The sequence below is a fragment of the Vibrio sp. B1ASS3 genome (assembly GCF_905175355.1).
In the GTDB taxonomy this organism is placed as follows: domain Bacteria; phylum Pseudomonadota; class Gammaproteobacteria; order Enterobacterales; family Vibrionaceae; genus Vibrio; species Vibrio owensii.
Map to the genome: position 1 here is coordinate 115,343 of NZ_HG992742.1, position 115,343 is coordinate 230,685.

Genomic DNA, 115,343 nt, shown 5'->3' on the forward strand with positions numbered 1-115,343 from the left:
AACTCGTGACCACTTTTCTCGGCTTGGAAACGAGGAAGGTATTGCTCGAAGAAGTCCAGCATCTGTTGCTGGTTTTGCTCTTCACCAAGTTGTCCGAGCAATTGAGCTGCCACTTCAAAGGTACATAAGTTGCCTTCTTGTTGGTTTCGGCGCAGTTGATATTGGGAATCGGCCTGAGTGGTTAAGCCCATCATCGCGACACCTTCTAGCCATCGGCTTTTATTGATCATCTTGCGCGCCTCTTGCCAAGTCGCATCAAGAATGATGTACAACGGTTGTCTGTCTTGCTCGGTACTTTGTTGCTGTACTTGTTCAAGCGTTAGGCTCTCTTCACTTGGGAATAGCAGTACTGGCAGCGGGCTTGGATTCGTTAGCGTTTCTAACAACTCTGCTGGTGGCGTTTTTCGGTCCCAAACGACTTGAGTGACATTCAGTTGGCACTGGGCGAGCAGTTTGCCAGTGTTAGTATCGCGCGTCAGTTCATTAGGGTGCATTAACAGTATCAGTGTATGTTCACTGCTTAACTTCGGCAGCAGTGAACAGATGCAGTTGAACTGGAAGCCACAATGTGGACAAGGCTGCGCCATTACAAGCGCACTCCATCACGAACAGGGCTGATGCCATCTGAGAACAGACGCACGCCGCTGACTTGCTCTTTGCTCGCTTTTGGTGCCAAGCTTGGGTTGATTGGGTAACTTATGCCTGTGTATTGCATCACGTGTTGCCCAGGCGTTGCGCCGCCACCGCTGACATTGAAAATGAGATCACGCCAGCCGTGCGAGGTTTGTTGACCAAGCATAATTGGGCTTTGTACTAACGTCATACGGCTGTTGAAGCGCCACTCTTTTTCGTAGTTTTCGAAGACGAGTAGAGTGCAACCGCCAGAGCCACACCAATCAAGTTGCACCAGTAATTCTTCATCGCCATCGCCATTCAGATCGTAGGTCAGCCAACGGTATTGGTTATTGCTTGGGTTGGTTTGATTAATGAAAAAGTAGTTACGTACCGCCGCATCCACTTTTGAATTAAATTCGGCACTGGATGGGATGTCCGCAGCTGCAATTGGCGCACTACCGCGTTCAGGAGCCGCTTGTTCAATACCTGAGTTACGCACTGTTGCTGGGTATAGCACTAAACCGCCATCGGCAATGGGATAAACCAAATTGCCCACTTTCTCTTTGACTGCTTTCAGCTGGTTGCCTTCGCGAGTAAATAGGCGCTCGGTCATTAAGCGTTGTTGCTGGTGGTGAGTCATCAATACTTGTACTTGCGATGGGCTCAGTTGTTGCCAGTAGCCGCGTTCAATCAATGGCGGTTGCCCGTCTGAATAGCTGTATTTGGTGATGGCACTGTGGTCGCTGTTGAGTGTCATTTGCACTTCGAATCCTTGCGACTGGGTTGATGTTGCCACGTAAGTGTTCACCCACTCGAGTGTTGAGTCTACGTTGGCCGCCATACCGCAACCTTGGTAGGTTTTATCGTCATGCTCTAGTGTCGCTTTCCAGCCGTAGAGAGAGTTGCTCATGGTGTCTGAACACAAGTTCTCAGTCATGCGCAGTTCACCATCGTTAAGTTGATAGGTGCGTTGGCGAGGCTGTAGTTTGCTGCTGTCGATTTCGAGCGTTTGTGTCGACTTGCCCATTTGCTGGAACTTGAGTGTGTTGCCTTCAAAGCTGGCTGACCACGATGGCTCGTTACCAAAGACTCGTGTTGGTTTACTGGTTTGTTTGCAGCGTTGTGGGTTTTCTGTGGTGAGGAAGTTTACTTGTTCTACCACGAAGTTCGCGTCGAAATCTGCAGAGAAACCATCAACACCAGGAGGATTGAGGTGACCAATCACTTCTCCATACATGGTTTGATAAGGTTCATTGGTTAATGCGATGGCTCGTTGCACTTGTTGTGGTGACAGTTGCAGCCAGTATTGTTTGTCGCTACCACAAGGTGTGATGTACTGGCTTTCATGCCCAATCACGACTTCACCACGCAGCATAAAGGTTTGAGGTAAGATGGTTTCTGGCTTATCTAAGGATGCAGGCGGAGTTGTTGGTGTGTCTGCATCGGACTGCTGTGGTTGCATGCTACATGCTTGCAGCACCAGCAGTGTGGCTAATGCCACTGGGTTTTTCAAAGCCTTCATGTTATATCTTCCTCATTACTCAATCTGCATCGGATGGCATTATGGCATATTGGTTATTTAAAACAGAACCAGATACCTTTTCTATTGACACGCTTCGAACCCAAAAGGTTTCATGTTGGGAGGGAGTTCGTAATTATCAGGCGCGTAATATGATGCGTGACCAAGTCAAATTGGGCGACTTGGTGCTGATTTACCATTCCTCTTGCAAGAACGTGGGTGTGGCAGGTATTGCCAAAGTGACCCGTGAAGCGTATCCCGATCATTTCCAGTTTGACCTAGAGAGCGATTATTACGACCCGAAATCCGACCCAGAAAATCCGCGTTGGATAATGGTGGATATTGAGTTTGTGCGTAAGACTGAACGCTTGATTCCGTTGTCAGTCATTAAGGCGATGCCAGAGCTCGAAAATATGCCATTAGTGAAACGCGGCAATCGCTTATCGATCATGCCGGTGAGCGAAGAAGAGTGGCAAGCAATCCTCGGTAAAGAGAAGTTGCCGAGTCAACGATAAAAGAAAAGGGCTGCATAGTGCAGCCCTTTGTAATTTTGCCGATAACCTGCTGTTGGTCACCAATACAGGTTATAGCAGATGATCTTGCAGGTAGTGTGCAACCGCATCGTCGGCGTTGCTGCCGATCACTTCATTGTTTGGTAGTGCTTTCATCACTTTTTCGTGAGAGGTGCCCATCACCAAACCTTTACCCGCCATGGATAGCATTTCTACGTCGTTCATGCCGTCACCAAACGCAATGGTGTTTTCTAGCGTCAAACCAATTGATTCTGCCACTGCTTTTAGAGCATCACCTTTAGAAACACCCGCACTCATTACTTCCAGACACCAAGGTGTTGAGAATGCGATGTTTAGTCGATCGCCAAATTGTTCACGCAGCTTCGTTTCGAAAGTAACAAGGTGTTCATGGTCTTGCGCTGGGTGGGTGAAGAACACTTTTGCAATGCCGTCTGTTGGCGCATTGTCTTGGTCGTACAACTTGTAAGTGAACTCTTCGTGGAAATCACGCAGTTGTTCGTCGTCTTTGTTCAGCAACCAGTCGTCGTTTTGGTACATGTGGATAAGTATTTCAGGATCCGTTTTGATCGTGTCGATCACTGGCTGAACCAAATCTTCTGGTACGTTCTGGCTGTACATCTCTTGATCATTTTGGTCGTGCACACGTGCACCGTTTGAAGTGATCATGTAAGCCGGAATACCTACCGTGCGACGAATGCTTGCGACGTCTACGTGGTGGCGACCCGTTGCAAAGACAAATGTGTAGCCTTGTTCATGCAGCGCTTTGAGCGTCTCTTTCGAGTAAGCGCTTAGCTGGTGGTTTGGTGCGAGTAAAGTGCCATCCAGATCTGAGGCAACGATTTTAGTGATCTCTTTGCAAGGTAGCGATGTGCTCATGAAGCCCTCGTAAACGGTTCGGATAGAGTAGAACAGGTTGATTGCACACGGAGCGCAGTAGATTGACTAGGTCGTACTGCTCCGAGTGCGGGGAACATGATGAAGTTTACGCCAAAATAAGGAGGAAAAAGAGGGTAAATCGCAGACCTCGTATTTCCTCTTTAATTCATTTTATGCGCTTTGAGCACGCATAAAGGAAAAGACAGCGTCCAGAGCTTGGTTACGGTATTGGTCTTTTTCGAACAAAATTTCGTGCTCTGCACCAGCAATCGAAACTAGGCTGGCATTGGGGTTGGTCTTACTTAGCTTATCGATAAAGCGTTGCTGCGCGGCGTTACTCACTATGCGATCATTGCCTGACTGAACCAATAAAACCGGAACTTTAATTTGGCGAGTCAGCAAAATACATTGCTTGGCAGCCATTAAGCCTTGCCAAACCCAACGGGTGCTTGGCCCACCGACTTGCAGCTCGGGTTTGTCGTTGTATAAACCACGGAACCAATGATAACGATCGTAGCTTTGGCTAAGAGGGTTATCTTCAAACGGTTTTGTGTAATACGCTTTATGTCCCGGAGCATAGCTAGGTTTTGTCGAAACTGCCGCTAAGATTTGGCTGACCGGAATCGCGATAGGGCTGAGATACCACGGTAGGTTGATACCAAACATTGGGGAACTCAGAATCAAACCATCAAAGTTGTGTTCTGGATGCGTTTGTAGGTAGCGCGTGGCGATCGCACCGCCCATAGAGTGGGCAATGATAAAACGCTGTTGGTATCCGCTTAAATCAAGCTGCTGCAGCACCAATTCCATATCTTCAATGTAATCATTAAAGTCATAGACGTGACCCATGTCTGAGTCTGGAATTAGGCGATCTGATAAACCTTGTCCTCGGTGGTCAAACGAATACACGTCATAACCTTGTCGGTACAGGTCGTAGAACAGTTCTTGGTATTTCCAGGAAGCTTCAATGCGACCGTTGACGATCAGCACGGCTTTTGTGTGCTCAGGATTGGTGAGTTTGCACCAGTAGATTTTCTTTTTCTCTGTCCCTTTTACAAAGCCTTCTTGGCGTTCTTGCCAAAGTGCTGCGATCGGACCACCTATTGCTTGCTCAAATAAAGTCTCTTGAGTATAAGTCAAAGGTGAATGGTTAATAGCCATTAGTCGATTACCTGAAGATACGTTGTTTACGCGATGTATCATCGAAGAATTATTGAGGAAATGCAATGGATACCCACGTTTGGTTAGCCTATGTGGTAACAGCAATCGTTTTTAGTCTGGCTCCGGGATCTGGTACCGTCAACTCAATCAGCAATGGTTTGAGTTACGGCACGCGCAAGTCATTGGGTGCTATCGTTGGTTTACAAATCGGTTTGGCGATTCATATTGCTCTGGTTGGTGCTGGTATCGGTGCTTTAGTCGCGCAATCGGCAACGGCATTTACCGTGATTAAATGGGTGGGTGCGGCTTACCTTGTGTGGCTTGGCATTCAAAAGTGGCGTGATACGTCCGGCTTGGTTGCAACCGAAAGCCACAAAGCTATGTCAGGCACTTCTCTGTTGTACAAAGCTATTCTTATTAACCTGACAAACCCGAAATCGATCGTCTTCTTGGTGGCACTGTTTCCACAGTTTATTGACCCAGCAAAAGACCAGCTGACTCAGCTATTGGTATTGGGTGTGACCACAGTAACCATTGATGCGTTTGTGATGCTGGGTTACACCAGTTTGGCCGCTCAAATGGGACGCTTTATTCGCTCAGATAAGATCATGGGCAAAATTAATAAAGTATTCGGTTCAATGTTCATGGGATGTGGTGCATTATTAGCGGCAGCTAAGTAACAAATTATAAAAAGCACAATAATTTCGAATGAAAAATGCGTATGTCGCCCGCCAGCCTATCTTTAATCGAAAAAGACAGACGCTGGGATATGAGTTGTTGTTTCGTGATGGTGAAAGTAATGCCTATCCTGCACACATCGATTCAAACAGGGCGACATACCGATTGATAGTAGAGAACTTTCTCTCTGTCGGAACCAATCCTCTGATTGCATCTTCGCGATGCTTCATCAATTTTCCTCACCAAAGTTTGCTGCGTCGGCTGCCAAGAAGTTTGCCGAAAAACAAAATCGTGGTTGAGGTACTCGAAACCTGCCAACCAACCGATGAACTGCTTGAAGCCATTCGCGAACTGTACCGTGAAGGCTACTTGATCGCGCTCGATGATTTCACTTTGACTGACGAATGGCGTCGTTTTCTGCCTTATGCTCATATCGTGAAACTCGACATCATGGCGATGGGGCTGAAAAATGCGTGTGATTTAGTTAAGAAGCACACCAAAAAGCGCACCAAATACCACTTCTTAGCTGAGCGGGTCGAAACCGAAGCTGAGTTTGAAGCGACTAAAGAGGCGGGCTTTAAATTCTTCCAAGGCTACTTCTTCAGTAAGCCGGAAGTGATGCAGACTAAATACGTAAGCCCCGAGCAAGTACTGGCACTTAAGTTATTTAGAGAAGTGTGTGTTCCCGATCCTGACTTCGACCGGATTGAAAACATCATTACTCAAGATGTCACGCTGTCGTACAAGTTACTGCGTTTTGTGAACACGCAATCGACCACATTAGAAGTGACCATTACTTCATTCCGCCAAGCTTTGATTTACCTTGGGCAAGAAAAGCTAAAAATGTTTGTCTCGCTGGTGGTGGCCTCTTATATCTCTAGTAAGAAGCCGCGTGAGTTGTACAACTTATCTTTGCAACGCGCTCAATTCTGCGAAGCCATGTCGCGCTATCAACCTCTTTCGCATCTCAACGAGCAGGGTTTTATGGTTGGCTTGTTGTCGATTCTCGATGCCATGCTCGATTTGTCTGTGGAATCTTTAGTTGGGCAGTTGCCGTTAAGTCCTTCCGTGCAGCAAGCCTTGTTGCATCGCCAAGGTGAATACGGCGCGTTACTGGCAATTGAAGAGTGCTACGAGCGTGCAGACTGGGCAGGCGTGGAGCAATTCTCACAGCAACTCGGTCTTTCTGTTGATGATGTGAAGTCTGAACTTGGCGAAGCTGTGCGCTGGAGTCAGACCTTTTCTGGCGCCTAATCTGATCAAATATTAAACTTTTATTACAGTCGAGCACGATCGCTTGACGGCATCCTATTTTTAAATAACTATATACGCATATCCATATATAGGTATGTAATTATGCTTCCACATCAGTTCTTCAAACTTCTTTCCGACGAGACTCGTGTGCGTTGCTTAATGCTGGTGGTTCGTGAAGGGGAAACCTGTGTTGGTGATTTAGCCCATGCGCTACAAGAAAGCCAACCAAAGATTTCTCGCCATCTGGCTCAACTAAGATCAAATGGTATTTTAGTTGATAAACGCCAGGGGCAATGGGTGTACTACGAGCTGTCAGATCAATTACCGGGATGGATGCAAAAATTGATTGATGACTTGGTGGCCTCGAACTGCTTAAAGCAAGAGTACCAAGACGATATTTCACGTTTGCAAGACAAAGCTCGTGCAGCGTGCTGTTAACCAGCGAAAGCTTAAAGGTAGAAGATTATGACGATTAAAGTAGGTATTAACGGTTTCGGTCGAATTGGTCGTTTGGCATTACGCGCAGCGTTTGATTGGCCAGAGCTAGAGTTCGTGCACATCAACGATGTAGCGGGTGATGCAGCGACTCTTGGCCACTTACTTGAGTTCGATTCAGTTCAAGGTCGTTGGAACCATGCAGTGCAAGTTGAAGGCACAGACATGGTGATCAATGGTAAGCGCATCACGACTTCACAAGAGCGTGATATCGATGCTGTGAACTGGGGTCAATGTGATGTTGTGATTGAAGCAACGGGCGTTCATCGCAAAACCTCATTCCTAAACAAATACCTAGAACAAGGCGTAAAACGTGTTGTTGTTAGCGCACCAGTGAAAGAAGACGGCGTAGCTAACATCGTAGTGGGTGTGAACGACCACATCTTCGATCCTGCGCAGCACCGCATCGTAACCGCAGCGTCTTGTACAACGAACTGTATTGCACCAGTCGTGAAAGTGATTCACGAGAAACTGGGCATTGAACAATCGTCATTCACAACGATTCACGATTTAACTAACACACAAACGATTCTGGATGCGCCGCACAAAGACCTACGTCGTGCACGTGCATGTGGTATGAGCCTGATCCCAACTACAACGGGCAGTGCAAAAGCGATTGTTGAAATCTTCCCTGAGTTGAAAGATAAGATTAACGGTCACGCGGTTCGTGTTCCTCTAGCAAACGCCTCACTCACTGACATCATTTTTGATGTGAAACGTGACACCACGGCAGAAGAGGTTAACGCACTACTGAAAGAAGCTTCTGAAGGCGAGCTAAAAGGCATTCTTGGCTTTGAAGAGCGTCCATTGGTTTCTATCGATTACAAAGGCGACCAACGTTCAACGATCGTTGATGCGCAATCAACCATGGTAGTGGGTTCTCGTATGGTGAAGATTTACGCTTGGTACGATAACGAAATGGGTTACGCGACGCGTACTGCAGAATTGGTTCGTAACGTTGGTATGGCATAAGGAGTTTTAAGATGTCTCATCCTACATGGCAATTAGATTTAGAAACGGGCGCTTTGGTACTGACTCCATGTCCAGGTACCAAAGGTGTTGAACTGCAAGCTTCGTTAGAGCAACTAAAAGCGCAAGGCGTAGAAGCGATTGTGACTGCTCTGGATAATACTGAACTAGCAGCAAAAGACGTGTCTGCGTTGGGTGAATTGACTCAACAATTGGGCATGAAATGGTTCCAAATTGAGATTGAAGATGACTGTGCTCCGGGCGAAGAGTTCGCGGCAAAATGGTCACAAGCGAGTCCTGAACTGCACGCGATTCTTGCTCAAGATGGCAAGGTTGCCATGCACTGTATGGGTGGATCTGGTCGCACAGGTTTGTTCGCTGCGCACCTACTGCTAGAGAAAGATTGGACGCTAGAAGACATCGTACGTGAAGTGCAAGCGCTGCGTCCTGGTGCTTTCACAAAGCCAGTACAAGTTGAGTACATAGAGCGTGTGGCTCAAAACGCTTGATCAGCTTATAGAGCTTTTGGAGCATCATGTTCTAAAAGCTCTATTTATGCCGTAATGGCTTACCAATTTATGTGATTCTTTCTTACTGATATTATGTTTAACTCATTGTTTATTAATGGGTAATATTTAGAATTCTTATCAGTTCTTGTTTCACAATTTAGCGCCAGTATTGAGATGGCTTAATGCTGGTGTTCAGGTCATAGAGCATTTGGAACATCATGATCCAAATGCTCTAAACGCTGTACATCTGAGGTCGTTATGATTTCAAAACTAAGCAAAAGTATCCGTCAGTATATGCTGGTGACGTTCAACTACTGGAACTTCACTGTGACGGATGGTGCACTCCGTATGTTGGTGGTGCTTTACTTCCATGACTTAGGCTACTCAAGCTTAGCCATTGCTTCGCTGTTCCTTTTCTATGAATTTTTTGGCGTAGTGACCAACTTGGTTGGTGGCTGGCTAGGTGCTCGACTTGGTTTGAACAAAACCATGAACGTCGGCTTAGGGATGCAGATTTTTGCCTTGCTGATGTTGGCAGTGCCCAATGCTTGGTTGACCATTCCTTGGGTAATGGCGGCGCAGGCAATTTCAGGTATTGCCAAAGACTTAAATAAGATGAGTGCCAAGAGCGCGATCAAAACTTTGGTGCCAGACGAGCAGCAAGGTGCACTTTATAAGTGGGTTGCGATCTTAACGGGCTCGAAGAATGCGCTGAAAGGTGCGGGTTTCTTTGTTGGTGGTTTGTTGCTGTCGGCGTTTGGTTTCCAAACTTCGATGATCATCATGGCAAGTGTGCTGGCTGTTGTGTTTGTATGCAGCTTGATCTGGCTAGAAGCGGATATGGGTAAGGCGAAGAGCAAACCTAAGTTCCGTCAAATTTTCTCTAAGTCAGAATCGGTGAATATTCTTTCCGCTGCACGTATGTTCCTATTTGGCGCTCGTGATGTGTGGTTTGTTGTTGCACTTCCGATTTATCTTGGCAGCGTGTTTGGTTGGGATCACTTGATGGTGGGTGGCTTCCTTGCGGCTTGGGTGATTGCTTACGGATTCGTTCAAGGTTTTGCGCCTCGTATTACCGGCAAAGCGCAAGGTCGAGTGCCAGATGGCAGCGCGGCATTAATTTGGGCTGGTATCCTTGCTGTCATCACTGGTGCGATTGCTTATGGCGTGCAAATCGGTTGGCAACCAGAGCTTGTTATTGTGGTGGGCTTGATGATTTTCGGCGCTGTGTTTGCGGTGAACTCATCTCTGCACTCTTACCTGATCGTTAGTTATGCGAAAGGCGATGGAGTATCACTGGATGTTGGCTTCTACTATATGGCGAATGCGATGGGACGTTTGATCGGTACGGTTCTGTCTGGTTGGATTTACCAAGAAGCGGGTTTAGCGGCATGTCTGTGGGTGTCATTTGCTTTCTTAGCACTAACAACGCTAATTTCTATCAAGCTACCAAAGGCCAAAGTGGCTACGGCTTAAATCGGTTTACGAGTTAGAAATAAAAATGGCTCCGCTTTGGGAGCCATTTTTGTTTTTACGATTCAGTATCGCAAATCAGCAAGTCTTGCTTATGGGCAAAGACGGCCTTGTTGTGCAGGTTGCGTCATTTCCATATCACCTTTCAGTGAGCGGTAAACGATGGTGTTCCATACTTCACCATTGTCCATTTCGAATTCAATGGCGTAGTTAAGACCATTCACCACTTGAGTTCGTACGCTTAAGATCTCTTTTAGCTTAGCCGCGGTATTCATCTGACCAAGTACAAAGTCGAGTGCTTGCTGAGCTTCTGGTGTTACTTCACCTTTTGACCAGCCGCCAGCAAGGTTTTCAGCGCTGCAGATAGGGTTCGCTTCCGGTTGCGATTGTGTTGGTGCCACGGTCTCTTCCTTTTGATTACATCCAGCTAAAGCCACTACACAAACCAGTGACGCTAATAATGTTTTCTTCATAAAGACCTCTCTTAATAATCTGTCCAGCATCCTAATGGAATAAAACGGTTAAATCTGTTTCATATCCGAGAAAGCTTAGGGGGGCTGATCCTATTTGTACAATAGGATTTATCGCTAACCATTGTGCAAATCAATGATATTGGTGCGTCATCGCTGAGTTAAAAATAAGCAAAAACAGATTGTTAACTATTTCACTGGATGAAAATTACCCTATGCTATAGACGTAAAGCCAATCAAAGTAGGTAAGGGTATGAGAGAAAGGGTTCTGTTTTTCGACTTATTACGTTGTGTCGCTGCGGTCGCGGTGATTGCCATTCATGTATTAGCGCCATATCGTAATGAGTTGGGAGTGATTCCATTTGACCAATGGTTGACAGCGGTAGGCGTAAACAGTGTGACTCGCTGGGCGGTGCCCGTATTCATTTTGATCACTGGTGCGCTGATGCTCAGTGACACTCGTCCTTTTGATGCCAAGTACTACGTTAAACGGCGTTTAGGTAAAGTGTTGGTGCCTTTCTTGGTTTGGTCGATGTTCTACGCCTATCTATCCGGCTGGACAGCGCAAGGTTTTGATTTCGAGACCGTCAAAGAAGTCGTTGGTAATAGCCCACATCATGCGACTTACTACCACCTTGGATTCTTCTACTACTTTATCCCGCTCTATTTTGTTATTCCGTTATTCCAATGGGTGGTCCGCAATTGCGATGATAACGTCCTCTATGCGTATCTTGCTGTTTGGCTGCTGACCAGCACTTTGTTCCTATTTAAGATTGATGGTCCATGGAGCAATCAATACTGGCTTTACATGGGGTATTTGCCGCTCGGCTATGTGCTATTTAAAAAGATGCCTCTCAGTCGTTCTACCGTTTCGATCTTTACTGGCTTAGGGTTAGTCGCTTTGGCCGTGACTTTCACCATGGTGGTGACCAATAGTTTGGAATTGGATAAGTACACCGTAGGGCGCTGGTTCTCTTACAAAACACTGAATGTGATTTTAGCGGCATCAATGATCTTTATGTTATGTCGCTACTTCGGTGAAGGTTTGGCTCCGAAAGCGCAAAAAGTAGTGAGCTTTATTAGCCAGCACAGCTTAGGGATTTATTTGTTACACCCAATCTTCTTGTGGCCGATGAAAGCGTTTGGTTGGTATGAAGGTCACCCTGCATGGGTGATTCCGGTGTGGATTGTTTTGAGTGGTGCAGGAGCCTTGGGGATGAGTTATCTATTCTCTAAATCCGCCAAGACTCGTTGGCTGTTGCCGTAGGTTAGCGTTTAAGGGCGAAGTGTAAAAACTTGTCGCCACGGTAGGTCAGTGTGCCTTTATCACCAGGATTCAACGCGTGGTAATAGTGCACACCGATTTGGAATTCGCGCTTAGGGCCAATAGCGCCACGTTGAACGTAGATCCAATATTCTTGGTCGTCTTGACCTAACTCGGCATCCGGAACTTCTATGGCTTGCTTGTCTAAGATGGTCACTTGCGCGCTTTGCTCTGGCGCGTCTTCACCAAAGTAATGTTTGCTATAGAAGCGGAAAAATGCCCATGCACCTAGTGCGATCAGGGCGAACAGAGCCAAAATAAGTGAGATTGGCATGATAACCTCCAATGTTTCATTGGTGCCTATTTTACAGAACTCCCTGATTAAACTATGAGTTGAGATAAATTATTCGTGATCTAGTAAAAGTAACGTAGATTTTATTCGGCGCACTTCACATTTTATATGCGTGCAAGAGCACAATTTAAAAGGAAATTTGCACCTAACCGCTCGAAAAAGCTCTAAATTTATAGAAGAATGAAATGACGGACAAAGGAAAGTTCAGTAAGGAGGGTTACGATGTCAGATATTGAGAAAGTAGTCATGCGTACCCGAACGATCGAAAAACTTCTGCGCACGCAATACCATGCAGAAGGGAAAGGGCTACATCAATTGATCACTAGCTGCGAGGAGCGCTTACCACATGATGTGGTAGCAAAGCTGCGTTTTATCGCAACAGTGCGGAATAAGGTTGTTCACGAAGAGGATTATAAACTGGACGATCGAAAAGGCTTTTTAGCGGCGTGTGATGCATGCGAAAAAGAGCTGACACCGAGAAGTTCACGCTTTATTTGGCGAGCGGCGATTTTGTTAATGGCCTTGATAACGCTTGCTGCACTCGGCTTTTACTACATGCATTGGGACATTCTGGTTAAGCATTTGTAGATAGCAAAATTTGAATAACAAAAAAGGGACGCGAAAGCGTCCCTTTTTTATTGGAAACAGTAACTTAGTACATCATTGGCAGTGTCATTAAACCAACAACCACTGCAATCATTACCAGCCCTTGTTTTTGAGAAGAAGAAATCATAACACTACCCCTAAAATCATTGATGAACTCGATGTAAATAATATAGCACTGTTTTTGAGCTTTGATCAACTTCAAAGCGGAAAAGTTTTCAAAACTCACACTTAACTTAAGTGTTTTTACCCTAAATTGACTAATAAAACTGTGTTTTTTGTGCTGTTCTTTAAGTGTTCGACTTGTTGTTTTTATCTTCTTTTGTGGTTTAAGTGTATGATTTTAATGTGTTGAATATGAGTAATCTTATGCTGAAATAGTGTTTCTTGTGTCAGTGGGGAGGTTGGTTGGCTATTTTTACTGAATTTCTCAAAAGTTGAGAAAATTGGCTTTTATGCTAATGAGGCTCACATTTATGGACGTCCATCTTGTTCGTTTTTTCCTATCCAATGAGAAAATCTCAGCACCAAAAGGGTTTAGCTTTAATCCACAATAGCTAAGGTTAGGTTTTTATTGTTTTTCTGGATTATGTATTGTTATATCAGTTAGTTAAGTGTAATCGTTTGAATTTTTACTCTACACAATTGTTGAGCCAATAGTTGTTTATCTTGTTATGGGACGGTGTTTTTACCTTTCTGAGTGGTCAGAGGTGGTGGATCTGGCTTTTGTGTCGGTTATTTGCTCATAACGGTTGTATGGCGAACAGATTGGCGGTTTGTTTTTCAATTTCTGAAGGTTAGGTCTTTTGATAAAATTATCCATAACATTCAAAGTCAGATAGTTGGGCTCAATAATTGTGAGAAAAACGATAATCACTAATTGAGTAAGTTCCGTTTACAAAATGTCGTGATTCGCTATCGAGATCCAACTTTCACTGATTGTGTCTTTACATCAAGATTGGTCTACCTAGACTAGCGGCGAGATTACGTGAAAGGTGTATCGGCATGTGGAGTTGGTTAGCGATAGGGCTATCAGGAGTATATTCCGTGTTGGGGGCGAAACAGGCCAATCCGACACAGTCTCTGGCATTTAAAATTTTTACTCTGCTACTGTTGCTGGTTCTGGCGCTCACGGAGGGGGCTTCGGCACCTCACACCTACTGGATTGCTGGTGGCTTATTGGTATCAATGTTCGCCGATACCCTCCATTCGTTTAAATCTCGAAAACCTCTCTATTTTGCTGGTTATCTACTGGCGCAAATCTGTTACAGCAAATCGTTCTGGGTCCAGCTTAATGGTGACATCGTTTGGTGGCTGTTAGCTTTGCTTCTTGCAGCGAGTATCGTGGCCTTCTTCTTGTTGCTCCCTCAACTGGATTCTATGGTCTTTCCTGTCGTTATAATGGGTATCATGTTGGTTCAGCTAGCTTGGGCAGCAGGAGAGGTGTGGTTACAAGTGCCGAGCTTTGCCAATGCTCTCGGCTTTAGTGGCACTCTAGTCATGATTTATTCCGCCTTAGCCTACGCGATACATGGATATCGTAAACCGATGAAGCGAGCGTATGTTTGGGTAAGTGGCAGTTACTTCTTGGCTCATGCACTTATTGTTGCCTCTATCATTTACTAACTTAGGTCAAAGTCAGCGGCTCCGTTTTGAGTAAACTGGGTGGATTCCATTTAATGACTGGAGTCGATAATGACTGAAATTCATGCTCACAACTTACTGAACTTACTTCGTGAAACCCCTATGAATCGTGATGAGCTAGCGGCTCACTTTGGTAGTGAAGTGCGTTTTCATACCTGCAAGCTGAATGATCTAGACTTAGATGCATTGCTAGAGTTTTTACTAAAGCGTGAAAAAGTACGCGAACTGGAAGGTAAGTTTGTCGTCAATATGGCGCGTGTTTGTAATCACTAAGCGGCGGCTAACCCATCATTAATGAAGGCGATACATTCATTTCGCCTTCAACCATATATTCACTCAATCACTTTGTTATACTGGCCGCCAATTTTTCCGTCGAGGTCAGAACATGGACATTCTTTCTGCAGCGACCATGCTGTTTCTTATTATGGATCCGCTCGGTAACTTGCCGATTGTGCTCTCCATTCTTAAACACCTTGATGCGAAGCGTCGCCGAAAAGTACTGATCCGAGAGTTGCTGTTCGCCTTGATGATTTTGATGCTGTTCTTGTTCGCAGGACAGAGCATCATGAGCTTCCTTCATGTTCAGCCTGAGACCTTGAGTATTTCTGGCGGTATCATCCTGTTTATCATTGCGATTAAGATGATTTTCCCAAGCGCAGGCAGCATTACCGGGCTTGCAGCAGGTGAAGAGCCGTTTATTGTGCCGATGGCGATTCCGATGATTGCGGGGCCGTCTGTGATTGCCGCGTTGCTTTTGCTTTCCTCTCAACACCCAGACAAAATTATGGAGCTTTCCGCCGCGGTATTGATTGCGTGGGGTGCGACGTTCTTTATCTTGATGTTCTACAGTTTCTTCCACCGTATTTTGGGTGAGCGTGGCTTAAAAGCCGTCGAGCGTTTGATGGGCTTGCTGTTGGTCATGATTTCTACCCAAATGTTCCTTGATGGTGTGAAAAGCTACCTAGGCTAGCGCCAAACAAACACAAAAAAGCCGCTCTTGTGAGCGGCTTTTGTTTATCTGAGGCTTTTACATCATATGCTTGCGGCGAATATCGAGCAGAGCAAAGATGCCAAAAATCAAAATCGAATACTTTTCCCATGCGCTCATCTTAATCTTGTCACCAAATGCACCAATAAAGATGGCCATTTGCAGACCGTGCATGATGAATAAGAAAGCGGTCATGATGTACAACGCAATCGCCGCTTTACCAGGGAATGGCATAAAGAAGTTGAGGATTAACACGAACCATACGAAGGCGATGGCCGCTTTAGCCAGTATCAATAGTGCTTTCATTTAACTATCCTTTTAAATCGAGGCTTTAAGCTGGTGAGCGTTCGTATAAACGATAACTCACTTGGCCTGCCGTTTTTTCACGGTGCAAGCGCCAGCTTTCTGGCAGCCCAGCAATGCTTAGCTCTTTTTCCGTTTCAATATAAATCATCGCATCTTCAGCAAGCCAGCCGTTTTGCTCCAGCAAGGTCACGGTTTCATCCAATAATCCTTTGCGGAACGGCGGATCGATGAATACTACGTGGTGCGGTGTTCCTGGTTGTTGCAAAAAGCTGATAGCGTCGGTGTTCACAACGTGAATGTTATTGGCATTCAAAGAGGACACATTTTTTTGCAGTTGCTGAAATGCTTGCGGGTTTAGCTCAATCATAGTCACAAGTTCGGCTTGGCGAGAAGCGGATTCGAAGCCAAGGCCACCAGAGCCAGCGAACAAATCAAGACACTTCGCTTGTGGGACATCTTGAGCCAACCAGTTAAACAGGGTTTCTTTTACGCGATCTGTGGTTGGGCGTAAGCCTTCTGCATCATGAACAGGGAGCTTTCTGCCTCTCCATAAGCCACTAATAATGCGCACAAAGCCTGTTGTTGGCTTTTTTTGTGATGAGTTTTGCTGGCGACGTCTTACCATAGATTTTTTGACCGCTAATAAAGTGATACTATATCCAATCGCCCAAGCTTTGAGCTTGGATACAGCCCAGAATATTCAAGATGACAGAGTGTAACACTAATAAGATTAGATTCACCTAATTGGAAAGTTTTCATAACTTTGTCATTCGCCTTTTCAGTAAAGATAATAATCTTGTCAGAAAAGAGTCATTAATAGATAAGAAGACAATCTAGGATAGCCCCAGATGACGGAAAAAAAGAAGCGCGGATTACTTTCGTGGCTAGGTTTTGGTGATGAAGAGCAAAGCCAAAAACCGACAACTGAAGAATCAGTAAAAGAAGAAGCAGTGGAAGCACCTGCCGCCGAGCAACAACCAACAGAAGACGTTGCCGAGCAAGCAGAAGAAAAAACAACGGTTGAACAAGAACCAGAGAATGTTGAGGCTGTCCTAGCAGAAGCAGAAGCAGAAGCAGAAGCAGAAGCAGAAGCAGAAGCAGAAGCAGAAGCAGAAGAGCCACAAGTGCCAGTTGCGCCTCGTGTCCAAGAACAAGAAAAGCCAACCGAAAGCTTCTTTGCTCGCCTGAAGCGCAGCCTAAGTCGCACCAAGGCAAACATTGGTGCGGGTTTCTTCGGCTTGTTCAGCGGCAAAAAAATCGATGAAGACCTTTTCGAAGAATTAGAAGAACAGCTGCTTATCGCCGACGTGGGTATGAATACCACCACGAAAATCATCAATAACCTGACAGAGAAAGCCTCTCGCGGTGATTTGAAAGATGGCGAAGCGCTTTACGGCTTGCTAAAAGAAGAGATGGCCGAAATCCTATCTAAAGTAGAGCAACCGCTTGAGATCGATACCAACAAAACGCCTTACGTTATCTTAATGGTCGGTGTGAATGGTGTTGGTAAGACAACGACAATCGGTAAGCTAGCGAAGCAATTCCAAAGCCAAGGTAAAAAAGTCATGCTTGCAGCGGGCGATACTTTCCGCGCCGCAGCCGTAGAGCAACTACAAGTTTGGGGTGAGCGTAATAACGTTCCTGTGATTGCTCAGCATACAGGTGCTGACAGTGCTTCTGTTATCTACGATGCAATTGAAGCGGCAAAAGCGCGCGGTGTGGATGTCGTTATTGCCGATACAGCAGGTCGTCTACAAAACAAAGCCAACCTAATGGAAGAGCTGCGTAAGATCGTGCGTGTGATGAAGAAGATTGATGACTCGGCACCACACGAGATCATGCTGACGCTAGACGCAGGTACAGGTCAAAATGCGATTAGCCAAGCGAAACTTTTCAGTGATGTTGCCCCTCTAACCGGGATTACATTGACTAAGCTGGATGGTACGGCGAAAGGTGGTGTTATCTTTGCTATTGCTGATCAGTTCGAAATTCCAATTCGCTACATTGGTGTAGGCGAAGGCATTGAAGACTTGCGTCCATTTGAAACTCAAGAGTTCATTGACGCTCTGTTTAGTCGCGAAGAATAACAAGAGTTAGAGGAAATCAACGGTGATCAAATTTCAGCAAGTGAGCAAAGCTTATCGAGGTGGTCGACAAGCCTTGCAGAAAGTCGACTTTCACCTTCGACGCGGAGAAATGGCGTTTTTAGGCGGACATTCCGGAGCAGGTAAAAGTACCTTGTTGAAACTGATATGTGCGATAGAGCGTCCAACCGATGGCAAAGTCCATTTTAATGGCCACGACATCACGCGTATCCCAAACAAAGACATTCCGTTCTTGCGTCGCAACATCGGGATTGTTTTCCAAGATCACCGTTTATTGATGGATCGCAGCGTCTTCGACAATGTCGCGCTGCCAATGCGCATCGAGTCGATTTCTGAAAACGAAATCAAACGCCGTGTTTCTGCGGCGTTGGATAAAACGGGCTTGCTTGATAAAGCCCGTTGTTTGCCAAGCCAGCTCTCGGGTGGTGAACAACAACGTGTTGGTATCGCACGCGCTGTCGTGAATCGACCAACCTTACTGGTGGCGGATGAGCCAACTGGTAACCTCGATCCAGAATTGTCTAACCGCGTGTTACGACTGTTCGAAGAATTTAACCGTGCAGGCGTAACAATCCTTCTTGCGACGCACGATATCGGGTTAGTAAACACTCGCCCACAATATCGCCATTTTGAATTGAACCAAGGCTTCCTAAGTGAGGTAGAAGACTATGGTAGGTAACAAGCGCACCCAGAAAAAAGGGAAAGGTCGCAGTGCCAAGCGTGCAAATACCGATGGTTTTTTCTCTGTCCATGCAAAACAAGCAAAATCTTCTTTTGGCGCATTATGGCGTCGTCCATTAGGTAACATTCTTACCTTAGCCGTCATCTCGGTAGCGTTAGCGATGCCGGCTTGTTTGTATTTGCTGGGTAAAAACGTGGCGAGTGCTGCGCAAGACGTCGCGTCACCATCCCAAGTCAGTGCTTACTTAGTCGAAGGCATGCCTGATGCGCGAGTGATGGTGCTAAAAGATCAGATTGAAACTTGGCCTTTGGTAAAAGAGGTGGAATATATTTCGCCGCAACAAGGTCTATCTGATTTAAGCCAATATGCCGGCTTTGACCAAGCGTTGAGCTTATTGAGTGGTTATGCGCTCCCTGGCGTGTTGGTGATTACGCCAGATTCAGAACAAAAAAGTGATATTCAGTCGCTTGCTAAAGAAGTTCGTGAGCAACAAGACGTTACCGACGTTAGGCTCGATGAAGACTGGCTAGCGCGCCTTGATGCGATAAAAACCCTTGCTAGCATTATTGTCATCACCCTGACAGTGCTGATGTTGGGTGCTGTATTTTTAATCGTCGGCAATACATTGCGCTTTAATGTGCTGGCGAACAAAGAAGAGATTCAAACCATGAAGCTGATTGGTGCAACCGACAGTTTCATTCTGCGCCCTTACTTATACACTGGCATGTGGTTCGGTGTGCTTGGGGCTAGTATTGCGTGGCTAGTGACGGCATTGATTACGGTTGTTATGAACAATGCGGTTGAGCAATTAGCCTCGCTTTACGACAGTCAATTCCGCTTGATTGGCTTGAGCTGGGATGAATCTCTGCTACTAATCATGACTGGTAGTCTATTAGGTTGTATTGCCGCTCGAGTATCCGCGCAGCGTCACCTGAAAGAAATTGAACCAGTTTAGGTGATAAAGGTCTTATAGTTGGAATTTATTAGCACAAGCTAATTTTTACCCCTTGTATAGACTATTTGTTTATGGATAATTACTCGCCCTTCTTGAAACTTGTTCATTTTGAGTTCAAGATGGCCAAGCTAAATTGCAATGTAATGCTCCAGATCAGAGATTGATGAGGAATTGAATGACAAAAGAAGCGTATCCGATGGCTCTAGTCACGCAAGATAGCCTTGATAGCTATATCCGTTCTGTAAACAGCTACCCAATGCTGACACCAGAAGAAGAGCGTGGGCTGGCAGAAAGATTACACTACAACGGTGAGATAGATGCGGCGAAAGGCCTGATCTTGTCACACCTACGATTCGTTGTTCACGTTGCTCGTGGCTACTCAGGCTATGGCTTGCCGATGGCAGACCTAGTGCAAGAGGGCAACATCGGCCTTATGAAGGCTGTTAAACGCTTCAACCCAGAAGTGGGTGTGCGTTTGGTGTCTTTCGCTGTTCACTGGATCAAAGCTGAGATCCATGAATACGTACTGCGTAACTGGCGTATCGTTAAGATCGCGACAACCAAGGCACAACGTAAGTTGTTCTTCAATCTACGTAAGTCGAAAAAGCGTCTAGGTTGGTTCAACAACGGTGAAGTTGAAACTGTTGCACGTGAGCTAGGGGTAGAGCCTTCTGAAGTTCGCGAAATGGAATCTCGTCTAGCGGCTGTAGACTCTACGTTTGATATGCCAATGGACGATGACGACAGCGCAAACTCGTACACAGCGCCAATGGTGTACCTAGAAGATAAGTCTTCTGATGTTGCCGATAACATTGAAGCTGCAAACTGGGAAACACACACCAATAACCGTCTAGGTCATGCACTTGCAAGTCTAGATGAGCGCAGCCAGCGCATTGTACGTTCTCGTTGGTTAGATGACGAGAAAGCAACTTTGCAAGACCTTGCCGATGAGTTTGGTGTTTCTGCTGAGCGTATTCGTCAGCTAGAAAAGAACGCGATGAAGAAATTGAAACTTGCTGTTGGTGAGTTCTAACTTTCGCTTCTAATCTCAAGTAAGATTTTCATAGAAAGCCGAGATCATGTGATCTCGGCTTTTTTATTTTCGATCGAAAATAGACAGCGTTTGCGATCTAATTTATCTGTGCTACCTGTGTATAACTCTGTGAAGTAATTATTCATCAACTGTTCGAAAGCCGGACAAAATAAGGCTTTGAAGCCGTTTTTGGTTTGGGGATAGTTGTGAATATACACAGTTAGATCAAGATCATTACTACATATTGTGGATCAAATGATCCAAATACACTTTATCAACGCAATTCACAGATTTATCCACAAACGGTGCGAATATGTACAGCGTTTAATGCCCTGACTATCTCTGTGTCTAAGTTTGGCTTTGGATAGGTTACAATGGCGTCAATAACGAAAACGACATAGAGAAAGTAAATGGACCAGTTTCAACATATCGATGTACAAGGCGCTCAAGCATTGCTCGAACAAGGAGAGGCAAAGCTTGTTGATATTCGTGACCCACAATCTTTTGCTGTGGCGCATGCCGAGTCCGCTTTTCATCTGACTAATGATTCGATCGTTCCTTTCATGAACGATGTGGAATTCGAGCAACCAATCTTAGTGATGTGCTACCACGGCATCAGTAGCCAAGGTGCGGCGCAATATTTGGTTAACCAAGGCTTCGAACAGGTGTACAGTGTGGATGGTGGCTTTGAAGCCTGGCAACGAGCAGAACTACCGATAGTGAGAAGTTAATGAAGAGATTGGTAACGTTAAATAATCCACGTATGGCGCAAGCCTTCATTGATTACATGGCATCGCGCAAGATAGATATCCAGATGATGCCAGAAGGTGAAGGGCAGTTTGCACTTTGGCTGGCAGACGCACAGCATGAAATTGAAGTTGAAGCAGAACTAAAGCAATTTTTAGCGAATCCATCTGCTTCGAAATACAGCGCCGCCTCGTGGGACGTTGCCGATACTCGTAAGAGTAAATTTCACTATTCCAGCCCGAGCATCATGGGCATGGTGAAAGCCAAAGCGGGCCCCGTGACCTTATTGATCATGGCCGTTTGTACAGTTATCTACTTTTTGCAGATGTTCGGTTTTGGTGATGGTGTGTTTGCTCTGCTCCATTTCCCTGCTTTTGAAGGACAACAGTGGCAGCTCTGGCGTTGGGTTAGCCATGCGCTGCTGCACTTCTCTGTGACACATATTGTGTTCAACCTCTTGTGGTGGTGGCAATTGGGCGGGGATATCGAGCGCCGTTTGAGTTCTGGTAAGTTACTGCAAATCTTCTTTATCTCTGCGGCACTATCTGGTGCTGGGCAGTTTTATGTGGAAGGAGCGAACTTCGGCGGTTTATCTGGTGTGGTTTATGCGCTGCTTGGTTACTTGTGGATCCTTGGCTACCGTTGCCCACATCTTGGTTTAACACTGCCTAAACCTATTATTGGCTTTATGTTGGTGTGGCTAGTGCTTGGTTTTGTTCAGCCATTTATGGCGATTGCCAATACGGCACACTTGGTGGGTTTGCTTTCAGGTATGGCGATTGCGCTGTTTGATTCCGGTAAGCAGAAATACCAACAAGCCTCCTGAGTTATTGATTTATAGATACCAACAAAAGACCGCCAATTGGCGGTCTTTTGTTTATCTGTCTTTCATTTATCGATATGAGTTCGTCAGCTTTAGCTGTTCACACTATTGATAAAGGTATTTGGTAAACAGCAAATCCGCAATGATGGTTTTGCCAGTCTCTGGCAGCAAAGTCTCGTTGAGCTCTTTCACCAGAGTTTTGCGCAGATCTTCACGGCCAGACAAAGACTTAATCGTATCTTCTGTTTGCTTGCCGAGAAGCTCAATCACCGCATCGCGGATCAGTGGTTGATGATGTTCTACAACCGCAAGGTCTTGTTGGCTCATGACCATGATGTCGATACGTACTTGCACATAACCCAGTTTGTTGCCTTTGGTGTAGAAGTTTGTGGTCAAATCGGGTTCTAGCGTGAAGTAGGCTAACTTAGGTGCAGCTTCTTCTGATTCAGCCCAACTTGGTGCTGAAATAAGCAGACTTAGCGCGAAAATAATTTGGGCTACATAACGTTTGTACATATTTCTAACTTTTCTTTCTCTGGATCGCGATATTCGAATCGCTTCAGTCTTGATACAATAGACCGTCTAAAACAAATAACGGAACTTACGGTTTCAATAAGACGGTAAGTTGTTGCTTTATTGTACGCATAAAGCCTCCAATTGAATACTAGTATGAATCAGCCGACATCACTCTATCTTACTTCTTTATTGGAAGTAGAGTGGCAAAACCCCGAAGATTTTGAATTCCCTAGCGAATTCGCCAAGCATTGGCTTGAAGAACAGGGCTCTTTGTCACGTCGTTTAGGTCAGCATTGCCAACGCTTAACAGTGGAATTGCTGCACAATCAGATCGTCACAGCCAAGACGTTAAAACAGGATGAGAGCCAGCTATTGTCTGAGCAAGATTGCCTACTGAGAGAGGTGATTTTATGTGGCGACAATACGGATTGGGTCATTGGCCGCACGCTCATTCCTCGTTCAACCTTGGTCGATCAACAATATGACTTAGCTCAGCAAGGAGATATCCCGCTGGGTTTAACTGTGTTCAGCGCCGATAACGTTGAACGCGATGCTCTGCAAATGGGATGGGTTACTTTGCCACAGGGCCGCTTTTTAGCGCGACGCTCAAGACTGTGGATGAATCACAAACCCATGCTGGTTGCTGAGTTATTCTTACCAAATTCACCAGTTTACGCTAAGGAGAAGGTGTAAATGTCCGCAGACAAAGCCAAAGCATATTGGCAACTGATGCGAATGGACCGCCCAATTGGCTCACTCTTGTTATTGTGGCCGACGGTTTGGGCACTTGTGATTGCCGCCCAAGGCATACCAAGTTGGAATGTACTCATCGTGTTTGTGTTAGGCGTGTTCCTAATGCGTAGCGCCGGTTGTGTGATTAACGACTTTGCCGACCGTAAAGTTGATGGGCATGTGAAACGCACCAAACAGCGTCCTTTACCATCGGGTAAAGTGACCTCGAAAGAAGCGATTGGTCTGTTTTTGGTTTTGGGTATCAGTTCTTTCTTATTAGTGCTGACCATGAACCCATTGACGATCAAGCTTTCCTTTGCGGGCATCTTTTTGGCTTTCATTTATCCATTTATGAAGCGTTACACCCATTTGCCGCAGCTGTTTTTAGGTTTGGCTTTTAGTTGGGCGATTCCGATGGCGTGGGCAGCACAAACAGGCGAATTGCCTTTGATTGTGTGGTTTGTGTTTGCGATTAATGCTTTGTGGACTATTGCTTACGACACTCAATACGCAATGGTCGACCGCGATGATGATTTAAAGATTGGTATCAAATCAACGGCTATCTTGTTTGGTCGCCACGATAAACTGGTGATTGGCGTTCTACAGTTGATTACCTTGGCGATGTTGGTGTTGCTTGGTCAGCACTATGAACTTGGCCAAAGCTACTACTGGACGATTCTGGTGGCTGCTTCATTATTTGTGTACCAGCAACATTTGATTCGCCATCGAGACCGCGACTTGTGTTTCAGAGCCTTCCTTAACAATAACTATGTCGGAATGGTGATTGCGGTCGGTCTGGTTATCGCTTTCTGGTAACGGCATAGTACAAACATTCAGATAGAAAAAAGGCATCCGATTGGATGCCTTTTGTGTTTTTGTCGAGTGGGTATCGAGCTTAAGCGAACTATGCTTGCAGCTGGTGGATACTCTCTTCGATGGTCAACTTCACTTCTGGGTAAAGCAGAGCAAACAGCAGTTTGGCAAATTGCTGTGTCTTCTCAAGATCACAGTTACCGTCGCTATCTAGGTATTGTTGCTCTTTCAGCGTATTGAACATTGCAGTAAATACACCTTTATCGAAGAACTCTGGTGCGTTGATGCCGTGCAGACGACCCAAACGCTGTGCAATATCTTGGCTCTTCTGCTCAAGGTCAGATTTACCCAGCTCTTGGTCTGCCACCAGTAGGTTCATTGCGATAGAGTAGCGTTGCAGTGTTTCTGTGATAGTACGACCCAACAGAACCAATGATTGGTTGTTTGACTGGTTAATTTCCAGTTTGTCACCATCTTGGCAAACCATCTTCTGCTCAATGAACTCGTTCAAAATCTTCACGACCAACTCGTTCAACTCTTCTTCCTTGTAGCTTAGGAACAGCTCTTTTTTCAGGAATGGGTAGATTTGAGCAACGTTTTCTTGAATCTTCTCTACGGTCACATTGCGCTGACGAATAATCATCTGAGCAATCAATGATGGTAGAGCGAACAAGTGAATGATGTTGTTGCGATAGTAAGTCATCAGAATCGACTGGCTACGATCCAGCGAAATGATGTCACCCATAGTGTCGGTTTCAATCACAAACTTATCAAGTGAAATAGCGTGATCCACCAACTCTTCAGCCGTTTCTGTTGGAACCGTTGAAGTGTTTGAGTATGGGTTGTTCTTAAGTAGGTTCAGGTAGCATTCAATCTGGTTGATCAAAGAGTCACGAGACAATGCGCGCTGACGAGAAGCCAACAGCGCGGTCGCACATAGAGTTAGTGCGTTAGTCGCTGCTGCATCGTTAATGTGCGTCATCATCTTGTTTGCCAGACCGTTCACCACAGGGTTCATCCATTGTGGTTTGCTGCCGCCCATGCGATCGATGTCTTTCGTCCACTCAGGAGCGTGTTCATTCAGGTATTGGTTTAGCTGAATTGGCTCACCGAAGTTAACGTAACCAAGACCAAAGTTGCGCAGCTTACGCAGAGTACGCAGCACAAGACCTGCGTTTTCTTTCTCTTTGCGTGAACCGCGAAGCTCTTTGGCGTAAGTACCCACTTCCATTACGTGCTCGTAACCGATGTACACAGGCACTAACGTTACTGGACGGTTTAGACCGCGTAGCATGGCTTGAATCGTCATTGCCAACATACCGGTTTTTGCTTGAAGCAGACGACCAGTACGTGAACGCCCCCCTTCACTGAAGTACTCAACCGAGTAACCTTTAGCAAACAGCTCTGATAGGTACTCACGGAAAATCGTTGAGTACAGCTTGTTGCCTTTAAAGCTACGACGAATAAAGAACGCACCACCACGACGGAAGATTGGACCCGCCGGGAAGAAGTTCAGGTTAATACCCGCAGCAATGTGCGGTGGCACCATGCCTTCATGATATAGAACGTAAGAAAGCAATAGGTAGTCCATGTGACTGCGGTGACATGGTACATACACGATCTCATGACCATCTTGCGCTAGGCGACGAACAGTCGAAGCGTTGTTGATGTGCAGACCTTGGTAAAGCTTCGTCCACAACCAGCCAAGAATACGATCGCCGTTTTTCACTAAACCATAAGAGAAGTCAGCTGCAATCTCATCCATGATGTCATGGGCTTCTTTGCGTGCTTTCTCGATAGAAATGTTTTTGCTTTGCGCTTCGTCTTCAATCGCTTTTTCAATCGCCGGCGATTTCATTAAGCGTGCAAACAGCACTTGGCGTTGAGGTAGGTTTGGACCCGATGCCGCGAGCTTCTGACGAGAGAAGTGGATACGTGCAACGCGCGCTAGCTTGTGTGCAATAGCGCTGTCGGTACCGTGAGAGTCTGCCATGTAACGCAGTGAAACCACTGGGCTAAAACGCACCAAACAGTCACGACCAGCTGCCATGACCGCTTTTGCCTTTTGCGGACCATTCATTGGTTGCAGGTACGGCTTGTGGTTTTCTTCTTTACCAGGTTTACGACCCCAAAGCACAGTTGCAGGGATCATTTGCACGTCTAACTCGCTGTCGAGTTTGTGCAGTTCTAGTAACTCTGTAAATAGAGAAACAGACTCGCTCGGTACATCGTTATCGTTGCTCATCACGGTTGGACGAGACGCGATAAACACGTAACGAGTTAATGTCTTTCCATTGATTTCCAATGGACTGAGCGGGTCAGGCAGACCAAGACTCAAAGCTTGTTTTTGCAGTGTCAGCAAATCCACGTTCGAACGGAACGGCAAGGCATACACAATCGGTTTAGTGAGGTCGATGTTGAGATCATCAATCGGATTCGATGGGATTGTGGTGCCCTTTACCATTACCGATAAAGGTAGTTTTAGTAATGAACGTGAAAATGATTGTCCAGAAGACATAAAGTTCACAGCCTCGATAGGTATTCAAACAAGCCTAACCTTATTTCAGTGTCCGCTTTGCCTTCTTCTAAAGAGAAGGTAATAGATACGGCTATAGAAATAAGCCTAGGCGATAAAATTTAAGCGCAGCAAGGATACCAGAAACTGGTCAAACCTTTTAATTTTATTGAGCGGAAATTAGTCGAACCCCTAGGTTGTTGCTTTCATTAGACGAATTGCTTAGTGCGTGTTTAAAACGCATGCTCACTTGAGGTTTGTGGATGGGATCTGAAACTGGCGCAAATAAATTAAAAAACAACCAATTGGGTTTTCATTTGTCCATTTACTGGATATACTCACAGTTAACTGTATAAAAAGACAGGTGACATATGAAGCCGTTAACGCCACGCCAACAACAAGTCTTCGATTTGATTAAAAGCAAAATCGAAGACACCGGAATGCCACCAACTCGTGCAGAGATTGCGCGTGAGCTTGGCTTCCGCTCTGCGAATGCCGCAGAAGAACACCTAAAAGCGCTTGCTCGTAAACAAGCGATTGAAATTATTCCAGGCGCATCTCGCGGGATCCGAATCCTACTCGAAGATGCGGCAAATGACGATCAAGGTCTGCCTTTGATTGGTCAGGTTGCTGCTGGTGAGCCGATTCTGGCTCAAGAGCATGTGGAGTCTCACTACCAAGTGGACCCTGCGATGTTCAAACCAAAAGCAGATTTCTTACTTCGCGTAAACGGCGAAAGTATGAAAGACATCGGTATTATGGACGGCGACTTGCTGGCTGTGCACAAAACTCAAGATGTGCGCGACGGTCAAGTTGTGGTTGCACGTGTTGACGATGATGTGACGGTGAAGCGTTTAGAGCGTAAAGGTTCTACAGTTCTACTGCATGCAGAGAATGAAGAGTTTTCACCAATCCAAGTTGACCTGACATCGCAACACCTGACGATTGAAGGTCTGGCGGTTGGCATCATCCGTAACACTGACTGGATGTAGGTTTCTTACCTCAAGCATTCTAATAAAGCCCAGCGTTCTGCTGGGCTTTGTGTTTTCTGCACTTTCTATTTCCACTTTTATTTTCTTCAAAGCATATTTCTTTTCTTCCGAGCATAGTTACGCTCGCACTGATTCAGAGCGTTTGGCTGTTGCGTTAAAACTTGCAAGTGATATTGAGATTTATTATCATCTAATTCTATTTAACCATTTTCTTTTCGGCGCAAGGAAATGCCCATGTCCAAGCCTCAACATCACGTACCCAATCATCTGTTGAAACCGTTGTTTTTGCGTAGCCGCGAAAGCTTGGTCGATAACGGCTTGGTGTACGATCCGATCGCTGCAAAAGCGTGCTTGAGCTGCAAGATGGCACCAGATTGCATCAGTGGCGACGTCGATCAGAAGCAGTTGCTGCACGTGACTTTAACTCAGCTGTGCGATCAGCAGGTTAGTCACTTTCTTCAACAACACTCAGACGCTTGGATCATTAACGTTGGTGCGGGCTTAGATACGCGTTTCTACCGTTTGGACAATGGTCGTTGTCACTGGATTGAACTGGATGTCACCGAGAATCTGGTTTGGCGTCAGCGATTGTTTCATAAAAACGAACGCTACGAGCATCGTTGTGGCAGCGTAGAAGACATGAATTGGTTAGATGAACTGCGCATTCCTGAAAAAGCACCAGTATTGATTCTGTGTGAGATGGCTTTACTCGATTGTGATGAATCGCGCGTTGCGACTTTCATCCAAACTCTGGGCCGTCATTTTGTATCGGCAGAAGTGTGCATGGTACTAGCAGGTGACTTAACCGAAAGTAAATGGGGTCAGAAGCTCGGCTCAGATACGTATGCACATGGTTTTGAAGCACCAGCACAACAAGTACTGCATTGGCTGCCATGGGCGCAATGGGTCAAAGCCTTCTCGCCATTCGACCGATTTTGCTCACGCTGGAAAGCATGGCAGCGCTGGCTGAATAAGATCCCAATGTTGAAGCATCGTCTCACGCCAGTTCTCGTTCACATCAAGTGGTAATTGGCTAGGCACGAGGGTCTGTTTACCTTTTGCGGTTAAATTTTGTTCGAGATAAAAGCGTTTTAATCGCGACGATAGGTTAGCCGCCTAGTCACTCTAAGCAATGACCTATCAACAAAGAGTAAAGCGCTTTTGGCTGAACCCTTGGGCAGCTTTGTGGCTCTCCTGTACTGAGTTGTTGTATTTCAAACTTTTTTCTTTTTTGATTGAATAGTAAGAACCCACAAACAGCTGCAAAAATAAGCTCTAAAGGTCAACAGACCCTTAGTACTCAGGTACACTCGCTGATCTAAACAACGAGGTGCCTGTGACAAACTCTATCTTCTCTCCTTTATCGAATCCTCAAGTGCATCGCCAAGTGTTAGCGCTCGCTATCCCTATGGTGCTGTCGAATATTACTGTTCCACTATTGGGCTTGGTTGACGCTGCGGTGATCGGTCACCTTGAACACGCTTGGTATCTAGGTGGTGTTGCGCTTGGTAGTACCATGATCAGTGTGACGTTTTGGTTGCTTGGCTTTTTACGTATGTCGACCACTGGATTAGCGGCGCAATCCTATGGTGGTGAAGACCGAAAACAACTTGCTTTGGTGTTTATGCAAGGCTCACTGATGGCACTGCTGTTTGCGTTAGTCTTCCTTATTGCCCATAACCCGATCGCGGATCTGATATTTGGTTGGAGTGATGCCAGTGCTGAAGTGAAGCACTACGGCATGCAATATTTCTCTATCCGAGTGTGGAGTGCCCCCGCTGCGCTGATGAACTTTGTGTTGTTGGGCTGGCTACTCGGAACGCAAAACTCCAAAGCCCCAATGTGGATGGTGATCATCACCAACGTGACCAATATTGCGCTCGATTTACTGTTTGTGATTGGTTTGGGTTGGAAAGTTGAAGGGGCAGCGCTAGCCTCAGTGATTGCTGATTACTCTGGCATGGCGTTTGGCTTGATGTGTGTATGGAGGACGTGGTGTGCCCGTCTGTTGCCATCACCTAAGAGCCTGCTAACCGATACTCAACATGGGCTAGGGCGGTTCGTAAAACTCAATCGCGATATCTTCTTACGCTCGCTATGTTTACAAGCTACGTTTAGCTTTATGACTTTCCAAGGTGCGAGCTTTGGTGATGATGTGGTTGCGGCTAATGCGGTATTGATGAGTTTCTTGATGATGATTTCCTATGGCATGGACGGATTTGCCTATGCCATGGAGGCCATGGTTGGCAAAGCGATTGGTGCCAAAGACCGAGCGCAACTCAGTGCTTCGTTGATTGGTACTTTCTTCTGGAGTCTGATCATCTGTTTAGGTTTGACTGCGGTATTTGGTTTGGCGGGATCGCACTTGATCGCCATGATCACTTCGATTGAAGCGGTGCAGCAGCAAGCTTCGGTGTATCTGCCTTGGTTGGTGATCATGCCATTAGCATCGATGTGGTGTTTCCTGTTTGATGGCATCTTTGTTGGTGCCACTAAAGGTAAAGACATGCGAAACAGTATGTTTGTGGCGACTTGCTGTTTCTTCGCGATATTCTTTTTGTTCTCTGGTTGGCAAAACCATGCGCTGTGGTTTGCGATGACCAGTTTTATGGCAATGCGAGGGATTGGACTCGGCGCTATCTTCTTCTATCAATGGCGCAAGGGAAGCTTTCTTGCCTAGTTACACATAAAAAAACAGCAGGTCGAAACCTGCTGTTTTTGCTTTTGGATCATGGCAACCCAATTGAATTAGAATAATCGGTTCAACCCGTTCAGTGCTGCTACGCGATACGCTTCTGCCATCGTCGGGTAGTTGAAGGTGGTATTGACGAAGTATTCAATCGTATTGGCTTCACCTTTTTGTTCCATGATGGCCTGACCGATGTGGATGATTTCCGCAGCGCGCTCACCAAAGCAGTGAATACCAAGAATCTCTTTGGTTTCGCGATGGAAGAGGATTTTCAAGCTGCCGATGTCTTTACCTGCAATCTGTGCACGAGCGAGATGCTTGAACGAAGAGCGTCCCACTTCGTAAGGCACTTTCGCCGCAGTCAGTTCTTGCTCGGTTTTACCCACTGAGCTGATTTCTGGAATGGTGTAGATACCCGTTGGGATGTCATCAATCAGATTGCCGTCAGCTTGTCCTTTAGTGATGGCTTGTGCCACGAAACGGCCTTGGTCATACGCTGCACTCGCTAGGCTAGGGTAGCCAATCACATCGCCGACGGCGTAGATGTGTTCTACTTCTGTACGGTAGTTACCATCCACTTTGAGCTGTCCGCGCGAATCACCTTCAAGTCCAACCGCAGGTAAGTTGAGTTTGTCTGTGTTACCCGTTCGACCGTTCGCATACAGTAGGCAGTCGGCTTTCATCTTCTTGCCAGATTGAAGATGCACGATAACACCATCTTCAGTGCCTTCGATTTTCTCGAATGTTTCATCGTTACGAATTACCACGCCACTGTTCCAGAAGTGGTAAGACAATGCATCCGAGACTTCGTTATCTAGGAAAGAGAGCAGGCGGTCACGAGTGTTAATCAAGTCGGTCTTCACACCTAAACCGCGGAAGATTGAGGCGTATTCACAACCAATCACGCCCGCACCGTAAATGATGATGTGGCGAGGATCGTGTTTCAGGCTCAGGATAGAGTCACTGTCGTAGATGCGCTCATGCAAGAAGTCGACGTCATTTGGTTGGTATGGACGAGAGCCCGTAGCGATAACAAATTTATCTGCTGAGTACACTTCTTCCGTACCGTCACTTTGCATCACCGCGATGGAGTAGTTATCGATAAAGCGCGCAGTACCAAACAACAGTGTGCATGAATTGCGGTCATAAAAGCCCTGACGAAGTCGAGTTTGCTTATCAATGACCGATTTCGCATGACCTAAAATGTCAGAAAATGTTGCATGAAGGCTGGTGTTATTACGGCAGAATAATGGGTTGCTATTGAATTCGATGATACGACTAACCGCATGACGCAATGCCTTGGATGGTATGGTTCCCCAGTGCGTACAACCGCCACCAACACTGCTTTCCTTTTCTACGATGGCAACATTCAGTCCGGCTTTGGTCAATCCCATTGCCGCCCCTTCACCGCCCGGGCCACTACCAATTACGATCACGTCATAGTGATTAGCATGCGCCATGATGTCTTCCTTGTTATATTTGCTTAACATTGCTGTAGCGGGATTTTAACTCATTTACTCTATTGGGAACACGTAATGCCTGCTAGAGAGTGGAAGTGATCACGCAGAATCGCCCAAAAGAACTAATTGGTATGCTGTATGTCTACTATTTGAAGCGAGACAATTGCAATTGGGTGCATGGCAATAGTAACGTGCTCGCCGCTTATCGGCAGATAACGTCGCTTTATACGTGGGTGCGATATGCGTTATATTGAAGCTCTCGTACCCAATAGAAAAAGAGCAAGTTAAAGAATGAAATCGATGGGAATCCGCGCGCAGCAAAAAGAAAAAACACGTCGATCGTTGATCGATGCGGCATTTAATCAACTCAGTGCGGATCGCAGCTTTTCCAATCTCAGCTTGCGTGAGGTTGCCCGAGAGGCAGGAATTGCACCGACTTCTTTTTACCGTCACTTCAAAGACATGGACGAGCTGGGCTTAACCATGGTTGATGAAGGTGGTTTGTTGTTGCGACAACTGATGCGTCAGGCGCGTCAGCGTATTGTCAAAGAAGGCAGTGTGATTCGAACTTCAGTTGAAACCTTCATGGAATTCATTGAAAGTAGTCCTAACGTTTTCCGCTTATTGTTGCGTGAGCGCTCCGGCACTTCCTCTGAATTTCGTACTGCCGTCGCTCGAGAAATTCAGCATTTTGCGGCAGAATTAACTGAGTACTTAATGAGCACCGGCATGACCAAAGAAGAGGCGTTCACTCAAGCAGAGGCGTCGGTTACTTTGGTGTTTAGCTCTGGTGCGGAAGCTTTAGATTTAGATCGACGCGAGCGCGATGAACTCGCCGAGCGATTGATCATGCAATTGCGAATGATAGCCAAAGGGGCCTATTGGTATCGCAAAGAACGTGAACGTAACCGATTAAAAGGCGGGATAGAATAATGTCGAATGGAAATAAATCTGAAAAGAAAACGCTGATTTTGGCACTGGTTGCAGGTATGTGTGGTGATGCTTTGTTGTCATGGTTGACCATGAGCGAAGTGTCTTTTTCAATCTTCCCTCTGATTGCACTCGTGCTAGCTGTACAGGCGCTGTACCAAGAATACCTTAACAACCCAGTATCAGAAGATATCCCACTTGTTGGTCTGGCGTGTTTCTTCGTAGGTGCATTTGGTCACTCTGCGTTTATTAAAGCGCAGTACCCAGAAGCAGGCTCTAACTTCTTCGCAATTCTAGTTTCAATGATTCTCCTAGCGTGGATCGGTAAGAAACTGGGTTTCATGGAAAAGAAGACCACCGCTGAATAAGCAAAACGAATCCAACAAAAAAGCGAGCCATTGAGCTCGCTTTTTTTATGCCTGAGGCTGGTGGATTACGCTTTGCGTTCCAACAGTACACCTGCTTCCATGTGGTGTGTGTAAGGGAATTGGTCAAACAGTGCAAAACGCGTCACGTTGTGGGTTTCACATAGAATGTCCAAGTTCTCTTTAAGAGTCTCTGGGTTACAAGAGATGTACATGATGCGCTCGTAGCCTTGCACCATTTTACAAGTGTCGACATCCATACCTGAACGTGGTGGATCGACAAAAATCGTATTGCAGTTGTAGCTCTTCAGATCCACACCTGCATCTTGTAGGCGGCGGAATTCACGCTTACCTTCGATTGCTTGAGTAAACTCTTCTGCTGATAGACGTAGGATTTGTACGTTATCAATCTCGTTCGCTGCGATGTTGTATTGCGCAGAAACCACAGATGGCTTCGCCAATTCAGTTGCAAGAACGCGGTCGAAGTTTTGTGCCAGCGCCAGAGAGAAGTTACCGTTACCACAGTAAAGTTCTAGTAGGTCGCCAGTGCTTTCTTGAGTGCAGTCGACTGCCCATTCCAACATCTTCTCTGCCACTTTACCGTTTGGTTGAGTGAAACTGTTTTCAACTTGTTGGTAGATGTAGCTTTGACCATTCACGTCTAGCTTCTCGATCACGTAGTCGCGGTCTAAGACAATCTTCATCTTACGAGCACGACCAATGATGTTTAGGTTGAAACCTTCATCATTCAAACGCTGCTTAAGGGCTTTCGCGTTTTCAATCCACTCTTCATCAAGCTGGCGATGGTAAAGCAGTGAAACCAGAATCTCACCGCTTAACGTCGATAGGAAATCGACTTGGAACAGTTTGCGACGTAGCGATTCGTTGTCTTTCATCGCTTCAACCAATAGTGGCATCAGGTCGTTGATCAGACGGCTTGCTGCTGGGAATTGGTCAACGCGGTATTTCTCACGAGTTTCTTGGTTGAACATGATGTAGTAAAGGTCTTCACCCTCATGCCAAACACGGAACTCAGCACGCATACGGTAGTGCTGCTCTGGTGATTCAAACACTTCCAGTTCTGGCACGTTGTATGGCGCGAACATATCAGTGAGACGTTCGACTTTTTCAGCCAGTTGTTCTTGGTAGCGTTGTGGATTTACATCAAGAGTAGCCATGATCTTACCTTTTATGGTGCATTCAATTTAAGAGCGCAGATTTTATTCAATCTCAATAGGATGTCCAGTTTTGTGCCCCAATTGATTTAAAGATAGTGTGTTCTGTGTCAGTTGAGGGCGAAATGAACCAAAACGTTACAATTGTTAGGGCTAATATTGGCTGGACAAATAATCAATAGCTTAATAGTATTTGCCCCAAGCTGGTGCTATCTAGCAATCTAGATGGCTGAAATGGGAATCTGGTGGAAATCCAGAACTGACGCGCAGCGGTAAAAGAGAACGAACGCTCATTAAGACACTGCATTAGTTTATGTGGGAAGTCGAGCAAGTAGGATGGTATAACCTCGCTCTTCAGTCCGAATACCTGCCAGCAACTGAGCCACAGCACTGGACTGCTCAATACGAGTAGGGCTCAGTAGGAATTACGCGACTTAGGACAATACAATGAGAAAAACATTTCTTGCGATCACGTGTGCATCGCTGCTTTCACCTACCTTTTATTTACAGGCCCAAGAAGCCTCCGTAGACGAAACGGTTGTCGTTACTGCAAACCGATTCAAACAAGTTGATGGTGCGGTTCTCGCACAAACCGTTACGGTAACCAAAGAAGATATCAAACGCCTTCAGGCTGATAGCTTGTTTGATGTATTCCGAACTTTACCGAGTATCGAAGTTGCCCAATACGGCGGTCGTGGTCAAAGTGCTTCGCTGTTTGTTCGTGGTGGCAGTTCATCTCAGGTACTCGTTTTGGTTGATGGGGTTCGTATGCCTCGTGCAATCATGGGTGGCATCGACTTCAACCAATTTCCAATTAACTCTATTGAACGTGTCGACTACATTCGTGGTGCGCGTGCCTCTATTTATGGTTCGGAAGCGATTTCTGGTGTAATCAACATTATTACTCGTGCAGACATTGATAATGACGCGAGCCGTGTCTCGGCAGGGTATGGGTCGGAGAATCACAAGAAAGGCACGTTTGTTGTCTCTAAGCCCGTAGGTGACGGTAAACACTTTAAGGGTGTGCTCGGTTACGAGAAAACAGATGGTTTTAACGTTAAACCTCTACCGGGTGTGAACGATGGTGACGAGCACGGCTTTGAAACGCTCAACCTTAAACTAGGCTACCAACAAAACTTCTCTGAGAACTTATCTGGTTACGTTGGGTTGAGTGCTTACGACAATGAATATGACTACGACAATAGTAGCTATGGCAACCCAGCTTGGGGCACGGTTGATAAGCACGAAAAGAAAACCGGTGAAGTAGAATATGTCGGCGCGGACTTGTCGTTGGAATACAACAAAGACGTTTACTCATCTGAACTGAAGTTGGCGTATGGTCAACAAGACAACTACGACCATAAATCAGGTCAAAGTAAAACGACGGGCGATCATGTTGCTATTGAGCAGTTCAATGCGATTTGGTTGAACTCGTACAGTGTTACCGAGGAACTGAGTGTTGGTGGTGGTTTGGATTACCGTACAGAGAAGCTCGCGAAGGGCTATATCGCACCAAGTGATTGGGGACCTTCCCAGAGTTACGATCCAGAAAAGAACCCAAGAACCAACTTCGGTGTTAGCGCTATTGCTCAATACGCTTATGACGTATGGACATTAGAAGCAAGCGTACGTAATGACGACAACAACCAGTTTGGTAACAACACCACGTGGCAAACTGCTGCGGGTTGGACGTTTTACGAAGGTTACGAGTTAACGCTGAGCCACGGCACCGCTTTTCGCGCGCCGAGTTTTGTTGACTTGTACTATCCGGGGTACGAAATGCCAAACCTAAAACCGGAAGAGTCAGAAAACACGGAGATCTCTGTCTCTGGAGGCGTATCAGTTGTTGATTGGACGGTGACGGGTTACTACAACCAAATTGAAAACATGTTGATTTGGGAAGGCTCTGGCATGCAAAACGTTGGTGAAGCCGAGATCAAAGGTGTCGAACTAGAAGTGAAACTCGATACAGATATCGTATCTCATGAGTTCTACCTAGATTATAAAGACCCTGTCGATAAGTCTGGTGCAGAAGATACCCAACTAGCATACCGCTCTAAGCGTGGTGCTAAGTGGAACGCTTACGCGACGTTTGACCAATGGACGTTGGGCTCGCAGTACCTTTATCAAGGTGAGCGCTTTAATGGCAACACAAGACTGCCTAGCTACAGCCTATGGAACTTCACTGCGTCTTATGCTGTGAACCAAGACTGGGATGTGAATGCGAAACTAAGCAACGCCTTTGATAAAGATTACGAGATGTACACTGGTTACGCTACACCAGGGCGTCAGTACTTTGTCTCTGCGGATTACCGCTTCTAATTGATTCCAACAAGACCGCCACATCGGCGGTCTTTCTTATTGTGAGTCAGGTCCGAGTGGAAATAGGTAACAAGGAAAAAAGATGACAGAACCGAAACGTGTCGTGATCAGTTGGTCGAGTGGAAAAGACTCCACGTTAGCGTTAGAGCGACTAAACGAAAATCCGTACTATCAAGTGGTTGGTTTGTACACCACCTATGTAGATGAAGAAGTGCCTTTCCAAGCAACCCCGCTTGAGGTCGTGCAAATGCAGGCTGACTTACTTGGCCTTCCGCTCATAACTATAGAACTGCCTGAAGTGTTCCCGAGTAACGACATTTATCAATCTACGATCGTTAACACACTACAAAGCAGTGGACTGAATGTAGAAGCGGTCGCGTTTGGCGATATGTTCTGTAATGGCATTGCAGACTATCGTCGCGGCTATATTGAACCAGCCGGTTGGGAGTGCGTATTCCCATTACTGGGGGAAGAGAGCAAAGCATTGGCATTTGAAATTGTCGAGCGTGGTATTCAAACCATGTTAGTTACCACCGATGGAGAGGTGTTGCCGCCCGAGTGGTGTGGGCGTTGGTATGACAAAACGCTGATTGAGTCATTGCCCGGTCATATTGATCCCTGCGGAGAAGATGGCGAATTCCATACATTGGTGACATCAACCCCTTCATTTCAAGGACATATAGAATTGACTAAGCTTGAAGTGGAAATAGGGGAGCGATTCTGCCATCAAAGATACCAAGCCAAAGCATTGCCAAAACAAATCTAACCAGTATGATCGCCGAGTCTCTAATTTGCAGGTAAGACTCGTGCGAACATCAAGTAAGAAAAAAGTCCTAGTGTTTGATTCCGGGGTCGGAGGGCTATCGGTCTTCCAAGAAATCCACCGACTTCTACCACACATGGATTACTTGTATCTGTTCGATAACGAAGCCTATCCGTATGGCGAACTCGACCAAGATGTGCTGATTACTCGCGTTAATAAGCTGGTGGCAGCATTGGTCGAAGAGCATCAAGCTGACATCGTCGTCATCGCCTGCAATACCGCAAGTACTATCGTGCTGCCATCACTGCGTGCAAATCTATCTATTCCGGTTGTCGGAGTGGTGCCTGCGATTAAGCCTGCCTCGTTACTCGCTTCTCAAGGTGTAGGACTCATTGCTACGCCTGCGACCGTAACTCGTCAATATACCCATGAACTTATTCGCGACTTCGCCCAAGGTAAACCAGTCGAGTTATTAGGCTCTACTCGATTAGTGGATATGGCAGAAGAAAAGCTACGTGGTGAAAGCATCTCTCTTCCAGAGCTGGAAAGCATTCTTCTCCCATTACGTAATAAAGTGGACGTTGCAGTGTTAGGCTGTACTCACTTTCCTCTAATAAAAGACGAAATTCATCAAGCATTAGGTGGAGAGGTTACGTTAGTTGATTCTGGTGAGGCCATTGCACGTCGAGTAAAGGCATTACTAATAAGTGATATGAAGGAAGAAAGTAAAGAGGAGGGGAGCAAGAAGATTTATGCCAGTGCACCTCCTTGGCAAGAAGATGCACTGAATACCTGTTTGGCGAATTTAGGATTTAATCCTGTTCAGGTTTACCGCCATCCGGGTGTTTAGGGTCGTTAGCGATACGTACTTTAAGCGTACGATCCATATATTCCTTCTCATTGAGTTTAGCGATAGCAGGTTTTGCATCTGCCGCAGCCATCACTACAAAACCGAACCCTCTTCTTTTACCAGTGCGCTTATCTTTCATTAAGCGTACTGCATAAACCTGACCATACTCAGCAAACAAATCACGAACGTGACTCTCATTTGCCTTATAAGGAAGGTTGCCGACATACAGCGTTTTAGTTGAAGGATCGGAATCCGAGGATTGAAGAACAGGTGTTTTGCTAGAAAGTGAAAAAAGAAAAGCAGTAGCGACAACACCGATAACAAAGCTCAAGGCAGGTGGCACAGGTAACTGAGAGAAGATGATTCCCCCAATGACCGCCAACCCAGCACACAAGATCAGATTTTTTTTAGACGTCATTTTGATTACTACATATAGATGATAAAGAGATTGGCTGCCTATTAACAAAATAGACACATGAATCTTACGTATATGGTTGGTGTTTTTCCAACCAATTGCTGTGATATGTCTCAAATGTGACGAAGAAATATGCAGATATTACGCATTTGATGGATAAGTAACCGCTTGGAATGTTTTTTTCAAAAAAAGGGTTGCGCTCATTTCTGGATTCCCTATACTGCGCATCCACCGACACGGAGTGAGACGAAAGTCACACAGAGAGTCGGGAAGAGAGAAAAAAGAATTTGAAAAAATGCTTGACTCTCAAATTTGGAAGCGTAAGATACGCACCCCTAACGACGAGGCGCTGAGGCGGTGAGTTAGTTAGAAAAGTTCTTTAAAAATATAGACCTATCAATCTGTGTGGGCACTCGTTGATGATAATCCAATTAGATATTTCTTTCTTAACGGAAAGCGGTATCAAATTAGGTTTCAATGAAACGAAGTGACCATTGAGTCGAAAGACTCAGCACAGTCAATTCAAACATTACTTATGTAATGTTCAGTATTCGTTGAGCCGAACAAAATCTTAAATTGAAGAGTTTGATCATGGCTCAGATTGAACGCTGGCGGCAGGCCTAACACATGCAAGTCGAGCGGAAACGAGTTATCTGAACCTTCGGGGAACGATAACGGCGTCGAGCGGCGGACGGGTGAGTAATGCCTAGGAAATTGCCCTGATGTGGGGGATAACCATTGGAAACGATGGCTAATACCGCATAATGCCTACGGGCCAAAGAGGGGGACCTTCGGGCCTCTCGCGTCAGGATATGCCTAGGTGGGATTAGCTAGTTGGTGAGGTAATGGCTCACCAAGGCGACGATCCCTAGCTGGTCTGAGAGGATGATCAGCCACACTGGAACTGAGACACGGTCCAGACTCCTACGGGAGGCAGCAGTGGGGAATATTGCACAATGGGCGCAAGCCTGATGCAGCCATGCCGCGTGTGTGAAGAAGGCCTTCGGGTTGTAAAGCACTTTCAGTCGTGAGGAAGGTAGTGTAGTTAATAGCTGCATTATTTGACGTTAGCGACAGAAGAAGCACCGGCTAACTCCGTGCCAGCAGCCGCGGTAATACGGAGGGTGCGAGCGTTAATCGGAATTACTGGGCGTAAAGCGCATGCAGGTGGTTTGTTAAGTCAGATGTGAAAGCCCGGGGCTCAACCTCGGAATAGCATTTGAAACTGGCAGACTAGAGTACTGTAGAGGGGGGTAGAATTTCAGGTGTAGCGGTGAAATGCGTAGAGATCTGAAGGAATACCGGTGGCGAAGGCGGCCCCCTGGACAGATACTGACACTCAGATGCGAAAGCGTGGGGAGCAAACAGGATTAGATACCCTGGTAGTCCACGCCGTAAACGATGTCTACTTGGAGGTTGTGGCCTTGAGCCGTGGCTTTCGGAGCTAACGCGTTAAGTAGACCGCCTGGGGAGTACGGTCGCAAGATTAAAACTCAAATGAATTGACGGGGGCCCGCACAAGCGGTGGAGCATGTGGTTTAATTCGATGCAACGCGAAGAACCTTACCTACTCTTGACATCCAGAGAACTTTCCAGAGATGGATTGGTGCCTTCGGGAACTCTGAGACAGGTGCTGCATGGCTGTCGTCAGCTCGTGTTGTGAAATGTTGGGTTAAGTCCCGCAACGAGCGCAACCCTTATCCTTGTTTGCCAGCGAGTAATGTCGGGAACTCCAGGGAGACTGCCGGTGATAAACCGGAGGAAGGTGGGGACGACGTCAAGTCATCATGGCCCTTACGAGTAGGGCTACACACGTGCTACAATGGCGCATACAGAGGGCAGCAAGCTAGCGATAGTGAGCGAATCCCAAAAAGTGCGTCGTAGTCCGGATTGGAGTCTGCAACTCGACTCCATGAAGTCGGAATCGCTAGTAATCGTGGATCAGAATGCCACGGTGAATACGTTCCCGGGCCTTGTACACACCGCCCGTCACACCATGGGAGTGGGCTGCAAAAGAAGTAGGTAGTTTAACCTTCGGGAGGACGCTTACCACTTTGTGGTTCATGACTGGGGTGAAGTCGTAACAAGGTAGCGCTAGGGGAACCTGGCGCTGGATCACCTCCTTAAACGATGATTACTCACGATGAGTGTCCACACAGATTGATACGGTTTATAAGTAAAAGAGACGAAGATATCCCAATATCTTCAATCCAGTGTCCCGTTCGTCTAGAGGCCTAGGACACCGCCCTTTCACGGCGGTAACAGGGGTTCGACTCCCCTACGGGATACCATTGGGTCGTTAGCTCAGTTGGTAGAGCAGTTGACTTTTAATCAATTGGTCGCAGGTTCGAATCCTGCACGACCCACCATTCTTCTCCACGAAGAATCAAAACTTATGTGGGCGATTAGCTCAGTTGGGAGAGCACCTGCCTTACAAGCAGGGGGTCACTGGTTCGAGCCCGGTATCGCCCACCATTCTCTAAGTATTTTTGGATAGGAATTCCAAACCACTTCAGTAAAACGTACGTGGTTAGAATCTTCGACTCTGAAAGTCTTTAGAAAATGACTTCTTAGGAAGTGATTAGCTCTTTAACAATTTGGAAAGCTGACAAAACAAACTTTTAAGTTTGTTTGTAAAGTTCTCAATGTTTGTCTTTAAGACAAGCACCAAAAAACACATTCAAGTGTTCTTGGGAATATCACTTTTACAGTGATTATTCGAAATTGAGTCCGGCAAAATCGAAATGTCTCTCGCTCATTCAAATAATGAGAGACAACTTTGGTGATTTGAACATCAACTCGAAACTCCTTCGGGTTGTATGGTTAAGTGACTAAGCGTACACGGTGGATGCCTTGGCAGTCAGAGGCGATGAAGGACGTATTAACTTGCGATAAGCCCAGATTAGGTAGTAAAAACCATTTGAGTCTGGGATTTCCGAATGGGGAAACCCACTTACATAAGTAAGTATCGCTGCGTGAATACATAGCGCAGCGAGGCGAACCGGGGGAACTGAAACATCTAAGTACCCCGAGGAAAAGAAATCAACCGAGATTCCGAAAGTAGCGGCGAGCGAAATTGGACTAGCCCTTAAGCTTTTTATGCGTCAGGTGAAACTTCTGGAAAGTTGTGCGATACAGGGTGATAGCCCCGTAACCGGCAACGCATATAAAGTGAAATCGAGTAGGGCGGGACACGTGATATCCTGTCTGAATATGGGGGGACCATCCTCCAAGGCTAAATACTACTGACTGACCGATAGTGAACCAGTACCGTGAGGGAAAGGCGAAAAGAACCCCTGTGAGGGGAGTGAAATAGAACCTGAAACCGTGTACGTACAAGCAGTAGGAGCACCTTCGTGGTGTGACTGCGTACCTTTTGTATAATGGGTCAGCGACTTATATTCAGTGGCAAGGTTAACCATCTAGGGGAGCCGTAGCGAAAGCGAGTGTTAACTGCGCGACTCAGTCGCTGGATATAGACCCGAAACCAGGTGATCTAGCCATGGGCAGGTTGAAGATTGAGTAACATCAATTGGAGGACCGAACCGACTAATGTTGAAAAATTAGCGGATGACTTGTGGCTAGGGGTGAAAGGCCAATCAAACCTGGAGATAGCTGGTTCTCCCCGAAAGCTATTTAGGTAGCGCCTCGGACGAATACTACTGGGGGTAGAGCACTGTTAAGGCTAGGGGGTCATCCCGACTTACCAACCCTTTGCAAACTCCGAATACCAGTAAGTACTATCCGGGAGACACACGGCGGGTGCTAACGTCCGTCGTGGAGAGGGAAACAACCCAGACCGCCAGCTAAGGTCCCAAATTACTACTAAGTGGGAAACGATGTGGGAAGGCTCAGACAGCCAGGATGTTGGCTTAGAAGCAGCCATCATTTAAAGAAAGCGTAATAGCTCACTGGTCGAGTCGGCCTGCGCGGAAGATGTAACGGGGCTAAGTAGTAAACCGAAGCTGCGGCAATGCACTTTAGTGCATTGGGTAGGGGAGCGTTCTGTAAGCGGTTGAAGGTGTGTGGTAACGCATGCTGGACGTATCAGAAGTGCGAATGCTGACATGAGTAACGATAAAGGGGGTGAAAAACCTCCTCGCCGGAAGACCAAGGGTTCCTGTCCAACGTTAATCGGGGCAGGGTAAGTCGACCCCTAAGGCGAGGCCGAAAGGCGTAGTCGATGGGAAACGGGTTAATATTCCCGTACTTCTTACAATTGCGATGGGGGGACGGAGAAGGCTAGGTGGGCCTGGCGACGGTTGTCCAGGTTCAAGTGCGTAGGCTGAGAAATTAGGTAAATCCGGTTTCTCTTAAGGCTGAGACACGACGTCGAGCTACTACGGTAGTGAAGTCATTGATGCCATGCTTCCAGGAAAAGCCTCTAAGCTTCAGATTGTAAGGAATCGTACCCCAAACCGACACAGGTGGTCGGGTAGAGAATACCAAGGCGCTTGAGAGAACTCGGGTGAAGGAACTAGGCAAAATGGTACCGTAACTTCGGGAGAAGGTACGCTCTTGATGGTGAAGTCCCTTGCGGATGGAGCTGACGAGAGTCGCAGATACCAGGTGGCTGCAACTGTTTATTAAAAACACAGCACTGTGCAAAATCGTAAGATGACGTATACGGTGTGACGCCTGCCCGGTGCCGGAAGGTTAATTGATGGGGTTAGACTTCGGTCGAAGCTCTTGATCGAAGCCCCGGTAAACGGCGGCCGTAACTATAACGGTCCTAAGGTAGCGAAATTCCTTGTCGGGTAAGTTCCGACCTGCACGAATGGCGTAATGATGGCCACGCTGTCTCCACCCGAGACTCAGTGAAATTGAAATCGCTGTGAAGATGCAGTGTACCCGCGGCTAGACGGAAAGACCCCGTGAACCTTTACTACAGCTTGGCACTGAACATTGACCCTACATGTGTAGGATAGGTGGGAGGCTTTGAAGCAAGTACGCCAGTATTTGTGGAGCCGTCCTTGAAATACCACCCTTGTAGTGTTGATGTTCTAACGTTGACCCCTTATCGGGGTTGCGGACAGTGCCTGGTGGGTAGTTTGACTGGGGCGGTCTCCTCCCAAAGAGTAACGGAGGAGCACGAAGGTGGGCTAATCACGGTTGGACATCGTGAGGTTAGTGCAATGGCATAAGCCCGCTTGACTGCGAGAATGACAATTCGAGCAGGTGCGAAAGCAGGTCATAGTGATCCGGTGGTTCTGAATGGAAGGGCCATCGCTCAACGGATAAAAGGTACTCCGGGGATAACAGGCTGATACCGCCCAAGAGTTCATATCGACGGCGGTGTTTGGCACCTCGATGTCGGCTCATCACATCCTGGGGCTGAAGTCGGTCCCAAGGGTATGGCTGTTCGCCATTTAAAGTGGTACGCGAGCTGGGTTTAGAACGTCGTGAGACAGTTCGGTCCCTATCTGCCGTGGGCGTTGGAAGATTGAAGGGGGCTGCTCCTAGTACGAGAGGACCGGAGTGGACGAACCTCTGGTGTTCGGGTTGTGTCGCCAGACGCATTGCCCGGTAGCTAAGTTCGGAATCGATAACCGCTGAAAGCATCTAAGCGGGAAGCGAGCCCTGAGATGAGTCTTCCCTGATACTTTAAGTATCCTAAAGGGTTGTTCGAGACTAGAACGTTGATAGGCAGGGTGTGTAAGCGTTGTGAGGCGTTGAGCTAACCTGTACTAATTGCCCGTGAGGCTTAACCATACAACACCCAAGGGGTTTTGATGGACTCAATGCAAGAACATTGAATGTGTAAATAGAACTTAAAACAGCTTTCCGAATTAAAGAATTTGCTTGGCGACCATAGCGATTTGGACCCACCTGACTTCCATTCCGAACTCAGAAGTGAAACGAATTAGCGCCGATGGTAGTGTGGGGCTTCCCCATGTGAGAGTAGGACATCGCCAGGCTTGTATTTTATTTTCACTTTTTATGAAAAAGTGAAGACAAAAACTTAGACTTAAATGTCTAACCAGTGCGGAGCGGTAGTTCAGTTGGTTAGAATACCGGCCTGTCACGCCGGGGGTCGCGGGTTCGAGTCCCGTCCGCTCCGCCACTTATTTCGAAGACCTCGCTTTTGCGAGGTTTTTTTGAATCTACAATGTGATAAACTGTAGTTTCTACAGGGGTGTAGCTCCAATTGGCAGAGCAGCGGATTCCAAATCCGCGTGTTGGGAGTTCGAATCTCTCCACCCCTGCCATATTTCCCTTATGGGGTATAGAAAGTCTCAGCTTCGGCTGGGACTTTTTTGTTTCTAGCGTTATAAAAAATTAACTCTTTCAAATTGCTTACCTATTTCCACTTGAAAATCCCACCAAAACAGCCCCGTAAAGCTTTCCAAATTCTTCTTCCTGTTCATATCCTGTCTTCACCTTCTTAACCTCGTGGTGAGCTATACAGGCAATAGTAGCGCTTGTGTGAACCTAGGTTGAATATTGCCAACGAAAACCTCTCATAGAATCTCTCCCTTGCTCTGGTCTATATCTGGTCACGAGAATACTGCTAGCTCGTTGTTAGGTGACGGATAGTTCGTCCCTAATGACACTGTCTAAAGCTTGTGGTGTGGTACTTCACCGCTAAATCTCACACTCTGTAATTGGTACACTGGTTGTACCGTTATTTCCATTCTCTGATGACCTTGTGGCGATAAAGTTTAGCATCACGCCACAAATACAAAGGTAAATGACGGCAATATACATTGCACTAATATCAATGTCGGAAATATACCGTTGAGCCCTGTGCTGGCAACGGTTGCTGGTCTTCTTCTGTTACTACACGTGTTGAAATTCTAGAAATAAAGTACCCCTTGAGACATATATAAAGGTTAAGTGACTGATCGAAATAGGAGTATTTGTGTCATGGCACTTAATAGAACCATTAACTTAACCAATGCAGTGATTAAGACTTTAGCTATCCCTGCCGCAGATTCACGTTCTACTGATCTTGAATGGTCTGACGGTGGAGGTGATAACAGCGTAATTGGCTTAAAGGTACTTGTGGGTAAAACGGGAAATCGTCGCTACCTTTTACGTTATGTCAGCCCTGTGACTAGGAAGAAAACGAGTATAGCTTTAGGTCGCTGGCCCGATTTAACCGTGGAAGAGGTGAGAAAGAAAGCTCGAAAATTGAAAGTGCAAATTGCTGATGGCATTGATCCAAAGATTGAAAGGGACTCTCGTGCTGTCGTTGATGTACCTAATGTGTATACCTTTTTCCATGAGACGTACCTCCCTTGGGCGAAAACCCGAAAGAAATCATGGCGTGATGACGAAACCCGATTCTTGCGTTGTAAGCCTATCTATAAAATCCCGATGGATAAATTGACAGCTCATGCCATCATGAAGCTGCAATCCCACTTAGCAACGGAGAGTTATAAAGGGAAGCCCTATTCTGTTGCGACGAATAATAGGGTGATTGCACTCGTTAAGGGGCTATGTTCTCTATCAGCTAAGGTCTGGGATACTACTAACCATGCAAACAAGGTTAGCTTACTACCAGAGAGTGGTGCCCGTGAGCGATTTCTGAATATTGAGGAAACGGCATTGCTAATTAAAGTGGCTAGAACTTACTACTGCAAGGTGAAGGGTAATTTAATTGCAATGTTATGGCTGACAGGTTGTCGAATATCAGAGCTCCTTGAAAGGACTTGGGATGATGTGTCGTTTGAAGATCGTACGTTGTTTATTAAGACAACAAAGAACAAAAAATCACATCAAATCTATCTGTCCGACCTTATGTTAGAGCTGCTTTATGAACTTAGAGATTTAAAGCAGTCGGGAAATCCTTATGTGTTTCCTGGAAGTCGACAAGGAACACATATATCCCCACCACGTAAGGCATTGACGCTGATATTAGAACGAGCTGGAATTGATCTTGATGGCGTAGTTTTTCACACAGCTAGGCACTCTGTAGCATCTAATTTGTTGAATCACTCAGGGCTAGATGCGACGTCTGTACAACGTGTCCTTAACCATAGCGATATTTCTTCGACGTTACACTATAGGCATTTTGACCGAATAGCCTTGGAGCGTGGCGCAAATGCCCTGTCTGATATGGTGATGAAAGCGAGTGAAAATTTGGTGTTACCCGAACCTAAGGTGCTTTGAGTTATATATTCTAGATATGTATGCCCCTGAATAGTTAGTTCTATTCAGGGGCTTTTTCGTTTCTGGAATTGAGAGGAGAGGTTTAATGATTGTAGTGAAAAGTATTGCAGGTATTGAATCGTTGGAAATGCCTTTATTAATCAAGGAGCAATTGGTGGAACAGCTTTTACTTCCGTGGGATGGACAGCGTAATGAGGCCGATAAATTTTGGGATGAAGTTTCAACATGCCTGATTTTGATTGAGCCTGATGATACCGATGTAACATTAGGTGATGTTGATGAAGACATGGAAACCCTCTTGGCTTATGCCCTAGATAACCCTGAGTTTGTCATTGTGCTACCACATGAGACTGATCCTCATGTGGTAGCGGTTTGTATTCATGCTGACGATGGTGGTGGTAGCTACATCGTTGGTTCGACAAGTAATAAAACAGGGCTGATTAAAGCCTTGATTGAAATGGCTGAATAAGAGGAATTTGTATGAGCCGTAAACATGTAAAAGCGACTGAAGAAAACCAGAGCAACGACAAGATAGAAGATGCTGTTGTTGATCCGTTTACCGTTATTAAGGAGGGAGTTAGCCCAAAGTTAAGTCCCAAGTCAGATGGGACGTTGGAGTATCAAATTGCGATTCGAGACGATGAAAAGGAGTTTTATATTCGAGTATCTAAAAATTCTTCTTCTGGTTTGTTCTCTAAGGCTTGGGTGAGGCTTGAGGACATCTTTACCCTACTTGATGAGCAGAAAGACAAAACGATGAAATCTGCTGTCTTGAAGCCAGTTGTAGCAGGCGGAAGTAGTAATTCGGTAGGGTTCATGGCTTCTGTGCTAAGGACGATTTCAATCCTTGAGCCTGTACCTGATAACGTGTTTTTACACCGACTGTCTGAGCGATATGAGACGGTGAAAACTGAGCTGAGAGCCTTGGCTGCTGAATCTGATGACTGATTTCTGAATCTACATACCTAGCCTTGTTCTAAGGCGATGTACCTACCTAACTTAAAGAGATTTTATTATGAATTTAACATTCAATGTTGAGCGATTACTGCTGCCTGTCAGTGCCGATCTTCAAGATGTACTAAACATGGTTGTTGACCGTTCGCACAAGCTAACATCGTCAACGCAATCATTAGTGATTAACTTCCGTGATTCTTCCTACGGTGCTGAGAGCGGTGGTTATCATCCAGTAGAGATAAGACTGGTTAAAACTAGTGAGCAATGGGTCTTCGATTACATCACGGATTTCAGCTATGTAGGGTATCCATATCCCGAATTGGTTAAAGAAGTGGACTTTGACTTCTCATCAGGATTCGCTCAGCTCCTCTATCAGTTTGAGGAGAGTATTACTGATGAACGGGTTCACGAGTTCTACTCGATGTGGGAATTGAACTTTCTCAGCTACATCGAAATGGATGCTTTTGATGAAATTGAAGTCACAGTTGATTAAGGGAGTCGATAAACCCTATTACTCAAGCCAAGTACAAGAGGTAGACCAGAGCCTTAGGCCAGTTTTGGTTCTCAATTTATCTCAGTTGCATTGCTGTAAGCTTGGCAACGAATGATAGGGTATTTCCCCTTATCTGATGAACTAAACGCAAGGATTACACATCCGTCGAGCTTCTATGTAACTGATTGGGTGTTCTGATGGTTTCACCCAATGCAGCTTAGGCATTGGGTACAGGGAGGAGGAAGTCGCTTAATAGAAGTGTGGATTTCTATCGGATTTCAGATTTGAATTGTTAATGGAATTTATTTTCATAATATTAACAATCTCAGCGCTGAGCGCATTATTATATGTATGTTCCCTTCAACTCGCCCAAAATCGTGAAAAACTGTGTTTGTGGATGCTTCATAACAACGGAGGGTTTCCTTAGTTGCTCAGTCTGTTTATCTCGGATGTAGAACTCATCGTTCAGCACTGGATAACAAAGAACATGGGGTAAACATACTTGAGAAGGGATGTCTGTTCTATCTGCTAGAACCTTTCTAGGGAGGCATACAACTCACGCATTAACTCAAGTTTCAATGAAGTGGGAGACAGAACCTCAATACGAGGCATCCACTGTTTCAACGTTGGCATAATGTCGCCTAACTTTGATACTCGGCTACTGACTAGTAGACTGCCATCGGATAGTTCTTTCAGTACTTGCTGGTTAGGGAGAATCACGTCATCAACAAAGCGAGAAGCTACCTCTGCATCAACCTGTAATAGTACATCTGCATTTTCTGCTGTTAACCACTCCATTCCCATCCTATGGATGTCCTCAAGCACCTTTGGTTCTGGATTGTATTTACCTTCAGTGGTGTGAATCTGTGAAATCTTGGCAATACGGTACGAATATAGTTGTCCTGACGCTACCCCACTGAGGTACCAGATACCCCTGTCGTTCACCAAGCGGTACGGGAGAACCTTAGATATCATCCTATCTTGGTAGGTAAGATCAATGATCGTTCGAGAGGTAATGGCACTGGCTAACTGTGCAAATATCCTATCGTATTTTTGAGAGTCTTCGATGCGTGGGTTTTTGAATAGGACTGTAGAAGGGGACGTGCTGATATTGAACTTTGAAGGCAGCAGACTTGATAACCCTGACTCGTCAAAGGTTCGTTGGACAGTTGTTGTACCAGATTGAACCTGAGTCTCTAATCTATACCCGTCTTCAACTTTTACGATAGGAGCATTAACTAATCGCTGATTAAAGTCACGGCGTAAGGTTTTCTCACTGACACCGTATTCTTCCATCAACCAACTCATAGATAGCACTTCACCTCGGTATAACCGAGTCAATATATCTCCAAGTCTTAGGGCTAGCTTTTCGCTCTTCTCATTCATCTCAATATCGTAACGAACCAATTGGACAGGTTGTGTCCGCTAGATTTTTCAATCTTTCAATTCGTTACGCACTAAGAACTGGCATAGCTTTCATCAGCTTAGATGGGGCAATGGCTATGCAGAATATTCAATTAATTTCACCCCGTTGGACATCACCTGTCCTTCACGCAATTTATTATCACAACCCATAAGTCAACAAAGGTAGTTAGCTTGAGACTTATTCATCTTTAAGGAAAACAACAATGAAAAAAGCAGTAAAAATCTTAACGTTACTCTCACTGTTTACCGTATCAGCAACATCATTGGCAGGCGGCACGTTCGGAGGTAATCCAGGTGACATCTCTAAAATGAAAGCGCTATTAGAGGCAAACTGGAATGGTAAGGCAGGACAACAAAATACTGCCTCTTATGGTGTGATTGTTCAGTGGAATGCTGATGTATGTGGCACTTTAAATGGTCAAGTCACCGATGAAACCCAATGCACGGATGATACCCCAAAGGGAAAGTCTCAGTCGTAACCCCTCGATAACCCAATTCGTTGTATTGATGGTTTAGGCTTTAGACTTGATGAGTTAGTGGGGACTCTCGCATCAAGTCAACCTATCAGTACAACGTCAACAGGGCGATATCAGCAATGGTATCGCCCTTTCTTATTTTTAAAGGGAGAGGTTTATGAAGCAAGGCATGAATCAAAGAGCCGTATCGGTGTACTACCCTGACCGAGATAGTCCGTTGAAGTATGAGGTAAAACTGAGTAAATCAGGCGCTAAAAAGGGAATGACCATCGGTGCAATGATTGGTTCAAAGGTTCCGCATCCGCTTTCAGTTCCCATAGGTGCTGTTTGTGGTGGGGTGTTAGGCGCGATATTTGGTAAAGCCGATTAAGAAAGTGTAGGGATGATAAATAAGTCCCTACTTTTTTTCGGTGCGGTTCGTAATTCTATGTAGTGTGAATACTTTGTCCCATAAGGGAGCTAGAGAGCAATTTCAGTTCTGGTAGTGCAATACGGTATGTATTGCTGATGTTTATCTCTCGATGTTGCTGTGATTGTTCTAACTAGAAGCACCTTTAATGATGCAACAGCAATGTCACCATAGCAGTAACAGTGTTTGAAATTTAGTACGTATATCTTCCTTAATTGTGTGAAACTTGTTCAAGTAGTTACTTTTTCAAATTTTTTTCGATGTGATTTTTGTGGAAAGCTCTCATTGGTTTTTTGATTCTATATGGAGTTAAAATGATTTTTTATTGATTGTAAGTGTTTGGTTGTTGATGTGTATAAAAGTATTTCACGTCAAGAATAAGCCACGAAATACTTTTGTGGTTGTTTTTTTGAGCTACTTTTCTGTTTGGGGTTTTATGTATAACCTCAAGCTCCATCTCCTCCTAACCTTTTGATTTTTATTGTTTATATTGGATTTTAAAGGGTTGTAACTTGGCTTTTATTACTCTAAGGTTCTCTTACTTTAAATAACCAGAGGAACTCTGAAATGGCTCGTTCAGCTAAAAAAATCAAGCGTGGCTTTACCGAAACACTGGATAAAAAATCAATTGAGAACAATCGTATTGTAAGCATTATTCGCTTGGACGGTCTCTTTATTTTCTTAGATAAGAAAGGACTGACAATTAGTTATACCAAGTTGAATCAAGATCAGGAGGGCAAGACCTCGAACGATGCAGATCAATGTACAGAGGCTTTGTTAGAAACCTCTAAGGTAAATCCGTTCTTCAATTTAGGGAAGAACACCCATGTCCGTCCTTCAGCCATTGAAGCTATAGAGAGTATTAATGGAAAGGATTACAAAGGGATCATTATTCGTGGTGAGGAGGATGCAATCTTATCATTCTTGCCTGTTCCCTTAGCTGAGAAGCGTGATCTTGCAGTAACTCAGCTCCATGCTGCTATGGAGAGCTTTGAAGCTGGTAAATTCGTACAGCCAGATCTAGCTGGCATTCTTTAAACACTTAATAGATCCATTTGAGGTAACTATTATGAAAACAGAGCTATTGGATATTATTGAAGAAAACTGCGCTGAAACTAAACAGGGAAAATCAACGGTTTATATTGAAATCCTAGAAGACAGTATCGACCAGTTTGAAAGTGAATACGGTGAGTTAGAACAGTCTGCTTATTTGATGAACTATGTGAAAAAATGTTTCCGCTCATCTATTGCAGAGAAGCAAGGGCGTGATTGTGCAGGGTACAAGCAGTTAATGAAGTTTGTAAAACGTTGGATTCGTGTCGTTAAGATGAAATAACTCAGACAATACAGAATAGGAGATATTTTCCTGCTTTAATTTGGTCTAGCAAACCACTGCCTTTGTGCGCACTATTCTACATCAGTCTTTTCTAAAATAGTCTCATTTCGAGCACCAGTCGCCTCAGCGCACTCCACTATTTCCAGTCATTACATATCCGATTACCGACGAAGCTGTCTGGTGAGGGATTGCTTCGTCTTTATTTCACCTAATACAAGGGTAATCGACGATGAATACTACCAAGAAACTAACCCAAGTGATGAATATCATCGAGGAAGAACAAAAGAGTGACTATCAAATTATGCGAGCAACTGAGCAGAACCTCAGTGATTGGTTAGGTTCGACATTCGTGAATAATCGTTCTCATTTGCTAGATGATCAGGTTGAAAAGTTTGAGGAAGAATTGCGAACTTATAAGCAAGCCAAAAAGAAGGTAGATGAGCAAATAAATCGCTATTTTGAGGGGCTTCGTTCAGAACCATGGTCTGCGATGCGTGGAAAAGGTAAAGCAGTTCATATTGCTATTGATTCAGAGTGGGTCTTTAACCCTGAAACCGAGAAGAACGATATTCTCTGCTACTCCTACAGCGTACAGGTCGGTGATAAAACCTTTAAAGGCGTGAAGCATACTGAGATGGCTAAGCTGATTAAAGAATGTCGTGATCAAGGGTTATCTAAAGAAGAAGAAATGTCTAAGCGCAAGCAACTAGCGAATCGCACCAAGAGTTACAAAGTCAATTTCGACAAGTTCATTCAGGAGTTACTAATCAAGGCAAAGTCTAAAGGTTACATCGACGAATGGCCTGAGTTTACCTTTATCTATGCCCATTTCTTGCGTGCTGATATTGCTTCTTTTGAGGAGTTTTGGAGTATCGGTGCGAAAAACAAGAACCATAAAAATTCCTTTTCAGCGGTTCAAGGCTCGATCACTTCGGGTCGCGGTTCTTATGGCATTGACCTCGCGTCTATCGGTCGCAGCAAGTACAAGACGGAAAATACCAAGTTCTATACTGGTTCGAACAATACCTTTGAAACCAAGGTGCGCTTCATCGACACATTACTGTTAAGCAGTAAAGCATCGCTTGATGACATCGGTGAGCTAGTGGGCATTCCTAAGATGACATTGGCTGACGGTATGATCTCTCGTATGGATGACTTGTATTGTGAAGATCAGAGCTTGTTTGATCGCTATGCCGTTCGTGATGCGGAAATTGCCTTGAAGTATGGCTTGCAAATGCAGAGGTTCGCACTGGTTGATATGCGTGAAGATACGGGGCTAGAGCTGAAGCAGTTACCCTCGACACTTGGTAACTTTGCTGTGTCGTTGTTCAAGCATACGTGCGGTGGTGTGAATGAGATGCACGAGTTCTTAGGGTACGAGAAACGTAAGGGTGAGTATTACCATGCTAAGAGTAATGGGATACGTAAATCTGTCACGGTAGCTAAGACAGTGAGCCGTGAGTATACCGACGCACTAGCCGTGAACTGCTTCTATGGTGGAGCGAACTTCGGAGCGTACTTTGGGGTAACAGAGCAAGGTGACTATAACGATTACGACTTATCGGGAGCTTACACTACGGCATTGGTCGATATTCTCGAAGCTGACTACACGAATTCGTTTGAGTCGAAGAATATTGAAGATTATCTCGGTCATACCATGGGCTTTGCTTATGTTCGTTTCAAGCATCCAGAGGGCATAAAGTGGGGGCTATTACCATGTCGCACTGATTTGCGTGGTATCTATTACCCATTAGAGGGGTCAACCTATGTGACAGCACCAGAGTTGCAATTGGCTCATGATGCAGGTGTAGAAATTGAGATTCTTCACGGTCAGGTGATCCCTTGGAAACAAGGCTCAGTATCTCAGTTTAAAGCATTTACTAAAATCATCCGTAAGCAACGTTCTAAGTATAAAAAAGAGGGCAATGAATTATATGACCAGCTTTGGAAGCTTATCGGGAATACACTTTACGGAAAGGTCGGGCAGGGGCTTCGGGAAAAGTCTGGTTTCGATATTTCATCAGGCTTGAGTAGTAAAATCCCATACTCACCAGTGACTAATGCTCATTATGCTGCTCATGCGACGGGGTTTGTTCGTGCCACGATGATGGAAATTATTCGTAAGCTAACGATGGATAATGACGTGCAAATCGTCAGTGCAACGACAGACGGTTTTCTTACTAATGCTACCCTTGAACAATTGGAGAGCTGTCTCGATGGTCCATTAGCAAAACGCTTTCAACGTATCTGTAAAGAGGTCAGCGGTGAAGACATGATGCAACTCAAGCACCATGCGAAGCAGATTATCTCGATGAAGACTCGTGGGCAATTAACCACTGAATTAGGTAACACTAAGCCAGTATGTGCTAAGGCAGGGGTAAAACCACTGAAAGGCGTTAACGAAAATGCTTGGATGGTTGAGTTGTTCTTAGACCGTTATCCGAAGCAGAAGATTGAACGTAGTCATTTGGCTTCGGCTCGTGATATGTGGTTAAAGGAAATGGACTTGGTTAGCATCCACACCGAGCAAACGCTGAATCTTGAATGGGATTTTAAACGCTGTCCTATAAACCCTCGTATGGTGAAAGTTCGTCACCCTAAAAGCGGTGAAATGATAGAGCATTTATCGTTCGATACGGTTCCATGGAATACCGTTGATGAGGGTTTAGATGCTCGTACTTACTTTGATGAGTGGCGCGTAAACAACTGCTTAAAAACGATGGAAGATTGGGACAATTGGATGGATTTCTACAAAGTTCGTCGTTATCTCAAGGGTACAAACGTTAAGTACCTAGAACATGGTTCAGAGGGCATTTTCAAGGTGCAGATGTTACGTGCTATCACTCAAGGTGGTTGGGGCTTACCTGCTGTACCACAACGAGCTCCACGTGGTTATTACCCAAGCTTGATGAAGAAATTGGCAGATGGTGGCATTCAATTAACCAGTACTCAGGACTTGAGCAATGCTAAGGGACGTAAGCTACTCGAATCAGCGTTGCCAATCACGAGTCGCATGTTGCCACTGCTTTCTTGGTTTGTTCGTAAGTATCCGATGGTGGATTTGACCTTGGTATTTCACCCTGACGAGATTGATGAAGCAGTATTGATGCTAGAAGAGTACAACCGAGAACATACTGAAAAACTTGTTGCTTAGTATATGGTAAACGAATGAAAGCCTGATTCCGAAAGGGATCAGGCTTTCATTTTATAACTTGTAGTAGCAATGTAGTGGTAGCGATTGCTGACATTCTCAGGTGAAATTTTGTTAGATGTATGCGTTTTGATTGCTTATTAAGCACTTGAGCTGTTGCTGAAAATATATGTGATGTAATTCATAGTTGTCTGTACTATTACTTGTTATTTTAAATATTACTATCTGTAACTGTTTGTAAGGAGATAAGTATGAGTTTTTGGAAAACAGCTGGTTGGGTGGCTGCTGGAATCGGGGCCGTAGTTGCTGCTCCAGTTACTGGTGGGGGTTCTGTAGCCGCATTAATTGGTGCTGCAGGCACGACTACAGCTGCAGGCGTTGCAGTCGGTGCGGCCGCTGGTTTAGCTGGAAGTGCTTTAACTGATGATTCTGAAGATAAAGCGAGAGCTGAAGGACGAAATCAAGGTCGTGCAGAGAATGCTGCAAAGGTAAATAAATTGAAGACGGCATTAGAAAAACAAGAAAAGCATTTTGGTGCGCATAAAGACTATGAAGATTACCTTGTTGCTTTAACCACTGTTGGTATGGCATGCGCTGCGTGTGATGGTCATATTGATCCAGTAGAAAGAGAAGATATAGACCTCTTTGTTGCTGGTATTGCAGGGACTAAGCTACCCGATTCTGTGAAAAATCGAATTCAAGAGGTTACCAAGTCAACTCCTTCATTTAACACAGCTTATGAAGCTGCTAAGCCCTTCATGAAAACCGCAGAAGATAAACAAAACTTTATTGATGTCATTGAATCAACAATTTATGCGGATGGTGATGTACATGAGCGTGAAGAGCGCTTTTTAGATGCATGGAAAACCAGAGCTGCGGCTTAACAAAAAGGTAGAGGAGTAGCCTTATGTCACGAGTAGATAAGTTCCGTAAACGTAAAGCATTGCTTAATGAGTTGCACTCTAAGCCGGACGTAAGGCTAGCTAAATCTCATTCTGAATTAGATGCGTTTTTGGAATCAGATATAGATCACGAGTTAATCAATTCCCAGCGCGAACAATCTGATTCGTTTTTTAGTAATCAGTATGATCTACATGTGTCTCATAGTGAAATTCGCAGCTACCTCGATATTTTAGATCAAGATTTCACGAGTCAAAGGTATGACGTCTTATTCGACTCGACTAAAGAAGTTGTAGTAGATCAACTATTAAGACCACTAGGGTTAAGTCGTAGAGATTTAGCTGCTAATGACAAGGAAGGCGGACCAGTTACTACTCTCAATAACTTCAAAGATGGAGTTACAGCAACGACAGAAGATGAAGCTAGCTATAAAGAATGGCAGAAATCTATTAATGATTTTGATGATAAGCCTTATAGAGGTAATGATTTTAAGAAAATTCGCAAGTCAAAATTACAAGAGGGTGGGCCACTAATTGATGGTTATAGTAATAAAGAGATTCCTAAAGACGGGAGGAGTCACCTTGAGCATATAACATCGGCTCATGAGATAGAGACAGATCCAAAGTCGCATTTAGGCATGAATTTAAAAGATCGTGTTGATATGGCTAGTGCGGATGAAAACTTAACGATGATTGATGCAAGTATGAATCAATCAAAGGGTGAGAAAGATCTCCAAGAATGGCGGCATTTGCAAAATTCTAAAGACAAAAGCAAAACTAATGGCGAATATTACGAAGTCGATGATGATTCTGCTAATCTGCAATACGCCAAGTCAAAGGGACATTTAAACAAGACAACGAGCAAAGAATATCATGGCAAACTCGTTAGAGAAACATTAGAAACGTCAGTAAGTGCCGCAAAGAATGTAGGCTTACAGCAAGCTATTGGTAGCCTATTCTCTGATTTGATTTCAGCTATTTTTGGCGAAGTTAAAGACATTTTCGCAAACGGCTTCAAGACATCTCCAGATCATGGTTTTTGGGTTTCTCTGAAAGAACGATTACAGCGTGTTGCTAAAAGTATTGTTGGAAATTGGGAGAGTGTACTTCGAGCGCTGCAGAATGGCATTCTTGGGGCTATTAACGCTTTTGTATCAAATATATGCACAGTTGTGATTAATACTTTAGTCAAAACTAGTAAGAACATGGTCAGGATCATCAGAGAAAGTTTCTTATCTTTGATGAAAGCATTAAAAGTTATGCTATCCCCTTCTCCAGGAATGTCTTTTAAAGAAGGAGCTCATGAAGCTAGTAAAGTATTGGCTTCAGGAGTTGTGGTTAGTTTGGGTATTTTTGCAGATGAAGCAATTTCAACATACTTGTCTGGCTTTGCAATTCCATTCTCTGATGTTATTTCAGGCGTTATCTCTGGTTTGGTTACTGGTTTAGGATCTTTATTAGTTGTTTACATGCTGGATAAGTTAGATCTATTCGGTGTAAATCATTCTCAGAGAATAAATTTTATTCAAGGTAGAATAAATGAGGACTTTGAAAAAGACTACCAAAGTGCGGAGGACATTATCAACCGCATGGGAGTAGTAACAATCTAATGACATCTTCTGTACTACAGATTAAAAAAATGAAAGGGATAGGGGAACTTCCTCTATCCCTTTTAATATTGCTTCAATGTATCATCTTCGCTATTGAGGTAAAAGTTGACGATAAAGAGCTAATGTCTGCAATTCAAATTGCTATTGACGGCTTGTTTTTAGTTGACTTATTTTATCGTGTACGTTGTACAGGAAAAGCATACTGGAAGAGTGTGTTTAATGCCGTCGATGCAAGTATTGTCATTATTAGCATTGCGGGACATTTATTTGCTCCTGGAATTCAATCTATAACCGCCCTTCGGGTAGTTAGATTGTTGCGTATGTTTCGCATATTAAAGCTAATACCTAACGTCGAGCATATCTTAGTCGGTATTGGTCGAGCATTGAAAGCATCAAGAGGTGTGTTTTTAATGCTCCTGATTCTGCTGGTCTTCTTTTCAATTCTTGGATATTTACTGTTTAGAACGTCGATCCCATCTCACTTTGCAGACCCACTTATAGCCAGTTATACCGTTTTCTCATTGTTCACGGTGGAGGGGTGGAATGAAGTTCCGTCACTAGTGACAATCGGTTCATTGGATTACTACTTGATCAGAGGGTATGTCATATCGGTTATCATCTTTGGTAGTTTCTTTGCTCTTTCATTAGCTAATGCCATCTTTATTGATGAAATGGTGATGGACAATAATACTGGTTTAGAGAGTAAAGTTGATAAATTAACTTCAGTCGTTGAGCACCAGAGTAAGCAGATAGAAGAATTGAAGGTGTTACTCAAGACTCGTACTTAGTTTATCAGAGTTAGACTGTCGAAATTAAATTTCAAATCCTGATAATGATAGGAGTGCAGCGCGATGACTATCAGTGATTACCAGAGTGGTATTGTCTGCTGAATGTTTTAGAAAATTCTCGGTGGGATGGTTTCGCTAATCGCTGGTGGAATTACCGCAATGTACCATTGCTACATACATAGTCGGAAATTTAGCTCTAAGCCTAGACGTGGTGCTAGTTGGCTAGTGATTCTCGATACGACTTGTCGATGAAATATCGTGGTGAGCACATTGCAGTACATTAGCTTGCGAAATTTTCATAAGGTACAAGCCAACATAACCAAGGGTGGTATTCGGTTATATCTTTATAGAGCGTAACCCATGGATTCCAAATCCGCGTGTTGGGAGTTCGAATCTCTCCACCCCTGCCATATTTAAGGCTCTAGTCGAAAGACTAGAGCCTTTTTCGTATCTGGAGAAAAGAATTCCAGCCTATTGGAAGAGTAACGGATTCCTCTAATATCAAAATAGCGCGTAGTGGGAGTTAGATCGCCAGCCTGCCCTAATCTTTGAGTCTAACCCGTGAAATATTTGAGGTTCTAGCAGAAATGCCGGAGTTTTTTGTTTCTGCCTCTTTCCTTGGTTGCTCTTTACCTGAAACCGCAAAATGAATCGAATCCTTGGAGTTATTGCTTAGCCCTCCCGCTTTAAGTACTCAAGTCTCCCGATAGAAACGTCGAAGCTAGGAAACACTATACGTCTGCTTACTCATTTGTTCGTCCAACAATTCCTTTCTAAAACAATTTAAGCCCATAGGTTAATGATCCTTTAGAAAGGGTTAGGGGGACGTGGACAGTTACGTTCTTTGATCTTACCGAGATAGAGCAGAGTGCTTACCGTTTGCTCTCTATAGTGGCTTGCTAATCCCTGATTACAAGTAACAAAAAAGCCCAGTATTTTCATACTGGGCTTCCTTATCACTTAAGTAGGCGTCTTAAAGAATACGTTTAAGCACGCCATCTGCTTTAATTCGTGTGATCTTACGAACCAGCTTCTGAACGCTTACTGGATAGTCTTCAACTTTTTCTAATTGTCTATATGTACAGATAAGCTGAGTATGTTCAAGAATGTTTGCAACTTCTTGCTCAAACTTGTCGGTCATCTTCGCGTAGTTATCTTGCACTAATAGACCATTTTCTAGGTCTAGAGACCATGCACGAGGATTCAAGTTATTACCAGTCATCAGCATGTAGCGCTTATCAACCCAGATACCTTTTAGGTGGAAGCTATTATTTTCATGCTTCCAAAGGTGGATAGACAGTTTGCGCGCAGCAATGCTTGCCTCGTTGGCTTTCGCAAATCGACGTAAGTTGAGTTCGTATAGATATGGTAGGCCGCCGATGGTCTTAAACTCTTCTTCCGGAGAGATATAGAAGTCGTTTGCTGTTTTATCACCCACTACGATAGTGACTTTTACCCCACGCTTCATTGCGCGTTTCACTTCGCGATTAATCGCTTTAGGGAAGTTAAAGTAAGGGGTGCAGATGAAAATTTCATTCTGAGCGGCAGCAAGCAGCTTAACGATTTTTTGATTAAGTAAATTACGACGTTTGCCTAGACCAACAAGCGGTGTGACTTTTACATCTTCTTCGCTAGCGAGTTCAGTTTCGAACTCATAGTTAGCGCGTGCTAATGAAGAGCGAAGTTGGCGGATGTCTGCTTTGATTTCTTTTGTTTCAGGCTTATCTTTGCCTGCTAGGTCGTTGACTGCAGGGTGAGCGATCATTTCGTCTTGGATGAATCTCACCATAGAGTCAGCTAATGCTTTGTGCTGAATGACATGGTAGCGGTCGAAGCGGTAACGATCGTTGTAGTGTAAATACACGTTATTGAGGCTAGCGCCGCTGTAAATCACGGTGTCATCAACGATAAAACCTTTAAGGTGAAGTACTCCAAAGACTTCCCTTCCACGCACTGGAATTCCGTAGACGGGAATAGAGTGTTGGTATTTCTTTGCGAACGCTTTGTAAAGTGCTGCGTTGCCTTCTGATGACTCTGCACCAATAAGACCTCGTTGCGCTCGGTGCCAATCTACACAGATATTGATGTCCAACCCAGGATTGCGCTGTTTCGCTTCATAGAGCGCTGTGAAGATTTCACGGCCAGCTTCATCATCTTCCAGATATAGAGCGACTAGGTAAATTCGCGACGTTGCTTTGCTGATCGCATCAAGAAGACGAGTTCTGAAAGTCTCTGCAGCATGCAGAACTTCGAAGTCTTCAGGCTTAACAGCGAGACTTGGCAACTGTTCGAATGGGTTCCTACTTACTATCATACCGGTGTGAGTACCTTAATTAAGTGCAATATTGCGAACCTGATATTTTACCAAAGATATGAATTCTATGGCTACAAAACCACGCCGTTTGGAGTGTCAGAAGTAATGAATTGCATTGGAATGAGATCTTTACCACTGTCTACATAGCGCAGATACGCCATTTTTAGAGAGTTGGGAAGTGCAGAGCTATCAATGGTTTCGAATCCGTGTTGAGTGTAATAGTGTTCTAAATGGTTAAAAGCAAAGCAATAATCGCCATCGTTGAAAACTGTGTTTTCACAATGAGTAAGCAAGGCATTCCCTACGCCTGTCCCTCTGTATTCAGGGATCACGAGCATACCTGTCAATAAGCGTGATTGCTCAATGGTCTTCAATCTTAGTAAAGCAATGATACTGCCCTCTAAGGTGGCGGTTACGATCAATTCGTCTCGCTTTGCTCTCCCTGCGGGGTAATGAGCTTTGTACAACCTCTTGATGAGAGGCAGTTTGATCGGATTTAACACTTCTATGATTAATGAGCTAGGTATTGTCACTGCGGCTAAAAGATAACTAATGTAGAATGTTCATAGTTTAAGAGAATCTCATCTGGCGTTGCAAATCCACTATGGAAATTAAGAAACACGCGAGCCTTAAGGCTTTTCACACATTTGGTATAGAACAAACTTGTGCGTATTTAGCGATCGTTGAATCTGTTGACGACGTGATACAACTCTTCCAAGACAAAGCTTATCAAGACATACCTAAGCTCTTCTTAGGTAAAGGCAGTAATATGCTGTTCACTCAGCACTATGAAGGCATGGTGATCATCAACCGTTTAATGGGTAAAACCGTGACTGAAACGGATGAGCATTACTTGCTGCATATTGAGGGTGGAGAAGATTGGCCTGATTTGGTCGAATGGAGTGTTAAGCAAGAGATGGGCGGCATGGAAAACCTTGCGCTTATCCCAGGGTGCGCGGGTTCGGCGCCAATTCAAAATATTGGTGCTTATGGTTTAGAGCTACAAGACATTTGCGAATATGTCGATATTCTGAATTTGACCAGTTTTGATACCAAACGAATGAGTGCCGAAGAGTGCTTGTTTGGTTATCGCGACTCTATCTTTAAGCATGAACTATATGAGAAGTGTTTTATTACTGCGGTTGGTCTCAAGTTGCCTAAGCAATGGAAAGCTATAAATCAATATGGCCCTCTACAAAGTATTCCAGAAGAAGAGCTCACCCCACTCGCTATTTTTGAACGTGTTTGCCAAGTGCGCATGGAAAAATTACCGGATCCTGCCAAAGTGGGCAATGCGGGTAGTTTCTTCAAAAATCCAGTGATCAGCCAAGATCATTATGATCAACTCATTCAGAAACATAGCAACATGGTGGCTTATCCAGCAAAAGAGGGGATGAAGGTTGCGGCTGGTTGGTTGATTGACCAATGTGGGCTCAAAGGCGTGTCAGTCAATGGGGCCCAAGTGAACCCATTGCAAGCTTTAGTATTAACCAATGTAGATAATTGCAGTGCTAGCGATGTGGTCGAGTTGGCTTCTTTAGTGAAGAAGACAGTTTGGGATAAATACCAAATTGAACTAGAGCATGAAGTCCGCTTTATGAATAGCAAGGGCGAGACCAATCTGGCTGAGATTGAGGCAATGCAATGAGAAAAGAACACTCAGTAAAATTGCATATTCTCAAGGCGCTCAGTGACGGAGATTTCCATTCAGGAGAAGCGCTAGGGCAGGAGTTAGGTATCTCTCGAGCTGCCATTGCTAAGCATATCAAAGGGCTTAATGATTGGGGGGTGGATATTTACCGTATCCAAGGGCGAGGCTATCAGTTAGCCCAGCCTTTGCAGTTGCTCGATGAGACTCAATTGCAAGCCAAAGTAGAGACGCCAATAGAGTTGATCTCGGTTATTGACTCTACTAACCAATACTTGCTTGATAAAGTGAATGAGTCAGACAAAGGGCGAGTTTGTCTTGCAGAATATCAGGCAAAAGGGCGAGGAAGGCGTGGACGCCAGTGGATATCTCCCTTTGGAACAAACCTTTACTTATCGATGTACTGGCGATTGGATGCTGGTATGGCTGCAGCGATGGGCTTGAGCTTGGTTGTTGGTATCGCTGCTGTAGAGGCAATAGAAAGCCTTGGTATTGATGGCGTGAAGTTGAAGTGGCCGAATGACATCTATTACCAAGATAAGAAATTGGCGGGTATTTTGGTGGAAATGTCGGGTCAGGCCGGTGGAGCAGCGCATTTGGTGATCGGCATGGGGTTAAATATCGGAATGCCAGATATGCAGCCAGAAATTGATCAACCTTGGACGACGCTGAACCAAGTGAGTGATGGTGTTTTGATTGACCGGACTCAGCTAGCGATAAAGCTAATCGAGCATTGGAAAAATGCGCTAGAAGAATATGAAATGGCAGGACTGGCAGGTTTTGTTGACCGCTGGAATCGTTTAGATAATTTTATTGGACGCTCAGTTAAGCTGTTGATGGGGCCAAGAGAGATTCATGGCATAGTGAAGGGCATCGACCAGCAAGGTGGGGTCGTGCTTGAGACTGAAAATGGATTGGAGACCTATGTTGGTGGAGAGATCTCCTTAAGGAAAAATGACTAGCCCCGTCATTAAGGATAAGGTTACTTTCTCAAAGAAACCTTATCCACTAAATGGCTTGGACCTTTATGCAGAATCAAATGAGCTCTTTCACGAGTTGGAAGGATATTGTGTTCTAAGTTCAACCCGTTGATTGAATGCCATATGTCTTTAGCTTTATTCTTCGCCTCTTCTACAGACAGCTGGGTATAGTGGCTAAAGTATGAGCCTGGCTTAGTAAAGGCACCTCTACGAAACTTCAAGAATCTTTCTATATACCATTGCTCAATGGTGTCTGTTTCTGCATCCACATAGATAGAAAAATCTAGGAAATCAGAAACAAATACGCGATGCGGATCGTGCGGGTAATCCATACCGCTCTGTAAAACGTTTAACCCTTCAATGATTAACACATCAGGACGATCCACCTTTTTCTTTTCGTCTGTAATGTCGTAAGTGATATGCGAATAGACAGGCACTTCTAAGTTAGGCTGGCCAGCTTTTACATCAGAAACGAATTCTACCAAGCGTTTGATATCGTAAGACTCGGGAAAGCCTTTACGATGCATGATGCCTTTATCTTCTAATACTTTCTTTGGATATAAGAAACCGTCTGTTGTCACTAAGGCGACTTTAGGGTGGTTCTCCCAGCGAGAAAGCAGGGCTTTAAGAAGTCTCGCTGTCGTGCTTTTCCCTACAGCAACGCTTCCCGCAATACCAATCACGAATGGTGGAGCGTGCTCTTCCGTATTCAGGAATTCCTGTAGGACGGAGTTGCGACTTTGACGAGCTTGAACGTATAAATTCAATAGACGAGACAAAGGAAGGTAGATCTCTACCGCTTCCTCCATAGTGAGGTTTTCATTAATGCCTTGAAGCGCTTTTAAGTCGTCTTCAGAGAGTGTCATAGGAACAGAATTACGTAACTCTGCCCATTCAGCACGGTCAAATGACAAAAATGGACTCATGGATCTCTTTTATCCTTGGTTTCATAGAGAGCAAGAACATACAACAAGCTCCGAGCAAAGCAAACGACAAAGCTCGAAAGTTTGCTTTAAAAAGCGAGGTTTGTATGATTTTGCAGCAATCGATTCTAAAAAGTCGAATTTTACGATTTTTTTTAAAATAGCTATTGCAACCTAGAAAATCATTCAATAGAATGCGCACCACTTATGCCGACTTAGCTCAGTAGGTAGAGCAACTGACTTGTAATCAGTAGGTCACCAGTTCGATTCCGGTAGTCGGCACCATTCTTTCCTGTTTCATTAGAAGCAATTGTAGTAAGAATGGCATGAAATTTTGGAGGGGTTCCCGAGTGGCCAAAGGGAGCAGACTGTAAATCTGCCGGCACTGCCTTCGATGGTTCGAATCCGTCCCCCTCCACCATATTCTTTAGGAAATAGCTCTCAGAGTTACGTGTTGCGGGCATCGTATAATGGCTATTACCTCAGCCTTCCAAGCTGATGATGCGGGTTCGATAAATGTAGACCCAAAATCATACTTTAACTAACAGGTGAGTGAGTGAATTGCTTATCTTATTGGGCTTGAAGGACACCGCAAGTAAGGCAAGCTAAAGTATATTTACTTTTAGTTTGAAAATGACCTTACTTTATGCTCTACTCTAGAGCATAGACAATTTGATTAGTCACTCCAGATTTATGAGTGTACTCTGAGCGCGTATCGTATAATGGTAATACCTCAGCCTTCCAAGCTGATGCTGCGAGTTCGATTCTCGCTACGCGCTCAGAGTACACTTTTTCCTTTTAGCTCGATCAGCTACTACTCTCTCCCTATCAATACTAGAAATATAGTCATATCTCGTGTGATGCTGTATTTGAAGTCATGCTCTACACTGTTACCTAAAGTTTGCTTCGGGTGAACGGTTGGCACTCCTGTCGCTATCCGCGATTGGTTTGTTTGATATAGCGGTAAAGTGTGGCAATTCCTATCCCAGCAGCCTTCGCTGCTTTCTCCTTACTCATCCCTTTTTCAACATACTTCAACGCTTCTATGCATTTGTTTATCGTCGATTGAGTTTGTTGTTTACCTTTGTATTTTCCTTCTGCCTTTGCTCTCTCTATGCCAATGAACTGCTTTTCTAGCATTTGCTCACGTTGCATTTGGGCAACGGCTGAAAGAGTGGTGACAACTAATTGACCAGTCGCACTGGTGATGTCGATACTTCCTAAGTCGGCAATGAAAATTTTGATCCCGTCAGATTTGCATCTATCAATTAAGTCGAGCACATCACGAGTGCAACGACCCAGTCTGTCGATTGATTGAGTGACAATCTGATCTTGAGGCTTTAGTGAATCCATCAGCCTTTGCCACTGCTCTCGGTCAGTTGTATTTTTAGCACTGACTTTCTCACTAAAGATTTTGTCGAAGTTAAAACCTGTCGATTTAAGCAACGCTATCTGCTGTTCAAGGTTCTGCTCTAAGGTACTAACCCTTGCATATCCGTATATCGCCATAATGCACATACCTCTATCATTAACATAGTTATAAGATAAATCTATCATATAGGTTTATCAATCTCTAAATGATAGTGGAATGACATCCTGTCTTTGGCTCATACCTATCTGATAGGTAAGAAAATGTGGTTCACCTCAGAAAGTACCGTAATGATCATCATACTGAGAACCTTTATTGAACAACGCTAATGTTAAATGCCTTTTGCCTAACTAATTGGTGAATATGACTATTCTAATTTTCTCGTAAAACCAGTATGTTGGAGTGTTAGGAAGTTATCAGGCAGCGAAGCATGAAGAAACCACTCGATCAGGTAAGAATTAGAGGCGCAGGCTATAAACCTGTTTTGGATGATGTCCCTCAATACACGCCATCGACAGAACGGGTAAAAGACACACCAGAGCCAACACCTACCCATGAGTGTAATATTAAAATACTTTGTACACTTGAAGAACTAAATCAGCTTCAGGTGGGAGTTTGGTCTTTGGCTAAAACATCGAACGAGCCTAAAGTCATGAGTTGGACTAAAAAAGCAACGCAAGAGAGTGAGGTGTTACTTTCGGCTAAGTGCTTATCCAATGAAGAAAAGAGCTTACTTCATGATGTATTTGTTGATGCTGGTCATATTACTCAGCAAACTATCACACCGAAGCCTATTAACTCATCACATATACATGCTGAGTACATCCCTGTTAAGTTAATGGTGCAAGTTTCAGAAAGCGGCTTAGCTTGGGCTACACATGGTTACTATTACCACTTCCTTGATGGAGTATTAGCCAAAGAATACAAAGTGGCGGGTGATGATCGTTGGTCTTTTTATCTGACTCGTTCAAAAGCCCTCTTTTTGTCTGATGAACTATTATCTGACCATCATTACACTTCTATTTTATTGCCTTATAAGCTAGAAGAGAAATCGCTGCCACCTCAACATATTCTTTTTAGAACTGAAAAACTGACATCTGAAGAGCTAGCAAATATTAACCATGCATGGCTTGAAGAGAACGCAGTTACATTAGATATTGAACAGCTCGTTTCTATTCGACAAACAGATCTTCTGGAGCGTCCAAAAGATACTGAGTCACAAAGCGACTTTAAAGAAAAGTCAGCCCCAACTCACACAGTTAAGACTCACGTTGATACAGGGCAAAGCGAAACTTGGACAGATATTGCAGCTCAGTATGGACTTGCTCCCAAGGAACTACTGACACTAAATCCTCTTTATGAACAAGACCCATTATCGCTAAAAGTCGGCGATAAACTTCAAGTAAGGGAGTGGCAAGCACCAGAACAATGCAGCATATCGGATCAACCACATCCGATAAAAACCATTGAAAAAGCCCATTCTTTAGGTGATGTATGGGGAAAATATCAACATACGACCATCAATGATAAGTTGGTTAATATTTCCCAAGATCAAAGCGTGTCGGCTAACACTCCTGTTATCAACGCCACTCACACGTATTGGCCTGCCTATAACTTCCTTGCTAAAGAAGGTGAAAAACAGATAGAGGTGATTTATCGCAGCCAGACAGCAGAGATCGCGATCTTTACGCCTGAAGAGTGGAAAAAACTGTTTGAGATTTGGGACTTCAATGGTGATGTTAAGACCGTCAAAGACTCGCTAACAGGGTTATATAATGCCAGAGAAACTGCCAAAGCACTTGGTGGCTTGGGTGTGACCGCTATTGTCAAAAACATCGATGGTGTCGAGTATCTCTATTTAAATAATTACGATAAGTTTAAACAGACAATTTTGCATGGTGGCGTCTTCCGTGCCGATAACCCTCAAGTGGTGAAAATGGGAATGGGTGCTCTTGATTCAGTTAAAGGCATGACCCGTTACGTGAAAACTTACGCCCCAGCCGAATTTCTTCTTGGCTCAGGGATCAATGGTCTTAAATATCTATTAACCGATGACTATACACTAAGAGAATTAGGTGTTGATGAAGCTAAGCTTTTGGTTCATGCGGTAAGTGTTGCTGGTACTGCTTTAGTTTTGGGTAAAATCGTCGCATTTGGAGCAGGATTGTTATCACTTCCTGTAACGGTTCCCGTATCTTTAAGTATCCTTGCTTTCTCTGCTTTTGGGGTATGGTTTATTGATAAAGAGACTGATTTTGAGAAAAGACTAGTGGAGGCTGTCGTTGATGAATTCGATGGCGAATAAAATAGGTTGTATCGCTTTTGTTTTAACTGCATTCGCAATTTCGGTTATTACTTGGTGGGTTTATTGGCAATTTTATGTTGTACAAATTTTTAATCCTTCATCGGAATTAGTTGCTGATCCGCTATATTTTATGTCAATAATCTTTGGAGTGTCTGGTTCTATTCTTGGCATAACCACGCTGTTATCTTTACCTTTAATTACATACGTTTGGTATAAACAAGCTGAAATAACGTTAACTCCGCAGCCAATGAAAATGCGTTATTTTACTCTGCGAAATATAAAGAAGTTTTTTCTTATAGTAGCAATCATCGGCGGTGGTTTTTCCTTCGTGTCTAACATCATCTTACTTCACAAGATCATTCCTGATAACGGCTATGTGCTTTGCCCGAAAAAGATCGGCTACAAAAAGAATTTACTTCGAGACTACGTTCTAGATGTCAGCCAGTGTGAAAAGTTTTAGGTAGGAAAGAGTTCTTACTCAGAGAAGGTTCACGGTGACGCTGAGCCTTATTTTTGGCGTGAACAACGCTTGGTGTTTAATTCGAGAAAGGTTTTATAGTTTGCAAGATAGTATAAATGCAATTGATGACCTAGATGTTAGTAATAAGTGGAAGCGCCGTTTTCATCTATTGAAAAATCTAGGGGCAGATGAACTCAGCCATGCTTTGATTCTGAAGAGTGAAGCATATAGGGCATTGTCTTTTAAAGAACGTATCTCTTTTATTTCTAATTTTGCTGCGTTTTTTGGTGGTTTTATATACTACTTTTATAAGCGTATGCATCTAAAAGGCTTGGTAATTCTTTCTTTATCTATGCTTTGGATAGCTGCTCTAGCAGGAATTGAGTTTGTCAGTGGTGTCGTCATTCCTGATGTGGTTTTTTGGAGTTTATCAGCGTGCTTGTGCTCCCAGTGGGCTAACTATGACCTGTATCGAAAAACATTCCATAGCGAGCAACTATGGGATTGGATTCCAGCGCGGTGGCGAAATAAATCAAGTGTTCTTTGGTTTCTAGCTCTGTGTGCAACAATCTGGGGTGGTTCAATTTACTACACTGCTACGCATACATACTCAACTTATGCGGCATATGATGATCCAAATGCTCTACGTATTCCTTGTGGCTCATTCGTGATGTTTGCCACTCAAGAAGAAGTTGATAGCTATGGTCGAGATGTCATTTGCAATCAGTAACTCCGACTTGACTCGGTGACGACGATATTCAGACTTAAAATGACTAGGTAATATAAGCAGATGCTGAATCGCCTTTACTTTCACCTTGAGCAACGGAAGATATTGTATCAGGGTAAAGAAGATATAAGCCCTGAAGTTGCTAAGGCAATGTTTTCAAAGCTGAATACGGGGTACTACACGTCACAGGAAGAAGAGTTCATCATGAAGCTGTTTGTGAAGAAGTCCTTTCTAAACAAACGAAATGGTGAATATGAGTTTATTAAGAAAAGTAAACCTTATAAGCCGAATGTTATCCCCAAAAATATTCGGATTCTCTTTCTATCGATTGCGGCTGGGTTAGTGCTCTATGGTTTGTTTGGTATTAACCACGGAGAAATTTACTTACCTTCCAAACGAGGGCATGGCATTACTTTTGTCGGTGATTCTCTTTATGTTTTATTTGGCTCTTTTGTGATGCTTGCTATCGCCTGTATCATTATTGTCGTGGATCACTACGATAAGAGGAATAACGAGCACCTCTATGATTTAGCGTTAAAAGGGCTTGGCTATGTCAGCTTAGCCTTCTACATCGCGGCTTGTATTTGGAGCTTTGCGAGTTAAAAGGCTTCGCAAGCTGCGTGAACGCAGCAGCTACGATATTGATTAACTCACTCTTTGCCATTGATTTCGAAGTGTGACGACAGGTCTCTCTCTTTGATTGGTGGCATAGAGGTACTCTTCGTGGATCAGCTTGTCCAGCCAAGTTCTGCGCTTGTACCGTGCGCTCAAGCTCGTTACTGCTTTTTTGAAGTTCGCTTCGGAGCCAACGATATGCAGTTCATCTTCTGTTCGAGTTATCGCAGTATATAACCACGCACGGTCAACCATTGGTGCGCCATCCAATGCCACTATGGTTCGTTTAAATTGAGAGCCTTGCGCTTTATGTAGCGTGATCGAGTAGGCGCGTTTCAACGAATCAAAGAGTGCTCTGGTCAGGTTGACCTCTTTGCCGTCATCCGTTCTTACTCGACCTAGGTGATTCCCTCTTGACTCAATGCTTTCTAATACGCCAAGCGTGCCGTTTTGAACGCCTGCTTGGTAGTCATTGATGGTAAATATCACAGGGTCATTGATTCTAAAGTCTGTCTCTAGTTTTTCATTACTGTACATATGAACATACATGGCTGCGCCATCAGGATTTACCATCTTTTGGCAGGATTCGTTAATTTCTGAAGTGATCTTTATTGAGGAAGAGACCACTTGACTGTCTGAGGGAGCCTCTGAGTAAAGCCTTGTACAGGTCTCCACGATATCTTCGTCACGGACGGGATGAAAATGAATGCATCCTGTACTCAACTCTAGCGGTACGATCCCATCATTGACTGATTTTGAGTATTCGGGTATTCCAGAGGATTCAGATTGCCTTTGCACAATATCAAGCTTCACGACAGAAATAAGCTCTGAATCAATCATGTCAGACAGCACTAAACCTGAGCCGATGGACGGTAGCTGGTCACGGTCTCCGACAAGCAAGAAGCGAACTGACGGATCTGAATGCGTCACAATCTTATACATGGTGTGCAGATCAAGCATAGAAGCTTCATCGATAACAATAAGGTTTTTGCCTGCGCCGATAGGTGGCTCTCTTAAAAACCTTGCTATCGTTGATGTTGGTAGCTCGATTGATTCATGCAGCCGCATCGCGGCTCTGCCAGAGAGTGCCATCGGATAAATGTTGTATTTCAATGCGGAGTAAGCTTTTAAAACCGTTTTTAGTATGGTGGTTTTTCCTGTACCTGCACCGCCAGTGATAATGGAAATGTGGTGTGACAAGGCTTCTTTGACTGCAAGCTGTTGTTTATTTGCGAGCGTAAAAGGTAATTCATTGATGGCTTGATGCATTGCCGTTTCAGTTGTGTAGTTCCACTTAGCTTCAGAGGTGACGAGCTTCACTAACCTTTTTGCGATCACCGCTTCTGTGACGTACATCCCTACAGGATGATAGTGTTGGGTATCAGGGTCGATGCGGAAGGATAATTTATGTCCTGCCACTTGCATGGCTTTATCGACAACGTCATAGCTGCGCATTATATCAAACAACTTGCTTCTTAGTTCTCCCTTTGTCATGTACGTATGCCCTGAGCGGGTATGGTTACGTATCGTTTGCTCTATCGCAGCAATAAATCGGATATCTGCGTGGCGTTCGATATGAAAGTAAGAGCGAGCAATCTCATCGGCATCTTTGAAGTTCATACCGAAGGTCACAAGTAAGTAGGGATTGTCCTTTAACTCTTCAACGACTGTATCTTTATGATATTTGAAGAGCTTTTGCTGTATCGCAGGCGGTATACCATGAGAGCAAAACCATTCCGTGTACTTTAGGGTTTGATATTTTTCAAAGCCTGCAATGAGTGCAACCGCCGATTTTTCGGTGAGAATACTCAGTAACGGGTTCAGTTGTTGTTTCTCAAGGATCTCAAAGATTCTCGAACCATAGGTGCGCCACAACTCTTTGGCTTTACTTATACCAATACCAACAAAATCACGCTCTTTCGAAATAAAGTTCACAAACTCATTGGAGGCTGATGGCAATACCAGCTTCACACGCTTTGGATTGATGAAGTCAAAGCGTTTAAGTTGATAATGCCCTCGCAAGTCATCAACTATCACGAAATCTCCCGTGATCTGAACGCATTGACCTTCAGAAGGGGCAAAATCCATGACATTCACAGGGCAGCGAACCAGCACATAAGATTTGGCTGAGACCATTTCAGGTTGTGATTTGCGTATGAAGATTCCTGTGAACTGAGCTTCTTTGCTGGTTTCAAAATGGATAGCTGTTATCTCCATATAGGCGGTCATCATAGCTCCACCCCCATACCCATTTCGCTCATGATTTCTTTTAGCTCTTCAAAGCGCTTTAATTCAGCTCTAAGGCGCTGGTTCTCTTCTTCAAGCTCTCTGAGTCGATTTGTATCCACATGGCGCTGAGAAGCGCCCTGATCGTATTTCTTCGGTGAATCCTGAGCGACTTTGCCTGACTCCGTGAGAGCGGGCAGAATATTTTTCTCTCTAAGCTCTGTTTCTAGCTCTTCCAGCAATGCTTTAATTTTCGGGTTTTGCCGCAATGCCGAAAGCCCTACGCCTGATTGAGCGGATAGCTCCGCTCTTGCGAGATTATGTGTTTTAGCATTTACAAGTGGCAGCCAAGTTTTAGAGTCGTAAATCTTACAACCATTGGCGTCCAATGGAGTTTTGCTACTTAACCACGTTTCGAATTTTGAGGCATTTTTATCGCCACTAGAGAGCTTTTTGTCGGCATCTTCTGTTAAACCAAAATCACTCATGAGACCGTCCCGTTAAAGCATCAGTAATGTATTTCCATTCGTCACTGCGAAACAGGACTTGCTTCCGAGAATTGCTGACGATTTTTAACACCGTTTTTTCATTTCGAGTTTCGGTTTGGAAGTATTCAGGAAACTGCTCTGGTAGATTAACTAACTTTGATATTATCTGAGCGAACAGAGCATCTTCGGCTGAGGTGTCTGAAATTACCTCTAATGTCGGAAGCCCTTTTTTAGCAGTCGTTTGGTGCGAGAGCGCAAGGCTAATGGGTTGCTTTCTCGATTGTTCCTGTAGTTTGGCGGTTAATACTTTTCTTTCATTCTCTAAAGCTTGCACCTGCATTTGAAGTGTTCTGACATAAGCTCTTGATTTAGGATCTAATTGATCTACAGGAAAACTCACTTCGCTCCGTTGACTTACTGGAGCCTTATTTTTAGCACCCATGCGTTTATCTTGTTCAATCACATAGAAGGAGATAAACGCCTTAAAATTTACATTATTTGCAATAGATTGATATTTAGGGGGAACGCTCTCTTTCTCTGTTTTTTCAAACAGATCTGAGTTGTCAACGTTTTGGATGAAAGCGGCAATCGTTGAGTTGTTTATTTTCGCACCTGAAGCCAGCATGGTTTTGGCTGCTTTTCTTATGTTTCGGAGTGACATCTTCGAAATGGGCGTACCACACTTCTCTTCACATTGAGCGAAAAGTGCTTCTTCTTCATCTCTGAATTTTTGTTCAATGTCATTGAGTTGTTGTGTCATCTCAAATGTTCTCCTCTAACATATGATGCGTAAGGCTTTTTTGATTTTTGGGTAATGTTAGTTGTTGATCGATCATTGACTGAAGTAAGTTGGCGGCTTTTGTGACCTTCTCCAGTTTGAGTTGGCTGATCTCCATTAATCGTCCGTCAGACAAGGCCGCTATCTCACTTTGACTGAAGTGCTCATTCAAATAATCAGCGAGTTTTAAAGCACCTTTGTTCGCTAAGTGTTTATCTTTGATCCGTGCAAACAAAAAGGAAGAATCAAGGTGACTCACGATAGTATCTAAAAACTCTCGTAACGCCCTGGCTGGGTTTTCTGGAATAGGAACGGAGCCTTTCGGAAGAAGGTACGCTTGTTCAACTATCGTGTGTATTAATTGATACTCTGAACCTGACTTCAAGTTGGCGGTGATATTCACATCTCCGATCAAGGCGGGTTTATTGCCTGACTCGGTATCGTTTGTGTCCCGAAGTTCTTCCGACTGTAACACAGCTAGATAACGGTTCTTCCATGCCTTCATTAAAGGGATTAGCGATTCTTCGATACCCTTAATGCTGGATTGAGTAGAAGTGATTTTGACATTAAGTCTTTGTCGTTCTTCAGGGGTCTCGGCATCTTCTAGCGCCCATTCAATCTCTTCAACACACTCATTGAGGTACTGGATTTCTTTACTGGATTCTTTTAAAACAAACATGATTCGATTCAGCTCCATGATTTGTTCAATCAAAAAATCAAAACCAGTTAGCCAGAATCGACAATTACCACACCCGCCCTGAACAGGAACAAATGCATTATCTTCCTCTGGGTGAGGCATACCTTCTGAGCATCCTGCGCAACCTTTGCCACCGAGAGGACACATCCCGCCCTCGACAGGGGCGAAGGTTGCGATATTTCGATGGTTTAAATCAATATCTGAGGAATGGTCATTGGGAGCAAATAGTTGTCTTTTGTCTTGTCCTAGCAGGACTTTATCACTGGCTGATGGTGCGTATGGCGTGGACTCGTTTGCTTGCAGAATGCTTTCCTTTATGACATCCGATTCTGCTTTGCTATAACCCAAGGTCATGAAAATAGAAGCGTGTCCAGCGATAAACTCCGAGACGATATGTAAAGGCACGCCAATATCGAGTAAATGAGAAATCCCAGCTACTCGTAATGTATGGATATCAAAGATAGATTTTCCATCCGCATCCGTTAGCGTGACATCAAGCCCTTCTTGTCGAAGTTGCTTTTCTGTTTCTAAACACAGCTCATCAAAAATGCGTTCAATTTTATACTTACTGATCGGTGGGTGGGTAATAATGTGCTTACCACTGAGTTTGTAGCTGACAGTTTCTGTTAAGTCTCTGAATACAGGCAGTATAAACGGAACATTTGCCATGACATTTCTGGCATTGGTAATACGCTCTCTATCGGATGGAAGATGGTCGAACCTTAGAGGCTGCGCATCGGCTGAATATTGTTCAAGCCATTGAAGTTGCTCAAATAATACATTGTATGGATGATTTAAGCTTTTCTCATAGGTGTGTTGAGGATTAGATATGTAAGGCCAAGGGATCTCATATCCATTTTTTTCATCAGGCGACCACATCTGAGTTTTGTTCGTATTGATATAAATGGAAAAGTCGGAATCTCCCGACATCAATCGGTTTGATGGGCGTTGTAAAACGCCAACGGCACCGCCATTCACATCCCATTGTGTTCGATGGTATTCACTTTCAAAATGCTTCAAAGGGGATAGGTTTTCTTTAAAGCTTTTGGTTGTCGGGTCAAAGATCTCTTGGTCAAAGTAGCCTTGATCTAACCAACGAGCCTGAACGCCTCGTATCGGCAACAATAACAAAAAAGCGAGAGAGGCGGCTCTGGAAGGGCAAAATACATATTGTTGAGACTCTGGATCTAGGAAATGGTCAGTACGCCCTTTGGCATGATGGCTATTAAGAGCTGCGAGTGAAATTTGCTCTGCCCACTGGTACGTTGGTACACCTTTGCTATCAAAGCCACAAAGTATTTCTACCATTTTATCGACAACCATTGACGTGATTCTGGCTCTTGGTGTTTTTGAGCGTCTTCCTCGACCTGTAAAGTCTACTTTGGGTAGATTTTTAAATGGTGATTCAACATCTCGCTCTTCCAACTTCAGTGTGTTTGCTACGCCGCGATAAAAACTTTTTGCTAGCCCCCATCGGTGTCTTTTGGTCTTCTTGGATTTGACGCTTTGAGTGTTATTGATGTAGTCAAAATAACACTCAGACGCATTTATAAATGGAGAGGGAGTGTATAAATCAATTGGCTTTACATCCCAAGGGCTTAGCGCCCCACGGTATTGAACCGCCCATTTTACAAAATGCATGATGTCAGATTTATAACCATCTGACGTCAATTTTTGTTGATGGAATATTGATAAAGCATCTTGCCATGCATCGGGCAGCGGTTGCGCTACTACACCGATAGGGATATCTGCTGCTGACTCAACAGTAACAGCGCCATTTCTTTCAACCATCTTATAGCGTTCATACCAATGTAATGAATTTGAGTCTTGCTGCTTATAAATGGTGTCGCACATCTCCAGAGGGTATCCTAACCCTACGGACTGTGTAAGCTGCTCCATTATCTTTCGATAACCAAGTCTTGTCGCTCTATCCTCATCGAATAAATAGCCACAAAGTAGTCGAATTTGTATCGGAAAATTCAACGTTTGCCCGATGGATGTGCAAAAGATAAATCGAGACCAAAGAGAGGTTAGAATAGACTTACGATCACTACTGAAAGCTTGCGTGATTGCGTTATCAATATCATTAGAAGCGAGAGCGCGAAATTGTAGTCGTGGTGTTTTCTTCGAATAAGCGGGAAGCCAGCTTTTTGTCACGGTTCCATAAGACAGCAGCTTGAGGTAGATATTTCGATACAGCGAAGACTTTCGTCGATTGGTTTCTGCCAGATGTTCGCCACTAAAAATCAATAAGCAGTCAGCGTCACCTAGTATTGAAATTAAGTCATTGGCAGTCTTTTTACGTTTAACATCATCAAGTTGCTCTATGCACCATAGTATTTGTTCTGCAATGTGACCACATCCCAACTTGCTTATAGCGTGTTTTCTGCTTAGCAGTAATGCAGGGAAAAGGTTGATGTCAAGCTTTGCCAAGGCTTCTTCTGTGATCGCATCAGCCCAAGCTTCAAACATCATCAACTCATCAATGATCTTACCAATGACCTCTTCGACTTCGTCTGTTGTAAGACTGAAAATATAGCCTCGCAATGACTTTCTATTTTTTACGGGACTTTTCTCCGCATAAGACGCCAACCAAGCATCAAGAGCTTTGTTTCCTGTAGCTGACATCAAAGTAAAGTTACGAGATTTAGACTTGTTAGCATGAAACTGACGGTAAAAATCTAAAGAGAGTTGAATGAGCGCTTGTTTAAAAGCAGCCATGAGATTTTTTTCAATATGCTCTATTAGCACTGATGCATTCGTGTTTTGAAAGCGTAAGTTAGAGGAAAGATTTACCAGTATTGGATCTTCATTTTCTTTAAATGAAGGGACTTGAATTAAAGCGCCTGAGAGTGTTCCTGCTGCGTGTAGTTCAAGTAAGTGAGCATTATCTTTAATGATGATATCTGGTGTCATGATTATCTCAGCCAGTTGTTTGGATACTGGTATTTAAAGTGTTGGTCGAAATCTGCCACAGCAGGAAGGTCTAATGGGACATCGGATGGTTCGCCAATATGCTTATGATGAGCAAGTAGCAGTTCGTGACGAACGGTAGCATCCGATAAGTGGTAGTAGATCTGCGTACTGGAAATCTGACTGTGATGCAGCATCCCTTGAAGCTTTGTGATGTCTATCTTCAACACAGTGGCGCAATAAAATCCGAATAAATGCCTTAATGAATGCAAACCATAGCCTTTTCCTGCCAGCCCCATTTTTGCGAGTGAACGTTTTAATGAGGCATTGATAGCGGATATCGTAAGAGGCAACCCATACTCATCGTCGGTTATTTTGATGAACAGCCAAGGATGCCACGGCCAGCCATTAGGGTTTGCTTTTCCTGTACTAGGGTTGCGATAAATGTAGGTGTTCATATATTCTTCAAACACTTTAGCGGCATAACGACCTATTTCTGGGGAGCACCAGAACACTTCGCCATCTCTGCTTGATGCTTCCGAAGGGGTAAACGATGCTTCTAAAAACGTCATTCCTTTAAAACCAGAATGCAACCCGTCATTACGATTCAATACCTGATCTCTGGTTTGTAGGTGCCTTAGTGGGTGATTTGGTGGTAACTGCTCATTCGCGTAATTCTCTTCCATGTATTCTTTTCTGGTGGTTTTCCTGATGTTGCCATCAGAATCTTTCCACGAGATTTCACCATAAGTCGGGTCATCCAGGCGAACTCGAAGCATATGATTGTTATCGATACCAATAACATCATCAAAAAAGGTATGTAGAGGTTCAGATCTTCGAAGAGAGCCTCCGCCATACATCAAAAACACTAATTTATCTCTGGGATTGCCAAGGGTCTCTATTAGCTCTATAAAACGGTCAGCGGGAAAACACTTATTTATTCTGTCTTGTAAGCGCTTCGCTCGCTTATGGACTCGGTCTTCTCGAACAGAAATAGAAAATTCTTCTTTTTCATGCTCTTGAGCTGGGAAAAGGTGTAATAAAGCGTCCCAACCTGAACGTTGTTTAAAGGCAAGGTACTTTTCATAAGAGGATAGAAAGACAGTTTCAGAAGGATTTAACCTGTCAGCACCGTGAAATGCACTTTGAAACTTATCAAAATCATTAATGTGTCGAAGGTACGTTGTTTTTATGCTTTTGGCTTTGACGGGCTTCCAGCCAAGAAAGGCTAATTTGAGATAAGAATCGGATGTTAACGTACAGAACTGATCTGTCCCAAACATCTTAGCATCAAGAAACTTTTCAATTAGTCGATTGGTATCATAATCGTCACCTTCATGGATGGTGAGCACTTTATGGAAATTATACAAATGACCAATTGCTCTCATTGCTTCTTCTAGTGATGAAGGAGTGATTCCTTGCTTTATCATCCCGCTGATCCATTGGTTAACACCAATTGCAGGCTCTCCATCAAAAAACATGATAGGGATATCGAACTTGGGGTATTCGGTGGTTCTGACCCACTTGATTGAATAAAAACTGAAGAAATCCATCATAATCCCTTAAAGTACAGAAGTATTAAAGTATGATGCAGATGTCTTGATTTTGAAAGGTGTTTTTACTAGAATTATTTTTTGTTGCAATGTGAGATCTTACTGCTATAATGCGCCGAACTCTTCTTAAGGAAATGACTAACAAGGCTTAAGAGCATAATTCTCAGCGCTTTGAAGTTTCTAAAGCGGAGAGTATAGGGCAACATAAAGTATATCGTTTTAGGTCTACCTTTTTCGATTCCCGCTGCCCGCTCCACTCTAATTTGAGTGCTGATATAGCTCAGGTGGTAGAGCGCATCCTTGGTAAGGATGAGGTCGGCAGTTCGAGTCTGCCTATCAGCACCAGCTCTTAAAGTTATTTCCTTTTGATATAAGATTTACCAATTATCTTTTTTGGTTGCGTGGTCAATTCGGGCCACCTAAATCCGTACCTAGAGGGACTACTCATGTCTAAAGAAAAATTTGAACGTGTAAAACCGCACGTAAACGTTGGTACTATCGGCCACGTTGACCACGGTAAAACTACTCTAACTGCAGCTATCTGTACAACACTTGCTAAAGTATACGGCGGTGCTGCTCGTGACTTCGCATCTATCGATAACGCTCCAGAAGAGCGTGAGCGCGGTATCACAATCGCTACTTCTCACGTAGAGTACGACACTCCAACTCGCCACTACGCACACGTAGACTGTCCAGGACACGCGGATTATGTTAAAAACATGATCACTGGTGCTGCACAGATGGACGGTGGTATCCTAGTTGTTGCTGCGACAGATGGTCCAATGCCACAAACTCGTGAGCACATCCTACTAGGCCGTCAGGTTGGTATCCCATACATCATCGTATTCATGAACAAATGTGACATGGTTGACGATGAAGAGCTACTAGAACTAGTAGAAATGGAAGTTCGTGAACTTCTATCTGAGTACGATTTCCCAGGTGATGACCTACCAGTTATCCAAGGTTCAGCTCTAGGCGCACTAAACGGCGAAGAGCAATGGGAAGCTAAGATTGTTGAACTAGCAGAAGCGCTAGATTCATACATCCCTGAGCCAGAGCGTGCAGTAGATATGCCATTCCTAATGCCTATCGAAGACGTATTCTCAATCCAAGGTCGTGGTACAGTAGTAACTGGCCGTATCGAACGTGGTATCCTAAACGTAGGTGACGAAGTTGCTATCGTAGGTATCAAAGACACTACTACTACTACATGTACTGGTGTTGAAATGTTCCGTAAGCTTCTTGACGAAGGTCGCGCTGGTGAGAACGTTGGTGCACTTCTACGTGGTACTAAGCGTGATGAAGTTGAACGTGGTCAAGTACTAGCTAAGCCTGGTTCAATCACTCCACACACTAAGTTCGAGTCAGAAGTATACGTACTTTCTAAAGATGAAGGTGGTCGTCACACTCCATTCTTCAAAGGCTACCGTCCACAGTTCTACTTCCGTACAACTGACGTAACTGGTGACATCTCTCTACCAGAAGGCGTAGAAATGGTAATGCCAGGCGACAACATCCAAATGCAAGTTGAGCTAATCGCTCCTATCGCTATGGATGAAGGCCTACGTTTCGCTATCCGTGAAGGTGGCCGTACTGTAGGTGCTGGTGTTGTTGCTAAGATCTTCGACTAATTCTTAACGAATTAAACGAATGTCTTCGGAAAATCTTGAATTAGATTTGACGAACCAGTATCAAAAAGGGCATCATTTGATGCCCTTTTTCTGCACTCAATATTATTTTAGCTGTTTTCTTGTTCAAAATTTGGTTGAGAGTAGAGCAAGATTAAGCGGAGAGGCTTAATCTTAAGAGAGTAACGCTGATTTTATCAGCGATATGGAGTTTGCCCTGCAACAGCGGGGTTATTGTCGTCTATATTAAGACTTGTGACAGGTTGGTTTATGAAAGCAAATAATGCTGAAACTCCTGATAGCTCAAACGCAGCAGATACGTTTAAGTGGATTGCCGCTTTCGTATTGGCAGCGGCCGCTGTTGTGGGTAATTACCTGTATGGTGAAATGTCTGTAGTTGTTCGTGCTGCAGGCGTTGTTGTTCTTATTGCAGCTGCCCTAGGCGTTGCTGCGACAACGACTAAAGGTAAAGCAGCGATCAGTTTTGCAAAAGAATCTCGTATGGAAGTTCGTAAGGTTGTTTGGCCTACACGCCAAGAAACCATGCAAACAACACTGATTGTTTTAGCTGTAAGTATTGTAATGGCTCTAGTGCTATGGGGAATTGACGGCATCATGGTTCGTTTAGTTGCTCTAGCAACTGGGGTATAGAGGGTAGTGATTCATGAGTGAAGCTCCAAAAAAACGCTGGTATGTAGTTCAAGCCTTCTCTGGATTTGAAGGTCGTGTAGCTCAGTCTCTACGTGAGCATATCAAAATGCACGCTATGGAAGAGCTATTCGGTGAAGTACTAGTTCCTACTGAAGAAGTAGTGGAAATGCGCGCGGGTCAGCGTCGTAAATCTGAACGTAAGTTTTTCCCAGGCTACGTCCTTGTTCAGATGATTATGAACGATGAATCATGGCACCTAGTACGCAGTGTGCCGCGTGTCATGGGCTTCATTGGTGGTACCTCAGACCGTCCAGCACCTATCACAGATAAAGAAGCTGACGCGATTCTTAACCGTCTCGAGAAAGCGAGTGAGTCTCCTCGTCCTCGTACAATGTACGAAGCGGGTGAAGTGGTACGTGTTAACGAAGGTCCATTTGCTGACTTCAATGGTACTGTTGAAGAAGTGGATTACGAGAAGAGCCGCCTGAAAGTGTCTGTATCGATCTTTGGTCGTGCAACACCAGTTGAGCTTGAATTTGGTCAAGTTGAAAAACTTGATTAAAAAAACACCTTTTTAAGGGTTGTCTAAGGCGCGAATTATGACTATAATTTCGCGCCTTTTTACTTCTCATGAAGTAAAGAGATTTTACGTAAACGGGGAGCTGGTCAGCAGACTAGCGTTTGAACCCAAACTTTAGGAAATATCATGGCTAAGAAAGTTGAAGCTTACATCAAGCTACAAGTTGCTGCTGGCGCTGCGAACCCAAGTCCACCAGTTGGTCCTGCTCTAGGTCAACACGGTGTGAACATCATGGAATTCTGTAAAGCGTTCAACGCAAAAACAGAATCTATTGAGAAAGGTCTACCAACTCCAGTAGTTATTACAGTATACAGCGACCGTTCTTTCACGTTCGTAACTAAGACTCCACCTGCTGCTGTTCTTCTTAAGAAAGCTGCTGGCGTTAAGTCTGGTTCTGGTCGTCCAAACACTGAAAAAGTGGGCACTGTAACTGACGCTCAAATCCAAGAAATCGCAGAAACTAAAGCTGCTGATATGACTGGTGCTGACATCGAAGCGATGAAGCGTTCTATCGCTGGTACTGCTCGTTCAATGGGCCTAGTGGTAGAGGGTTAATAAGATGGCAAAACTAACTAAGCGCATGCGCGTAATCCGCGAAAAAGTTGACGTAACTAAAGAATACGAAATCAACGAAGCTGTTGCTCTTCTTCAAGAACTAGCTACTGCTAAATTCGTTGAGTCTGTAGACGTTGCTGTTAACCTAGGCATCGATGCTCGTAAATCTGACCAGAACGTACGTGGTGCAACTGTACTACCTCACGGTACTGGCCGCGACATCCGCGTAGCAGTGTTCACTCAAGGTGCAAACGCTGAAGCAGCTAAAGAAGCTGGCGCAGACATCGTAGGTATGGAAGATCTTGCTGAGCAAGTTAAGAAAGGCGAAATGAACTTTGACGTAGTTGTTGCTTCTCCAGATGCAATGCGCGTTGTAGGTCAACTAGGTACTATCCTAGGTCCTCGCGGTCTTATGCCAAACCCTAAAGTTGGTACTGTAACTCCTAACGTTGCTGAAGCAGTTAAAAACGCTAAAGCTGGTCAGGTTCGTTACCGTAACGACAAAAACGGCATCATCCACACTACTATCGGTAAAGCAAACTTCTCTGCTGAGCAGATCAAAGAGAACCTAGAATCACTTCTAGTTGCTCTGAAGAAAGCTAAGCCATCTTCAGCGAAAGGTACTTTCCTGAAGAAAGTAAGCATCTCTACTACTATGGGTGCTGGTGTTGCTGTTGATCAGGCTAGCCTGAACACTCAAGCATAATTTATTTGCTTAGGCGCAAAATTTGTGTATAATTTTGCGCCTAATATTGTGGTTGGGGCTGAACATTGGTTCTTTGAACTGTCTCCTAGTTCGAAATGAATTAAGACCCAGTCTCCGTCCAAGACCGTAGGTGTTTGTGTAAAAACAAACTTAATTATCCTACGTAGATGGTGCCCGAACTGACAGAAAGCTCTATGTAAATAGTTAACTTTCTTCTGGGAAGCACCTAAATAGCTCTCACTGTCGTGATGATAGTGAGTGGTGTAACGACAACCAGGAGTAAATCCAAGATGGCTTTAAACCTTCAAGACAAAAAAGCAATTGTTGCTGAAGTCAACGAAGCTGCCAGTGGTGCACTTTCTGCAGTTGTAGCTGATTCTCGTGGCGTTCAAGTTGGCGCGATGACTTCTCTACGTAAACAAGCTCGCGAAGCTGGCGTTTACATGAGAGTTGTTCGTAACACTCTTGCTCGTCGTGCGGTAGAAGGTACTGAGTACGAGTGTCTAACTGACACTTTTACTGGTCCTACTCTAATCGCATTCTCTAACGAGCACCCAGGTGCTGCAGCGCGTCTTTTCAAAGACTTCGCTAAAGAGAACAAAGACTTCGAGATCAAAGCTGCTGCATTTGAAGGCGCTTTAACTGACGCTGAAGTACTAGCAACACTACCAACTTACGACGAAGCAATCGCACGCCTAATGATGTGCATGAAAGAAGCTTCTGCTGGCAAGCTGGTACGTACTATCGCTGCTATCCGCGATCAAAAAGAAGAAGCAGCGGCTTAAGCCTTGCTTTTTACTGGTTGCAAAATAAACTTATTGTTGACTTAAAAGAGAATTGTTATGTCTATTACTAACGAGCAAATCCTAGACGCAGTTGCAGAAATGTCTGTAATGCAAGTTGTTGAACTAATCGAAGCTATGGAAGAGAAATTCGGTGTAACTGCTGCTGCTGCAGTAGTTGCAGGTGGCGCAGCAGGCGGCGAAGCTGCAGCTGAGCAAACTGAATTTGACGTAATCCTAACTGCAGCTGGCGGCAACAAAGTTGCTGTTATCAAAGCAGTACGTGGCGCAACTGGCCTAGGTCTTAAAGAAGCTAAAGCTCTTGTAGACGGCGCTCCAGCACCTCTAAAAGAAGGCGTTGAGAAAGCTGAAGCTGAAGCTCTTAAAGCTCAGCTAGAAGAAGCAGGCGCTTCTGTTGAAGTTAAGTAATTATTACTTAATTTCATAGCCTAACGGCTAATGGCTGGTGGTTTTTTAACCACCGGCCTTTTTGCGCTGTAGGGCATGAGCGAATTTTCCCGCTGTTTAAGCGTCTCATGTCCATGCAAAAAACATTTCATTCCTACGCAATGAGATGTCACTACAGTAAACAGCTATTTAGTCACTGTCCCTTACCCCCCTTAAGTAACTAGGTGCGGGCGGACGGTTTGGGTCACTTATCAGCGAGCTGAGGAACCCCATGGTTTACTCTTATACCGAGAAAAAGCGCATCCGTAAGGACTTTGGTACTCGTCCACAAGTTTTGGACATTCCATACCTGCTATCGATCCAGCTCGATTCGTTCGACAAATTCATCGAACAGGATCCTGAAGGTCAATACGGTCTTGAAGCTGCTTTCCGTTCTGTATTTCCAATTCAGAGCTACAACGGCAATTCTGAGCTGCAATACGTTAGCTACCGTCTTGGTGAGCCAGTTTTTGACGTTAAAGAATGTCAAATCCGCGGTGTAACTTACTCAAAGCCACTACGTGTAAAACTACGCCTAGTTATCTTTGATAAAGACGCGCCAGCAGGTACTGTAAAAGACATTAAAGAACAAGAAGTCTACATGGGCGAAATTCCGCTTATGACAGACAATGGTACCTTCGTAATTAACGGTACCGAGAGGGTTATCGTATCCCAGCTGCACCGAAGCCCAGGCGTGTTCTTCGACAGCGATAAGGGTAAGACCCACTCTTCAGGTAAAGTTCTATACAACGCACGTGTAATTCCTTACCGTGGCTCATGGTTAGACTTTGAGTTCGATCCTAAGGATAACTTATACGTACGTATTGACCGTCGTCGTAAGCTACCAGCTTCGATCATCCTTCGTGCACTTGGTAAAACGTCAGAAGAAATCCTAGATATCTTCTTCGAAAAAGTGAACTTCGAAGTGAAAGACCAAACTCTACTAATGGAGTTGGTTCCTGATCGTCTACGTGGTGAAACTGCGTCATTCGACATCGAAGCGAACGGTAAAACTTACGTTGAGCAAGGTCGTCGCGTAACAGCTCGTCATATCCGCCAACTAGAAAAAGATGGCGTTGATCACATCGAAGTACCAGTTGAGTACATCGTTGGTAAAGTTGCATCGAAAGATTACATCAACGAAGCAACAGGCGAGATCATTGTTAACGCTAACCAGGAAATCAGCCTGGAAGCACTAGCGAACCTATCTCAGGCTGGCCACAAATCACTAGAAACGTTGTTCACCAACGATCTAGACCACGGTCCATTCATGTCAGAAACACTACGTATCGACAGCACTGTTGATCGTATTTCTGCATTGGTAGAAATCTACCGCATGATGCGCCCTGGCGAGCCACCAACAAAAGAAGCTGCAGAAGCACTATTCGAAAGCCTATTCTTCTCTGAAGAGCGTTACGATCTATCGACTGTTGGTCGTATGAAGTTCAACAGCTCTATCGGCCGTGAAGATGCTCAAGAGCAAGGCACACTTGACGAGCTAGACATCGTTGAAGTGATGAAGAAGCTTATCGCGATCCGTAACGGTAAAGGCGAAGTGGACGATATCGACCACCTTGGCAACCGTCGTATCCGTTCTGTAGGCGAAATGGCTGAGAACCAGTTCCGTGTAGGTCTAGTACGTGTTGAGCGTGCAGTTAAAGAGCGTCTAAGCCTAGGCGACCTTGATGCAATCATGCCTCAAGACCTGATCAACGCGAAACCAATCTCTGCAGCTGTTAAAGAATTCTTTGGCTCTTCACAGCTTTCACAGTTCATGGACCAAAACAACCCGCTATCAGAAGTAACGCACAAGCGTCGTATTTCTGCATTGGGTCCTGGCGGTCTAACTCGTGAACGTGCTGGCTTCGAAGTACGTGACGTACACGTAACTCACTACGGTCGTCTATGTCCTATCGAAACGCCGGAAGGTCCAAACATCGGTCTGATCAACTCTCTATCTGCGTTTGCGCGTTGTAACGAGTACGGTTTCCTAGAGACACCATACCGTCGCGTTGTAGATGGCGTTGTTACAGACGAAGTAGATTACCTATCTGCAATTGAAGAAGGCCAATTCGTTATCGCACAGGCTAACGCTGCGCTAACTGAAGAAGGCGGTTTTGCAGATGAGCTGATCACAGCTCGTCAAAAAGGTGAATCTGGCCTACACCCTCGTGAGCACGCTCAGTACATGGACGTTGCGACAAACCAGGTTGTATCTATCGCTGCATCGCTTATCCCGTTCCTAGAACACGATGATGCGAACCGTGCATTGATGGGTGCGAACATGCAACGTCAGGCAGTTCCAACACTTAAGGCTGACAAGCCTCTAGTTGGTACTGGTATTGAACGTAACGTAGCAGTTGACTCAGGTGTAACTGCAGTTGCTAAACGTGGTGGTGTAATCCAGTCAGTAGATGCTTCTCGTATCGTTGTTAAAGTGAACGAAGAAGAGCTAGTACCAGGCGAAGCTGGTATCGACATCTACAACCTGACTAAATACACACGTTCTAACCAGAACACATGTATTAACCAGCGCCCATGTGTGATGCCAGGTGAACCTGTATCACGCGGTGACGTTCTTGCTGATGGTCCTTCAACAGACCTTGGTGAACTAGCGCTTGGTCAAAACATGCGTATCGCGTTCATGCCTTGGAACGGTTACAACTTCGAAGACTCGATCTTAGTATCTGAGCGCGTAGTTCAAGAAGACCGTTTCACGACGATCCACATCCAAGAACTTACTTGTGTGGCGCGTGATACTAAGCTTGGTTCTGAAGAGATCACAGCTGATATTCCAAACGTAGGTGAATCTGCTCTGTCTAAACTAGACGAGTCAGGTATCGTTTACATCGGTGCTGAAGTTAAGGGTGGCGACATCCTAGTTGGTAAAGTAACACCTAAAGGTGAAACTCAGCTAACGCCTGAAGAGAAGCTACTACGTGCGATCTTCGGTGAAAAAGCATCTGACGTTAAAGATACTTCACTACGTGTACCTAACTCTGTATCAGGTACGATTATCGACGTTCAAGTCTTCACTCGCGATGGCGTAGAGAAAGACAAGCGTGCGCTTGAAATCGAACAAATGCAGCTTAAAGAAGCGAAGAAAGACCTAACTGAAGAATTCCAGATTCTTGAGGGTGGCCTTCTAAACCGCGTTAAAGCTGTACTGATCGATGGTGGTTACTCTGAAGCGAAACTAGACACGACTGATCGTAAGAAGTGGCTAGAACTAACGCTAGAAGACGATGCACTACAATCACAGCTTGAGCAACTTGCTGAGCAGTGGGACGAGCTAAAAGCTGACTTCGATAAGAAATTCGAAACTAAGCGTCGCAAGATCACTCAAGGTGATGATCTAGCACCTGGCGTACTGAAGATCGTTAAGGTTTACCTAGCGGTTAAACGTCGCATCCAGCCTGGTGATAAGATGGCGGGTCGTCACGGTAACAAGGGTGTAATCTCTAAGATCAACCCTGTTGAAGACATGCCATACGATGAGAAAGGTCAGCCTGTAGACATCGTACTTAACCCACTGGGTGTACCTTCGCGTATGAACATCGGTCAGATCCTAGAAGTACACTTAGGTCTGGCAGCGAAAGGTATCGGTGACAAGATCAACCAGATGGTTAAAGAGCAGCAAGAACTAGCGAAATTCCGCGAGTTCCTACAAAAAGTTTACGATCTAGGCGAAACTCGCCAGAAAGTAGACATTGCTTCTCTATCTGATGACGAAGTTCGTACTCTGATCAAGAACCTACGTGGCGGTCTACCAATCGCGACTCCAGTATTTGACGGTGCACCAGAAGCGTCTATTAAAGCGCTACTGAAACTAGCAGACCTACCAGAATCTGGTCAGCTAAAACTGTTTGATGGTCGCACGGGTGACCAGTTTGAGCGTCCTGTAACTGTAGGTTACATGTACATGCTGAAACTGAACCACCTTGTTGATGACAAGATGCACGCTCGTTCAACTGGTTCGTACAGCCTAGTAACTCAGCAACCACTTGGTGGTAAAGCTCAGTTCGGTGGTCAGCGTTTTGGTGAGATGGAAGTATGGGCACTAGAAGCATACGGTGCTGCTTACACTCTACAAGAAATGCTAACGGTTAAGTCGGATGACGTTAACGGCCGTACTAAGATGTACAAAAACATCGTAGACGGTAACCACAGCATGGAACCTGGTATGCCAGAATCGTTCAACGTACTGTTGAAAGAGATTCGCTCGCTAGGTATCAACATCGAGCTAGAAGACGAAGAGTAATCTCTTTTCTCTTGACTAAGGTTGAGAGAACCAAAAAGCGATTATTTGGTAGAAGGTGCTCACTTTAGCGAGTGAGCTCCTTTTAACTCCTTACAGGAGCTGATTGTGAAAGACTTATTAAACTTTCTAAAAGCACAGCATAAGACCGAAGAATTTGATGCTATCAAAATCGGTCTATCTTCTCCGGACATGATCCGTTCATGGTCTTTCGGTGAAGTTAAAAAACCTGAAACGATCAACTATCGTACGTTCAAACCTGAGCGCGATGGTCTTTTCTGTGCGCGTATCTTTGGTCCAGTTAAAGACTACGAATGTCTTTGTGGTAAATACAAGCGCCTGAAGCACCGTGGTGTTATCTGTGAGAAGTGTGGTGTAGAAGTTACACAAACTAAAGTTCGTCGTGACCGTATGGGCCACATCGAGCTAGCATCACCAGTAGCTCACATCTGGTTCCTAAAATCGCTACCGTCTCGTATCGGTCTACTAATGGATATCCCACTACGTGATATCGAGCGTGTTCTTTACTTCGAAATGTACGTAGTAACTGAACCAGGTATGACTGATCTAGAAAAATCTCAGATGCTTACTGAAGAAGAGTATCTGGATCGTCTAGAAGAGTGGGGTGATGAGTTCACTGCTAAGATGGGTGCAGAAGCTATCAAGGACCTACTAGGTTCTATGGATATGCACGCTGAAGCTGAACAAATGCGCGAAGAGCTAGAAACAACTAACTCTGAAACTAAGCGTAAGAAAGTCACTAAGCGCCTGAAACTGGTAGAAGCGTTTATTCAATCTGGTAACAACCCAGAGTGGATGATCCTGACTGTACTTCCAGTTCTTCCGCCAGATCTACGTCCTCTAGTACCACTAGATGGCGGTCGTTTTGCGACTTCAGATCTGAACGACCTATACCGTCGTGTGATCAACCGTAACAACCGTTTGAAGCGTCTTCTAGAGCTAGCTGCTCCGGACATCATCGTACGTAACGAAAAACGTATGCTGCAAGAGTCTGTTGATGCGCTACTAGATAACGGTCGTCGTGGTCGTGCGATCACAGGTTCTAACAAACGTCCTCTGAAATCTCTTGCTGATATGATCAAGGGTAAACAAGGTCGTTTCCGTCAGAACCTTCTAGGTAAACGTGTAGACTACTCTGGCCGTTCTGTAATCACAGTAGGTCCATACCTTCGTCTACATCAGTGTGGTCTTCCTAAGAAGATGGCACTTGAGCTATTCAAACCATTTATCTACAGCAAGCTAGAGACTCGTGGTCTTGCGACTACAATCAAAGCTGCTAAGAAAATGGTAGAGCGTGAAGAAGCGGTAGTTTGGGATATCCTAGACGAAGTAATCCGTGAACACCCAGTACTATTGAACCGTGCACCTACACTTCACCGTCTAGGTATCCAGGCGTTCGAACCAGTACTAATCGAAGGTAAAGCGATTCAGCTACACCCACTAGTGTGTGCGGCGTACAACGCGGACTTCGATGGTGACCAAATGGCGGTTCACGTACCTCTAACTCTAGAGGCACAGCTTGAAGCTCGTACTCTGATGATGTCGACAAACAACATTCTGTCGCCAGCGTCAGGTGATCCGATCATCGTACCTTCTCAGGACGTTGTATTGGGTCTGTACTACATGACTCGTGACAAGATCAACGTGAAAGGTGAAGGCATGTACCTTTCTGGCCCAGCAGAGGCTGAGAAAGCATACCGCACTAAGACCGCTGAACTGCACGCACGCGTTAAAGTACGTATTACAGAAACAGTTGTAGACGAAGACGGCAACAGCACAACAGAGACTAAGATGGTTGATACAACTATCGGTCGTGCAATGCTATGGCAAATCGTGCCAGCTGGTCTACCGTACAGCATCGTTAACCAAAAGCTAGGTAAGAAGCAAATCTCTAACCTACTAAACGAGGCGTACCGTAAGCTAGGTCTGAAAGACACTGTAATCTTCGCTGACCAAATCATGTACACAGGTTTCGCATACGCGGCACTATCTGGTGTATCTGTTGGTATCGACGATATGGTTGTACCGCCAGCTAAGTACACTGAAATCGCAGAAGCGGAAGAAGAAGTACGTGAAATCCAGGAGCAATACCAATCTGGTCTTGTTACTGCGGGCGAACGATACAACAAAGTTATCGATATCTGGGCATCGACCAACGATCGCGTAGCGAAAGCGATGATGGCAAACCTTTCATCTGAAACGGTAGTTAACCGTGACGGTGAAGAAGAGCAACAAGAATCGTTTAACAGCATCTACATGATGGCTGACTCGGGTGCTCGTGGTTCTGCAGCTCAGATTCGTCAGCTAGCGGGTATGCGTGGTCTGATGGCGCGTCCAGATGGTTCAATCATCGAAACGCCGATCACAGCGAACTTTAAAGAAGGTCTAAACGTACTTCAGTACTTTATCTCAACGCACGGTGCTCGTAAGGGTCTTGCGGATACGGCACTGAAAACAGCGAACTCGGGTTACCTAACTCGTCGTCTAGTAGACGTTGCTCAAGACGTTGTTGTAACTGAACATGACTGTGGCACTCACGAGGGTGTTGACATGATGCCTCACATCGAGGGTGGTGATGTTAAAGTTGCACTAACTGAGCTAGCGCTAGGTCGTGTAGTAGCTGAAGACGTTCTTAAGCCAGGTACAGAAGATGTTCTGATTCCACGTAACACTCTAATTGATGAGAAGTGGTGTCAGATCATGGAAGAGAACTCAGTAGACAGCATGAAAGTGCGCTCTGTAGTTACTTGTGATTCTGACTTCGGTTGTTGTGCACAGTGTTACGGTCGTGACCTAGCACGTGGTCACCTAGTAAACCAAGGTGAAGCAGTTGGTGTAATCGCTGCTCAGTCTATCGGTGAACCGGGTACACAGCTTACGATGCGTACGTTCCACATCGGTGGTGCGGCATCTACAGCAGCAGCAGAGAACAGCATCCAAGCGAAGACAACTGGTACAGTTAAACTGCACAACGCTAAGTTCGTAATCAACAAAGATAAGAAGCTAGTAATCACGTCTCGTGCATCTGAGCTAACTATCATTGATGAATTCGGTCGTACTAAAGAGAAGCACAAACTTCCTTACGGTTCGATGCTAAGCAAAGGCGACAACGATGCAGTAACAGCTGGTGACGTTGTTGCTAACTGGGAAGCGCACACCATGCCAATCATCACTGAAGTGGCAGGTCGCATCCAGTTCGTAGACATGATCGACGGTGTTACAGTTTCTCGTCAAACAGATGACCTAACAGGTCTATCTTCAAGCGAAGTAACTGACCCAGCAGCTCGCCCAGCAGCCGGTAAAGATATGCGTCCAGCTATCAAACTTGTTGATGAGCAAGGTAACGACGTAATGATCCCTGGTACTGAAATGCCAGCTCACTACTTCCTACCTGGTAAGGCGATTGTAAACATCGAAGACGGCGCAGAAGTAGGTGTGGGTGATACACTTTCACGTATCCCTCAGAAATCTGGCGGTAACAAAGATATCACCGGTGGTCTACCTCGCGTAGCTGACCTATTCGAAGCTCGTAAGCCTAAAGAGCCTGCGATTCTTGCTGAGCACACAGGTACTGTAAGCTTCGGTAAAGAGACGAAAGGTAAACGTCGTCTAGTAATCACTCGTGACGGCGGTGACGCTTACGAAGAGATGATTCCTAAGCATCGTCAGTTGAACGTATTTGAAGGTGAGCGTGTTGAACGTGGTGACGTGATCGCAGATGGTCCAGAGTCTCCACATGACATTCTACGTCTACGTGGCGTACACGCTGTAACTCAGTACATCGCTAACGAAGTACAAGAAGTTTACCGTCTGCAAGGCGTTAAGATTAACGATAAGCACATCGAGACTATCGTTCGTCAAATGCTACGTAAGTGTACAATTACTCACGCAGGTGACTCTGAGTTCCTACCTGGCGAGCAAGTTGAATACTCACAAGTTAAGATTTCTAACCGTAACCTAGAAGCTGAAGGCAAAGAGCCAGCACGTTTCGAGCGTGAGCTACTAGGTATCACTAAGGCATCTCTAGCGACTGAGTCATTCATCTCTGCGGCATCGTTCCAGGAGACAACTCGCGTACTAACAGAAGCTGCGGTTTCTGGTAAGCGTGATGACCTACGTGGTCTGAAAGAGAACGTAATTGTTGGTCGTCTGATCCCAGCTGGTACTGGTTTCGCATACCACCAAGATCGTCAAGCTAAACGTGCTGAAGCGCAAGAAGGTCCATCTGCTGAACAAGCAACAGATAACCTAGCTGCACTTCTAAACGCAGGCTTCTCTTCTGACGAGTAATCGTTAAGAGCTTAAAAGAAAAGGCACCTTCGGGTGCCTTTTTTGTTTCTTGGAGGCCAAATAGAACGCTTACGCTCCGAGAGTCGAGAGCGCTTCGCTTTAGGTACCGAGAGGTGTGCTTTGGGAGAGTCGTGATAATTATTTTGACTAAGAGGGCGTTGACAGGACTTGCCCCTAAAAAGACAAAATCAATCCCGAAACCCGAAACCCGAAACCCGAAACCCGAAACCCGAAACCCGAAACCCGAAAAACAAAAAGGGCTGACGAACATACGCCAACCCTTAAGAATTTTCTCGCTTCTCGCTTCTCGCTTCTCGCTTCTCGCTTCTCGCTTCTCGCTTCTCGCTTCTCGCTATGCGCCAGGCGGCATCGCTAAACTGTCGGCAATCAACTGAATCAAGTGGTCTTCTACCGCGAAGCGTGTCTCAATGATTTCCCCAATCAAAGACATATCTTCGTCAAAATCAGCCAGTTCATCTTCGGCTGAAACATCAGAGTATTTGTCAGTAAAGTTCAACAACGGCTCAGTAGTGAGGACGATCTTCGCGTAAGTCTGGTTTATTTCATCTGTCGCGACAAAGCCAGTGGCTTTCCACTTATCCATCACCATATCGTAGATTTTAAAGTGACCTTCAGAGATATAATCAACAAGGTGTTGGCAGAAGTGCTGAAGTTCGTCAGGGGAAGGGAGTTCAATGACATTGGATTTCGAACAAGGTTGCAGTGCTGCAAGCTTACAATATTCGACAATCAGAGATTGTCTCGTTTCCAGCCAATGGTCAATAACGTCACTGGAACCGCCCCATTGGTCTTGTGTTTGTTTGAATTTTTTTAGCATGACCATGCCCTCATGATCTGATCGCCCATTGGCGAACGTATCCTTTGCAAAGCAAAGTTAGTAAAGTGATTACAAACTCTTGTCCTTACTAGAATTTATAGTTGCAAATTTGGCGAACGACAAACTCTGGTATGAAATTAGATTGCCAGTAAAATGAATGAACTTCAAGCAAAGGGACGCTGTAATGTTAAGAAAAGGTGAAGTTAACCGTACGAAAAACGCCTATTGGTGTGTTGTCTCAGGAAGCGATGTTTGGCTGGTGGATGGTGCTATACCATTTGGCAATGCAGAGCAGTTCTCACTGCCAGAAGCGAGTGCAAGGCAGATAGGTGAATACCAAAATGCCCCAGTGATGTGGGTAAATCTGTCGGATTTAGACCACGATTTAGAGCTGGTGTCTCTGCGTGATTGTCTGCATTTCCCAGAGACACTCTTCTTGCTGATCAGCAAAGCGATTCAATATGGGCACATGACACAAAGCCTTCGCTTTTGCCCCCAGTGTGGTGGTCGAAACTTTCTCAATAACAACCAGCTAGCGATGCAGTGTGGTGAGTGTCGTACTTTGCACTATCCGCGTATTTTCCCGTGCATCATTGTCGCTGTGCGCAAAGATAACCAGATTTTGTTGGCACAGCATCCTCGTCATCGAAATGGCATGTACACCGTCATTGCGGGCTTTTTAGAGGTGGGAGAAACCCTAGAGGAGTGTGTCGCTCGTGAAATACACGAAGAAACTGGCGTACACGTTAAAAATATTCGCTATTTTGGCAGCCAACCATGGGCCTTTCCATCCAGCATGATGATGGCATTTCTTGCTGATTACGAGTCTGGTGAATTAAATCCCGATTACACTGAGTTGTCTGACGCACAATGGTTTGGCATTGACGAGATGCCGCCGGTTGCGCCAGAAGGGACAATTGCTCGAGCTCTTATCGAGCAAACGCGACAAGATATCGAATCTAATTCGCTGAAAAATAGATAAAAAAAACCCTCCGAGAGGGAGGGGGTAAGTAAGATGTCGTTATGAGATGCTGAGTACCGGGTACTCAGTTTATAATTGTAGTTTTCGCTAGCGAACAAATTTTTAACACTGATACCGACTGGGTGCAAATTAAGCACTGATTTAAAAGTTAATAACTTGATCCAGGTTGCAAAGCACACAGCTATTAGCATTAAATCAGTGATAGAATACCCCCTTTCAAAGAAAGCCTAACAATTGGAATTACGGAATGACTGAATTAAAAAATGATCGTTATCTGCGTGCCCTTCTAAAAGAGCCAGTAGATTACACGCCAGTATGGATGATGCGTCAGGCAGGTCGTTACCTACCAGAATACAAAGCAACTCGTGCGCAAGCGGGCGATTTCATGTCTTTGTGTAAAAACGCGGAGTTGGCGTCAGAAGTAACGCTTCAACCACTACGCCGTTTTCCTCTTGATGCAGCGATCTTGTTCTCTGACATCCTAACTATCCCAGATGCAATGGGCTTAGAACTTCGCTTTGCTGCGGGTGAAGGTCCGGTTTTCGATAAGCCAATCACTTGCAAAGCTGACGTAGAAAAGATCGGCCTGCCAGATCCAGAAGGTGAGCTGCAATACGTAATGAACGCAGTGCGTCAAATCCGCAAAGACTTGAACGGTGACGTTCCACTGATTGGCTTCTCTGGTAGCCCATGGACACTGGCGACTTACATGGTTGAAGGTGGTAGCTCTAAAGCGTTCACTAAGATTAAGAAGATGATGTACGCAGAACCGCAAACGCTGCACTTACTTCTAGATAAGCTAGCAGACAGCGTTATCGAGTACCTAAACGCGCAAATTAAAGCGGGTGCACAGTCGGTGATGGTATTTGATACATGGGGCGGTGTACTGACTCCTCGTGACTACAACCTGTTCTCACTGCAATACATGCACAAGATTGTAGATGGCCTGATTCGTGAAAACGACGGTCGTCGCGTACCAGTAACGCTGTTTACTAAGAACGGTGGCATGTGGCTTGAGCAAATCGCAGCAACTGGCTGTGATGCGGTAGGTCTAGACTGGACGATTAACATCGCAGACGCAAAAGCGCGTATCGGCGATAAAGTGGCTCTACAAGGTAATATGGACCCATCAATGCTTTACGCTTCTCCAGAGCGTATCCGTGAAGAAGTCGCGGGTATTCTAGAGGGCTTTGGTGATGCAGGTACTGGTCACGTGTTCAACCTAGGTCACGGTATCCATTTGGATGTGCCGCCAGAAAACGCGGGCGTATTTGTTGAAGCGGTACACGAGCTATCTAAGCCGTACCACAAGTAACTTCGACTTTTTGAAATCAAATACCGGCAATCAGTGCCGGTATTTTTTTATCTGAAAATCAAGGCTGTACAGCTTTGGTAGTATTTGGGCTACCATGATCTAATTACTATTTGAACTGTACATTAGGCATTAAAGTTCATTATAAACAACGGGTTACTTTCATGGTTCTTGTGCGCTAATTTTCTTGTACAGATAAACAAGCAATTAGATCATGGGTAACCTAAAGCATCGAATGAACGCGTTTTTTAAGGTATGGCACGACGTCAGACTCAAACCAAGGATTCTTCTTTAGCCATAATGTGTTGCGTGGAGAGGGGTGAGGAAGCGGGATAAAGTCCGGTTCCCAATCCTGCCATTTCTGAACGGTTTGCGTGAGTGTCTTCGGTTTGTCGGTGAGATAGTACTGCTGTGAGTACTGACCAATCAGCAGAGTCAGCTCTATATTGGGCAACTGCTCAAGAATCTGTTTATGCCAAGCGGGCGCACACTCTTTGCGAGGAGGCAAATCGCCAGAGTTCCCCTTGCCCGGGTAGCAGAAGCCCATCGGGACAATGGCTATTTTGTTTGGGTCGTAGAAAGTATCTTTGTCGATATCGAGCCATTGGCGTAACCGATCGCCGCTTGGATCGTTCCAAGGTATCGAGGTTTTGTGCACTCGTGTCCCCGGCGCTTGTCCGATTATTAGTATGCGTGCGTCTTTTGCAGCTTGCACGACAGGGTTTGCGCCCAAAGGTAAATCGTCTGCGCAGATCTGGCAGGTTCGCACTTGCTTTAGCAATGTTTCTAGAGACATAAAACGGTTAATACCCTTTATCGAAATCGACTTGGTTGTTAATAGAGAAGCCGTCCCTCCAACTCAAGTAGTTGTCTGCAAAAATGTCGACTACTTGCTCAGGGAAACTTAACGCCGCGATGTGAGGAGTGATGGTTACTTGCGGAAGTTTCCAAAACGGATGTTGCGGTGAAAGTGGCTCTTGTTCAAACACATCGAGAAAAGCATGTTCCACCCAGCGATTCTTGAGCGCGAGCAACAGACCTGCATCATCAATCACATCGCCTCTTCCAACATTAAATAGCAATGCCTGATTAAGATGGCTTAACACTTCACTATTGAGCAAACGTTGCGTCTCTGGCGTGCTCGGCAGCGTATTTACCACGATATCCGCTTGGTGAAAGGCGCTGGCGAGTTCATTGATATGAAAAGTTTGATTGAATTCACCGCCAGAAGTAGGGATGCCAGTACGATTGAACCCTATGGCTTTCATGCCCATCAATTGTGCCGTTTTACCCAAATGACTGCCGATGCTGCCGGTGCCGAGAATCACCATGGTTTTGCTTTGTAGCGAGGTATACAGATGCGGCTGCCATTGTTTGCTCTGTTGCTGCTGGTGGTATTGCATGAAGTGACGGAAGTGAGCAATGCTGTAACCAATCACGTACTCAGCAATCAATGGACCAAAAATACCGCGAACATTAGTCAGGGTATAATCTCGGCGTAAATTCGGCATCATCAGAGCATTCACTCCTGCAAATGTTGATTGCACCCACTCAAGCTGTGAAAACTCGTCTAACCTTTGTGATAGTAATGGTGGATCCGCCAGTACGATCTGAGCATCTTGAGGTTTGTTTGTGATGGCCAGATCGGGCAGATTTTTCTCCGCCAGTAACGTTTCGTAGGTGTCGCGATGCTCTGAGAGCAGGAAAATCTGATTTGGATGCTGCATTAACTTTTTTCCCTGTGATGAATCAAGTACACTTTCGCTGATTTTTTCTTCAATGATTGAGTGACTATGCTTAAGAATCCTCTTCAGGTTCGTTTGGAAAAACTAGAACCTTGGCAACAAATTACCTTCATGGCGTGCCTGTGTGAACGCATGTATCCAAACTATGCGATGTTTTGTGAGAATACAGAATTTGCTGAGCCACGTGCTTACCGAGCGATTCTTGATAGTGTATGGGAAATTCTGACGGTTAAGAACGCGAAAATTAACTTCGAACGTCAATTAGAGAAGTTAGAAGAATTGTTCCCAAGTGCAGATGAGTTCGATTTTTACGGTGTTTATCCAGCGATGGATGCTTGTCAGAGCTTGTCGACACTGCTGCATGGTCTGTTGGATCGCGACTACCTTTTCGATTCAATGCTTAAAGTGAGCCAACAGTCGGTACAAACCGTTGCTGACCTAGAACAAGCACAAGGTGCAGAGCCAATCACAAACGACAACCAAAAAGAAAATGAAGCCGTGTGTGAAGAGTGGGATGTTCAGTGGGCTATCTTCCGTCCACTGCGTGAAGCGGTAGAGCGTGACATCAGCCTGATTAAAGATTTGCGTGAAGAGCTACGCGAAGAGGCCGTGAGCAACATCGGCATTGCACTTTAATTGTTGAATAGATAAAACAAAGGCATCCATGGTGGATGCCTTTTTTATTTGTGCGTTTGAGCTGTTATGCCCAAGGCTGATTACGATTCTTTAGAGTCTGGTTTGGTTGGCTCTTGAGCTTCTGGCTCTTTGTCCTGTTTCTCCAGTTGTTCCTCTTCTTCATCGTCATCGCGGCTTTCAATTACGCCGTGCTTTTCTTTCCAGCTTTCCCAACGTTGGTAAGCCAGTTCTTGCATGTCTGTGCTCTTATCCGCTTCATCGATGATCTCTTCACCCAGTAGGTGCTCAAAGATGTCCTCTAGCGTCACAAGACCTTGTACCGTGCCGTATTCGTCAACCACAAGCGCCAGTTGCAGGCGGTGAGTCATCATTTGGTCGAACACTTTAGGTAGAGCGGTGTTGTTTAATACCACTTGGATAGGGCGCATAACCGAACCAAGTTGTTTTTGGCCGCTGCCTGATTGTTGCAGCTTGAACAGCTCTAGACGGTGCACAAAACCAATGATGTTGTCTTTCTGCTCGCTGTAAACCAGTGGACGAGAGAAAGGCGTCTCCTTGTGTTTCTCTAGGAAGTCATTGATGGTCATAGTCGCGTCTACACGGAATACGACCGGACGCGGTGTCATGACTTGCGTTACTGGTACGTCTTGAATGCCTAGCAGGTTACTCAGGATTTTTGATTCACCCTCTGCGAACTCGCCGCTTTCTTTCGCCAGAATAGCCATTGCTGACAACTCATCACGCATTTTTGGTGCTTCGTGGTTACGAGCAAGACGTTTTGTGATTTGCTCTGAGAACCATACGAATGGTGTTAGTGCCCACACCATCCAGCGAAGTGAAACCGCTGCAGCTGGTGCAAGTTGGCGCCAGTATGTCGCACCAATTGTCTTAGGTACGATTTCTGATAGAACAAGAATCGCTAGTGTCAGTACAGCAGAGAAGATACCTAGCGCTTCGCTACCAAATACCACTGCCGCTTGCGCACCAGCCGTCGCCGCACCGATAGTGTGAGCAATGGTGTTTAGCGTCAAGATAGAAGCAAGTGGTCGGTCGATGTCTGCTTTTAGCTTTTCTAGCTGAGCAGAAGCCGGGTGCCCCTGTTGTTTGAGCTGCGCAATGAAGCTCGGACTGATACTTAGAAGTACCGCCTCCAGTACCGAACAGATAAACGAAATGCCGATAGCAATAGAGATATAAATGGATAACAGCAGCATAGTTGCCCTTGAATGTAATGTGATAGTCGGGATTTTAAGCGATTATAACCGCAAAAGTGCCTTATAAATCGGTCTTATTGCATTAGAAAGCAAGAGCTTTCCTCGTGCAAGTAGTAACAAATTGTGAGTTATTACTCATATTATGGCTAAAACTGCGTCAGAAAATCGAAAGATCGCTTACAAACCTTTGCCAGATGGGGCATTTATGTTTTAGAGTGAGATGAATTCGATAACATATGAGAAGGGAAACCTAATGAACAAGACCCAATTAATCGACTTTATTGCAGAGAAAGCAGACCTATCTAAAGCACAAGCTAAAGCTGCTCTTGAAGCAACTCTTGAGGGTGTTACTGGCGCTCTTAAAGAGGGTGACCAAGTTCAACTAATTGGTTTTGGTACATTCAAAGTAAACCACCGCGCTGCACGTACTGGTCGTAACCCTAAGACTGGTGACGAGATTCAAATCGCAGCAGCTAACGTACCTGCATTCGTAGCAGGTAAAGCGCTGAAAGATGCATGTAATTCTTAATTGTTTTGTTTCATAATTTGTGAATAACTTAGCAAAGCCCTTATTTATTAAGGGCTTTTTTTGTATTCAGAGAGAAATATCTTTCTAGATTTCGTTTCATTTGATTTTACTCCTTGAGAATATTCATTAATAAAAAAATATGTCTCATAATTGACGTGTATCTCGCGGTGCCCTATGTTTTAAATATTCGTATATAAATATGGAGTTTCAATGTGAGCGAGGTAAATCTAGTCGATGTCACATTTACAAGGCTCGGCAGTGTCAAACTAAAGCTTGTTGAAATAGATGGGCAGATTGAAATGCTAAGTGCGGGTTACTTGCTCCAGCGTTTCGATAGTGGAAGTAAGCCTAATACAGTAAAAAAAGACGCGCAGTCAATCCAGCACCTTTATCGTTTTTGTATATCAAGTCATATAGATATTCACAGATACATCTCTTCACAGACACCGTTTTCGATAGGGTTAATCGAATCATATTCAGCTTATTGCTCAGCAGACATTAACACTGGAGCACAGGTTGGTAGCGGGCACTACGAACAACGTATGAGAGTGAGTTGGCGCTATATCAAGTGGTTATGGTTGTTCTATCAGAATCGGACAAAGAATAGTTTAGACAGTTTACAGGCAGCTAAAATACAGTATACCGCAATGGAAGAAGGGTTTAAGTTGTATTTGAAATCGCCATATACCTCTGCGGAGCCTAACAAAGAAGGTTTGTCTCCAGAGTTAAGAGGCAAATTCTTTAATATTATTAACCCTCTCCCAGAAAATCATTCAAACCCTTGGAAATCCCAAAAGATTCGATGGCGAAACTATGCCCTTCTGTTGACGATGGTATTGGGAGGGAATCGCAAAGGTGAGTCTCTGTTGCTTAAGCTCAATCATTTCTCATTATCAGGTCGTCGCAAATATTTTGAAATATTGAAATCTGGTGACATTGACTACCCTAGAAGTGAAGCTCCATCCGTTAAAACGTTAGGTAGGGAAGTGGAACTAAACGATATGATGGCAAACATATTCGAGCACTATATATCCCACTGGCGAACTCAATTTAGAGGGGCTAATGAAAGTATGTACATGTTCCTTTCAAATAAGGACGGTAAACCACTTAGCGTGCAAACGCCAAACGCGATACTCAACGAACTAATAAAGAAACATCCAGAATTTTTAGGCCGGTTATCACCTCATAGACTTCGAAATACATTCCATGACGTACTTAATGATGCGCTGAACTTGATGAACATTGGTGAATCTTCGTTAAGTAAGAAATTAAATAAAGCACCGATACAGGAATACGCAGGGGGGTGGAGACGAGGTAGCGAAATGGTTAATCGCTATCCTAAAGGCTCAATTCAGCGAGAGGTTGGGCAATTACACCAAACCATTCAACGTAAAATATTAGAGCCAACTGAGTACGCAGAAACTAAGAGAAAAGAACAAATTGACCAATCAGATGCCGAGTTTGAAGAATGGATGAATAGCCAATGAGCACAAGCAATGGTGTTATTAGCACTGATGAATCAGTGTTAACACGTGAAGAGAGAACAGTTCAGAATCGATTAGGATATAACGTTGAGCTGTATGATGAGACGGGGAAGTTTAATGATGTAGTGCTCTTGCCCGATGATACAAGTGTGGTTGTTAGACTCCATTTTGCCAGTATCAATGAGCTAGGGTTTGAGCTGAAAGAGATACTTAAAGGTTACTACGCCTACTTGTTGCCTCGTTATTTGCCTAGCTCAATGAGAGTGCATCATGATGCCATTGCTTGTTTGTCTGAGAATATCGTTATCGGCAAAACTTTTGATGAAGCAATAGATGAAGTTGTGATAGCTAACCCTGCAAGTTTTGTTAGTCCTATTAAATCACTGGTTCGCTACTTGATCTTACATGAATACGATGCGCTATCTTTTGACAAAGCGGAAGAGACTTTAAGGCTTGAGGGGTACTCATCGAATAAAAATGCCTACTTGACCCTATTCACAATGGATGAAGAGCTAGGACCTTTTACTCGCGAGGAGTTGCGAGTATTAAACGAAGCGTTGAAAAATGAAGATATTCATATCGCAGACAGACTTATCCTCGCACTTTGTATCCAGTTTGGCCTAAGACCAATACAGATATGCTTACTTAAAGAAAAAGACTTCATTGAAGATGTTGAGTTAGGGCTTTGTTATCTCAATGTCCCAAGAGTAAAGCAGAAAGGTATGCAGTATCGACGTGATGAGTTTACTAAACGCCTTGTTGATGTTGAGTTGGCTGATCTAATTAAAAGGGTTATTAACAATAATCGCGAAAAATTCGCTGACCTTACCTCCTCGGAATCTCCAATGTTTTATAGGAAAACAAAGATCAATTGGGGAGGTAGGCTTTATCTGGATACACATATTAGAGAGTTTGATCTTGCACATAAATCAGGCTTTGTTTACCACTTACAGCCTCAAACTGTGCGTTCAAGACTACAAGACAGCTTGGTTAAATATCTACCGTTATCTCCAAGAACAGGAAAGCAATTTCATCTTACGCCTTATCGTTTTAGGTACACTCTTGGCTCTAACGCAGTCATGGAAGGCATGACCGAAGAAGAAGTTGCAGACTTATTAGATCATAGCTCGACACTTTGTGTTAAGCATTATTTTCGATATACCCGAGAAATGTGGGAGTTGCTTGAAAATGCCACGGCAAAAAGGACAGAGCAGCAGCACTTTACGGCTGCATGGAATCGAGAAGAAGATTTAAGCGGTAATATTTACGGTAAAGAAATAATCGAACTTCACGCATATACAGCGATAGGCAAATGTCAAAAAGAAGCAGCTTGTTACTTGGAGCCAGCAGTAGCTTGTTATTCCTGCGGTAAGTTCTGCCCTAACAAAGATAAAGCGTCCCATAATAATGCGTTAACCTCACTTCAAGACCGAAAACAACACTTCGTCGATAGTGCATCAACAACGCTATCTAAACAGCTTGATGAAGCCATTGCGGGTTGTGAAGCGGCAATCGCATATGCCGGAGGTGGAGAAGTAATCAATATTAATGAAGGAAATGGCGATGAGTAATTTAATTAACCTAATTAAATTAAAGCAAGGAATTAACACTCAGAGCTTATCCGAACTTGAGCAGCAAGCCAAAGAACGATTTGAATCTTTGCCGTTGATACCTGGTAGCGCTTGGGGGGATGATAGTTGGTCATATTTGAAACTTAGCCAAAAGGTTCATTTTAAAATGATAGGCGGAGAGCCGTTGCCGAAAGAATTTGTCACCTTAAGTAAAGTTTTCTTGGTTAACATGCTTTGGAATCAAAGGTTGCGAGCAGAGCCGTATTCTTTCTCCCATATTAGAACCTCTATTGAACCCATTAAGATATGGGCAGAAAAGGGATTTAAACAATTATCAGATATAAATCAAGATGCGTATGATGCGTTAATTGTTTACTTAGGTGAACGGTACGCTGAGCCAGCTACTAACGGCGTGGGATTAAATCGAGTCATAAACTACCTCAACGATTACCATTTGTTGTCGACCAATATTGATACTGTGAATATACGTAAAGCCTTGGGAAACACAGATGAGTTTGGTCGAGCTCAAGCAAAAAAAGAAAAGATGCCTTTGCCTGATCTAGTGAAAGCGGTGATTCATCTTAAATGGGCTGTTGATGATAGATTTGATGGAAGTACAAAAGCTATCAACGACAAACTCTGCATTCTGACCCAAGCATTCCAGTACGGGTTAGGATTAAGGCTTGGAGAAGTATTGCGCTTGCCACTCAATCCGTTAATTGAAATGGATGGAGAAGTGTTCTGCCTTGTTTGGACAGAGAAAGGCTCCGAGCCAATGGCAAGATATGTTCCGACAATATGGCGCAAACCATTAAAAGATGCCGTTGATGAAATACACAAGCTCACCAATACCTATAGAGACGCAGCCATTCAGTTTGAACAACATGGGACATTGAGTTTTTTCGATGAAAGATTTGAGGCGTACGTTCAAAAAAAAGAATCTTCTTTTGAAAAGAAGGTCCGCCAGTTGGATGAATTACTGTTGTCAAAGAAGTTGGACGCAGAGAAGCTGTGGCAGCTAAAAACAAAAATCAGCACCGATGAACGATTCGAGCTTAAGGTATTAGCGAGTATTTTGCCTATATCCTCTGGCGCTAAAGATGCCACTTCCCTACTGAAATATTATAGAAATATGGGATTTGAAGTGGTAAGTGAATCGCTAGGGACTTTTAAAAATAATCATTATGTTACAGGCGAAACCATTGCAAAGGGTATTGATGAAATTGTAGCAGTGAGGGCTGCACATGTTACTGTGTCGGAGTTACTTAAGATACTCAATATTTGTTCAGCTGAGGGTGAGAAGAATAGTTCAAAAGATACCCTTATTCGAGAAAAGATCATTACGCTATATGGAAACTATATTGCGCTTACCTTTGCTAATGACGTCAAATTAGAAAAGGCATCAAAGGTGGCGGTGATTCGTCGTGAGGATGCAATAGATATCATACGAGACTATACACTTGGCGGTTACGATCACCTTAAATGGATACCTCTAAAAGAGCTAGAAAGCATCTTGCCTGAGTTTTTTAATCAAAAAACAGCAGGAAGGACTTACCTGCAAAACCTTGGGTGCAATGAAAAGGTCACTTTTTATGTTACGTCGATAGGAAAAAGAGAGTTTATAAAGACAAAAGGTTACTTGGCTGATTTTGATAAAGTTAAGAGTTATTTTCGGGTGCAGTATGAACGCATGAATTTAGATCTCGAACGAGAATTAATCGAAAAGTCTATTCATGAATATGAACTGGATGATATCGAGATAAGCTCAAAATCCTTCAGTATTCGTCAAAAACCATCAGAGCATTTATTTTTACGTGCAGGAATGTACGGAGGAAAGTTCTACGAACACTTACCTCAGATTTTAGGGTATTACGCTATAACGTATTTCTTTGGAGGCAATGATAGACAGGACAGCGCTTTTGTTCGTTACGGCATCGACGTTGATGCTCACGTAGCTGATAGTTGGCAAAGTCACAAGGGAAGGCACTGGCAAACGACTAGCTTATTTAGAGCTGGCTTGGCTGAATTGGTCGTGAATAAGTGGATGGGACGAACAACTGGGCAAGGCGAAAACTACGATCATAATACTGGGCGTGAACGAGCAAAAGTTGTTGGTGAGGCCATGCTAAATGACTCAGAGCGCTTTTTAGGTGATGTTCCAGATAAGGTAAGAAGGTGGAAACAACAAGAAATTCCAACTATTAACTTACCCGAATATTTAACTTCTACTCTTCAATCAATTCAATATGGCCCATTAGGTTATTGCACTCGGCCCTTATACCTAAAGCCTTGTGAGTTTAACTTAAAATGCCTAACTGGTAATGAAGGTAAAGGGTGTAAACACTACATATATGATTTACATGACCCTTCTCATAAAGAAAAAATCACCGCAGAGCGTGATAGATCGTCCTTAGAACTATCTAGGCTATTTGAGGTATACGAAAAAGGGGTTGAAGCAGCCAAGATGCACATCGAGCACCATATGGTAATCCTTAGAAACACTACATCGATATTGGATAATGCAGAAATCATTCTAAATGATAGTCAACTCGATAAGCTCCAAGACTTTATGCCATTTAGAAAGGATGGTTCATTTCCTGATGATTGCCCATTTCAGTGTGGAGGTAATGAGTAATGGCGACGACCAAAGAAGAGTTTGAAAGTGCATTTAAAATTTTAAGTCAATTTGAAAGGCAACTTATACCAGCACAAGAGTTCGGGTGGGAGTTCATTACTAGTCGAGTGAAGCCTTCAAAGGCAACCCTCTGGAGAAATTTGGAGTTCCGCGATGAGTTTGTTCGCGTGAAGAAACTAGTTGGGGCTTATAAAAAAGGGAAGGCAGGTTATGATCTTAATGCTTCAAAGGAATCAACTAAGGATGCTGAGATAAATAAATTAAAAAGAAAAATTGAAGAGCTAGAAAGTCAATTGTCCAGAGAAAGAGAAAGGCTTGCTTATGCCGCCGTGGTAGCAAGACGAGAGAATATTGATCCAATTAAGTTTGAAGAAAACTCTCCTCTTCTAGGCGCTATAGGACGGAAGAAAAAATATGGCTAACGGACAACAAAAAGCGCGACAAAACCTTGAGGCATTTGAGGTCTGGAAAGCCACTCAGTCGGACGATGACTTTAAACAAATCGTGTTCAGAGGCCAACTTAATCGTATTGAAGTGGCAAAGGGTATTGGTTGTGGAAAGTCGGCGTTAAATCAAAACTCTGCCCTCAAAAAAGCACTAAAAGCCTTAGAGGATGAGCTGCGCGGTAAAGGTGTCCTGCCACCGTTGACCGATGCTGCCAAGAAGAATACGGATAAGCCCAAAGCCTATGACAACACAGCAAATCGAAAGCTGCTCGATTCAAAGCGAGTATCGTCATTAGAAGCTGAAAACATTGAGTTGAAAGCCAAGGTCAAGGAGCTTGAAAAGCAACTTGAGCGCTTCGGTGAACTGTCTGAAACCCTATCCGAAATGGGGATGATGCCACGATGAATACTGCTTTGTATGAAGACCAAATGCGTGTAACCAGTATCCCTTATCGCTCGAATAAACTCGTGATATTCAGCGGTGTGCCGCTGGCGAAAAACTCTTACAAAACCAATAGTGGGAAGTATTACGTCACTATCAAAGCCGACCCCGACAGCATCCCTGTGCTACCCACGTTGGGTCAGCATTGGTCAGTCAAGGGCGCTCGCCAGATAGAAGATATGGAGGTAGGCGATTATGTCATGCAGCAGCACACGTATGAATCCCCCAAGCATATTGAATGCACTTTACCCGAAACAGGCGAGCAACTGATACGCTTTATTGCCAGAGAAAGTGACTTCAAGGGTATAGGCGAAAGCAAGGCTAGAACGCTCTGGCAGCTCTTGGGTAAAGACTTCCATGCCACACTGAGGAATGACACCCCAGAGTCCAGAAAGCGTCTAGCATCGATTCTGAACGAAGATTCAGTTGAAGCGCTCTTTAAGGGGTACGCCAAATATAAAAATCTGGCACATTGCAACTGGATGAGCGAGCACAGAATCCCTGCCAGTGTGCAGCAACGGCTGCTCAAGTATCACGGTGAAGCCTCCATAGAGGTCATTAAGGATAATCCTTATGCTTTGATGGGCTTTGGTCTTTCGTTCTGTGCCATTGAAGATATTATCAAGGTAACGGATTTTAAGAGCGATGCTGCGAAGGATGACCCAAGAAGGCTCAGTGCTGCTCTTGAAATGGCGATTCGCAAGGAGATTGAAAAAGGTCACACCTATACCACTCATGCCAATGTGCGCCCTTACCTCAACAAACTATTGAAATGCAAAACACTGGTCACTCAAGCGTTCCAATCAGGTCATGATAAAGCTCAGTATATTTTAAATCCCGACACAGGAGCCTACCATCCAACGGCGCAACTTCTGATGGAAAGTGTCGTTGCCAAACGGCTAAATACACTGATTAAGCGAAATAACTTGTTTGATGAAAACGCCAATGCTGCGTATTGCTCTGCGGTTGCGGAGCTTCCCTACGAATTAACTCCTAAACAAATCGAAGCCGTCACAACGTGCCTGGATCATTCGGTAAGCTGTATTACGGGCGGTGCAGGAACAGGCAAGACAACGGTACTCAGAACGGCTCTCAGGGCTTACCATCAACTTGGATTTGAAATACACGCCGTTGCGCTCAGCGGTCGTGCTGCAATGAGACTTCATGAGTCCATCGGTTTTGTTACCTCAACCATTGCCAAATTGCTGCATGAAGACCCCATAGAACCTAGTATCGAGAAAACAAATCACCTACTGGTGATTGATGAGGCAAGCATGATTGACTTGCCAACTATGTATCGTCTTGTGAATCACATTCACCCCTCTGTACGATTGATATTCACTGGCGACCCCGATCAACTTCCACCAATTGGCTGCGGCAAGGTATTGGCAGACATCGTTGAAGCAAAAGCGGTGGCTAATACGATGTTAGATATCGTCAAGAGACAGGAAGGTTCAACGGGTATCCCCGAATACTCAAAGCTTATCAATCAAGGTGTGATGCCTGATCGATTAAGTGCGGGAGCAATACACTTTCACGAAACCAGTAAAACAGACATTGCCAAAGTCTGTTGTGAGCTTTACCAACAGTGCCCTGAAAATAGTCGCATCATGGCTCCAACCAAGGCACTCGTATCAGAAATCAATAAACTCACCCAACAAGCCGTTAACCCAGATAGCACTAGCCTTGAGTTCGAAATCAATGGTGATAAGTTCTTTTTACCTCTTCGCATGAATGATGCAGTGCTATTTACGCAGAACCATTATGACAAAGGCATTCAGAACGGCTCACTTGGTATACTAACCAACACCAAACCTTCTGGTGATGGTTACGGTGAAGTGACGCTAGATACAGGTGAAAAGGTCGAGATAACACAATCCGTTCTCGATTGCATGGAGTTAGGTTACGCAATCACCCTACATAAAGCTCAAGGGTCGCAGTTTCCACGCATCATCATCGCTCTGCAAAACGGAAGAATAGTAGATAGAGCATGGCTCTATACGGCAGTCACGAGAGCTGAAAGCGAAATTCATATCGTTGGAAGTAGTGATGACATGAGGCAAATCACCGATGCACCTAGCCATTCTCATAAACGGAATAGTTACTTAAAAGAGCTGTTAAGGTAGCTATTTCAAACACCAAAATGCCTCATTCCCCGTGTTTCTTACTTTACGACTCCCAATTCGCATAAGTTGAGCTTTGAAGCCAACCTAGCATCACACGCTGGTTTTGATGATTTATATAACCTTTCTAATGAGGTTCAGTTTGGCGCTAAGTATTTTAGCAAGGTCAGGGAGTATGTAGCGGACTAGAGGATTTTCTAATCTGACTGAAGCATTTTAATCTCGGGTGTGGCGGCGAAAGCTATCATCATTAACCATGAGCTAAGTTCATGAAAAAAGTTACTTTATTTTCTCATATTGGAATTGTTGCACAATGGAGGCTATTCTAAAAGGAAATAAAGTAAAGGATGCCATATGGTTGGTCATAGTTGGTTAATAAATATTAGGCAAAGAATTACTAAACTCAGCTGGATAATTGCCATACTTTGGGCATCCAATACCTTTGCCCATGAAAAGCAACAATTGGTTTTTGGCGTTGTTCCGCAACAATCTGCTTCTAAACTGGCTCAGCAATGGCTACCATTATTAAGTAAATGGGGTGAACTTGCTGGTTTCGATATCAAGTTCGCAACGGCTCCTGATATTCCCACATTTGAGGAGCGGTTGCAGGCTGGCGAGTATGATATTGCGTATATGAATCCATACCATTTTATTCTTGTGAATCAAAACCCCGGCTATACTGCGATTGCCAGAGCAAAAGACAAAAAGATAACTGGTATTTTAGTCGTTAGAAAAGATTCTGACTTATCACTCGGCGACCTTCACAATAAAACGATCGCCTTTCCCGCCCCTAGAGCTTTTGCCGCATCAATAATCACTCAATCAGAGTTAAAACAGAACGCTGTTGATTTTAGTACCAAGTATGTTGGCTCTCACGATTCAGTGTATCTAGGTGTATATAAAGGACTTTATGTCGCTGGCGGAGGTATCAAGCGCACATTTGATAGTTTGTCCCCCAAAATTCATAAAGAACTAACTATTTTATATACAACTAAAAAATATACCCCTCACGCAATAGCCATATCAAATAGGCTGGATAGGTCTATTGAAGCGGCCTTAAAATCAACTATCCCAACTCTAAATACCGATCCGAAAGCCATGAAAAGCTTTACCGCATTGAGCATTAAAGGCTTGCAGCCAGCAGAAGATGAGGATTGGAGCGATGTAACTAATCTAAACATCAGTCGCTAGAGAGGTACAAATGACGCTTAGATCGAAAACTATCTTAGGGATAGCATTAATTGAAGCACTAGCCTTAGGTATTCTTATTGTAAGTGGTTTGAACTGGTTAAAAAGTTCAAATGAAAAAAGCTTGGAAGTTGGTAGTCAAAATCTTGCAAGTGTTTTTGCTCAGGCGTCATTAGAAGCGGTTATTGCAACAGACTTAGCCTATTTAGATAGTTTTGCCAATGCAGTAGTAGGTGAACATAAACTAGCTTATATTCGGATCGTTGATAATGATGGCGTTGAACTTACAAAACAAGGACATTATGAAAATGTGGATACAGTCTCTCGTCCATTTGACGCAGAGGATGGAGTTTATGACGTAACGAGTGAAATTAACTTAGATGGCCAAACATTTGGTACCGTTGAGATGGGAGTTTACATAAACCATATTCATGAATTGTTGTCATACGCAACTAAAGCCAGTTTCGCCATTGCAATCGCCGAAATGGGGTTAGTGGCACTATTCTCTTTTGCACTCGGCACTTATTTAATGAGGAGATTAGATTCGCTGAGAGAAGGAGTTTTACAGATCTCGCAAAAAGGTCCTGGCGCAAAGATTAAAATTTTAGGTAACGATGAGGTAACAAGAGTCGGTGAGGCCTTCAACTTGATGTCTAAATCCTTAGAGGAAAGCCAAAATAAATTAGCAAAAGAGTATCAAACGCAGCAGCGTTTAGTTACGAAAATAAGACAGCTCGCTGAGGTTGCTGAGCATGCTCGAGACGCTATTATCATAGCAGATCCTGACGGACAAGTTTCTTGGGTTAACCCAGCATTTGAAAGTTTGACCGGCTACGATTTGTCAGAAGTAGTTGGAAAATCACCAGGAAAACTTCTTCAGGGGGAAAAGTCGGACCCAAACACAATAGAATTATTATCTCGAAGTGTGCACGAGAAAAAACCTGTTCGCGTTGAAATCCTTAATTATACTAAGTCTCGAACATCTTATTGGGTTGAGATTGAGCTTTCTCCAGTGTTTGACGATAACGGAGATTTAGTGAGGTATATCGCTGTTGAGAGAGACATTACTGAGCGGGTTGCAATGGAGAGTCGATTGTCAGAAGCAGTGGAGGAGGCTAACAGAGCTACACAAGCTAAATCAGCATTCCTAGCTACAATGAGCCATGAAATTAGAACTCCACTAAATGGTTTACTAGGAATGTTACAGATACTAGTTGATGATATTAAGGATGATGAGCAAACGAAGATTTTACGTTTAGCACTAGATTCTGGTGAGCATTTAATATCAATTTTAAATGACATTCTTGACCTTTCTAAAATAGAAAATGATGCGCTAAATATTGACTCGCACATTTTTTCAATGAGCGATGTATTGAGCCCAGTAATAAGCACTTATAGAAACTTGTGTTCTGAAAAAGGTCTTTTGTTAATTTTAAATAATAATTTGGATGATGATCAAGTATTTCTTGGGGACTCGGTCAGGATAAGGCAAGTTTTATTAAATTTAGTCGGTAATGCTTACAAGTTTACGCATAGTGGGTCTATAAAGTTAACTGTATCAGCAAAGTCAAATTCACGAGTTGAAATTTCGGTTGAGGATACAGGAATCGGTATTTCTGATAAAAACATTAAAAAAATATTTCAAGAATTTGAACAGGCTGATGTTTCAACATCTAGAGAATACGGAGGCTCAGGACTAGGCTTAACTATTTGTAGAAAATTGGTGGGGTTAATGGATGGGCAGTTAACCGTACAAAGCGAATTAGATAAGGGTAGTAAATTTAGTTTTGTTATTCCTTTACCTATAAGCTCAAGCTCACCTTCTGGCTCAAGCCAATCATACGCAAAAGAGTTAGACTTTTCTTCTTATCAAATACTAGTGACAGACGACAACCGAATGAACCAAATTGTTGCTAGGGCACTTTTGGAAAAACTGGGAACAAAAGTAGTTACGTGTAGTAGTGGTGCTGAAGCGATAGAAAAATTATCTGCTGGGGCATTTAACTTGCTCATTATTGATAATCATATGCCAGAGATGAATGGTATTGAGACAGTGAGAAAAATTCGCTCACATTCGAATTCGGAATTAATAATATTTGGATGGACAGCAGATATTATGCAAGATTCCACACAATCATTTCTTGATGCTGGAGCAAATGAGGTGCTAACCAAGCCATTAATTAAAAATGACTTGATTAGTGCATTGTCACTGTACCTGACAATAGTACAAAAATCTGCATAATCATTTCCTATAGTATATGTTCATCCCTGATGATATATGAGTGGCTGCCTACGATTAATACAAGTTTGAACTCTTATTTCTCAAGCTAAGATTATCAAGAATAATTGATGTAGATTACCAATCTCTAAGGTGTTTTTGTCCAAATATATGCCGGCACTTATCTCGGCAAATACTCCTTTTGCCCAAGTTTGCTAGACCAATAGAAAAAAGAGGCTTATGATCAGCCTCTAGTTTTTGGTGCGTACAACGAGGGTTACGGTAAATACAACTATCTAAACAAATCAATAGAACGGGAGTAAATAGGGGTAACTAATGGATGGTGATTTAGCTTTACTAAAGCAATTCAACGAAAAGTCAAAGAAACAAGCAACGATCTATGCCAGAAAGTATCACTATGACTGCGATGGGGAGTTTTCTGTCAATTTCTATCAAATGAGTTCAGGCTTAGACGATTCGACCGGAGCTTGCCGATTAAAATACTTAGGTTGCTTTAATGACCACGCTCTTAGCCAGAGGGCTCTTGGTTTTGATTTTTCCACTAATGAAGTAACTGTTCCAGGTTATCCAATGTCTAGATATTCCATCTCTGTCGATCAATTCAGAGTTGAGTTCAAGTCGTCTCACATCGTCAAAGATTTGTACTCCTCTCTTATCGAATTCCCAAGATACTGGGAATCAGACTTTGAAAAAGTTAAGGCTGACTATCCAGAACAGGCCAGAGAAATCGCAGAGCTTCTCGATCAAAGAATATCTTATTTAGCCAGCATTCAATCATCGAAAGACTACAAATCCTCATGGGTTTACTATCAATTTATAGGTAAGCTCGATGCCTTAACCAACGCAATAAACGGTAGAATCCTTAAAGGGACTCGCTACTTTTATAGCCCTGAGGCGTACTTCAATAAATATTCTTCTCGATTGGTATCGTTATCAGCAAGAGAGAAAGCAGAACTTCACCGCAGATTGAATCGTTGGGATTGAACAATAGAAATGATGGGGAGAACTTTTTTTGGTAGTCATTATGCCCATTATGGTAAATCAGCCGTCGAAAATCATGCTTCTAGCACTCTGGACGATGCTTTTGCAAAAAAATCTACCGTCACCCCAAACCCAGTTTGAAAATTTGTGACAGATCTAAGCGTTGATAGTTAGATATTTAGCGGTGTACAAAAATGTTCTTCGATTGCTACGAAGCTCTCATTTTTAAATGTTTCAACTGGAAGTATCGTTGTAGTTGGTAAGCTCATTTGTGTCCAAAAACGAGTTACGGAGGCACTTCTACTGATGGTCAAGGAAATTCATAAATACCTAGTGAGCAGTGAGAGCATCGCCTTGCTAAGTCTTCAAGGATAAGAAGCGCACATACTAAAAAATATCCTGCGCAATTAAACCATTTACACACATAAAAAAACGTTTACTACTGAACTGAACTGAACAAGAATGAATGAGTACCGCAGATGGATTCGCTGCATTTTGTTTCAGTTGTGAAGTAGCTTGGGTTGGACTTTACATTTGTAGTTGTTTTGCTAAATGGTTTCATATACTCTTCCTTAAAGGTCTTAAAATGACCCGAAAAAGGCAATATTGAAACGATTTTTAGTTGGTAAATCCATTCGCATCATGATTATTGCCCATAAAGCAATGGGTTAACTCACTCACTCGGTGAATGAAACGAATTTTACTGTATGTACTAAAAGAATCAGTAAACTAAGTTAAAATGCACCGAGGTATCCTGCCTCGGTGCAATTTCATGAAAAAACATCTACTCACTTCACTCCTACTATCAAGCCTTGCTCTTGTTGGTTGTTCTTCTGTAGAAACCCCAAACCTAGACCAATTTACCCATTTCTCTGGCGGGAAAATCATGGGTGATGCCACCAGTTTATATTGGATGACTGAACGTCTAACACGTGTTAGTACGGCAGCAGACTATGTCACGATGGGCGATTACGGTTCATATCAGAGTGATTATCGTTGGGATGACGGTGAGCTCAGAGAGTTGATTCGAAAAGGTGAGCAACTCGATGCCAAACAAGGATTGGTGCCTTTTCAAATCCACATTCGATTTAATAAAGATGGCGACGCGATTTATCAGCAGTACCGTGTGAATGGAAAAGTGTTGCCTTTACAACGTGACCAATTAGAGCGTTACAAGCAAGAGGCGAACGATGTCGTTACGTCTATCAAGAAACAATCTCGTGATGGCCAGAGCCTAATCCAAGGGTATTGGGATGGTGAAACCTTCGAAACCTGCAAAGGTCGTGAGTTTGCTACGCTGGAGTTTAACCAGACCCTGCCTAAGTTTGTGATTGATAGATTGGCGTCGGTGGACAGCTACATAGCGTTTATCGGTAAAGAGTCACGTAATACCGCTACGGTGGATGAATTGCTGATGCTTAATGATGATGACTTTGATTGTGTACCGCGACCGAAGTTGATCTCTGAATAAACATGGCTTCGAGCTGTCTCAATTCTCGAACAAGAACAATAAAAAAGGCGCTGAATGCGCCTTTTGTCGTTTTAGCCAACTGAAGTTGTTTTTATTTTTCTTGCTCACGTGCAATTGCACGGTAGCCGATATCGTTGCGATGGAACATGCCATCCCAACTGATCTGTTTTGCAAGCTCGTAAGCACGCTGCTGCGCTTCTGATACGTTGTTGCCAAGTGCCGTTGCACAAAGAACGCGACCACCGTTTGTCACGATGTCGCCGTCTTTGTTATCTGTACCAGCATGGAAGACTTTTTCGCCTTCAATTTCAACTTGTGGCAGACCCGAAATTACGTCGCCTTTGTTGTACGCTGCTGGGTAACCACCGGCTGCTAGCACGATACCAATCGATGCTCGTGGATCCCACTTCGATTCCGCTTGATCCAGTTTCTCGTCGATTGCCGCTAGGCACAGATCAACAAGATCCGATTCCATGCGCATCATGATAGGTTGTGTCTCAGGATCACCGAAGCGGCAGTTGTACTCGATTACTTTCGGAGTGCCGTCTTTGTCGATCATCAGACCCGCGTACAAGAAACCAGTGTAAGGGTTACCTTCAGAAGCCATGCCGCGTACCGTTGGGTAAATCACTTCTTCCATAATGCGGTTATGGATTTCCTGTGTTACCACTGGAGCTGGAGAGTATGCACCCATGCCACCGGTGTTAGGACCAGTATCTTTGTCGCCTACGCGTTTGTGGTCTTGGCTGGTGGCCATTGGTAGAACGTTCTCACCATCCACCATCACGATGAAGCTTGCTTCTTCACCATCTAGGAACTCTTCGATAACGACACGACTACCTGCATCACCAAAAGCGTTGCCTGCTAGCATGTCTTTGATTGCGTCTTCAGCTTCTTCTAGCGTCATCGCTACGATAACGCCTTTACCAGCAGCAAGGCCGTCAGCTTTTACGACAATCGGCGCACCTTGTTCACGTACGTAAGCAAGAGCAGGCTCGATTTCAGTGAAGTTCGCGTAGGCACCCGTTGGGATTTGGTGACGAGCAAGGAAGTCTTTGGTAAACGCTTTAGAGCCTTCAAGCTGCGCAGCCGCTTGTGTCGGGCCGAAGATTGGCAAACCTGCTTCGCGGAAAGCATCAACCACACCGATAACCAGTGGTGCTTCAGGGCCAACAATGGTTAGCTCGATAGCTTTCTCTTTTGCAAAAGCAACCAGACCTGCGATGTCTTCTACTGCGATGTTTACGTTCTCTAGTTTAGGCTCTAGTGCTGTACCTGCGTTACCTGGAGCCACGAAGATAGTCTCAACATTTGGGTTTTGTGCCGCTTTCCAACCTAGTGCGTGT

General features: G+C 44.3%; 97 protein-coding genes, 10 tRNA genes, 3 rRNA genes and 1 riboswitch (2 of these 111 running past the window's edge). Of the genes, 82 read left to right on the top strand and 28 right to left on the bottom strand.

Going from position 1 to position 115,343, the window contains the following annotated elements:
• Both KJB05_RS00550 and KJB05_RS00555 read right to left on the bottom strand, forming a co-directional pair.
• A protein-coding gene (locus KJB05_RS00550) for a tRNA-uridine aminocarboxypropyltransferase (RefSeq protein WP_208445421.1) crosses the window boundary here: on the bottom strand, positions 1-587 show its 5' portion. 10 nt of this gene lie to the left of the window's left edge; the window shows 587 of its 597 coding nt (coding positions 1-587); it begins with the start codon at positions 585-587; its stop codon lies beyond the left edge, outside the window.
• Positions 587-2,137 carry a hypothetical protein gene (locus KJB05_RS00555; RefSeq protein ID WP_208445422.1) on the bottom strand — a complete coding sequence of 517 codons (1,551 nt, stop codon included), beginning with the start codon at positions 2,135-2,137 and terminating at the stop codon, positions 587-589. The genes KJB05_RS00550 and KJB05_RS00555 overlap by 1 nt, the downstream gene beginning before the upstream one ends.
• A gap of 41 nt (positions 2,138-2,178) precedes the next feature.
• On the opposite strand from KJB05_RS00555, the gene KJB05_RS00560 reads away from it, so the two are divergent.
• Complete coding sequence (locus KJB05_RS00560; protein ID WP_208445423.1) at positions 2,179-2,649, top strand: EVE domain-containing protein; 471 nt, start codon at positions 2,179-2,181, stop codon at positions 2,647-2,649.
• Positions 2,650-2,718: 69 nt separating this feature from the next.
• Here KJB05_RS00560 and KJB05_RS00565 read toward each other — a convergent pair whose 3' ends face one another.
• Entirely contained in the window at positions 2,719-3,543 is an 825-nt protein-coding gene (locus tag KJB05_RS00565) for a Cof-type HAD-IIB family hydrolase (protein ID WP_005438534.1), read from the bottom strand.
• 171 nt (positions 3,544-3,714) lie between these two features.
• Complete coding sequence (locus KJB05_RS00570) at positions 3,715-4,704, bottom strand: alpha/beta fold hydrolase (protein ID WP_009705166.1); 990 nt, start codon at positions 4,702-4,704, stop codon at positions 3,715-3,717.
• A gap of 65 nt (positions 4,705-4,769) precedes the next feature.
• Between KJB05_RS00570 and rhtB the strand changes: the two genes are divergently transcribed.
• The 6 genes from rhtB (at position 4,770) to arsJ (ending at position 10,085) form a co-directional block, all read left to right on the top strand.
• Positions 4,770-5,384 (top strand): homoserine/homoserine lactone efflux protein, encoded by a 615-nt coding sequence (gene rhtB / locus KJB05_RS00575; RefSeq protein ID WP_005430372.1) that lies wholly within the window; start codon positions 4,770-4,772, stop codon positions 5,382-5,384.
• 28 nt (positions 5,385-5,412) lie between these two features.
• A complete protein-coding gene (locus KJB05_RS00580) occupies positions 5,413-6,636 on the top strand; it encodes an EAL and HDOD domain-containing protein (protein ID WP_208445424.1) in 1,224 nt (407 codons plus the stop codon).
• A 102-nt stretch (positions 6,637-6,738) separates the two neighbouring features.
• Complete coding sequence (locus KJB05_RS00585) at positions 6,739-7,074, top strand: metalloregulator ArsR/SmtB family transcription factor (RefSeq protein ID WP_009705162.1); 336 nt, start codon at positions 6,739-6,741, stop codon at positions 7,072-7,074.
• Positions 7,075-7,101: 27 nt separating this feature from the next.
• A complete protein-coding gene (locus tag KJB05_RS00590; protein WP_005430364.1) occupies positions 7,102-8,103 on the top strand; it encodes an ArsJ-associated glyceraldehyde-3-phosphate dehydrogenase in 1,002 nt (333 codons plus the stop codon).
• A gap of 11 nt (positions 8,104-8,114) precedes the next feature.
• Entirely contained in the window at positions 8,115-8,609 is a 495-nt protein-coding gene (locus KJB05_RS00595) for a cyclin-dependent kinase inhibitor 3 family protein (protein WP_208445425.1), read from the top strand.
• Positions 8,610-8,867: 258 nt separating this feature from the next.
• The gene (arsJ, locus tag KJB05_RS00600; protein ID WP_039842608.1) at positions 8,868-10,085 is read left to right on the top strand and encodes an organoarsenical effux MFS transporter ArsJ; all 1,218 of its coding nucleotides are present in this window, start codon (positions 8,868-8,870) and stop codon (positions 10,083-10,085) included.
• An 89-nt stretch (positions 10,086-10,174) separates the two neighbouring features.
• Here arsJ and KJB05_RS00605 read toward each other — a convergent pair whose 3' ends face one another.
• Positions 10,175-10,555: a cystatin domain-containing protein gene (locus KJB05_RS00605; protein ID WP_208445426.1), complete on the bottom strand. Its 381-nt coding sequence runs from the start codon at positions 10,553-10,555 to the stop codon at positions 10,175-10,177.
• Between the two features lie 250 nt (positions 10,556-10,805).
• On the opposite strand from KJB05_RS00605, the gene KJB05_RS00610 reads away from it, so the two are divergent.
• Positions 10,806-11,819, top strand: a complete 1,014-nt coding sequence (locus KJB05_RS00610; protein WP_199459763.1) for an acyltransferase family protein — start codon at positions 10,806-10,808, stop codon at positions 11,817-11,819.
• A 1-nt stretch (position 11,820) separates the two neighbouring features.
• On the opposite strand, the gene KJB05_RS00615 is transcribed toward KJB05_RS00610, so the two are convergent.
• Positions 11,821-12,150 (bottom strand): DUF2500 domain-containing protein, encoded by a 330-nt coding sequence (locus tag KJB05_RS00615; protein WP_005438509.1) that lies wholly within the window; start codon positions 12,148-12,150, stop codon positions 11,821-11,823.
• A gap of 240 nt (positions 12,151-12,390) precedes the next feature.
• On the opposite strand from KJB05_RS00615, the gene KJB05_RS00620 reads away from it, so the two are divergent.
• The 4 genes from KJB05_RS00620 (at position 12,391) to KJB05_RS00635 (ending at position 15,385) form a co-directional block, all read left to right on the top strand.
• On the top strand, positions 12,391-12,756 hold the full coding sequence (locus KJB05_RS00620; RefSeq protein ID WP_005430355.1) for a hypothetical protein: 366 nt from the start codon (positions 12,391-12,393) through the stop codon (positions 12,754-12,756).
• 1,020 nt (positions 12,757-13,776) lie between these two features.
• Positions 13,777-14,397 carry a lysoplasmalogenase gene (locus KJB05_RS00625; protein WP_020197731.1) on the top strand — a complete coding sequence of 207 codons (621 nt, stop codon included), beginning with the start codon at positions 13,777-13,779 and terminating at the stop codon, positions 14,395-14,397.
• Positions 14,398-14,466: 69 nt separating this feature from the next.
• A complete protein-coding gene (locus KJB05_RS00630; protein WP_005438506.1) occupies positions 14,467-14,688 on the top strand; it encodes a YecH family metal-binding protein in 222 nt (73 codons plus the stop codon).
• 112 nt (positions 14,689-14,800) lie between these two features.
• Positions 14,801-15,385, top strand: coding sequence for a YhgN family NAAT transporter (locus tag KJB05_RS00635; RefSeq protein WP_005438505.1), 585 nt, complete (start codon positions 14,801-14,803; stop codon positions 15,383-15,385).
• A 57-nt stretch (positions 15,386-15,442) separates the two neighbouring features.
• Here the strand turns inward: KJB05_RS00635 and KJB05_RS00640 are convergent, their stop codons facing one another.
• Positions 15,443-15,709, bottom strand: a complete 267-nt coding sequence (locus tag KJB05_RS00640; protein ID WP_005438504.1) for a DUF1145 domain-containing protein — start codon at positions 15,707-15,709, stop codon at positions 15,443-15,445.
• Between the two features lie 25 nt (positions 15,710-15,734).
• Positions 15,735-16,334: a 16S rRNA (guanine(966)-N(2))-methyltransferase RsmD gene (gene rsmD, locus KJB05_RS00645; RefSeq protein WP_038896753.1), complete on the bottom strand. Its 600-nt coding sequence runs from the start codon at positions 16,332-16,334 to the stop codon at positions 15,735-15,737.
• 223 nt (positions 16,335-16,557) lie between these two features.
• Between rsmD and ftsY the strand changes: the two genes are divergently transcribed.
• The 6 genes from ftsY (at position 16,558) to glpG (ending at position 22,057) form a co-directional block, all read left to right on the top strand.
• A complete protein-coding gene (gene ftsY / locus KJB05_RS00650; RefSeq protein WP_045482020.1) occupies positions 16,558-17,796 on the top strand; it encodes a signal recognition particle-docking protein FtsY in 1,239 nt (412 codons plus the stop codon).
• Positions 17,797-17,818: 22 nt separating this feature from the next.
• On the top strand, positions 17,819-18,493 hold the full coding sequence (gene ftsE / locus KJB05_RS00655) for a cell division ATP-binding protein FtsE (protein ID WP_005438501.1): 675 nt from the start codon (positions 17,819-17,821) through the stop codon (positions 18,491-18,493).
• Positions 18,483-19,451, top strand: coding sequence for a permease-like cell division protein FtsX (gene ftsX / locus KJB05_RS00660; protein ID WP_208445427.1), 969 nt, complete (start codon positions 18,483-18,485; stop codon positions 19,449-19,451). The genes ftsE and ftsX overlap by 11 nt, the downstream gene beginning before the upstream one ends.
• 175 nt (positions 19,452-19,626) lie before the next feature.
• Positions 19,627-20,484, top strand: coding sequence for an RNA polymerase sigma factor RpoH (rpoH, locus tag KJB05_RS00665; RefSeq protein ID WP_005438499.1), 858 nt, complete (start codon positions 19,627-19,629; stop codon positions 20,482-20,484).
• Between the two features lie 410 nt (positions 20,485-20,894).
• Positions 20,895-21,215: a thiosulfate sulfurtransferase GlpE gene (gene glpE / locus KJB05_RS00670; RefSeq protein WP_009701354.1), complete on the top strand. Its 321-nt coding sequence runs from the start codon at positions 20,895-20,897 to the stop codon at positions 21,213-21,215.
• A complete protein-coding gene (gene glpG / locus KJB05_RS00675) occupies positions 21,215-22,057 on the top strand; it encodes a rhomboid family intramembrane serine protease GlpG (protein ID WP_005438496.1) in 843 nt (280 codons plus the stop codon). The genes glpE and glpG overlap by 1 nt, the downstream gene beginning before the upstream one ends.
• Before the next feature lie 102 nt (positions 22,058-22,159).
• On the opposite strand, the gene KJB05_RS00680 is transcribed toward glpG, so the two are convergent.
• On the bottom strand, positions 22,160-22,570 hold the full coding sequence (locus KJB05_RS00680; RefSeq protein WP_005438495.1) for a flagellar basal body-associated protein FliL: 411 nt from the start codon (positions 22,568-22,570) through the stop codon (positions 22,160-22,162).
• Positions 22,571-22,723: 153 nt separating this feature from the next.
• Here KJB05_RS00680 and KJB05_RS00685 point away from each other — a divergent pair, with 153 nt between their 5' ends.
• On the top strand, positions 22,724-23,263 hold the full coding sequence (locus KJB05_RS00685) for a chorismate lyase (RefSeq protein WP_005438494.1): 540 nt from the start codon (positions 22,724-22,726) through the stop codon (positions 23,261-23,263).
• Positions 23,264-24,118: a 4-hydroxybenzoate octaprenyltransferase gene (gene ubiA / locus KJB05_RS00690; RefSeq protein WP_005438493.1), complete on the top strand. Its 855-nt coding sequence runs from the start codon at positions 23,264-23,266 to the stop codon at positions 24,116-24,118. It abuts the gene before it with no gap.
• 88 nt (positions 24,119-24,206) lie between these two features.
• On the opposite strand, the gene plsB is transcribed toward ubiA, so the two are convergent.
• Positions 24,207-26,633 carry a glycerol-3-phosphate 1-O-acyltransferase PlsB gene (gene plsB, locus KJB05_RS00695; protein ID WP_208445428.1) on the bottom strand — a complete coding sequence of 809 codons (2,427 nt, stop codon included), beginning with the start codon at positions 26,631-26,633 and terminating at the stop codon, positions 24,207-24,209.
• A 368-nt stretch (positions 26,634-27,001) separates the two neighbouring features.
• Here plsB and lexA point away from each other — a divergent pair, with 368 nt between their 5' ends.
• From lexA to dinF, 3 genes are all read left to right on the top strand, one after another.
• Complete coding sequence (gene lexA / locus KJB05_RS00700; RefSeq protein WP_005438488.1) at positions 27,002-27,622, top strand: transcriptional repressor LexA; 621 nt, start codon at positions 27,002-27,004, stop codon at positions 27,620-27,622.
• A gap of 234 nt (positions 27,623-27,856) precedes the next feature.
• Positions 27,857-28,651: a class I SAM-dependent methyltransferase gene (locus tag KJB05_RS00705; protein ID WP_009695929.1), complete on the top strand. Its 795-nt coding sequence runs from the start codon at positions 27,857-27,859 to the stop codon at positions 28,649-28,651.
• A 307-nt stretch (positions 28,652-28,958) separates the two neighbouring features.
• Complete coding sequence (gene dinF / locus KJB05_RS00710; RefSeq protein WP_208445429.1) at positions 28,959-30,302, top strand: MATE family efflux transporter DinF; 1,344 nt, start codon at positions 28,959-28,961, stop codon at positions 30,300-30,302.
• Positions 30,303-30,370: 68 nt separating this feature from the next.
• On the opposite strand, the gene sthA is transcribed toward dinF, so the two are convergent.
• Positions 30,371-31,801, bottom strand: a complete 1,431-nt coding sequence (sthA, locus tag KJB05_RS00715; protein WP_012126563.1) for a Si-specific NAD(P)(+) transhydrogenase — start codon at positions 31,799-31,801, stop codon at positions 30,371-30,373.
• Positions 31,802-32,062: 261 nt separating this feature from the next.
• Between sthA and fabR the strand changes: the two genes are divergently transcribed.
• Together fabR and KJB05_RS00725 are read left to right on the top strand one after the other, a co-directional pair.
• Entirely contained in the window at positions 32,063-32,704 is a 642-nt protein-coding gene (fabR, locus tag KJB05_RS00720) for an HTH-type transcriptional repressor FabR (protein WP_005430912.1), read from the top strand.
• The gene (locus KJB05_RS00725; protein WP_005430908.1) at positions 32,704-33,069 is read left to right on the top strand and encodes a YijD family membrane protein; all 366 of its coding nucleotides are present in this window, start codon (positions 32,704-32,706) and stop codon (positions 33,067-33,069) included. Before fabR ends, KJB05_RS00725 begins: the two co-directional genes overlap by 1 nt.
• A 65-nt stretch (positions 33,070-33,134) precedes the next feature.
• On the opposite strand, the gene trmA is transcribed toward KJB05_RS00725, so the two are convergent.
• Positions 33,135-34,244 carry a tRNA (uridine(54)-C5)-methyltransferase TrmA gene (trmA, locus tag KJB05_RS00730; protein WP_005438477.1) on the bottom strand — a complete coding sequence of 370 codons (1,110 nt, stop codon included), beginning with the start codon at positions 34,242-34,244 and terminating at the stop codon, positions 33,135-33,137.
• Positions 34,245-34,428: 184 nt separating this feature from the next.
• A riboswitch (cobalamin riboswitch) is annotated at positions 34,429-34,631 on the top strand.
• A 57-nt stretch (positions 34,632-34,688) separates the two neighbouring features.
• Between trmA and KJB05_RS00735 the strand changes: the two genes are divergently transcribed.
• The 3 genes from KJB05_RS00735 (at position 34,689) to murI (ending at position 38,176) form a co-directional block, all read left to right on the top strand.
• Entirely contained in the window at positions 34,689-36,563 is a 1,875-nt protein-coding gene (locus KJB05_RS00735; RefSeq protein WP_208445430.1) for a TonB-dependent receptor, read from the top strand.
• A gap of 82 nt (positions 36,564-36,645) precedes the next feature.
• The gene (locus KJB05_RS00740) at positions 36,646-37,329 is read left to right on the top strand and encodes an adenine nucleotide alpha hydrolase (protein WP_208445431.1); all 684 of its coding nucleotides are present in this window, start codon (positions 36,646-36,648) and stop codon (positions 37,327-37,329) included.
• 40 nt (positions 37,330-37,369) lie between these two features.
• Positions 37,370-38,176 (top strand): glutamate racemase, encoded by an 807-nt coding sequence (gene murI / locus KJB05_RS00745; protein ID WP_045417541.1) that lies wholly within the window; start codon positions 37,370-37,372, stop codon positions 38,174-38,176.
• Here the strand turns inward: murI and KJB05_RS00750 are convergent.
• Positions 38,139-38,594, bottom strand: a complete 456-nt coding sequence (locus tag KJB05_RS00750) for an RNA-binding protein (RefSeq protein WP_009705144.1) — start codon at positions 38,592-38,594, stop codon at positions 38,139-38,141. The genes murI and KJB05_RS00750 overlap by 38 nt on opposite strands.
• Before the next feature lie 570 nt (positions 38,595-39,164).
• Here KJB05_RS00750 and KJB05_RS00755 point away from each other — a divergent pair.
• The 12 genes from KJB05_RS00755 to KJB05_RS00810 all read left to right on the top strand — a co-directional run bounded on the left by KJB05_RS00755 (position 39,165) and on the right by KJB05_RS00810 (position 48,153).
• Positions 39,165-40,717, top strand: a 16S ribosomal RNA gene (locus tag KJB05_RS00755).
• Positions 40,718-40,806: 89 nt separating this feature from the next.
• A tRNA-Glu gene (locus tag KJB05_RS00760) sits at positions 40,807-40,882 on the top strand.
• Positions 40,883-40,884: 2 nt separating this feature from the next.
• Positions 40,885-40,960, top strand: a tRNA-Lys gene (locus KJB05_RS00765).
• Between the two features lie 30 nt (positions 40,961-40,990).
• Positions 40,991-41,066: transfer RNA gene (locus KJB05_RS00770), tRNA-Val, on the top strand.
• A gap of 346 nt (positions 41,067-41,412) precedes the next feature.
• Positions 41,413-44,303 (top strand): 23S ribosomal RNA (locus tag KJB05_RS00775).
• Positions 44,304-44,392: 89 nt separating this feature from the next.
• A 5S ribosomal RNA gene (gene rrf / locus KJB05_RS00780) occupies positions 44,393-44,509 on the top strand.
• The 16S, 23S and 5S rRNA genes sit together here with 5 tRNA genes alongside, the layout of an rRNA operon.
• A 69-nt stretch (positions 44,510-44,578) precedes the next feature.
• Positions 44,579-44,655: transfer RNA gene (locus tag KJB05_RS00785), tRNA-Asp, on the top strand.
• Between the two features lie 68 nt (positions 44,656-44,723).
• Positions 44,724-44,800: transfer RNA gene (locus tag KJB05_RS00790), tRNA-Trp, on the top strand.
• A 658-nt stretch (positions 44,801-45,458) separates the two neighbouring features.
• Positions 45,459-46,706, top strand: a complete 1,248-nt coding sequence (locus KJB05_RS00795; protein WP_208446212.1) for a tyrosine-type recombinase/integrase — start codon at positions 45,459-45,461, stop codon at positions 46,704-46,706.
• A gap of 85 nt (positions 46,707-46,791) precedes the next feature.
• Positions 46,792-47,175 (top strand): hypothetical protein, encoded by a 384-nt coding sequence (locus KJB05_RS00800; protein WP_208446213.1) that lies wholly within the window; start codon positions 46,792-46,794, stop codon positions 47,173-47,175.
• Between the two features lie 11 nt (positions 47,176-47,186).
• On the top strand, positions 47,187-47,654 hold the full coding sequence (locus KJB05_RS00805; protein ID WP_208446214.1) for a hypothetical protein: 468 nt from the start codon (positions 47,187-47,189) through the stop codon (positions 47,652-47,654).
• A gap of 67 nt (positions 47,655-47,721) precedes the next feature.
• Complete coding sequence (locus KJB05_RS00810; protein ID WP_208446215.1) at positions 47,722-48,153, top strand: DUF2787 family protein; 432 nt, start codon at positions 47,722-47,724, stop codon at positions 48,151-48,153.
• Positions 48,154-48,681: 528 nt separating this feature from the next.
• On the opposite strand, the gene KJB05_RS00815 is transcribed toward KJB05_RS00810, so the two are convergent.
• Positions 48,682-49,539 (bottom strand): WYL domain-containing protein, encoded by an 858-nt coding sequence (locus KJB05_RS00815; RefSeq protein WP_208446216.1) that lies wholly within the window; start codon positions 49,537-49,539, stop codon positions 48,682-48,684.
• A gap of 242 nt (positions 49,540-49,781) precedes the next feature.
• On the opposite strand from KJB05_RS00815, the gene KJB05_RS00820 reads away from it, so the two are divergent.
• The 9 genes from KJB05_RS00820 to KJB05_RS00860 all read left to right on the top strand — a co-directional run bounded on the left by KJB05_RS00820 (position 49,782) and on the right by KJB05_RS00860 (position 58,657).
• Positions 49,782-50,057: a hypothetical protein gene (locus tag KJB05_RS00820; RefSeq protein WP_208446217.1), complete on the top strand. Its 276-nt coding sequence runs from the start codon at positions 49,782-49,784 to the stop codon at positions 50,055-50,057.
• Between the two features lie 154 nt (positions 50,058-50,211).
• Positions 50,212-50,424, top strand: a complete 213-nt coding sequence (locus KJB05_RS00825; protein ID WP_244142976.1) for a hypothetical protein — start codon at positions 50,212-50,214, stop codon at positions 50,422-50,424.
• A 606-nt stretch (positions 50,425-51,030) separates the two neighbouring features.
• Complete coding sequence (locus KJB05_RS00830) at positions 51,031-51,501, top strand: hypothetical protein (RefSeq protein WP_208446218.1); 471 nt, start codon at positions 51,031-51,033, stop codon at positions 51,499-51,501.
• 31 nt (positions 51,502-51,532) lie between these two features.
• Entirely contained in the window at positions 51,533-51,799 is a 267-nt protein-coding gene (locus KJB05_RS00835; RefSeq protein WP_208446219.1) for a hypothetical protein, read from the top strand.
• 229 nt (positions 51,800-52,028) lie between these two features.
• The gene (locus tag KJB05_RS00840; RefSeq protein ID WP_244142977.1) at positions 52,029-54,953 is read left to right on the top strand and encodes a DNA polymerase; all 2,925 of its coding nucleotides are present in this window, start codon (positions 52,029-52,031) and stop codon (positions 54,951-54,953) included.
• 248 nt (positions 54,954-55,201) lie between these two features.
• Positions 55,202-55,834 (top strand): TerB family tellurite resistance protein, encoded by a 633-nt coding sequence (locus tag KJB05_RS00845; protein WP_208446220.1) that lies wholly within the window; start codon positions 55,202-55,204, stop codon positions 55,832-55,834.
• Between the two features lie 23 nt (positions 55,835-55,857).
• A complete protein-coding gene (locus KJB05_RS00850) occupies positions 55,858-57,459 on the top strand; it encodes a hypothetical protein (RefSeq protein WP_208446221.1) in 1,602 nt (533 codons plus the stop codon).
• The gene (locus KJB05_RS00855) at positions 57,459-58,247 is read left to right on the top strand and encodes an ion transporter (RefSeq protein ID WP_208446222.1); all 789 of its coding nucleotides are present in this window, start codon (positions 57,459-57,461) and stop codon (positions 58,245-58,247) included. The genes KJB05_RS00850 and KJB05_RS00855 overlap by 1 nt, the downstream gene beginning before the upstream one ends.
• Positions 58,248-58,568: 321 nt before the next feature.
• Positions 58,569-58,657: transfer RNA gene (locus KJB05_RS00860), tRNA-Ser, on the top strand.
• Positions 58,658-59,220: 563 nt separating this feature from the next.
• On the opposite strand, the gene pssA is transcribed toward KJB05_RS00860, so the two are convergent.
• Together pssA and KJB05_RS00870 are read right to left on the bottom strand one after the other, a co-directional pair.
• Complete coding sequence (pssA, locus tag KJB05_RS00865) at positions 59,221-60,561, bottom strand: CDP-diacylglycerol--serine O-phosphatidyltransferase (RefSeq protein WP_208446223.1); 1,341 nt, start codon at positions 60,559-60,561, stop codon at positions 59,221-59,223.
• A 71-nt stretch (positions 60,562-60,632) separates the two neighbouring features.
• Complete coding sequence (locus KJB05_RS00870) at positions 60,633-61,064, bottom strand: GNAT family N-acetyltransferase (protein ID WP_199482694.1); 432 nt, start codon at positions 61,062-61,064, stop codon at positions 60,633-60,635.
• A gap of 101 nt (positions 61,065-61,165) precedes the next feature.
• Between KJB05_RS00870 and murB the strand changes: the two genes are divergently transcribed.
• Both murB and birA read left to right on the top strand, forming a co-directional pair.
• Positions 61,166-62,209, top strand: a complete 1,044-nt coding sequence (gene murB / locus KJB05_RS00875) for a UDP-N-acetylmuramate dehydrogenase (RefSeq protein WP_208446224.1) — start codon at positions 61,166-61,168, stop codon at positions 62,207-62,209.
• Positions 62,206-63,171 carry a bifunctional biotin--[acetyl-CoA-carboxylase] ligase/biotin operon repressor BirA gene (gene birA, locus KJB05_RS00880; protein ID WP_038897294.1) on the top strand — a complete coding sequence of 322 codons (966 nt, stop codon included), beginning with the start codon at positions 62,206-62,208 and terminating at the stop codon, positions 63,169-63,171. The genes murB and birA overlap by 4 nt, the downstream gene beginning before the upstream one ends.
• A 20-nt stretch (positions 63,172-63,191) precedes the next feature.
• Here birA and coaA read toward each other — a convergent pair whose 3' ends face one another.
• On the bottom strand, positions 63,192-64,115 hold the full coding sequence (coaA, locus tag KJB05_RS00885) for a type I pantothenate kinase (protein ID WP_039989388.1): 924 nt from the start codon (positions 64,113-64,115) through the stop codon (positions 63,192-63,194).
• 206 nt (positions 64,116-64,321) lie between these two features.
• Between coaA and KJB05_RS00890 the strand changes: the two genes are divergently transcribed.
• The 3 genes from KJB05_RS00890 to KJB05_RS00900 all read left to right on the top strand — a co-directional run bounded on the left by KJB05_RS00890 (position 64,322) and on the right by KJB05_RS00900 (position 64,891).
• A tRNA-Thr gene (locus KJB05_RS00890) sits at positions 64,322-64,397 on the top strand.
• 51 nt (positions 64,398-64,448) lie between these two features.
• Positions 64,449-64,533, top strand: a tRNA-Tyr gene (locus tag KJB05_RS00895).
• Positions 64,534-64,820: 287 nt separating this feature from the next.
• Positions 64,821-64,891, top strand: a tRNA-Gly gene (locus KJB05_RS00900).
• 154 nt (positions 64,892-65,045) lie between these two features.
• Here the strand turns inward: KJB05_RS00900 and KJB05_RS00905 are convergent.
• Positions 65,046-65,669 (bottom strand): recombinase family protein, encoded by a 624-nt coding sequence (locus tag KJB05_RS00905; protein ID WP_241739714.1) that lies wholly within the window; start codon positions 65,667-65,669, stop codon positions 65,046-65,048.
• A 242-nt stretch (positions 65,670-65,911) separates the two neighbouring features.
• On the opposite strand from KJB05_RS00905, the gene KJB05_RS00910 reads away from it, so the two are divergent.
• From KJB05_RS00910 to KJB05_RS00925, 4 genes are read left to right on the top strand one after another with little or no spacing between them, the layout of a single operon-like run.
• Entirely contained in the window at positions 65,912-67,786 is a 1,875-nt protein-coding gene (locus tag KJB05_RS00910) for a LysM peptidoglycan-binding domain-containing protein (RefSeq protein ID WP_052036773.1), read from the top strand.
• The gene (locus tag KJB05_RS00915; RefSeq protein WP_042770331.1) at positions 67,767-68,246 is read left to right on the top strand and encodes a DUF1240 domain-containing protein; all 480 of its coding nucleotides are present in this window, start codon (positions 67,767-67,769) and stop codon (positions 68,244-68,246) included. The genes KJB05_RS00910 and KJB05_RS00915 overlap by 20 nt, the downstream gene beginning before the upstream one ends.
• Positions 68,247-68,280: 34 nt before the next feature.
• Entirely contained in the window at positions 68,281-68,976 is a 696-nt protein-coding gene (locus KJB05_RS00920; RefSeq protein ID WP_244142980.1) for a DUF2628 domain-containing protein, read from the top strand.
• A 60-nt stretch (positions 68,977-69,036) separates the two neighbouring features.
• Positions 69,037-69,576: a hypothetical protein gene (locus KJB05_RS00925; protein ID WP_191686351.1), complete on the top strand. Its 540-nt coding sequence runs from the start codon at positions 69,037-69,039 to the stop codon at positions 69,574-69,576.
• 42 nt (positions 69,577-69,618) lie between these two features.
• Here the strand turns inward: KJB05_RS00925 and KJB05_RS00930 are convergent, their stop codons facing one another.
• Genes KJB05_RS00930 through KJB05_RS00950 form a run of 5 tightly spaced genes read right to left on the bottom strand, consistent with a single transcriptional unit; the run spans position 69,619 to position 78,246 of the window.
• Positions 69,619-71,820: an AAA family ATPase gene (locus KJB05_RS00930; RefSeq protein WP_082309562.1), complete on the bottom strand. Its 2,202-nt coding sequence runs from the start codon at positions 71,818-71,820 to the stop codon at positions 69,619-69,621.
• Positions 71,817-72,302: a VPA1267 family protein gene (locus KJB05_RS00935; protein ID WP_052036771.1), complete on the bottom strand. Its 486-nt coding sequence runs from the start codon at positions 72,300-72,302 to the stop codon at positions 71,817-71,819. Before KJB05_RS00935 ends, KJB05_RS00930 begins: the two co-directional genes overlap by 4 nt.
• Positions 72,295-73,062, bottom strand: a complete 768-nt coding sequence (locus tag KJB05_RS00940; RefSeq protein WP_042770329.1) for a hypothetical protein — start codon at positions 73,060-73,062, stop codon at positions 72,295-72,297. The genes KJB05_RS00935 and KJB05_RS00940 overlap by 8 nt, the downstream gene beginning before the upstream one ends.
• A gap of 1 nt (position 73,063) precedes the next feature.
• Entirely contained in the window at positions 73,064-76,693 is a 3,630-nt protein-coding gene (locus KJB05_RS00945; protein WP_042770327.1) for a VPA1269 family protein, read from the bottom strand.
• A 2-nt stretch (positions 76,694-76,695) separates the two neighbouring features.
• Positions 76,696-78,246, bottom strand: a complete 1,551-nt coding sequence (locus tag KJB05_RS00950; RefSeq protein ID WP_082309561.1) for a tyrosine-type recombinase/integrase — start codon at positions 78,244-78,246, stop codon at positions 76,696-76,698.
• Positions 78,247-78,512: 266 nt separating this feature from the next.
• Between KJB05_RS00950 and KJB05_RS00955 the strand changes: the two genes are divergently transcribed.
• The 10 genes from KJB05_RS00955 to rpoC all read left to right on the top strand — a co-directional run bounded on the left by KJB05_RS00955 (position 78,513) and on the right by rpoC (position 92,161).
• Positions 78,513-78,588: transfer RNA gene (locus KJB05_RS00955), tRNA-Thr, on the top strand.
• A 101-nt stretch (positions 78,589-78,689) separates the two neighbouring features.
• On the top strand, positions 78,690-79,874 hold the full coding sequence (tuf, locus tag KJB05_RS00960) for an elongation factor Tu (RefSeq protein WP_005438393.1): 1,185 nt from the start codon (positions 78,690-78,692) through the stop codon (positions 79,872-79,874).
• A gap of 267 nt (positions 79,875-80,141) precedes the next feature.
• Positions 80,142-80,522 (top strand): preprotein translocase subunit SecE, encoded by a 381-nt coding sequence (gene secE / locus KJB05_RS00965; RefSeq protein ID WP_005440549.1) that lies wholly within the window; start codon positions 80,142-80,144, stop codon positions 80,520-80,522.
• 13 nt (positions 80,523-80,535) lie between these two features.
• A complete protein-coding gene (gene nusG / locus KJB05_RS00970) occupies positions 80,536-81,084 on the top strand; it encodes a transcription termination/antitermination protein NusG (RefSeq protein ID WP_005440551.1) in 549 nt (182 codons plus the stop codon).
• A 144-nt stretch (positions 81,085-81,228) separates the two neighbouring features.
• Positions 81,229-81,657, top strand: coding sequence for a 50S ribosomal protein L11 (rplK, locus tag KJB05_RS00975; RefSeq protein WP_005440554.1), 429 nt, complete (start codon positions 81,229-81,231; stop codon positions 81,655-81,657).
• 4 nt (positions 81,658-81,661) lie between these two features.
• Entirely contained in the window at positions 81,662-82,363 is a 702-nt protein-coding gene (gene rplA, locus KJB05_RS00980) for a 50S ribosomal protein L1 (protein WP_038897092.1), read from the top strand.
• Positions 82,364-82,653: 290 nt separating this feature from the next.
• Complete coding sequence (rplJ, locus tag KJB05_RS00985) at positions 82,654-83,148, top strand: 50S ribosomal protein L10 (RefSeq protein WP_005440560.1); 495 nt, start codon at positions 82,654-82,656, stop codon at positions 83,146-83,148.
• A 57-nt stretch (positions 83,149-83,205) separates the two neighbouring features.
• The gene (rplL, locus tag KJB05_RS00990) at positions 83,206-83,574 is read left to right on the top strand and encodes a 50S ribosomal protein L7/L12 (protein WP_005440561.1); all 369 of its coding nucleotides are present in this window, start codon (positions 83,206-83,208) and stop codon (positions 83,572-83,574) included.
• 250 nt (positions 83,575-83,824) lie between these two features.
• Positions 83,825-87,853 carry a DNA-directed RNA polymerase subunit beta gene (rpoB, locus tag KJB05_RS00995; protein ID WP_009705466.1) on the top strand — a complete coding sequence of 1,343 codons (4,029 nt, stop codon included), beginning with the start codon at positions 83,825-83,827 and terminating at the stop codon, positions 87,851-87,853.
• Positions 87,854-87,958: 105 nt separating this feature from the next.
• Positions 87,959-92,161: a DNA-directed RNA polymerase subunit beta' gene (gene rpoC, locus KJB05_RS01000; RefSeq protein WP_005440564.1), complete on the top strand. Its 4,203-nt coding sequence runs from the start codon at positions 87,959-87,961 to the stop codon at positions 92,159-92,161.
• Positions 92,162-92,513: 352 nt separating this feature from the next.
• Here the strand turns inward: rpoC and KJB05_RS01005 are convergent, their stop codons facing one another.
• The gene (locus KJB05_RS01005; RefSeq protein WP_005434886.1) at positions 92,514-93,005 is read right to left on the bottom strand and encodes an Rsd/AlgQ family anti-sigma factor; all 492 of its coding nucleotides are present in this window, start codon (positions 93,003-93,005) and stop codon (positions 92,514-92,516) included.
• 178 nt (positions 93,006-93,183) lie between these two features.
• Between KJB05_RS01005 and nudC the strand changes: the two genes are divergently transcribed.
• Positions 93,184-93,981 (top strand): NAD(+) diphosphatase, encoded by a 798-nt coding sequence (nudC, locus tag KJB05_RS01010; protein ID WP_045410652.1) that lies wholly within the window; start codon positions 93,184-93,186, stop codon positions 93,979-93,981.
• Between the two features lie 247 nt (positions 93,982-94,228).
• Positions 94,229-95,296, top strand: a complete 1,068-nt coding sequence (hemE, locus tag KJB05_RS01015; protein ID WP_005433634.1) for a uroporphyrinogen decarboxylase — start codon at positions 94,229-94,231, stop codon at positions 95,294-95,296.
• 220 nt (positions 95,297-95,516) lie between these two features.
• On the opposite strand, the gene KJB05_RS01020 is transcribed toward hemE, so the two are convergent.
• A complete protein-coding gene (locus KJB05_RS01020) occupies positions 95,517-96,089 on the bottom strand; it encodes a uracil-DNA glycosylase family protein (protein ID WP_208445615.1) in 573 nt (190 codons plus the stop codon).
• 7 nt (positions 96,090-96,096) lie between these two features.
• Complete coding sequence (locus KJB05_RS01025; protein ID WP_045410650.1) at positions 96,097-97,020, bottom strand: D-2-hydroxyacid dehydrogenase; 924 nt, start codon at positions 97,018-97,020, stop codon at positions 96,097-96,099.
• Between the two features lie 66 nt (positions 97,021-97,086).
• On the opposite strand from KJB05_RS01025, the gene KJB05_RS01030 reads away from it, so the two are divergent.
• The gene (locus tag KJB05_RS01030; protein ID WP_005434878.1) at positions 97,087-97,674 is read left to right on the top strand and encodes a DUF416 family protein; all 588 of its coding nucleotides are present in this window, start codon (positions 97,087-97,089) and stop codon (positions 97,672-97,674) included.
• 80 nt (positions 97,675-97,754) lie between these two features.
• On the opposite strand, the gene KJB05_RS01035 is transcribed toward KJB05_RS01030, so the two are convergent.
• Positions 97,755-98,888, bottom strand: coding sequence for a hemolysin family protein (locus KJB05_RS01035; protein ID WP_005434876.1), 1,134 nt, complete (start codon positions 98,886-98,888; stop codon positions 97,755-97,757).
• Between the two features lie 253 nt (positions 98,889-99,141).
• Here KJB05_RS01035 and hupA point away from each other — a divergent pair, with 253 nt between their 5' ends.
• The 11 genes from hupA (at position 99,142) to KJB05_RS01090 (ending at position 113,997) form a co-directional block, all read left to right on the top strand.
• On the top strand, positions 99,142-99,417 hold the full coding sequence (gene hupA, locus KJB05_RS01040) for a nucleoid-associated protein HU-alpha (protein WP_208445614.1): 276 nt from the start codon (positions 99,142-99,144) through the stop codon (positions 99,415-99,417).
• Between the two features lie 212 nt (positions 99,418-99,629).
• Positions 99,630-100,904 (top strand): tyrosine-type recombinase/integrase, encoded by a 1,275-nt coding sequence (locus KJB05_RS01045; RefSeq protein ID WP_208445613.1) that lies wholly within the window; start codon positions 99,630-99,632, stop codon positions 100,902-100,904.
• A complete protein-coding gene (locus KJB05_RS01050; RefSeq protein WP_208445612.1) occupies positions 100,901-102,472 on the top strand; it encodes a site-specific integrase in 1,572 nt (523 codons plus the stop codon). Before KJB05_RS01045 ends, KJB05_RS01050 begins: the two co-directional genes overlap by 4 nt.
• A complete protein-coding gene (locus KJB05_RS01055; RefSeq protein WP_208445611.1) occupies positions 102,465-105,107 on the top strand; it encodes a hypothetical protein in 2,643 nt (880 codons plus the stop codon). The genes KJB05_RS01050 and KJB05_RS01055 overlap by 8 nt, the downstream gene beginning before the upstream one ends.
• On the top strand, positions 105,107-105,529 hold the full coding sequence (locus tag KJB05_RS01060; protein WP_208445610.1) for a hypothetical protein: 423 nt from the start codon (positions 105,107-105,109) through the stop codon (positions 105,527-105,529). The genes KJB05_RS01055 and KJB05_RS01060 overlap by 1 nt, the downstream gene beginning before the upstream one ends.
• Positions 105,522-105,959, top strand: a complete 438-nt coding sequence (locus tag KJB05_RS01065; protein WP_208445609.1) for a VPA1267 family protein — start codon at positions 105,522-105,524, stop codon at positions 105,957-105,959. Before KJB05_RS01060 ends, KJB05_RS01065 begins: the two co-directional genes overlap by 8 nt.
• The gene (locus tag KJB05_RS01070) at positions 105,956-108,121 is read left to right on the top strand and encodes an AAA family ATPase (RefSeq protein WP_208445608.1); all 2,166 of its coding nucleotides are present in this window, start codon (positions 105,956-105,958) and stop codon (positions 108,119-108,121) included. Before KJB05_RS01065 ends, KJB05_RS01070 begins: the two co-directional genes overlap by 4 nt.
• A gap of 351 nt (positions 108,122-108,472) precedes the next feature.
• On the top strand, positions 108,473-109,309 hold the full coding sequence (locus tag KJB05_RS01075; protein WP_208445607.1) for a phosphate/phosphite/phosphonate ABC transporter substrate-binding protein: 837 nt from the start codon (positions 108,473-108,475) through the stop codon (positions 109,307-109,309).
• Between the two features lie 10 nt (positions 109,310-109,319).
• The gene (locus tag KJB05_RS01080; protein ID WP_208445606.1) at positions 109,320-111,548 is read left to right on the top strand and encodes an ATP-binding protein; all 2,229 of its coding nucleotides are present in this window, start codon (positions 109,320-109,322) and stop codon (positions 111,546-111,548) included.
• 312 nt (positions 111,549-111,860) lie between these two features.
• A complete protein-coding gene (locus KJB05_RS01085; protein WP_208445605.1) occupies positions 111,861-112,529 on the top strand; it encodes a hypothetical protein in 669 nt (222 codons plus the stop codon).
• Positions 112,530-113,298: 769 nt separating this feature from the next.
• The gene (locus KJB05_RS01090; protein ID WP_020198120.1) at positions 113,299-113,997 is read left to right on the top strand and encodes a DUF1481 domain-containing protein; all 699 of its coding nucleotides are present in this window, start codon (positions 113,299-113,301) and stop codon (positions 113,995-113,997) included.
• A gap of 91 nt (positions 113,998-114,088) precedes the next feature.
• On the opposite strand, the gene purD is transcribed toward KJB05_RS01090, so the two are convergent.
• On the bottom strand, positions 114,089-115,343 hold the 3' portion of the coding sequence (gene purD / locus KJB05_RS01095) for a phosphoribosylamine--glycine ligase (protein ID WP_208445604.1). 35 nt of this gene lie beyond the right edge of the window; only the last 1,255 of its 1,290 coding nucleotides appear in the window; its start codon lies off the right edge, out of view; it ends in the stop codon at positions 114,089-114,091.

Coding starts and splice junctions, on each gene's coding strand:
- KJB05_RS01060 (WP_208445610.1), top strand. CDS start 105,107: ATGGCGACGACCAAAGAAGAGTTTGAAAGTGCATTTAAAATTTTAAGT.
- KJB05_RS00640 (WP_005438504.1), bottom strand. CDS start 15,709: ATGAAAGCACTATTGATACTGGCTAAAGCGGCCATCGCCTTCGTATGG.
- rpoB (WP_009705466.1), top strand. CDS start 83,825: ATGGTTTACTCTTATACCGAGAAAAAGCGCATCCGTAAGGACTTTGGT.
- KJB05_RS01075 (WP_208445607.1), top strand. CDS start 108,473: ATGGTTGGTCATAGTTGGTTAATAAATATTAGGCAAAGAATTACTAAA.
- sthA (WP_012126563.1), bottom strand. CDS start 31,801: ATGTTAAGCAAATATAACAAGGAAGACATCATGGCGCATGCTAATCAC.
- KJB05_RS00950 (WP_082309561.1), bottom strand. CDS start 78,246: ATGATGGATTTCTTCAGTTTTTATTCAATCAAGTGGGTCAGAACCACC.
- KJB05_RS00705 (WP_009695929.1), top strand. CDS start 27,857: ATGTCCAAGCCTCAACATCACGTACCCAATCATCTGTTGAAACCGTTG.
- rhtB (WP_005430372.1), top strand. CDS start 4,770: ATGGATACCCACGTTTGGTTAGCCTATGTGGTAACAGCAATCGTTTTT.
- birA (WP_038897294.1), top strand. CDS start 62,206: ATGAGAAAAGAACACTCAGTAAAATTGCATATTCTCAAGGCGCTCAGT.
- plsB (WP_208445428.1), bottom strand. CDS start 26,633: ATGTCTTCTGGACAATCATTTTCACGTTCATTACTAAAACTACCTTTA.
- KJB05_RS00925 (WP_191686351.1), top strand. CDS start 69,037: ATGCTGAATCGCCTTTACTTTCACCTTGAGCAACGGAAGATATTGTAT.
- KJB05_RS01005 (WP_005434886.1), bottom strand. CDS start 93,005: ATGGTCATGCTAAAAAAATTCAAACAAACACAAGACCAATGGGGCGGT.
- KJB05_RS00840 (WP_244142977.1), top strand. CDS start 52,029: ATGAATACTACCAAGAAACTAACCCAAGTGATGAATATCATCGAGGAA.
- KJB05_RS01025 (WP_045410650.1), bottom strand. CDS start 97,020: ATGCAGCATCCAAATCAGATTTTCCTGCTCTCAGAGCATCGCGACACC.
- KJB05_RS01065 (WP_208445609.1), top strand. CDS start 105,522: ATGGCTAACGGACAACAAAAAGCGCGACAAAACCTTGAGGCATTTGAG.
- KJB05_RS00930 (WP_082309562.1), bottom strand. CDS start 71,820: ATGATGACCGCCTATATGGAGATAACAGCTATCCATTTTGAAACCAGC.
- ftsY (WP_045482020.1), top strand. CDS start 16,558: ATGACGGAAAAAAAGAAGCGCGGATTACTTTCGTGGCTAGGTTTTGGT.
- murB (WP_208446224.1), top strand. CDS start 61,166: ATGGAAATTAAGAAACACGCGAGCCTTAAGGCTTTTCACACATTTGGT.
- KJB05_RS01035 (WP_005434876.1), bottom strand. CDS start 98,888: ATGCTGCTGTTATCCATTTATATCTCTATTGCTATCGGCATTTCGTTT.
- KJB05_RS01055 (WP_208445611.1), top strand. CDS start 102,465: ATGAGTAATTTAATTAACCTAATTAAATTAAAGCAAGGAATTAACACT.
- KJB05_RS00595 (WP_208445425.1), top strand. CDS start 8,115: ATGTCTCATCCTACATGGCAATTAGATTTAGAAACGGGCGCTTTGGTA.
- rplJ (WP_005440560.1), top strand. CDS start 82,654: ATGGCTTTAAACCTTCAAGACAAAAAAGCAATTGTTGCTGAAGTCAAC.
- nusG (WP_005440551.1), top strand. CDS start 80,536: ATGAGTGAAGCTCCAAAAAAACGCTGGTATGTAGTTCAAGCCTTCTCT.
- KJB05_RS00615 (WP_005438509.1), bottom strand. CDS start 12,150: ATGCCAATCTCACTTATTTTGGCTCTGTTCGCCCTGATCGCACTAGGT.
- KJB05_RS00685 (WP_005438494.1), top strand. CDS start 22,724: ATGAATCAGCCGACATCACTCTATCTTACTTCTTTATTGGAAGTAGAG.
- ubiA (WP_005438493.1), top strand. CDS start 23,264: ATGTCCGCAGACAAAGCCAAAGCATATTGGCAACTGATGCGAATGGAC.
- KJB05_RS00635 (WP_005438505.1), top strand. CDS start 14,801: ATGGACATTCTTTCTGCAGCGACCATGCTGTTTCTTATTATGGATCCG.
- KJB05_RS00750 (WP_009705144.1), bottom strand. CDS start 38,594: ATGACGTCTAAAAAAAATCTGATCTTGTGTGCTGGGTTGGCGGTCATT.
- KJB05_RS01030 (WP_005434878.1), top strand. CDS start 97,087: ATGCTTAAGAATCCTCTTCAGGTTCGTTTGGAAAAACTAGAACCTTGG.
- KJB05_RS00580 (WP_208445424.1), top strand. CDS start 5,413: ATGAAAAATGCGTATGTCGCCCGCCAGCCTATCTTTAATCGAAAAAGA.
- KJB05_RS00855 (WP_208446222.1), top strand. CDS start 57,459: ATGACATCTTCTGTACTACAGATTAAAAAAATGAAAGGGATAGGGGAA.
- pssA (WP_208446223.1), bottom strand. CDS start 60,561: ATGATAGTAAGTAGGAACCCATTCGAACAGTTGCCAAGTCTCGCTGTT.
- KJB05_RS00620 (WP_005430355.1), top strand. CDS start 12,391: ATGTCAGATATTGAGAAAGTAGTCATGCGTACCCGAACGATCGAAAAA.
- KJB05_RS00815 (WP_208446216.1), bottom strand. CDS start 49,539: ATGAATGAGAAGAGCGAAAAGCTAGCCCTAAGACTTGGAGATATATTG.
- rplA (WP_038897092.1), top strand. CDS start 81,662: ATGGCAAAACTAACTAAGCGCATGCGCGTAATCCGCGAAAAAGTTGAC.
- KJB05_RS00830 (WP_208446218.1), top strand. CDS start 51,031: ATGGCTCGTTCAGCTAAAAAAATCAAGCGTGGCTTTACCGAAACACTG.
- KJB05_RS00940 (WP_042770329.1), bottom strand. CDS start 73,062: ATGACACAACAACTCAATGACATTGAACAAAAATTCAGAGATGAAGAA.
- trmA (WP_005438477.1), bottom strand. CDS start 34,244: ATGGCTACTCTTGATGTAAATCCACAACGCTACCAAGAACAACTGGCT.
- hemE (WP_005433634.1), top strand. CDS start 94,229: ATGACTGAATTAAAAAATGATCGTTATCTGCGTGCCCTTCTAAAAGAG.
- KJB05_RS00810 (WP_208446215.1), top strand. CDS start 47,722: ATGAATTTAACATTCAATGTTGAGCGATTACTGCTGCCTGTCAGTGCC.
- KJB05_RS01080 (WP_208445606.1), top strand. CDS start 109,320: ATGACGCTTAGATCGAAAACTATCTTAGGGATAGCATTAATTGAAGCA.
- secE (WP_005440549.1), top strand. CDS start 80,142: ATGAAAGCAAATAATGCTGAAACTCCTGATAGCTCAAACGCAGCAGAT.
- KJB05_RS00835 (WP_208446219.1), top strand. CDS start 51,533: ATGAAAACAGAGCTATTGGATATTATTGAAGAAAACTGCGCTGAAACT.
- KJB05_RS00795 (WP_208446212.1), top strand. CDS start 45,459: ATGGCACTTAATAGAACCATTAACTTAACCAATGCAGTGATTAAGACT.
- KJB05_RS01050 (WP_208445612.1), top strand. CDS start 100,901: ATGAGCACAAGCAATGGTGTTATTAGCACTGATGAATCAGTGTTAACA.
- KJB05_RS00935 (WP_052036771.1), bottom strand. CDS start 72,302: ATGAGTGATTTTGGTTTAACAGAAGATGCCGACAAAAAGCTCTCTAGT.
- KJB05_RS00605 (WP_208445426.1), bottom strand. CDS start 10,555: ATGAAGAAAACATTATTAGCGTCACTGGTTTGTGTAGTGGCTTTAGCT.
- KJB05_RS00610 (WP_199459763.1), top strand. CDS start 10,806: ATGAGAGAAAGGGTTCTGTTTTTCGACTTATTACGTTGTGTCGCTGCG.
- KJB05_RS00800 (WP_208446213.1), top strand. CDS start 46,792: ATGATTGTAGTGAAAAGTATTGCAGGTATTGAATCGTTGGAAATGCCT.
- rsmD (WP_038896753.1), bottom strand. CDS start 16,334: ATGGTAAGACGTCGCCAGCAAAACTCATCACAAAAAAAGCCAACAACA.
- KJB05_RS00945 (WP_042770327.1), bottom strand. CDS start 76,693: ATGACACCAGATATCATCATTAAAGATAATGCTCACTTACTTGAACTA.
- KJB05_RS00805 (WP_208446214.1), top strand. CDS start 47,187: ATGAGCCGTAAACATGTAAAAGCGACTGAAGAAAACCAGAGCAACGAC.
- KJB05_RS00565 (WP_005438534.1), bottom strand. CDS start 3,543: ATGAGCACATCGCTACCTTGCAAAGAGATCACTAAAATCGTTGCCTCA.
- KJB05_RS00910 (WP_052036773.1), top strand. CDS start 65,912: ATGAAGAAACCACTCGATCAGGTAAGAATTAGAGGCGCAGGCTATAAA.
- KJB05_RS01020 (WP_208445615.1), bottom strand. CDS start 96,089: ATGTCTCTAGAAACATTGCTAAAGCAAGTGCGAACCTGCCAGATCTGC.
- KJB05_RS00590 (WP_005430364.1), top strand. CDS start 7,102: ATGACGATTAAAGTAGGTATTAACGGTTTCGGTCGAATTGGTCGTTTG.
- KJB05_RS00625 (WP_020197731.1), top strand. CDS start 13,777: ATGTGGAGTTGGTTAGCGATAGGGCTATCAGGAGTATATTCCGTGTTG.
- KJB05_RS00630 (WP_005438506.1), top strand. CDS start 14,467: ATGACTGAAATTCATGCTCACAACTTACTGAACTTACTTCGTGAAACC.
- arsJ (WP_039842608.1), top strand. CDS start 8,868: ATGATTTCAAAACTAAGCAAAAGTATCCGTCAGTATATGCTGGTGACG.
- KJB05_RS01085 (WP_208445605.1), top strand. CDS start 111,861: ATGGATGGTGATTTAGCTTTACTAAAGCAATTCAACGAAAAGTCAAAG.
- KJB05_RS00585 (WP_009705162.1), top strand. CDS start 6,739: ATGCTTCCACATCAGTTCTTCAAACTTCTTTCCGACGAGACTCGTGTG.
- nudC (WP_045410652.1), top strand. CDS start 93,184: ATGTTAAGAAAAGGTGAAGTTAACCGTACGAAAAACGCCTATTGGTGT.
- KJB05_RS00740 (WP_208445431.1), top strand. CDS start 36,646: ATGACAGAACCGAAACGTGTCGTGATCAGTTGGTCGAGTGGAAAAGAC.
- hupA (WP_208445614.1), top strand. CDS start 99,142: ATGAACAAGACCCAATTAATCGACTTTATTGCAGAGAAAGCAGACCTA.
- KJB05_RS01090 (WP_020198120.1), top strand. CDS start 113,299: ATGAAAAAACATCTACTCACTTCACTCCTACTATCAAGCCTTGCTCTT.
- KJB05_RS00905 (WP_241739714.1), bottom strand. CDS start 65,669: ATGATAGATTTATCTTATAACTATGTTAATGATAGAGGTATGTGCATT.
- KJB05_RS00555 (WP_208445422.1), bottom strand. CDS start 2,137: ATGAAGGCTTTGAAAAACCCAGTGGCATTAGCCACACTGCTGGTGCTG.
- glpE (WP_009701354.1), top strand. CDS start 20,895: ATGGACCAGTTTCAACATATCGATGTACAAGGCGCTCAAGCATTGCTC.
- KJB05_RS00825 (WP_244142976.1), top strand. CDS start 50,212: ATGAAGCAAGGCATGAATCAAAGAGCCGTATCGGTGTACTACCCTGAC.
- KJB05_RS00680 (WP_005438495.1), bottom strand. CDS start 22,570: ATGTACAAACGTTATGTAGCCCAAATTATTTTCGCGCTAAGTCTGCTT.
- rplL (WP_005440561.1), top strand. CDS start 83,206: ATGTCTATTACTAACGAGCAAATCCTAGACGCAGTTGCAGAAATGTCT.
- KJB05_RS00560 (WP_208445423.1), top strand. CDS start 2,179: ATGGCATATTGGTTATTTAAAACAGAACCAGATACCTTTTCTATTGAC.
- rplK (WP_005440554.1), top strand. CDS start 81,229: ATGGCTAAGAAAGTTGAAGCTTACATCAAGCTACAAGTTGCTGCTGGC.
- glpG (WP_005438496.1), top strand. CDS start 21,215: ATGAAGAGATTGGTAACGTTAAATAATCCACGTATGGCGCAAGCCTTC.
- lexA (WP_005438488.1), top strand. CDS start 27,002: ATGAAGCCGTTAACGCCACGCCAACAACAAGTCTTCGATTTGATTAAA.
- fabR (WP_005430912.1), top strand. CDS start 32,063: ATGAAATCGATGGGAATCCGCGCGCAGCAAAAAGAAAAAACACGTCGA.
- KJB05_RS00570 (WP_009705166.1), bottom strand. CDS start 4,704: ATGGCTATTAACCATTCACCTTTGACTTATACTCAAGAGACTTTATTT.
- ftsX (WP_208445427.1), top strand. CDS start 18,483: ATGGTAGGTAACAAGCGCACCCAGAAAAAAGGGAAAGGTCGCAGTGCC.
- KJB05_RS00845 (WP_208446220.1), top strand. CDS start 55,202: ATGAGTTTTTGGAAAACAGCTGGTTGGGTGGCTGCTGGAATCGGGGCC.
- KJB05_RS00820 (WP_208446217.1), top strand. CDS start 49,782: ATGAAAAAAGCAGTAAAAATCTTAACGTTACTCTCACTGTTTACCGTA.
- tuf (WP_005438393.1), top strand. CDS start 78,690: ATGTCTAAAGAAAAATTTGAACGTGTAAAACCGCACGTAAACGTTGGT.
- KJB05_RS00850 (WP_208446221.1), top strand. CDS start 55,858: ATGTCACGAGTAGATAAGTTCCGTAAACGTAAAGCATTGCTTAATGAG.
- KJB05_RS00915 (WP_042770331.1), top strand. CDS start 67,767: ATGAATTCGATGGCGAATAAAATAGGTTGTATCGCTTTTGTTTTAACT.
- KJB05_RS00735 (WP_208445430.1), top strand. CDS start 34,689: ATGAGAAAAACATTTCTTGCGATCACGTGTGCATCGCTGCTTTCACCT.
- KJB05_RS01070 (WP_208445608.1), top strand. CDS start 105,956: ATGAATACTGCTTTGTATGAAGACCAAATGCGTGTAACCAGTATCCCT.
- rpoH (WP_005438499.1), top strand. CDS start 19,627: ATGACAAAAGAAGCGTATCCGATGGCTCTAGTCACGCAAGATAGCCTT.
- KJB05_RS00725 (WP_005430908.1), top strand. CDS start 32,704: ATGTCGAATGGAAATAAATCTGAAAAGAAAACGCTGATTTTGGCACTG.
- coaA (WP_039989388.1), bottom strand. CDS start 64,115: ATGAGTCCATTTTTGTCATTTGACCGTGCTGAATGGGCAGAGTTACGT.